This window comes from Streptomyces sp. NPDC047525 (assembly GCF_040643025.1).
GTDB lineage: Bacteria > Actinomycetota > Actinomycetes > Streptomycetales > Streptomycetaceae > Streptomyces > Streptomyces durmitorensis.
In genome coordinates this window covers 56,282-169,598 of the sequence record NZ_JBEYTL010000004.1, presented here as the reverse complement: position 1 = coordinate 169,598, position 113,317 = coordinate 56,282, and the positions used below count along the sequence as shown (strand labels likewise).

Sequence of the window (113,317 nt, the reverse complement as noted above, 5' to 3'; positions counted from 1 at the left end):
GCCTAGGCTCGAAGCATGCGCCGAGCAAAAATCGTCTGCACCCTGGGCCCCGCCACCGACTCGTACGACCAGATCAAGGCACTGGTCGAAGCCGGAATGGACGTGGCCCGCTTCAACCTCAGCCACGGCACGTACGCCGAGCACGAGGAGCGCTATCAGCGCGTACGGAAGGCTTCCGACGAGACAGGCCGCAGCGTCGGCGTCCTCGCGGACCTTCAAGGCCCGAAGATCCGCCTCGGCCGCTTCAGCGAAGGACCCGTACTCCTTGAACGCGGTGACGAGTTCACCATCACCGTCGAAGAGGGCGTCGAGGGCGACCGCCAGACTTGCGGCACGACCTACGGCGGCCTCGCCGATGACGTCACTCCCGGTGAGCGCATCCTCGTCGACGACGGCAAAGTGACCCTGGAGGTCACCGCGGTCGACGGTCCTCGTGTCACCACCACCGTGGTCGAGGGCGGCATGGTCTCCGACCACAAGGGGCTCAACCTCCCCGGCGTCGCCGTCTCCGTCCCCGCGCTCTCCGACAAGGACGAGGCGGACCTGCGCTGGGCCCTGCGTTCAGGGTTCGACGTCATCGCCCTGTCCTTCGTCCGCAGCGGACGCGACATCGAGGACGTGCACCGCATCATGGACGAGGAGGGCCGCCGCCTCCCCGTCATCGCCAAGGTGGAGAAGCCGCAGGCCGTCGAGAACATCGACGACATCGTCGCCGCCTTCGACGCGATCATGGTCGCCCGCGGTGACCTGGGCGTCGAGATGCCCCTCGAGCAGGTGCCGATCGTCCAGAAGCGCGCCATCAAGCTCGCCAAGCGGAACGCGAAGCCGGTCATCGTCGCGACCCAGATGCTCGACTCGATGATCGACAACTCCCGCCCCACGCGCGCCGAGGCCTCGGACGTCGCGAACGCCGTCATCGACGGCACGGACGCGGTGATGCTCTCCGGCGAGACCAGCGTCGGCAAGTACCCCATCGAGACGGTCCGCACGATGGGCCGCATCGTCGAGGCCGCCGAGGAGGACATCCTCGCCAAGGGCCTTCCGCCGCTGACCGAGCGGAACAAGCCCCGCACCCAGGGCGGCGCCGTGGCCCGTGCCGCCGCCGAGATGGGCGACTTCCTCGGCGCCAAGTTCCTCGTGGCCTTCACGCAGTCCGGCGACACGGTCCGCCGCCTCTCGCGCTACCGCTCGCCGATCCCGCTGCTCGCCTTCACCCCGGACCGGGCGACGCGCTCGCAGCTGAACCTCACCTGGGGCGTGGAGACGTTCCTGGGCCCGCACGTCGAATCCACCGACGCCATGGTCCGCCAGGTCGACGAGCTGCTCCTGAAGTACGGCCGCTGCGAGAAGGGCGACGTGGTGGTCATCACCGCGGGATCCCCGCCCGGAGTCGCGGGCTCCACCAACCTCGTACGCATCCACCACATCGGCGAGGACGACAGCCCCAAGTAGGCGGATCGCGTACGTGGAACGAAGGGCCGCTCCGGGGGGAGCGGCCCCTCGCTTTTGTGCGAGCGTGTCTAGGGCGTCACGATCGCGAAATTCGGGTCCGGCTTGTCCACCACGCCGAGCAGCTCGGCGAGGAGTTTCGCGTCCCCCTCGACCTTGATGTCACCGAGCCCCTTGCCGCCCAGCATCGCGAGCAGCTGAGGCTTGGTCATGGTCAGAGTGACGCCCGCGTCCGGGTCCTTCTTCGTGTCGCTGCGGTAGGTCAACACGCCGTTCCGCAACGTCAGATGCCAGATCTTGCCCAGGGCCGGAAGGCTCCAGTCCATGCGCAGCTTCAGGTCCCACGCCTTCGGACCGTTCACGCGGATCGCCACCGAGTCGATCAATTGGTCCACGGAGAGTGCCATCAGCATGTCCGCGCTCGCCACGGAGGTGGGGGAGTCCTGTACGCCTTCGCGCAGCTCCTGGGCGCCCATCAGATAGAAGTTCCGCCACACGGCGTTCTCCGATGCCTGCCCCAACTTCACGTACAGCGCGGCGAGTTCCGACTTGGCGGCCTTGTGGCCGGGGTCCGCGAACACGACGTGGTTGAGCAGCGTCACCGCGAACCGCGGATCGCCGTCGCGCGCGAACGCCCTGGCCTTCGCGACCGTGGCCGTACGGCCGCCCATGGCCTTGACATACCGCTTGGCCTCCTCGACGGGCGGGTGCTCCCACAGGTGCGCGGGGTTGCCGTCGAACCAGCCCATGTACCGCTGGTAGATGCCCTTCACGTTGTGGCTCAGCGATCCGTAGTACCCGCGGTTCGCCCAGACGCCGGCCAGCGCGGGCGGCAGCTCGATCTCCTCGGCTATCTCCCGCCCGGTCATCCCCTTGTTGATCATCCGCAGCGTCTGGTCGTGCATGTACGCGTACAGGTCCCGCTGCTGTTCGAGCAGCTCGACGATCGTCTCCCCGCCCCACGTCGGCCAGTGGTGCGAGGCGAAGGCGACATCCACCCGCCCGTCGAAGAGGACCACCGATTCGTTGAGGTAGTGCGCCCACTGCCGGGCGTCCCGCACCTGCGCGCCGCGCAGCGTGATGATGTTGTGCATCGTGTGCGTCGCGTTCTCCGCCATGCAGACGGCACGCAGCTCGGGGAGCACGAAGTTCATCTCCGCGGCCGCCTCCGTCCCCGGCGTCATCTGGAACTCGAACCTCACGCCGTCGACCGTCTCGACCTGACCGGTCTCGGTGATGTCCTTGGTCGGCGGGATCAGCCCGATCGACCCCACCGAGACGCTCTGCCCGAGGCCGCAACCGATCTGTCCCGCGGGGGACTTGGGGAGCAGCGCGCCGTACATGTAGCCGGAGCGCCGCTGCATCGCCGTACCGGCGTTCTCCGAGACGGCGTGCTCCATGAAGCCCTCGGGCGCGAGGATCGGCACGTCGCCCGCGCCGTCCGGCAGCACGCCGCGGCAGCCGCCGAAGTGGTCGACGTGGGGGTGGGTGTAGATGAGCCCGGTGACCTTCTTCTTCCCGCGGTGCTCGCGGAACAGCTTCAGGGCGGCGGCCGCGGTCTCCGCGGAGATCAGGGGATCGATGACGACGATGCCGGTGTCGCCCTCGATGATCGTCATGTTCGACAGGTCGAGGCCGCGCACCTGGTAGACACGGTCAGTGACCTTGTAGAGCCCCTGCTTCGACACGAGCTGCGACTGGCGCCACAGGCTCTTGTCCGCGGTCCTGGGGGCGTCGCCCTTGAGGAAGCCGTACGCGTCGTTGTCCCAGACGACCTGGCCCTTGGCGTTCTTCACGACACCGGGGGTGAGGGCGGCGATGAACCCCTTGTCGGCGTCGGCGAAGTCGTCACCGCCCTGGTCGGTGCCTTCGCGGTCGACCGCGAAGGCGGTGTGAGGATTCATGGCCACGGCCGCCGCGGCGGCACCCGCGGCCGCGGCGACGAAGCTGCGGCGGTTCAAGGGAGTCATGCGGCCGAAGATCGCAGCGGGGAACGGGGCGGGGCAAGGGTTCGCCGGGGATTTGGGGCAGCTCCCAGGGAGGGCGGAAAAGGGGAGTGACGCGTCCTATTGCGCGGGCGGCGCGGGGCGGGTGCAGGATCGGGCGCGATATCGCGGGACTACTGTCCGTGACGGCAGATGGCCATACGTAGCAAAAAAGCGGGTGCTCACGCAATCGTGAGCACCCGCTTTTCCTTCGATGTGCCGGGTGCGGGACTCGAACCCGCAAGCCCTTTCAGGCAGAGGTGTTTGAGACCTCCGTGTATACCGTTCCACCAACCCGGCAGGCACTGCCGGAACTATACCGGGTCACCGCCGGACGCTGCAGCTAGGTAGGCTGCAGAGGCAGCAGTACCTGCCCGGCCCGCAACAAGGAGCCCCCGTGACTTCCCCCGAGTCGCCCCAGCCCGTAGCCGATGACGACGACAAGTCGCACGTGCCTCCGCTGACGACCCGTGTCGTCATCGCCGAGGACGAGGCTCTCATCCGGCTCGACCTCAAGGAGATGCTCGAGGAAGAGGGTTACACCGTCGTAGGCGAGGCCGGTGACGGTGAGAAAGCCGTCGAGCTGGCCCGCGAGCACAAGCCGGACCTGGTGATCCTTGACGTGAAGATGCCCGTCATGGACGGCATCTCGGCGGCCGAGAAGATCGCCGAGGAGAGCATCGCCCCGGTGCTCATGCTGACCGCGTTCTCGCAGCGTGACCTGGTCGAGCGGGCCAGGGACGCCGGCGCGATGGCGTACCTCGTCAAGCCCTTCAGCAAGACCGACGTGGTGCCCGCCATCGAGATGGCCGTCTCGCGCTACACGGAGCTCAAGACGCTGGAGAACGAGGTCGCGGACCTCACCCTGCGTCTGGAGACGCGCAAGCTGGTGGACCGCGCGAAGTCGATCCTTCAGACGGAGTACGGCCTCACCGAGCCCGCCGCGTTCCGCTGGATCCAGAAGACGTCGATGGACCGGCGCCTTTCGATGCAGCAGGTCGCGGAGGCGGTCATCGAGGACGCCGACGAGAAGAAGGCGGCCAAGGGGCAGTAGCCGCACACGAGGAAGGCCCGCACCCCGGCTTCGGGGTGCGGGCCTTCCTCGTACGTACGCGAAGTGCCTAGTCCTCGCCGAGGTACGCCTTGCGCACGGACTCGTCGTGCAGCAGGTCGCTCCCCGAACCGGAAAGGACGATCTTGCCGACCTCCATGACATGACCGTGGTCGGCGAGCGAGAGCGCCGCCTGGGCGTTCTGTTCGACGAGCAGAATGGTCGTGCCCTGCGACTTGAGCTCGGAGATGGTCGCCATGATCTTCTGCATCATGATCGGCGAAAGGCCCATGGAGGGTTCGTCGAGCATGAGCAGTTTGGGCTGGGACATGAGCGCGCGTCCCATGGCGAGCATTTGCTGCTCGCCGCCCGAGAGCGTGCCCGCCGCCTGCTTTCTGCGCTCCCCGAGAATGGGGAAGAGCTCATAGGCGCGCGCGATGTCCTTTTCGATGGCCGATTTGTCGCTGCGCAGATAGGCGCCGAGCCGCAGATTGTTCTCGATCGTCATGCGCGGGAAGATGTGCCGGCCCTCGGGAGAGTGGGCGAGGCCGAGCGCCACGATCTGGTCGGCGCGGTATTTCCGCAGCGTTTTTCCGTTGAATTTGATGGAGCCGCCGACCGGCTTGAGCAGTCCGGAGAGCGTGCGCAGCGTGGTGGTCTTGCCTGCGCCGTTCGTACCGATCAGGGTGACGACCTCGCCGGCCTCGACCTTGAAAGAGATGCCCTTGACGGCTTCGATCTTGCCGTAGGCGACCTTGAGGTCCTCGACCTCGAGCAGTGCGGTCATCAGCTGGTCTCCTCGTTGCCCGTCGCGTCGGCCTCTGTGCTGCCGGGGGCACCTTCGAAGGGCTCGCCCAGGTAGGCGGCGATGACGCGGTCGTCCTGCTGGACGGTCTCACTGCTGCCCTCGACGAGTTTCTCGCCCTGGACGAGTACGGCCACGCGGTCGCACAGGTTGAAGATGAAGCGCATGTCGTGCTCGATGACGAGGACGGCGATGCCCATGTCCCGGATGGCCAGGACGAGTTCCTCGGTGGCGCGGGTCTCCTGCGGGTTCATGCCCGCGGTCGGCTCATCCAGGAGGAGCAGGCCCGGCTCGCTCGCGAGTGCCCGGGCGATCTCCAGCTTGCGCTGCTCGCCGTAGGGCAGGTTGCGGGAGAGGTGCTCCGCCTTGTCGGCGAGGCCGACGAACTCGAGCAGCTCCAGGGCGCGGGCCTTGGACTTGGCCTCCGCCTTGTGGAAGCCGGGGCCGCGCAGAAGAGCCGACCAGAGACCCTCCTTCGTACGCGTGTGGCGCCCCACGAGGACGTTCTCCAGGACCGTCATGTTGGCGAACAGACGGATGTTCTGGAAGGTGCGGGCCACGCCCGCCGCGGTGACCTTGAAGGACTTGCTGGGCAGGACCGTGCCCTTGTACCGGACTTCGCCCTCGGTGGGGATGTACAGGCCGGTGAGGCAGTTGAAGAAGGTGGTCTTGCCCGCGCCGTTGGGGCCGATGAGGCCGACGATCTCGCCGCTGTTGACGGTGAGGTCGACGGAGCGCACGGCGGTCAGGCCGCCGAAGCGCATGGTGACGCCCTTGGCGTCCAGGACAGTCTCTCCGGCCGGCGTCGCGGCCGGGCTGTCCTTGCTGGTGGTGGTGTCGGTGGTCATGGCTCAGGCCCCTGTCTTGCTGAGGACTGTGGGTGGCGGCGTGTCGCCGGGAGCCAGATCGGCCTCGTGGAACTCGAGCTGGCGGCGGCGGTTGGGGATGAGGCCCTCGGGGCGGAAGCGCATGAGCAGCACGAGCGCGAGGCCGAAGGCGAAGAGCTGGTAGTCGCCCAGGAACGAGAGCTTGCTCGGGATGAGGTAGAGCAGCGCGGCGCCGACGAGGGGTCCGCTGATGGTGCCCATGCCGCCGAGGACGACCGCGGCGAGCAGGAACGCCGAGTTCGGCGGGACCGTGTTGGCGAACTGGTACTGCTCGGGCGTCACGGTGTAGGTGACGTGCGCCTGCACCGTGCCCGCGAGTCCGGCGAGCGTGGCGCCGAGCGCGAAGGCGATGAGCTTCACGCGGAAGCCGTTGATGCCCATGGCGAGCGCCGCGGTCTCGTCCTCGCGGATGGCGACCCAGGCGCGCCCGATGCGGGAGTCGCCGCTGCGCCGGAAGACCAGCACGACGACGAGGGTGATGAGCAGCATCAGGAAGAAGTAGTTCGCGAATCGGCCGATGGTGACGCCGAAGATGGTGTGCTCGAGGCCGAAGTCGAAGCCGAGGATCTTGAGGTTCGGGATCGAGGAGATGCCGTTCGAGCCGTTCGTGATGTCCGGGCCCGACGTGCCGTCGGAGTTCATCGCGACGAGCCGGAAGATCTCTCCGAAGCCGAGGGTGACGATGGCGAGGTAGTCGCCGCGCAGCCTCAGCGTCGGGGCGCCGATGAGCACACCGAAGACGAGCGATGCGCTCGCGCCGACCAGGATCGCGCCCCAGAACGGCAGATGGACGTCGAAGGGCGAGGACGGCGACCCGGAGACCATGGACGCCGCGTAGGCGCCGACGCCGAGGAAGGCGACGTATCCGAGGTCGAGGAGTCCGGCGAGGCCGACGACGATGTTCAGGCCGAGCGCGACGGTGGCGAAGATGAGGATGTAGACGCCGATGGTGGCGTACTGGTCGTCGCTCTGCGTGAACGGGAAGGCCGCCGCTGCGGCGAAGGCACCGCCGAGTGTGATGTTGCGGTGCCGCGCGGTGTACGTGGAGACCTGGGCGACGAGCCCCGCCTTGGACAGCGCGGCGAAGCTGAACGCCACGGTGACCAGGAAGCCGACGAAGAGTTCGTCGTACTCGGTGCCGATGCCGTAGGTGAAGACCACGAGGCCCACGGCGAGCGCGGCGACGATGATCAGGATCTCGACGTAGCTGGGGAGCTTGCGCGGCGTGGGCGGGGCCTCGGCGGCGAACGCGCCCTTGAAGACGACAAGACCGTTGCGCACGCGGTGCTTGAACTGCTCGCTGCCGCTGTCCTCGGCGTCGACCGCGTAGGTGTGCGGCCGGGTGAAGGGCAGGGCGAGGGCGCCGACGAAGGCGCCGAGCGTGGCGAGCGCGGCGACCCAGCCGCCGGGTTCGAGGTTGGCGAGGCCGCCGAGCTGGTAGCTGATCGAGAGGATCGTGTACCAGGTGGTCGCGAAGGCGGCGAGTGCCGCGTACTTCAGTGCGGCGTCGGCTCCGCCGGGGGCCAGTGCCCGTACGCCCTTGACGCCGTAGGAGGCGAGGCCGAAGAGCGTGGTGAGGATGCCGGCGATCAGGACGAGGACCTGGAGGCCGCCGGGGTAGCCGTAGACGGTGAGGTCGCCGGGGAAGGCCGAGGTCCAGGTCCACGCCATGAACGTGGAGATGACGGTGAGGATGCCGCCGCCGGTGGCCAGTGCGCGGGCGGGGCCCACGGGGATGGCGATGAGGCCGGTGGCGGTGTGGTCCTGCTTGGGGCTCGGCGCGTCGGCCGCTGTGGTCTGTGTGGTCATGGTTGTCACGCCCTGTCCGCGACGCGCTCGCCAAGGAGACCTTGTGGCCTGACGAGGAGTACGACGATGAGGAGTACGAAGGCCCAGACGTCGGCCCAGGACTGCCCGCCGAGCTGGCTCATGCCGGGGATGTCGTTCATGTAGGCGGTGGCCATGGCTTCGGCGACGCCGAGGACGAGGCCGCCGAGCATCGCGCCGTAGATGTTGCCGATGCCTCCGAGCACGGCCGCGGTGAAGGCCTTGAGACCCCACAGGAAGCCCATGCGGAACTGGACTTCTCCGTAGCGGAAGCCGTAGGCGACGGCGGCGATGCCGGCGAAGGCGGCGCCGATCGCGAAGGCCACGACGATGACGCGGTCGGTGTTGACACCCATGAGCTTGGCGGTGTCGGGGTCCTGCGCGGTGGCCTGCATGCCGCGTCCCACGCGGGTCTTCATCACGAAGTAGCCGAGGGCGAACATGCAGATCGGGGCGGTGATCAGCAGGAAGATGTCGCCGGGCTGGATGGTGACGGAGCCCATGTGGATGGAGTCGCCGGGCATCTCGGGGAAGGTGCGGGACGACTTCGCGTTGGGGTACCAGGCCCAGACGGCCTGCTGCAGCGCGAGGGAGAGGCCGATGGCGGTGATGAGGGGGGCGAGGCGGGGTGCGCCGCGCAACGGGCGGTAGGCGAAGCGTTCGGCTCCGACCGCTATGAGGGTCGAGACGATCACGGCGCCTATGAGCATGAGTGGCAGTGCGAGCCACATGCTGGTGCCGCCCGGCAGCCAGAGCCAGACGGTGAGGGCGCCGAAGCCGCCGACCATGAAGATCTCGCCATGGGCGAAGTTGATGAGCTGGACGATGCCGTAGACCATTGTGTAGCCGATGGCGATCAGGCCGTACATGGATCCCAGTAGCAGGCCGTTGACCAGCTGTTGCGGCAGTTCGTGCACCGCAGGTCCTCCGAGTCTTTCGGTGTCGTGCGGCCTGTGTGCGGTGGCTGTGGGCCCCGGCGGCCGAACGGCTTAGGTGACGGATGCGACGCCGCGCGGGGCGCTGCAGAGGCAGCGCCCCGCGCGGTGGTGTCGTGCTGCGGGGTGGATCAGCCGGTGAAGGTGCCGGACTTGACCGGCTCCCAGCCCTTGGTCGGGTCCTCGGTGGACTTCACCTGGTACACGGTGAGCTGCTTGTTGGTCGCGTCGCCGTACTCGTCGAAGGAGACCTTGCCGGTCACACCGTCGAAGGAGACGTCCTGCATGGCCTCGACGATCTTGGCGCGAGCGTCGTCGGGCAGCTTGCCGTCGTTGTCCTCGACGACCTTCTTGACCGCTTCGATGATCGCCCAGGCCGAGTCGTACGAGTAGCCGCCGTAGGCCTCGTAGGCCTCCTTGAAGCCGGCCTTCTTGTAGTTCGCGATGAACTCCTTGGCGGACGGCAGTTCCTCGACCGGCTGGCCGATCGAGGTGGCCATGTCGCCCTTGCCCTCCTTGCCGGAGAGCTTGACGAAGTCGGCGCTGTAGATGCCGTCACCGCCGACGAGCGGGATCTTGGCACCTGCCTTCTTCATCTGCTTGCTGAGCGGGCCGGCCGCGGGGTACTCGCCGCCGTAGTAGACGACGTCGGCGTCAGAGTTCTTGATCTTGGTGGCGACGGCGCCGAAGTCCTTGGTGTCCGGGTTCACGTGCTCCGTGCCGGCGACCTTGCCGCCGAGCTTGGTGAACTCGTCCTTGAAGGTGGCGGCCAGGCCGGCACCGTAGGTCTTCTTGTCGTCGACGACGAAGACCTTCTTCTTCTTCGCGTCGTTGTACAGGTACTGCGCGGCGAACGGGCCCTGGATGGCGTCCGTGGTGGCCGTGCGGAAGTAGGCCTTGTACGGCCGGACCTTCTTGCCGCCGTTCCAGTCCTGGCCCTGGGTCATGGCCGGGTTGGTGTTGGCGGGGGAGACCTGTACGAGCTTCGCGTCGTCGAAGACCTTCTGCATCGACTCGCCGACGGAGGAGTTCAGGGGCCCGACGGCGCCGAGGATTTCCTTGTTCGCGACGAACTTGGTCGCGTTGGTCTGGCCCGACGCGGGCTGGCCCTGGTCGTCGGCGGCCTCGATCTTGAAGGTGATGCCGTCGACGTACTTCTTCTCGTTGGCCTGCTTGGCGGCGAGATCCACGGAGTTGCGGATACCGAGGCCCAGCGCGGACAAGTCGCCGGTCAGCGGCGCGTCGACGCCGATGACCACGGTGGTACCGCCACCCCCGGCGTCGTCTTTGTCCTTGTCGTCGCGTGAGCCACAGGCGGTGAGGGTGAGTGCCCCCGCGGTGAATGCAGCGGTGATGGCTATGAGCGAACGTTGACGCACGATCAGTCCTTTCCCCTGGCACGGCCGTCCCCTGTTGGGTGGCCGAGTCGAGCGCAGAACCGAACTGACAGGAATCCGGTGGGCGCGGTGACTGGCCGTGACTCTAAGGGCCGCTTTGTTCCTGGTGGAGTGGTCAGGCCAAAGGTGTGACGCTCTTGTTATGCCACGGAGTATTCCGGGCTGGAACTCAGGGGGTGGTTGGGGCGGAATGCGCCACCTTCGGCGCATCCCGCATGCTGAGAACTTGCAGGACTGTCAGGGTGTTTTACTCATGACATCAGTGTTCGGGGGGCATGCGGCTGTCAGGGCCTCGGAGAGATCTTTTGCGTACGCCGAGCCGAGGATGAAGCTCTGCGTCTGCTTTGCGCGCACATTACGCAGTGTTACTTCCAGGAAAGGGAGTCCGGCATTCCGTGGCACATTTCCACATTCGCGAATGTGCATGGAAATACGTGCCGTCCGAGGGCTTCCGCTTTTCACTGTGAATGGGGTATGGGGAGCGGCGGTGACCGACAGCGCCGCAGACGGCTGGCCGATCCGCCTGACGGACACGGGCGGCCCCGAGTCCTGGCCGAGGCTGACGCTGAAGCTGAACGTGCGGTCGCCCGCCCGCGGGTGCGTCATGTCGCCCTTGTACGTCACGGACACGGTCTGCGACGGGTAGAGCGGTGGCGGCGGCGCAGGGGGCCGGGGACGGGTCAGGTAGAGGCTGAGCCCCGCGGCCCCGACGACCGCGGCGGTGGCGACGGCCAGGGCGGTGCGGCGGTGACGGGTGAGGAGCGGGCGGGGCCTGACGGGGTGTGCGGCGCCCCGGTCCGGGGAGGCGGTGCGGGCGTCGTAGGTGTGGTCGCCGGGCTCGATGGGGCCGATGGCGTTCACACCCACGGCCCGCCGCTCGGCTGCCCGTGGCGGTAGCGCTTCTCGCACCGCTCGCGGGCCTCCCGCGTGAGCAACTTCCGCCCTGCGGCGGCTCCCTGGCGCTCACGCTCGGCGCGCGCCAGGTCGAGGGTGTCCCGCAGGATCATGTACTGCCCGTTGGAGAGGCCCATCGACTGGTAGTCGCCGTACGTCTCCTTGCCCGAGTCGTAGATCTGCCGCCCCCACTTGGTGATCAGGGCCGTGCAGAGGTCCTCGGGGGAGGTGGTGGCGGGGGAGGGCTCGGGGGTGTCTCCGGAAGGGGAGCTCCCGCATCCGGTGGCGGTGAAGAGGGTGGTGAGGAGGGCGGTGCAGGCGAGCGCACAGAGCGGTTTCCGGTGCCTCATGCACAGAAGCTAGACCGGCGCCCCACGCTCCGACAATGCGTGGGGCGCCGCCTTCAACTCCCTCAGCCGGCGGTGCCGTTGGGCTCGACGTCGCGCAGCAGGCAGGTCAGCCGCGCGGTGCACACCCGCTTGTCCTGCTCGTCGGTGATGACGATCTCGTACGTCGCCGTGGAGCGGCCCCGGTGCACGGGCGTCGCCACGCCGGTGACCAGGCCCGAACGCGCCCCGCGGTGGTGGGTGCAGTTCAGGTCGACGCCGACGGCGAGCTTCCCGCTCCCGCCGTGCAGCATCGAGCCGACCGACCCGAGGGTCTCGGCGAGGACGGCGGACGCGCCGCCGTGCAGCAGGCCGTACGGCTGGGTGTTGCCCTCGACCGGCATGGTGCCGACGACGCGGTCGGCGGAGGCCTCGACGATCTGGACGCCCATCCGGACGCCCAGATCCCCGGCGGAGAACAGGGCGGGCAGGTCGATGCCGAGCGCGGCGTACTCGTCGATGACCTCTTGCGGGAACTTCACGCTGTGCTGCTCGCCCATGGGCCCTGCTCCGTTCTTCGTCCTCACGTGTCGCTGAGCGAACGCTCAGTCGGTGCCTGATTGTTCCAGGCGCACGACGACGGACTTGCTGGCGGGGGTGTTGCTCGTGTCGGCCGTCGCATCCAGCGGGACCAGGACGTTCGTCTCCGGGTAGTACGCCGCGGCGCAGCCACGGGCGGTGGGATAGTGCACGACCCGGAAACCGGGCGCGCGCCGCTCGACGCCGTCCCTCCACTCGCTCACGAGGTCCACGTACGACCCGTCGGCGAGGCTCAGCTCGCGGGCGTCGTCGGGGTTGACCAGGACGACACGGCGGCCGTTCTTGATGCCCCTGTAGCGGTCGTCGAGGCCGTAGATCGTGGTGTTGTACTGGTCGTGCGAGCGCAGCGTCTGCAACAGGAGACGGCCCTTGGGCAGTGCGGGGAACTCCACCGGCGCCGCGGTGAAGTTCGCCTTGCCGGTGGCCGTGGGGAAGCGCCGCTCGTCGCGCGGGGCGTGCGGAAGGGCGAAGCCCGCGGGGTCGGCCACGCGCGCGTTGAAGTCCTCGAAGCCGGGGATCACGCGCGCGATGCGGTCGCGCACCGTGGCGTAGTCCTTCTCGAACTCCTCCCAGGGCGTGGCCGATTCGGGACCGAGGACGCGGCGGGCGAGGCGGCACACGATGGCCGGCTCGGAGAGCAGATGCGGGCTCGCGGGCTCCAGTCGGCCGCGCGAGGCGTGCACCATGCCCATGGAGTCCTCGACGGTCACGAACTGCTCGCCGCCACCCTGGACGTCCCGCTCGGTGCGGCCGAGCGTCGGCAGGATCAGCGCCCGCGCGCCCGTGACGGCGTGCGAGCGGTTCAGCTTCGTCGACACGTGGACGGTCAGGCGGGCCTTGCGCATCGCCGCCTCCGTCACCTCCGTGTCGGGCGACGCCGCCACGAAGTTGCCGCCCATCGCGAAGAACACCTTCGCCTCGCCGTCCCGCAGCGCCTTGATCGCGCGCACGACGTCCAGGCCGTGCTCGCGCGGCGGCGCGAAGCCGAACTCCTTCTCCAGGGCGTCCAGGAAGGCCGGCGCGGGCCGCTCGAAGATGCCCATCGTGCGGTCGCCCTGCACGTTCGAGTGCCCGCGCACCGGGCACACGCCCGCGCCGGGACGGCCGATGTTGCCGCGCAGCAGAAGGAAGTTGACGACCTCGCGGATGGTCGGCACGGCGTGCTTGTGCTGGGTCAGGCCCATCGCCCAGCACACGACGGTGCGCTTCGATGCGAGCACCATGGCGAGCGCTTCCTCGATGCGGTCGCGGCTGAGGCCGGTCGCCGTCAGCGTCTCGTCCCAGTCGGCGTCCCGCGCGGCCTCGGTGAACTCCTCGTACCCATGGGTGTGTTCGCGGACGAACTCCTCGTCGACCGCGCCCTGCGTGTCGAGGATCAGCTTGTTGAGCAGCCGGAACAGGGCCTGGTCGCCGCCGAGGCGGATCTGCAGGAAGAGGTCGGTCAGGGCGGTGCCCTTGAACATGCCCTGCGGGGTCTGCGGGTTCTTGAACCGCTCCAGGCCCGCTTCGGGCAGCGGATTGACCGTGATGATCTTCGCGCCGTTGTTCTTCGCCTTCTCCAGGGCGGAGAGCATGCGCGGATGGTTCGTGCCCGGGTTCTGCCCGGCCACGATGATCAGGTCCGACTTGTAGAGGTCCTCCAGCAGGACGCTGCCCTTGCCGATCCCGATGGTCTCCGTGAGGGCGGAGCCGGACGACTCATGGCACATGTTCGAACAGTCGGGCAGATTGTTCGTGCCCAGCTCGCGGGCGAACAGCTGGTAGAGGAACGCCGCTTCGTTGCTCGTGCGGCCCGATGTGTAATAGACGGACTCGTCCGGACTGTCCAGCGCGGCCAGTTCCTCGCCGATGATGTCGAAGGCCCGCTCCCAGGGGACGGGTTCATAGCGCTCGGCGCCCTCCGCCAGATACATCGGGTGGGTGAGGCGGCCCTGCTGCCCCAGCCAGTACCCACTGCGGGTGGCGAGGTCGGCCACGGGGTGCGCGGCGAAGAAGTCCGGGGTGACGCGACGCAGCGTGGCCTCCTCGGCGACCGCCTTCGCGCCGTTCTCGCAGAACTCCGCCTTGTGCCGGTGCTCCGGCTCGGGCCAGGCACAGCCGGGGCAGTCGAAGCCGTCCTTCTGATTGACCCGCAGCAGCGTCAGCGCCGTGCGGCGCACGCCCATCTGCTGCTGGGCCATGCGCAGCGTGTGCCCGATGGCGGGAAGCCCCGCCGCGGCGTGCTGTGCCTCGGCGACCTGCGGCGCGTCCTGGACCGGATCACCCTTGGGCGACTTCCTTGCCATGATCGGCTCCCCTTCGAGCACGTGCGTGAGCTACGTCTCCGATCCTCCCACGCGGCAGTGACGGCGCGGTCGCGGGTGAGGGTTGGGCCTGAGTGTCAGTGGGGCGTGGCAGGATCGGGGACGTGGCAGAAAAAGCAGCGAAGAAGAAGTCCGAGACCGCGACGAAGCCGAGTGGCGAGCAGCGTCCGCGCCTGCTCCTCATGGACGGGCACTCCCTGGCCTACCGGGCGTTCTTCGCGCTGCCCGCGGAGAACTTCACGACCGCGACGGGCCAGCCGACGAACGCGATCTACGGCTTCGCGTCGATGCTGGCGAACACCCTGCGCGACGAGGCGCCCACGCACTTCGCGGTGGCCTTCGACGTCTCGCGCAAGACGTGGCGCTCCTCGGAGTTCCCGGAGTACAAGGCGAACCGCTCCAAGACCCCGGACGAGTTCAAGGGTCAGGTCGAGCTGATCGGCGAGGTCCTCGACGCGATGAACGCGGTGCGGTTCGCGGTGGACGGCTTCGAGGCGGACGACGTCATCGCCACGCTCGCCACCCAGGCCGAGGCGGCAGGATTCGACGTCCTGATCGTCACCGGCGACCGCGACTCCTTCCAGCTGATCACCGACCACGTGACGGTGCTCTACCCCACGAAGGGCGTCTCCGAGCTGACGCGCTTCACGCCGGAGAAGGTCGAGGAGAAGTACGGCCTCACGCCCAGCCAGTATCCCGACTTCGCGGCCCTGCGCGGCGACCCGTCGGACAACCTCCCCGGCATCCCCGGCGTCGGCGAGAAGACCGCCGCGAAGTGGATCAACCAGTTCGGCTCGTTCGCGGACCTCGTCGAGCGCGCCGAGGAGGTCAAGGGCAAGGCCGGACAGAACTTCCGCGACCACCTGGACGCGGTGAAGCTCAACCGCCGCCTCACGGAGATGGTGCGCGACGTCGAGCTCCCCAAGGCGGTCACCGACCTGGAGCGCGCTCCGTACGACCGCACGGCCCTCGCCCTGGTCCTCGACACCCTGGAGATCCGCAACCCCTCGCTGCGCGAGCGGCTCCTGGCCGTCGACCCCGGCGCGGAGGAGGCCGAGCAGACCCCGGCCGAGCCGGGCGTGGAGCTGGACGGCTCGGTGCTCGGCGCGGGTGAGGTCGCGCCGTGGCTCGCCGAGCACGGCACGGCGGTCCTCGGTGTGGCCACGGTCGACACCTGGCAGCTCGGCACGGGCTCGGTGACCGAGGTCGCCCTCGCCGCGGCCGGGGGTGCGGCGGCCTGGTTCGACCCGGCCGGCCTGGACGAGGCCGACGAGAACGCGTTCGCGGCCTGGATCGCCGACCCGGACAAGCCCAAGGTCCTGCACAACGCCAAGGCCACGATGCGGGTCTTCCCCGAGCACGGCTGGAGTGTGGACGGCGTCGCCATGGACACGGCGCTCGCCGCGTACCTGGTCAAGCCGGGCCGCCGCTCCTTCGCCCTGGACGCCCTGTCCCTGGAGTATCTGGGCCGTGAGCTGGCCCCCGCAGGGGCGGCCGACGGACAGCTCGCCTTCGGCACGGAGGAGGACGACCAGGCCGAGGCCGAGTCGCTGATGGCACAGGCCCGCACGATCCTCGACCTGGGCACCGCCTTCGGGGAGAAGCTGAAGGAGGTCGGCGCCGGTGACCTCCTGACGGACATCGAACTGCCGACGTCCATCCTCCTGGCCCGCCTGGAGCGGCACGGCATCGCGGCGGACCGCGCCCATCTGGAGGCGATGGAGCAGCAGTTCGCGGGCGCGGTGCAGCAGGCCGTGAAGGAGGCGCACGAGGCCGCGGGCCACGAGTTCAACCTCGGCTCGCCCAAGCAGCTCCAGGAAGTCCTCTTCGGCGAGCTGAACCTCCCCAAGACGAAGAAGACCAAGACCGGGTACACCACGGACGCGGACGCCCTGGCCTGGCTGGCGGCCCAGACCGAGAACGAACTGCCGGTCATCATGCTGCGCCACCGCGAGCAGGCGAAGCTGCGCGTCACGGTCGAGGGCCTGATCAAGGCGATCGCCGCGGACACCCGCATCCACACGACGTTCAACCAGACGGTGGCGGCGACGGGCCGCCTGTCCTCCACCGACCCGAACCTCCAGAACATCCCGGTCCGCACGGACGAGGGCCGGGCGATCCGCCGCGGCTTCGTGGTCGGCGAGGGCTTCGAGTCCCTGATGACCGCGGACTACAGCCAGATCGAACTGCGCGTGATGGCCCACCTCTCCGAGGACGAGGGCCTCCTGGAGGCCTTCGGCTCGGGCGAGGACCTGCACACGACGGTCGCCTCCCAGGTCTTCTCCGTCGAGGGCTCCGCCGTGGACGCCGAGATGCGCCGCAAGATCAAGGCCATGTCGTACGGCTTGGCGTACGGCCTCTCCGCGTTCGGTCTCTCGCAGCAGCTGAACATCGAGGCGGGCGAGGCCCGTTCGCTGATGGACACCTACTTCGAGCGGTTCGGCGGCGTACGCGACTATCTGCGCCGAGCCGTCGACGAGGCCCGCGCGACGGGGTACACGGAGACGATGCTGGGCCGCCGCCGGTATCTCCCCGACCTCAACAGCGACAACCGCCAGCGCCGCGAGATGGCCGAGCGGATGGCCCTGAACGCGCCCATCCAGGGCACGGCCGCGGACATCGTCAAGATCGCCATGCTGAACGTGCACCGCGCGCTCACGGAGGCGAAGCTCGACTCCCGCATGCTGCTCCAGGTCCACGACGAAATCGTCCTGGAGATCGCTCCGGGCGAGCGCGCCAAGGTCGAGGAGCTCGTCCGCCGCGAGATGGCGGGCGCGGTGTCGCTGCGGGCTCCGCTGGATGTGTCGGTGGGCGTGGGGGCGGACTGGGAGTCCGCCGCGCACTGACGGCGTCGGGCTTGAGCAAACCCTGGGCGCACCGGAAATCACCGGCTCCGCCGAGTTCGTCCTCAGATGCCGGACGGGCTGGAATATCCAGCCCGTCCGGCATCTGAGGACATCCTGTACAGAACTCCGCTCTCACCCTTGTGGCCCTCGCCCCCGAGCCCCGCAAAGACGCCCCGGCCACGATGACCGCATGGCCCTTCACCTGCGAAAGTGCCGCATAGCGATAGCCACGGCACTGCTCACCACCCTCCTCACCCCCCTCCCCGCGACCGCCGCTCAAGCCAGCGCAGCGCAACGCGCGCAACGCGCGGCCTCCTGCACCGCCCGCAGCGATTCCGCCCTCGCCGCCCAGCTCTCCCGCGACATCCGCGCCGTCCTGACCGCCCGGCGAGGCACCGTCTCCGTGGCCCTCCACGACCCCGCGACCGGCCTCAGCTGCACCTTCGGCAGCAGCCACCGCTACGACACCGCGAGCGTCGCCAAAGTCATGATCATGGAGGCCGCCCTGCGCCGCGCACAGGACTGGGGCCGCGGGCTCACGGCCTGGGAGCGCCGCAAGATACGCCCGATGATCATCCGCTCGGACAACACCGCGGCCCGGCGCCTCTTCGACGACCTGGGCCAGTCCTACATCGCCCGCTTCCTCGGCCGCGCGGGCACCACCGCCACCACGCTCAACCCGTACGGCCTCTGGGGCCTGACCCGCACCTCCGCGGCCGACCAGCTCCGCCTCCTCGGCGTCCTCACCGGAGCCAGGGCCCGCGCCCTGCTGAGCCCGAGTTCACGTGCGTACGGCCTGAAGCAGTTGAACGAGGTGCGGCGCGACCAGCGCTGGGGCGTGCCCGCCGGAATGCCGCGCGGCACCAAGGCGTACCTCAAGAACGGCTGGCTGCCCCGGTCCACGCACGGCTGGCGGGTGCACAGCATCGGCGCGTTCACCGGAACCGGCGCACACAAGGGCGGCGGCCGCACGTACCGCATCGTCGTCCTCTCGCACGACAACCCCACGATGAAGTACGGAGTCCGTACCATCGAGCGCGTTGCCCAGGCCGTGCACCGCGCGCTCAACAAGGGCCGCTCCGCGGCGCAGGAGCTCACCCCGGAGAACGAGATCAGCGAAGTGCCCGACGGATCGGTGCCGACCGAGGCCCCGCCCGAACAGGACGAGGCCAACCGGTGAAAATCGGGCACGAACGGGTGTCTGGGCGCCGGAAGTTGTCGTAGTGTCGCCTGAGTCGGCCCGCTGGGGAGCACAACGGGGAGCACAACAGAGCGGGCGACGACACGCACAGTCGTCAAGGGGAGGGGTTCACGGTCATGGCGGCGGTATTCGGCAGGCGGTTGCGCAGGGGAGCGGTGACCACCGCGGTGGCAGCCGCGGCGGTGGCGGCGCTCGCGGCGTCCCAGGCCCCGGGCGTGACGGACGTCCCTCGCGACGAGCGGGCGGGGGCATCCGGCGCCACGCCGCCACCCGAGAACTCCGCGACCGGCAACTCTCCCTATTACACCGACCTGCCGCCCCTGAACACCCCGGTCCCGCCGACCGGGGCGCCCAACGGCGGCGACGACGAGACCGAGGCGGGCCTCCCGGCCACGGTCCTCGACGCGTACAAGAAGGCCGAGGCGTCCCTCGCCACCTCCAAGCCCGGCTGCAAGCTGCCCTGGCAGCTGCTCGCCGCGATAGGCAAGGTCGAGTCGGGCCAGGCGCGTGGCGGTCGCGTGGACGCGAACGGCACGACGCTCGCACCGATCCTCGGCCCGGTCCTGAACGGCAACGGTTTCGCGAAGATCACCGACACCGACGGCGGCGCGTACGACGGCGACAAGACGCACGACCGCGCGGTCGGCCCCATGCAGTTCATCCCCTCGACGTGGGACACCTGGGCGCAGGACGGCAACGCGGACGGCAAGAAGGACCCGAACAACATCTACGACGCCGCGCTCGCCGCAGGGCGCTACCTCTGCGCGAACGACCGCGACCTGTCCGTCGACGCCGATCTGCACAAGGCGATCCTCAGCTACAACCACTCGACGGACTACCTGAACACGGTCCTTTCGTGGCTGGAGTACTACCGCAAGGGCACCCACGAGATCCCCGACGGCACGGGCGTCCTGCCGAACGACCGCAGCGACAGCAACGGCCCGAGCGCGAGCCCGAGCCCGACGCCCCCGGCGTCCGGTTCGCCCTCGCCGAGCCCGTCGAAGCCCGGCGACGACAAGCCGTCCAAGCCCGGCAACGGCGGCGGCAGCGGTGGCCCGACCACGCCACCGCCGAACGGTGGCGGCTCCGAGAGCCCCGACCCCAGCCCCTCGCCCTCGCCCAGCGACCGGGTGGCGAGCCTGAAGGACGCCGGCACCGGCAAGCTCTCCGCGACGGCGGGTGACTCCTTCGCCGAGCGTGTCGAGGTGCGCACGCAGTCCGCGTCGGGCTCGGCCGTGGCCAAGGCCAAGGTGAGGTTCGCGATCGTCGGTGACACCGACGCGCGCTTCCCGGGCGGCGCCACCAGCGCGACCGTCACCACGAGCGCGGCGGGCAAGGCCACCGCCCCGGCGCTCAAGGCGGGCGAGAAGACGGGTGAGTTCACGGTCAGGGCCACGGTCGTCGGCCGCTCGCTGCCCGGCCTCGACTACACGGCGACGGTCACCGCGCGTCAGGCCGACGCCCTGGCCAGGACCAGCGACAAGGCGCTGACCTGCGCGCCGGGCGGGGAGTTCGCCGACCAGGTCGAGGTCAAGGCGACGTACAAGGGAGAGGCCGCCGGTCGCGTCGCGGCCACCGCGACCATGATCAAGTCGGCGGCCGACGCCACGGCCAACGACAAGGGCCCGTACTTCAAGGACGCGGACGGCAAGCCGGTCCGCACCCTCAAGGCCCTGAAGACGGACGCGAACGGCGTGCTCAAGCTCCCCAAGATGTACGCCGACGACGCGGCGGGCACGTACCTGCTCCGTGTCACCACCGTGGGCGGCGCGACGCTCACGGTCGAACTGAAGGTGGCGGCACCGGCGGCCTAGCCGCACGCACAGTGCATCCGCACGCACAGTGCATCCGCACCTCCTGAACGCAACGCCCCTGCGCCCGCCCGGCGCAGGGGCGTTCGTGTGTGTGCAACGTGTTCTCATCTGGCCGCCGCGTTGCTACGGTGCCCCAGCCCTGACGCCCTGTCAGTTCATGGCCGGCGTCCTGGACACCGTCAGATTTCCCGCCTCGGGAGGATCCGCATGCGCGCTCTCATCGCCGCCGCGACCGGTCTTGCCGTCGCCTTCGCCCTGGTCCTGACGATCACGGCGATGGGGGCCCCGCCCGGCGAGACATCGCCCGAGCCACTGCTCACCACCGTCCCCAAGCACCCGTAGGGAGGGCCGCCGCGATGCGCCGCAAGGCCAGCCTGATCCTGCTCGCCTTCGCCGTGTTCTTCACGGCGATGTCCCCGCTCATGCGCTGGTACGCCTTCCCGCGCCTCGCGAAGATCCCGCCGAGCCAGTACCAGGAGGCGGTCCTGGAGGCGAAGAACCCGACGCTCATCGACTACGGCTCGATGAAGGCCAAGAAGGTCGACAAGGTCACCATCGTGCAGACGCTCAAGGGCAACGTGGAGGCGTCCGAGAAGATCGAGAAGACGGCGGACCGCGACGTCGTCGTCTGGGACGCCCTCTCCTACGTCCAGGACGCCGACGGCAAGATGGTCTCCAAGGTCCCCGAGCGCTACATCTTCGACGCGCACAGCCAGGAACCGGTGCACGCGAAGGGCGAGATGGTCGACGGCGACGCGGTCAGGCGCGAGGGCATCGAGTTCAAGTGGCCCTTCCTGACCGAGAAGCGGGACTACGAGTACTTCGACGCACAGGCCCGCGTCACCAAGCCCATCCACTACAAGGGCACGCAGACGTTCCGCGGCGTGGAGGTCTACTACTTCGAGCAGACCATCCCCTGGACCAAGGTGCCCTTCCCCAAGACCATGCCGGTCAAGGGCATCACCCCGGAGTCCCTCGCCAAGACGGGCACCACACGCTGGTACACCACCGTCCGCAAGTTCTGGGTCGACCCGACCACCGGGGCGCCGGTCTACGGCGAGGAGATCCAGAAGAACGAGCTGCGCGGCGGCACCCTGCTCGGCGGACGCGACAAGGTCACCGTGTTCGAAGGCCACGTGAAGATGCGCGAGGACTACATCAAGAGCACGGTCGACCTGGTGAAGTCCCAGCGCGTCCTGGTGCTCCTCCTGACGTCCTATCTCCCCTGGGGCTTCCTGGGCCTCGGCCTGCTCCTGCTCGCCCTCTCCCTGTGGCTGGAGGCCCGCAGCCGCAGGCCCGGTGATCCGGAGGCCACGGCGGCGCCCGAGCCGGAGCCGGTCAACGCCTGAGCCGCGCGTTGGTGAACCGCGTCGCCTGGGCGGCCGCCGGATCCTCCGGCCACGGATGCTTCGGATACCGCCCGCGCAGCTCCGCCCGCACCGCCCGGTAGCCGTCCCGCCAGAAGGAGGCGAGATCGGCGGTGACGGCGGCGGGGCGTCCGGCGGGGGACAGCAGATGCACGAGGACGGGCACGCCGCCGTCCGCGATCCGCGGGGTCTCGGCGAGCCCGAACATCTCCTGCAACTTCACGGCGAGCACGGGCTGTTCGGGGTCGGAGTAGTCGATCCGGATCCTGGAACCGCTGGGCACCGCCACCCGCTCCGGAGCGAGCGCGTCGAGCCGGGTGGCTTCGCCGGTCGCCCACGGCAGGAGCCGGCCCAGCGCCTGCCCCGCCTCGATGCGCCGCAGGTCGGCCCGGCGCCGTGCCTTCGACAGCTCGGGCTCCAACCACTCGTCCACGCGCGCGTGCAGGGCGCTTTCGGACACGTCGGGCCAGGGCGCCCCGAGATGCCGGTGCAGAAAGGCGAGCCGCTCCCGCAGCTCCCGGGCGCCCTGGGACCAGTGCAGCAGCGAGGTCCCCTCCTCCTTGAGCCCGGCCAGCAGCCCTTCTCGTACGAGTCCGGGGGCGGGCTTCTTGAGGGGCCGCACCGCCAGCTCCACGGCACCGAGCCGCTCGACGTGGCGTGCGACGAGATCTCCGTCCGCCCAGGCGACCTCGTCCCCCTCGCTGTACAGGGACGCCGCCGCGCTCCGGGCCACGTCCCCGTCGATGTGCCCGCCGAGCAGCACGCGCGCGTGCCCGGCGCCCACCGGCCGGTCGGCCACGGCCACGGTGATCCACTCCGCCCCGGTGAGCGCGGACCCGGGCCGCACCTCGGCGCGGGTTCCGTTCACCATGAGGTACGCGCCGTCCCCACGCCCCTGGGCAACCCGCTCGGGGAAGGCGAGCGCGGCGACGAGTCCGGCGACGCGGTCGTCGCTCATGCTGTTCGCATCGGCTGCGGGGTTCCGGGCGGGCGGGTGGATGAGCTCTTTCGCCGGGGCTTCCGGCGACGGCGTACCAGCCCCCGGCGGCGACGGTGCCCCTGCTGCGGCAAGCCTCCGCACCTCCGTGCGCCACCGCGCCGCGTACCCGTCCCCGCCCCGCCGGGCAGCGCGCCACGCCGCCGCGATGTCGTCCCCGTACTCACGCGGCGGCTCCTCGCTGAGGAGGGCCACCACCTCCGCCGCACGGCGCGCCCCCACGAGGGGCGCCGCGTCGAGCAGGGCCCGCGCCAAGCGGGGGTGCAGCCCCACCCGCGCCATCCGCGCGCCCCGCTCCGTGACCCGCCCCGACTCCGCGGACACCGCCCCGACCGCCGTCAGAACGGCACGCGCCGCCGCCATCGCGCCACCCGGCGGGGGATCGAGCAGGGCGAGGCCGGAGGCGTCGGGATCGCCCCAGCAGGCCGCCTGAAGAGCGAACGCGGACAGGTCCGCCAGCTTGATCTCCGGCGCCGGAAAGCGCGGCAGACGGGCGTCCTCCGCCTCCGCCCAGCACCGGTACACGGCCCCCGGCGCCTCACGCCCGGCGCGGCCCGCCCGCTGCCGGCCCGCCGCCTGCGAAGCCCGTACCGTCGTCAGCGCGCTCAGCCCGCGCGCATGGTCGACGCGCGGCTCACGCGCGAGCCCGGAGTCGACCACGACCCGCACCCCGGGCACCGTCAGGGACGACTCCGCCACCGACGTCGCGAGGACCACCCGGCGCGCACCTCCCGCCGAGCCTGCGAGCACCGCGTCCTGCACCGCCGCGGGCGCCCGCCCGTGCACCTGAAGCACCTCTGCGGGCGCATCCCCCAACTGCCCTGCCACGCGCGCGATCTCACCGACCCCGGGCAGGAAGCACAGCACGTCCCCGTCCCGCTCGGCCAGCGCCCGCCGCACCACCGAAGCCACCTGCGTGAGCAGCGCCGGATCCACCCGCATCCCGTGCGGCGGCCGCACCGGTCGCGCGGGCGGCGCCCAGACGACCTCGACCGGGTAGGAGGTGCCCTGCGCCTCCACCACCGGAGCGTCCCCGAGGATCCGTGACCAGCCCTCCGCGTCCGTCGTCGCGGACGCGGCCACCAGGCGCAGCTCGGGCCGCAGCGCGGCCCGCACGTCGACCAGGAACGCCGCCACGGTGTCGGCGTCGAGATGCCGCTCGTGACACTCGTCGATGATCACCACGTCGACACCGGTCAACTCCTGGTCCCGCTGCAGCCGTTGCAGCAGGACACCCGTGGTGACGACCTCCACGCGCGCGTGGCGCCCCACCACGCGCTCACCGCGCACCGTGTACCCGACGCTCTCCCCGACCTTCTCGCCGAGCAGCCACGCCATCCGCCGCGCGGCGGCACGGGCGGCGATGCGCCGGGGCTCGGCGACCACCACGCGTCGTACAGGCCCGTCCCCGAGAAGCCCGGCGAGGGCCAGCGGCACCAGCGTCGTCTTGCCCGTGCCGGGAGGCGCGCACAGCACGGCGCTGCCCGGCCCCTCCAATGCGGAACGCAACGCGGGCAGCGCGCTGCGTACGGGAAGGTCCAGGGCTTCGTTACGGAGACGGATCACGCACTCAGTCTCGTACGCAGACGTAGATCGCCGTCCCCGGGATCAGATTCCCGCGCAGCGGGGACCAGCCGCCCCACTCCTGGGTGTTCCACGCGGGCCACTGGGGCTCCACCAGGTCGACGAGACGGAAACCGCCTGCCACCACGTCGCGCACCCGGTCGCCGATCGTCCGATGGTGCTCCACGTAGACGGCGTTCCCGTTCTCGTCCTGCTCCACATAAGGAGTGCGGTCGAAGTACGAGGCCGCGACCGAGAGACCCTCGGGGCCCGGCTCGTCGGGGAAGGCCCAGCGCATCGGGTGCGTCACCGAGAACACGAACCGGCCGCCGGGCCGCAGCACGCGGTGCACGTCCTTGAGGACCCGCACCGGATCGGCCACGAACGGCATCGCTCCGTAGGCCGAGCACACGAGGTCGAAGCTGCCGTCCGCGAACGGCAGCGCCCCCGCGTCCGCCTCCACCAGCGGCACGCCGCCGCCGATCCGCAGCGCGTGCTGCAGCTGCCGGTGGGAGAGGTCGAGGGCGACCGGACGCGCACCCTGCGCGGCGAGCCAGCGCGAGCACTGCGCCGCACCCGCGCCGATCTCCAGGATGTCCTTGCCCTTCAGCTCCTCGGGCGGACCGAGCAGCTCGGCCTCCACCTCGTCGAGTCCTTCAGGACCCCACACGAACCGGTCGTCACCCAGGAAGGTGCCGTGCTCGATCTGGTAGTCGTCCGCGTTCCTGTCCCACCAGCCACGATTGGCGCGGCTGCTCTCCGTGACGTCGGCGTCACGGCGGGTGGCTTCCGGTTCGGGCGTCTCGTGCAGCTCGGACTCTTGGATGATCGGCTCCATCGTCGTACTCTTCCGTCTGGCTTGATACGGCTCGTCGCGGCGGGACAGTGGCGAGGCGGGCCGAAAGTGGTCGCGGCAGGGCGCTGTGCGGCCCGTGTGGCCTCATGCGACAGCATTTGTGCCGGGTATGCGGCGTTCCGCCCCGGGTGTGCGCCTTCGCGCATTGACCCTGTCCGGCTGCCCCCGTATGCTACAAGTTGCGCTGCGAGCCTGCCTTCCTCAGACATAGCAGGATGCGCTCGCATCTGTTGTATGTCCCCTCGGTTGTCGAGGCGCCTTCCGTTTCTCCGGAAACTCAGGAATCGGCGCTTCCCAGGCTGTCCGGCTTCTTCAGAGCGAAATCGGCTCCGGCGCTAGCAGTACCTACGACTCACCGTCCGTACCGGAGCCCTTACCCACATGACGAGCAGCACCGAGACCACCGCTTCCACCACCCCGCAGGTAGCGGTCAACGACATCGGTAACGAGGAAGCCTTCCTCGCCGCGATCGACGAGACGATCAAGTACTTCAACGACGGCGACATCGTCGACGGCGTCATCGTGAAGGTCGACCGGGACGAGGTCCTGCTCGACATCGGTTACAAGACCGAAGGCGTCATCCCCTCCCGCGAGCTTTCCATCAAGCACGACGTCGACCCCAATGAGGTCGTCGCCGTGGGCGATGAGATCGAGGCTCTTGTTCTCCAGAAGGAGGACAAGGAAGGCCGTCTCATCCTGTCCAAGAAGCGCGCACAGTACGAGCGCGCCTGGGGCACGATCGAGAAGATCAAGGAAGAGGACGGCATCGTCACCGGCACCGTCATCGAGGTGGTCAAGGGTGGTCTCATCCTCGACATCGGCCTCCGTGGCTTCCTGCCGGCTTCCCTCGTCGAGATGCGCCGCGTCCGCGACCTCCAGCCCTACGTGGGCAAGGAGCTCGAGGCCAAGATCATCGAGCTGGACAAGAACCGCAACAACGTGGTCCTGTCCCGCCGTGCCTGGCTCGAGCAGACCCAGAGCGAGGTCCGCCAGACCTTCCTCACGACCCTGCAGAAGGGCCAGGTCCGCTCCGGCGTCGTTTCCTCGATCGTCAACTTCGGTGCGTTCGTGGACCTCGGTGGCGTCGACGGTCTCGTGCACGTCTCCGAGCTTTCCTGGAAGCACATCGACCACCCCTCCGAGGTTGTCGAGGTCGGCCAGGAAGTCACCGTCGAGGTTCTCGACGTGGACATGGACCGCGAGCGCGTGTCCCTGTCGCTCAAGGCGACGCAGGAAGACCCGTGGCAGCAGTTCGCCCGTACGCACCAGATCGGGCAGGTTGTTCCCGGTAAGGTCACCAAGCTCGTTCCCTTCGGTGCGTTCGTGCGCGTCGACGAGGGCATCGAGGGTCTGGTCCACATCTCCGAGCTGGCCGAGCGCCACGTGGAGATCCCGGAGCAGGTCGTCCAGGTCAACGACGAGATCTTCGTCAAGGTCATCGACATCGACCTCGAGCGTCGTCGCATCAGCCTCTCGCTGAAGCAGGCCAACGAGGCCTTCGGCGCCGACCCGTCGGCCGTCGAGTTCGACCCGACCCTGTACGGCATGGCCGCGTCGTACGACGACCAGGGCAACTACATCTACCCCGAGGGCTTCGACCCCGAGACCAACGACTGGCTCGAGGGCTTCGAGTCGCAGCGTGAGGTCTGGGAGACGCAGTACGCCGAGGCGCAGACGCGCTTCGAGCAGCACCAGGCCCAGGTCATCAAGTCCCGCGAGGCTGACGCCCAGGCCGAGGCGGAGGGCGCTGCGGCTCCCGCTTCCTCGACCGGTACCCCGGCTGCCGGTGGCACCGGTGGCGGCGGCGGTTCGTACTCCTCGGAGTCGGACGACAACTCCGGCGCCCTGGCGTCGGACGAGGCGCTTGCCGCACTTCGCGAGAAGCTCGCAGGTGGACAGAGCTGAATTGCTCTGCCCTAGCAGGTAGTTAGGAGCGGGCCCGCACCCCTTGGGTGCGGGCCCGCTTTTTTGCGCTTCGCGCCCGGGTCGTTCATCTTCCGCAGCCCGGTGGGGGTTTGGCGCGCAGTTCCCCGCGCCCCTGACGGGGCCCTACGGCGTGACCATGATGTTCGTCAGGCCCTTGCCGCCCGTCACCGTGTTGCTCGCGTACACCGTCGTCTTGCAACTGCCGCTGAAGTTGGTCACGTTGATCGCGAGCTGCTTGTCGCCCGTCGCGCCGGACAGGGTCGACCTGTTGCCGCGGAAGACCGTGCCGCAGCCCCAGCCGGACTGCTGGCTGTGGGTCTCGTAGCCGTTGTTCGTGGTGTTCTTGCCGGTGTTGTTCTCGATGACGTAGTTGTTGCCCTTCACGTCGATCCACGAGTCGTCGTAGTTGTTCCCGGTCAGGCCCTTGCCGTCGAAGGTGTTGCCGGTGACCTTGCCGCCGGTGGTGCCTTCCTTGAGGTCGATGGCCTCGCCGCCCACGTCGGGGCCGATCGTGTTGTTCAGGATCTGTACGTTGTCGCTCTTGTCGCTCACGCCGCCCGCGCTGCCCACGTAGACGCCCTCGCCCATGCCGCGGTCGTCGTTCCCGGTGTCGTAGATCTTCGAGCCCTTGATGACGCCGTCGGTGCTCGACTTCCGGAAGTGGACGCCCTCCATGTCGAGGCCGTGGACCGTGACGGTGTCCACGACGACGCCCTTCGCGGAGTCGATCATGATGCCCTTCTGGCCGCCCGTGACGGTGATGCCCTTGACCGTCCAGTAGGAGGCGCCGTTCAGATGCAGGCCGTATCCGCCGCCCGCCGTGAGCACTGCCTTCGGGGAGCCGGTCAGGGTGATGCGGGAGCCTGAGCTCGCGGCCGTGCTCGTCTTGAAGTTGCCGGTGTACGTGCCGTCGGCGAGGTGGATCGTGTCGCCCGGGGAGGCGCCGGTGAGCGCGGACTTGAGCTCGGCGGCCGTGGAGACCTCGATGGTCCCGGCCGCCGTCGATGCGGGGGAAGCGGTGGCCACGACGGCCAGGCCTCCGGTGGCGGCCGTCGCGACGAGCGCGGAGAGGGAGATGAGCAAGGTGCGTCGGGTGCGCATGTGGGGTGACCCTCCGGTTCTTGTACGTGAACACTGGGTGTGCATCTGAACGTAGAGGTGAGGCATGTCCGCGTCAAGGTCTGGACCAGGCCGGTGAACTCGGCGTCCCGCAAAGGGGGTTCATGCACACGAACCCCACGGTGCACGTGACGCAAGAAGCCGCTGTGAAGAAGCCCGAGAGGGAATGTCCACGCCCTTGCGCGCGTTCTGCTGTACGAGTCACGAAGAAGAGGGCGAGGAGCGGTCACAGTGCTTGATCCGCAGGATTTGTACGCATGGGAGCCGAAGGGCCTCGCCGTCGTCGACATGGCGCTCGCGCAGGAGTCGGCCGGACTGGTCATGCTCTACCACTTCGACGGCTACATCGACGCGGGCGAGACCGGCGACCAGATCGTCGAGAGCCTCACGGACAGCCTGCCCGGCCAGGTGGTGGCGCGCTTCGACCACGACCGGCTCGTCGACTACCGCGCGCGCCGCCCGCTGCTCACGTTCCGGCGCGACCGCTGGACCGACTATGAAGTGCCCACGCTCGACGTGCGGCTGCTCCAGGACGCCACGGGCGCGCCCTTCCTGCTGCTCTCCGGGCCCGAGCCGGACGTCGAGTGGGAGCGTTTCGCAGCCGCCATCGGGCAGATCGTGGAGCGGCTCGGGGTGCGGCTCTCGGTGAACTTCCACGGCATCCCCATGGGCGTGCCGCACACCCGCCCCGTGGGCCTCACCCCGCACGGTAACCGCACCGACCTGGTGCCGGGGCACCGCAGCCCCTTCGACGAGGCGCAGGTGCCCGGCAGCGCGGCGTCGCTCGTCGAGTACCGCCTCCTGGAAGCGGGCCACGACGTGCTCGGCGTCGCCGCGCACGTCCCGCACTACATCGCGCGCTCCGCGTACCCGGACGCCGCGCTCACGGTCCTCGAGGCGATCACCGCGGCGACGGGCCTCGTGCTGCCGAGCGTCGCGCACGGCCTGCGCACCGAGGCGCACCGCACCCAGACCGAGATCGACCGGCAGATCCAGGAGGGCGACGAGGAACTGGTCGCCCTCGTGCAGGGACTTGAGCACCAGTACGACGCCGCGGCGGGTGCCGACGCACGCGGCAACATGCTGGCGGAGCCCGTGGACATCCCGTCGGCGGACGAGATCGGCAAGGAATTCGAGCGCTTCCTCGCCGAGCGCGAGGGCGACGCGTAGCCGGGAGCGCTCGACGCGCAGCCGGGAGGGCGGGGTGTAACGCCACCCCCTAAGCTGCCGGTCATGCTGAAGGTGGGCCTGACCGGCGGTATCGGCGCCGGCAAGAGTGAAGTATCGCGTCTCCTTGTCGCGTCGGGAGCCGTCCTGATCGACGCCGACAAGATCGCGCGAGAGGTCGTGGAGCCGGGAACCGAGGGCCTGGCGAAGGTCGTTGACGCCTTCGGGCAGGAGATCCTCGCTCCGGACGGCACCCTCGACCGGCCGAAGCTGGGCTCGATCGTCTTCGCCGACCCGGAGAAGCTGGCCGTACTGAACTCGATCGTGCACCCCCTGGTCGGCGCCCGCTCCGCCGAGCTGGAGGGGGCAGCCTCGCAGGACGCGGTGGTCGTGCACGACGTGCCGCTGCTCGCGGAGAACGGCCTGGCACCGCTGTACGACCTCGTGGTCGTCGTCGACGCGAGCCCCGAGACCCAGCTGGAGCGTCTCGTGCGGCTGCGCGGCATGAGCGAACAGGACGCCCGCGCGCGGATGGCCGCTCAGGCGACCCGCGAGAAGCGTCTGGAGATCGCGGACATCGTGATCGACAACGACGGCCCGCTGGAGGGCCTGGAGCAGCGGGTCGGCGCCGTATGGGCGGACCTCGCGCGGCGGGCGCGCGCGGCCTAGAAGGAGGCGGGAGTGGTCGTACTGGCGGTGTTCACCGCTCTGGGCGGCCGACGCTGCAGTTCGAGACGGGGGACGGGCAGGTCGTCGAGGTGGTGTCCCCGGTGCCGCAGAGCAGGAGGGCGCCGCTCGCCGCGGGCGACCGGGTGCGCATCGCCTACGACAGCGACGACCCCCGGGAGACCGTCATGCTGGGGCGTGAGCGCAGGGGCATCGACCGGGGATTCGTGGCGGCGGGCGCGGCGGTGCTGGTGCTCGGTCTCGTGCTGACGGCCCTGGCGCTGTGAGGGGCGGGGCAGGGCGCGGGCAGGGCGTGGCGGGTGCCGGAGTGTGAGGGCCGGAGTGTGGGGGCCGCGTTCATGGGGAGAATGGACGGAATAGGCGTCGGCGTGACGGGCGTTGACACAGAGCAGCGAGGGAAGGAGTCACGCGTGCCCGAAATTACCCCGGAGACCCATGTCATCGACTTCCGTGCGGCGGAGCAGCTCCTTGCCGCGCGGGATCCCCGAGGCGCGGTGAAGCTGCTCGACACGGTCATCGCGGCCCACCCCGAGAACACGGCGGCGCGGCTGCTGCGGGCCCGTGCCTTCTTCGCCGCCGCTCAACTGCGCGCCGCCGAGCTGGAGTTCAGCATCGTCCTGGAGCGGGAGCCGGACAACGCGTTCGCCCACTTCGCCCTGGCGCGCACGTACGAACGCGCGGCGCGGCCCGACCAGGCCCGCCGCCACTTCCGCCTCGCCGCCGCGCTCGACCCGCAGCCGGAGTATCTGGCGGCGGCGCGCTTCGACGACGGCGACGCCGCGGGCGCCGAGGGCTGACCCGCCCCCGGACCCGCGTCCGGCTAACCCGTCCCGGTCCGCCCGGTCCGCCCGGTCCGCCCGGTCCGAGGGGGCTCGTACGGCGGGATGTCGCGGCCCGGCTGGTAGTGCGGGCCCTGGTGGATGTGGTGCAGGATCACCGCCATGTCGGCGGTGACGATCAGCCAGAGCACTCCGCAGGCGAGCGCCCACTCGGGGCGGCCCACGAGGGCGAAGGCGACGGTGCCGAACGTGGCCCAGATCAGGCCCCACACGCTGAACCAGAAGCGCATGCGCAGCGGACTGCGCGCGGTCACCGGTTCACTGCCTGTGCGCATCACGAGAGGTCATCTCCTCCCTCGCTGCCCTCTCCACCCTCTCCACCCTCTCCACCCTGTTCCCTGGGCGTCTCCACCTTCAAGGATCCACCCGTGGGTGGTGGACCGGAAGGGCCGGAGGCTTCAAGATCGTAGATGTGTCGATCGGGGGTAGGGCTGTGCTGGACGTACTGAGGAACCGGGCGAGGTCGGACGAGCGGCTCGCCGCGTGGCTGAAGGATCTTGAGGGCATCGAGGAGCCGCGGGCCGAGGCGGTGCTGCCCTCTGCCGACGCGCTGCCGGACGTGCTGCTCGACCTGGCCGTGCCGCACGAGGACATCAACGACCTGCTGGCCCTGCGCGGGCGGCTTGCGGAGGACCCGGAGGCGCGGTGGCTGCTCGACCGCAGCGTCGCCGGGACGGTGCGGGACATGGGCAAGCCCGGAGCGGGTCCCAAGTACGCTTCCTTGCCGGTTGAGTTGGGTGCTCTTGGGGCTTACTTCTACGTGTACGTCTTCGTGGCGACCCTGCCGTACGTACGCGCGTATCACGTCAGCCACGGCATCCCGGACGACGTCTCCCGGCACACGCTCGCCGACCTCGGACGGCACATCGCGGTGCACCGCAGGGCGCGCGGTGGTCCCGGTCTGCTGCACCCGAGCTGGAACTCCCTGCATTTCCGGGGCGAGCTCTACCAACTGGGGCGGCTGCAGTTCCAGCGCGCGGTGCTGGGGGAGCGGATGGGCGGGGCGGTGGCCGCGGCGGGGCATACCGCGAGCCGGGGGGACCCCTGTCTGAACCTCCACATCACCGACTTCCGGGGGCCGCTGTCCCCGGAGGCCTGTGACCGGTCGATGTGGCTGGCGCGGGAGTTCTTCGCGCGGCACTTCCCGGAGGAGAGACATGAGACAGCCGTGTGTCACTCCTGGCTGCTCGATCCACAGCTGAAGAGGTATCTGCCGGCGGACTCGAACATCGTCCGCTTCCAGGAGCGCTTCCGCCTCGCGGACGGGTATGAGCGGGAGTCGGACGACAGCGCTCCCGTCACCTTCGTCTTCGGCGACGGGGACCTGCCCGTGGCCGAACTGCCGCGGCGGACAAGGGTGGAGAGAGCCGTGGGGGACCACTTGAGGGCGGGAGGCCACTGGTATGGAGGGCATGGCTGGTTCCCGCTGTAGACCGCGGGGCCACGGGGAGAGGTGGGAACGTGCCCTCGGAGCGCTTCGTTGACGGGGCATGACTGCTGAGATGCGTGAGGGATACGAGGGGACGGGCCCGGGAGCGATCACGCCGGACGGCTGCGCGGTGGACCTGTACGCGCGCCTGACCGTCGGGGACGAGCCCGATGTCATCGCCGGTGCGGTACCGGCCGGGGCGCACATTCTGGAGCTGGGCAGCGGTGCGGGGAGGGTGACGCGTCCGCTGCTGGAGCGGGGGTTCCGGATCACGGCGGTGGACGAGTCCCCCGAGATGCTGGAGAAGGTGTCCGCGCTCGACGGGCGGGTGCGCACGATCCGGAGCCCGATCGAGAAGCTCGAACTGGACGAGCGGTTCGAGGTGGTGATGCTCGCGTCGTTCCTCGTGCACACCGGCGATGTGTCGGTGCGCCGCGGGATGCTGCGGGCCTGCCGGAGCCATGTGACGGACGATGGCTGTGTGCTGATCCAGCGGGAGGGCGCGGACTACCACACGAACCTGCCGAGGGAGCGGGTCGACCCCGGTGGTTTCACGGTGCGGATCCTGTCGGCGGAGCCGGTGGGGGACGGGGTGAACGAGGTGCGCGCGGAGTACGTCTTTCCGGACGCCGTATGGACCCAGACGTTCCGCGCCCGGCCGCTCACGAAGGAGCAGTTCGAGCAGGCGCTGGAGGAGGCGGGGCTGAGGGTCGACAAGTACCTCACGGAGGACGGGACTTGGGTGCGGGCGGTGCCGGTGCGCTGACAGCGGGCTGATAGGGGCTGCGGGCGGTGGGCGGCGGGCGGCGCCCGGCGGAGATGGTGTGCTGCCGGGCGATGAGTTCCGCGGGGCGGGCCGGTCTATCCCGGTGACAGCACAACAGCCCCTGCGCACCGAGGAGATCACCATGACCACGGCCACCACCGCCCCCAACGCCTCAGCCCCCAGCACCTCCGCCACCGGAGGCCCCGCACTTGCCGGGCGCCGCTCCGTTCGCATCACGCTGCGCACGATCCAGGTCGTGCTCGCCCTGTTCTTCGCTCTCGCCAGCGGGGCTCCGAAGCTGATCGCGCACCCCACGGCGGTCGAGGCCTTCGAGAGGCTCGGGTGGGGCGATCCGGGGATGTACGCGATCGGCGCACTGGAGGTGCTCGGCGGGATCGCGCTGCTGGTTCCGGTGCTCAGTTCCGTCGGCGCGACGGGTCTGGTCGGGCTGATGATCGGTGCGTTCATCGTGAGCGTGACCGCGCTCGGCGGGGAGAACGCCGCCACGCCGCTCATCCTCATCCTGCCGCTCGCGTGGATCGCCTGGGCGCGGCGCGGGCAGAACGCGGAGCTGGTCCGTCTCCTTCAGCGACGAGGCGTGGGACGACGGGGCGTGGGACGCGGCGAGTGAAAGGCGGCGTACCGGGGTGGAGTTCCGTCCCCGTGCCGAGGGCTCACCGGGCAGCGCCGGGTGGGCTCTCGGCACGGGGACGAGGCCGTAGCTAGGCCTCGCCGCGCAGTCGTTCCATCTCCCGGCGGTCGCGCTTGGTGGGGCGGCCCGTTCCCCTGTCGCGTACGCCGGCGGGGGCCACGGCCTCGCGGGGCGGCGGGGGAGGGCTGTTGTCGACGTAGCACTCGACGGCCACCGGAGCGCCCACGCGCTTGCGGATGAGGCGTTTGACGACGACGACGTTCTCGCGGCCGCCCGCGTGGCGCAGGCGTACCTCGTCGCCGACGTGCACGCCGTAAGCGGGCTTCACGCGCTCGCCGTTGACCCGCACATGGCCGCCCTTGCAGGCCGCCGCGCCCATGGAGCGGGTCTTGACCAGGCGTACGGACCAGATCCAGGCGTCGATCCGCACGGAACCCCCGCCCGCGCCACCGCCACCGCCCGCACCCGCGCCTGCCGGAGCACCGCCGGCTCCGTTGCCGTTGCCGCCACCGCCTGAAGTCTCCGAAGCCATGCCCCGACTTTAATGCCTGCCGGGCGGTTCATGGCGGGGCTCGTGATGCCCGGCGAAGGGCTGCTCGGCGGAGCCTCGCGGCATGGCCGCTCACCCCGGCAGGCGTTGTGCGGTCAGGCAGGCGTGGTGCGGCAGCAGTGCGGCATCCCCGGCTGCACGGCGAGCCGTTCGGAATCCGTTCCCCTCGGAGTCTGATAATTCGGGCTAATCACCACAAAGCCGGATGCAGACCCAGGGGTGCCGCCTATGAAGTTCGAAGCCACCGTCGATGACCTGATGGACACGTTGCGCGCCGACCTCGAACGGCTCGCCGCAATCCCCTCGATCGCCTTCCCCGGCTTCCCGGCCGCACCGGTGCTGGAGGCGCACGACCTGCTGGTCGAGCTGTTGCGAGGAGCGGGCGTGCCGACCGTCGAGCGGCTCGATCTGCCGGACACCTCACCCGTGATCTACGGGGAGATCCCGCCGCCGACCCCCGACGCCCCGACGGTGCTGCTCTACGGCCACTACGACGTCCAGCCGCCCGGCGACGAGAGCCTGTGGAAGTCGCCCCCCTTCGAGCCGACTCCCATCGACGAGGCGGGGGGAGGCCTGCGCGCCCGGGGCATCGCGGACGACAAGTCCAACGTCATCGCGCACCTGGGCATGCTGCGGGCCTACGGCGGCAGGCCACCCGTCGGCATCAAGATCGTCATCGAGGGCCAGGAGGAGTACGGCAGCGCCTTCGACGACTATCCGCCCACCGACCCGGAGCGGTTCGCCTGCGATGCCATGGTGGTCGCCGACCTCGGCAACCTCCGGCCCGGCACCCCCACCCTTACCACCGCCCTGCGCGGCGCGTCCGAAGTGGTCGTCGAGGTGCGCACCCTTGACGAGCCGCGGCACAGCGGGGAGTTCGGGGGCGCGGCGCCCGACGCCCTGCTCGTGCTCCTCAAGGCCCTGGCCACCCTGCACGACGTACACGGAGACGTGGCCGTGGAGGGGCTGCGGCGCGAGGACTGGAGCGGCACGAGCTACACCGAGGACGAGTTCCGCTCGCTCGCCGGTGTGCGTGACGGAGTGCCGCTCATCGGCAGCGGCAGCCTGGGCGAGCGGCTCTGGAGCGGCCCCGCGATCACGGTGATCGGCCTGGACGCGCCGAGCGTCGACCATGCCGCGTCAGCCGTCGTGCCGTACGCACGCGCCAAGTTGAACCTCCGCTTCCACCCGCGTCAGGACGCGAAGGAGGCGCAGGGCAAGCTGGTCGACCACCTGCGCTCGCTCACCCCCTTCGGTGTCCCCCTCACCGTGACGCCCGGCGACACGGGCCCCGGCTACGAGGCGCCCACCGGCGGCCCCGCCTACCGCGCCGCCCGCGCCGCGCTCAAGGAGGCCTGGGGCGAGGACGCCTCGTTCGTGGCGACCGGCGGCTCCATCCCCCTGGTCAACGGCCTCGCGAAGGCGGCACCCGGCGCTGAGGTCCTGCTCTTCGGCGCCCAGGACAGCATGTGCAATCTGCACGCCCCGAACGAACGCGTGCTCTTCTCCGAGCTGCGCAACACGGTCGTCGCCATGGCCGCCTTCGTGCGGGAGTACGCGGCCGACTTCAACGGCTCAGGTACCGGTACCGGCGGGGAGCGCCGCGTATGAGCAGCACCGCGACGGATCCCGGCACCGAAGAGCCGCAGCACAAACGGAAGTTCACCTTCCCCAGCGCCCTGACCATCCTCGCGATCGTCACCGTCGGCGTCTGGCTGCTCGCCTTCCTCATCCCCTCCGGCGCCTACGACCGCAATGCCGAGGGCGCCCCCGTCGAGGGCAGCTACCACCGCGTCGACTCCGGCCAGACCTTCGTGGACCGGCTCAACGACCTCTTCCTCGCCCCGGTCAACGGCCTGTACGGCATCCAGGACGAGAAGTCGGGCGTCGTCGGGCCCGACATGGCCGGTGAGCTGTACGGCAGCGCGGGCGTGTTCCTGTTCGTGCTCGCCATCGGCGCGTTCATCACCGTCGTCTTCGCCACCGGCGCCCTCGACCGCGGCATCGGCCGCCTCGCCCACCGTCTTCGCGACCGTGGCGCGATGCTGATCGCGGGCGTGATGCTCGTCTTCTCAGTCCTCGGCACGGTCGAGGGATTCGCGGAGGAGACACTCGGCTTCTACGGCCTGATCGTGCCCCTGATGCTCGCCCTCGGCTACGACCGGATGGTCGCGGTCGGCGCGATCATCCTGGGGGCCGGGATCGGGGTGCTCTGCTCGACGGTCAACCCGTTCGCCACCGGAGTCGCCTCCTCCGCCGCCGACATCTCACTCGGCGACGGCATCGTGCTGCGCTTCGTGATGTGGATCGTCCTGACCGCGGTCACCATCGCCTACGTCATCCGCTACGCGAAGCGCGTACAGAAGAACCCGGACCGCTCCCTCAGCGGCTTCCTGCCCGGCGACCGCGAGCAGACCGCCGACGACGCGGGCGAGGTGCCGGAGCTGACGCGCCTGCACAAGTCCGTGCTCGTCCTGGTCGCCCTCGTCTTCGCCTTCATGATCTTCTCCGTGGTGCCCTGGGCGAGCGCGCTCACGGGCAAGGCGGACGCGAAGCCGTACGGCTTCGAACTCGGCTGGTCCTTCCCGCAGTTGGCGGCGCTCTTCTTCTGCGCCGCCGTGCTCGTCGGGTGCGTGGCGCGGATGGGCGAGCAGAAGCTCAGCTCGACGATCATCCAGGGCGCGGCCGACTTCATCTCGCCCGCCCTGGTGATCGTGCTCGCGCGCGGCGTCACGGTGATCATGAACAACTCGAAGGTCACGGACACCGTCCTGCACTCCATCGAGGGCGTGGTGAAGGGCACGTCCTCCGGGCTCTTCGCGATCATCGTCTTCGTCGTGAACCTGCCGCTGGCCTTCCTGATCCCCTCCACGTCCGGCCACGCGACCCTCGCCATGCCGATCCTGGCCCCGCTCGCCGACTTCGCCGGGGTCTCGCGCGCGGTCGTCGTCACGGCGTGGCAGTCCGCGAGCGGCTGGATGAACCTGTGGGTGCCGACCACCGCCGTGACCATCGGTGGCGTCGCGCTCGCGAAAGTCGGCTACGACAAGTACCTGCGCTTCGTCTGGCCGCTGCTCGCCATCCTTTTCGTACTGATCTGCGTCTTCGTGGCGCTCGGAGCGGTGATGACATGACGCATTCCTCAACTGCCGAGGCCAAGAGCGCCGCGGCCAAGCCGTCGGCGGCCGCCTACCGCAATCTCGCCGTGGCCACGGTCGGGTTCACGCTCACCTTCTGGGCCTGGGACCTCATCGCGCCGCTCGGCAGCGACTTCGGCGACCGGCTCGGGCTCACGTCGTTCGCGCAGTCCCTGCTGGTCGCCGTGCCGGTCATCGTCGGCTCGCTCGGCCGTGTCCCGGTCGGCGCGCTCACCGACCGCTACGGCGCCAAGCTGATGTTCCCGCTGATCTCGGCACTCACCATCGTGCCGGTGCTGCTGATCATTCCGGCCAAGGACAACTTCGTCGCGATGCTCGCGGTCGGCTTCCTGCTCGGCCTCGGCGGCACGACCTTCGCGATCGGCATCCCGCTGGTCAACTCCTGGTTCCCGCCCGCGCACCGCGGCTTCGCGCTGGGTGTCTTCGGGATGGGCATGGGAGGCGTGGCGCTCTCCGGGTACTTCACGCCGCGGATCGCCAAGCACGGCGAGAACCTGCCGTTCCTGGTCGTGGCGATCGCGCTCGCGGCGTACGCGGTGCTCGCGGCCCTCCTGATCACCGACCGCCCCGACCGGCCGGTCCCGACGAGCCCGCTCGCGACCCGCCTCGGGGAGGCCGGACGGCTGCGGGTGACCTGGGAGCTGTCCGCGCTTTACGCGATCGGGTTCGGCGGCATCGTCGCCTTCGGGGTCTATCTGCCCACGTACCTGAAGACCTGGTACGACCTCTCGCCCACGGAAGCGGGCACGAAGGCGGCCGGCTTCGCGCTGGTCACCGTCATCTTCCGCCCCATCGGCGGCTGGCTCTCCGACCGGATCCACCCGGCGACGGTCACCTCGTGCGCGCTGTCCGTCGTCGCGGTCTTCGCCATCGTGCAGGCCTTCGAACCGTCGCTGAATCCGGGCGGCACGATCTGCTTCCTCGCCATGGCGGCGGGCCTCGGCACGGCGAGCGGCAGCGTCTTCGCACTCGTCTCACAGGTGACGCCACAGGCCCAGGTCGGATCGGTGACAGGGATCGTCGGGGCGGTGGGAGGCCTGGGAGGCTTCGTCCCGCCGCTGGTCATGGGCGCGATCTACAGCGCCAAGGACTCGTACTCGATCGGGTTCATGCTGCTCTCGGACCTGGCGCTCGCGGGATGCGTGTACGCGTACGGGCGGATGCGGGGGCTGCGGGCCGGGTAGCTGGTGGGGCCCGTGGGGAGCGGGTTACCTTCGGCCGATGGGCCTTTATCCGGAGATCGAGCCGTACGACCACGGCATGCTCGAAGTCGGCGACGGAAACCGCGTGTACTGGGAGGTCTGCGGAAATCCGCTGGGGAAGCCGGCGGTGGTACTGCACGGGGGGCCGGGGTCGGGGTGCACGCCGTTCTTCCGGCGGTACTTCGACCCCGAGGCGTACCGGGTGGTGCTCCTGGACCAGCGCGGGTGCGGACGGTCGACGCCGCACGCGAGTGATCCCCGTACCGACATGAGCGTCAACACGACCGGGCATCTGCTGGCCGACCTGGAGTTGCTGCGGCGGCACCTGGGCATCGAGCGGTGGCTGGTGTGGGGCGGGTCCTGGGGTTCCGTGCTGGGGCTCCGGTATGCGCAGACGTATCCCGACCGGGTGTCGGAGCTGGTGCTCACGGGGCTCGCCACGGGGAGCCGGGCGGAGGTCGAGGTGCTGACGCGGGGGCTCGGGCAGATCTTTCCCGAGGCGTGGGAGGCGTTTCGGGACGGGGTCCCGGAGGGGGAGCGGGACGGGGATCTCGCCGCTGCTTACAACCGGTTGCTGGAGTCTCCTGACGCGGAGGTTCGTGCTGCCGCCGCGCGCGGGTGGACCGACTGGGAGACGGCGTTCGCGTCGCAGGCGCCGCGGTCTGTCCCCCGGTACGAGGACGCGGCTTTCCGGGCGGGTTTCGCCCGGACCGTCACGCACTACTTCGCCCATGACCATTGGCTGGGCGGGGACGAGGTCGTGCTCCGGGACGCGGGGGCGCTGGCCGGGATTCCGGGGACCCTGGTGCAGGGGCACCTTGATTTCGGGAACCTGGTGGGGATTCCCTGGCGGCTTCAAGGGGCTTGGCCGGGAAGTGAGTTGGTGATGGTGGGGGGTGTGGGGCACAACGCGGGGGCGCGGGGGATCGCGGAGGAGCTGGTGGGGGCGACGGATCGGTATCGGGGGCGGGGCTGAGGTTCGGGCGGTCCCTGCGGGGCTTTCCCCGATCCCGCCCCTTCCCGAGACCGGGGCTCCGCCCCCGACCCCGTACACGATGTCCTCTAACGCCGGACGGGCTGGAATATCCAGCCCGTCCGGCGTTAGGGACGAACTCGGCGAAGCCGGTGATGGGGACTAGTCCTCTTCCTCGCCGAACAAGTGCCGCACCGTGGACCGGTAGTTGGTCCGCACATGGGCCAGCGCCACGTCCCGCGCGCGCCCCGCATCCCCCGAAGCCACCGCCTCGTACAACTCCCGGTGCTCCGCGAGCAGATGCGTCCACTCCTCGTTCCGCCGCGTCATCCACCGCAGCCGTCCGTCCACCGGCTCCATGACCGACGTGAGCAGACCGTTCCCCGCCATCGCAAGGAGGCGGTCGTGGAAGCGCGTGTTGATGTCCGTGATCGCCTCCCCGTCCGCCGTGCGCGTCGCCTTCGCGGCGCTGTCGAGCAGCGCGGACAGCTCCGCGAGGCCCTCCTCCGTGGCCCGTTCCGCCGCGCGCCCCGCCGCGAACACCTCCAACGCCTCGCGCAGCTCGAAGAGTTCGGTCACGTCGGTGCGGGTCAGGCGGCGGACCACGGTCCTGCGCGGCGTCTCGAAGGTGACGAAGCCCTCGGCGACCAGGGCGCGGATCGCCTCGCGGACCGGCACCCTGGACACGCCCAGGCGCTCGGCCACCTCCCGTTCGACCAGGCGGTCCCCGGGGCCGAGGCGTCCGGCGATGATCTCCTGCCGCAACGCGGCGAGCACGCGTTCGCGTACGGCGGCCAGCGGCTGCTCCACGGTCGTCATGGAGTCCATCATTGCCGAACCCCGCTTCGATTTACCGATTCGTAACCGTACGGACATTGCCGGGCGCCGTCGTGAGCGGGAGCATGACGGAATCTTTGGTATACCAAACTTTGGTATACCAAAGCGCGCCGCACCTCCGTCCCCCGGCAGGATCCCTCGCAGGAGGCCCCCGTGTCCCTCACCCAGCGCGCCGACGCCCCAGGCGCCGCAACCGACTTCGTGCCCGACCCCCGCCTCACCAACGAAGACCTCGCCCCCTCCGCCGAACGCAAGTGGAAGGTCTTCGACCTCTTCGCCCTGTGGATGTCCGACGTCCACAACCTCGGCAACTACACCTTCGCGGCCGGTCTTCTGGTCCTCGGTCTGAACGTCTGGCAGATCTTCACCTCGCTCCTCGTCGGCTTCGTGCTCATCTACGTCGGGATGAACATGATGGGGCGCATAGGCCAGCGCCACGGCGTGCCGTTCCCCGTCGTCAGCCGCATCAGCTTCGGTGTCTGGGGCGCCAACATCCCCGCCCTGATCAGGGCCGTGATCGCCATCATGTGGTACGGAATCCAGACCTATCTGGCCTCCATCGCGGTCAACGTGATGCTGATCGCCGCCTTCCCGAGCTTGGACTCGTGGACCGAGCACTCCTTCCTCGGTCTGCACGCGCTCGGCTGGTGTTCGTTCGTCGCCCTCTGGCTCGTGCAGGGGCTGATCATGACCCGGGGCATGGAATCCGTACGGAAGTTCCAGGACTTCTGCGGGCCCGCCATCTGGGTCGTGATGATCGCGCTCGCCGTGTGGATCCTCTGGAAGGCCGGCTGGACCATCTCGCTCACCAGCACCCCGAACCCGGTCTCCACCGGCGAGCAGGTGCGGCAGTGGTTCGGCGCCATCGGGCTCATCCTCGCCACCTACGGCACGCTGATGCTCAACTTCTGCGACTTCTCGCGCTTCGCCCCCGACTACCGCACCGTCAAGCGCGGCAACTTCTGGGGTCTTCCCATCAACTCCACGGCCTTCGTGATCCTCTCCGTCATCGTCACCGCGGGCAGCCTCGAGGTCTTCGGCAAGGCCATCACCGACCCCGCCGAACTGGTCGCCGAGATCGGCAACACGTGGGTCCTCATCTTCGGGGCGCTCACCTTCGCCGTCGCCACGATGGGCGTGAACATCGTCGCCAACTTCGTCTCGCCCGCGTACGACCTCGCCAATGTCTGGCCGCAGAAGATCACCTTCAAGATCGGCGGAATCATCTCCACGGTCGCCGCGCTGCTCGTCACGCCGTGGAACCTCTACTCCAACCCGACCGTCGTGAACTACTTCCTGGGCGGCCTCGGTGCCTTCCTCGGACCGCTGTTCGGGATCATCGCGGTCGACTACTTCTGGGTGAAGCGCGGGCGCATCGACGCCGAAGCGCTCTTCAAGGCCGAGCCGGGTTCGCCCTACTACTACAAGAAGGGCGTCAACCCGAAGGCGCTTGCCGCCTTCGTGCCGACAGCGGGCTTCGCGGCCGTGTGCGCGCTCGTGCCGTTCTTCGACTACGTCGCGCCGTACTCCTGGTTCATCGGCACCGCCACGGCCGCCCTGCTCTACGCCGTGCTGTGCCGTGCCGAGCGGACCGCGGCGCTCACGGATGCGGTGGAGGGCTAGTGCGCATCGTCGTCACCAACTGCAACACGACCCGGGCGATGACCGAGGAGATCGTGGCGGGCGCGCGGGACGCCGCCGCCCCCGGGACCTCCATCGTGGGGCTCACCCCCGCCTGGGGGCCGGAGTCCGCCGAGGGGTGGCTCGACAGCTATCTCTCGGCGGCCGCCGTCCTCGACACCCTGCGCGGACACGAGGAGCCGTACGACGCCGTGGTCATGGCCGGGTTCGGCGAGCACGGGCGCGAGGGCGCCCGGGAACTCCTCGACGTGCCCGTCGTCGACATCACCGAGGCCGCCGCGCATCTGGCCTGCCTCCTCGGCCGGCGGTACGGGGTCGTCACCACCCTCGACCGGGCGCGCGGCCAGATCGAGGACAGCCTGCACGCGGCGGGCGTCGCGCAGAACTGCGCCGCCGTGGTGGGGACCGGGCTCGGCGTCCTGGACCTCGGGGACTCCGAGGTCACCGTCCGCGCCTTCCTCGCCGCGGCCGAGCGGGCCCGCGACGCGGGGGCCGAGGTCCTGGTGCTCGGCTGTGCCGGGATGACCGGGCTCCAGGAGAAGGTCGGGGCCGCGCTCGACATGCCGGTGGTCGACGGCGTGGCCGCCGCGGTGAAGCTCGCCGAGTCGCTCGTCGGGCTCGGACTGACCACGAGCCGCGCCGGTGGCTATGCCAAACCCCTGCCGAAGAAACGGACTTGGGCGCCGCCGTCGGAGTGATTCTTCGGGTGATCTGCCGCCCGACCGGCGGCGTACGAGGCCTTGCGGGGGCCGGGCGACCGCAGACTCCGGGGAACGCGCCGGGACCGTCCGGTGCCGAGCAACTGGAGGTGCCCGGTGTCGCAGCCGCCCTTCCGATCACCTGAGCGTGGCCGTCCCCGCCTCGGCCGTCCTTTCCTCGGCCGTCCTCGCCTCGCCCGTCCCGGCCTTGCCCGTCCTCGCCTTGCCCGGGTCTTCGCCGCCGCGCTGCTCCTGGGCGCGGCGGCGTCCGGCGCGGTGCCCCAGGGCGCGGCCGGCACCGCGTACGCCGCTGCACACGCGGGGGGCGACGCCCCCGGGGCCACGTTCTGGGTCGACCCGGACAGCGCCGCCGCCCACCAGGTCACCGCATGGCGACGGCAGGGCAGGACCGCCGACGCCCGCCTCGTCGAACGCATCGCGGGACGGCCCCAGGCCGTGTGGTTGCACAGTCCCGGTCCCGGGCCCGTGGTCCGCGCGGCCACGGAGGCGGCGACCGCGCAGCGGCGCACCGCGGTGCTCGTCGCGTACTTCATCCCGCACCGCGACTGCGGTGACTATTCCGGAGGCGGGGCGGAGACCGCGGCGGAGTACCGGCGGTGGATCGACGAGTTCGCCGCGGGCATCGGGGAGCGCGCCGCGTACGTCATCGTCGAACCGGACGCCGTGGCGCAGAAGATCGCGGGCTGCGCGAAGGCCGACGCCCGCGAGCGGTACGGCCTTCTCGCCTACGCCGTCGACCGCATCAAGGCGCGCCCGCACACCAAGGTCTATCTCGACGCGGGCAACGCCGGCTGGATTCCCGCCGAGAGCCGTCTTGTGGCCCCGCTGCGGCAGGCCGGGATCGCGAGGGCGGACGGCTTCGCCATCAACGTGTCCAACTACCAGACGAACGCGGTGAGTTCGGAGTACGGGCACCGCCTGGCCAGAGCACTCGGCGGCGCCAAGCACTTCGTCGTCGACAGCAGCCGCAACGGCAACGGCCCCTACACGGGCGGTGGCGACGAGGCCTGGTGCAACCCGCCGGGCCGCGCCCTCGGCACCCCGCCCACCACCGCCACCGGCGACCCCGCGCTCGACGCCTACCTGTGGATCAAGCGGCCCGGCGAGTCCGACGGAACCTGCCGGGGCGGGCCGAGGGCGGGGCAGTGGTGGCCGCAGTACGCGCTGGGGCTTGCGAGCAGGGCGCGGGGCTGAGTTGCTGCGGGCCACGGCCGTGGTTGCTCCGGGACCGCAGCGGTGACTACTCCGGGACCACGGCCGTGGCGGTGATCTCCACCAGTTGGCCGGTGTAGCCGAGACATGTCGTACCAAGGAGTGTCGAGGTGTGCGGGCCCTTCGCGAGCAGGTCGGAGGCGCGGACGACCTCCCATGCCTCGCTCAGCGGGCCCGGCTCGTCGCTCACGACGTACACCGTGCTGGCCACCACCTGCGTCAGGTCGCTGCCGATCGCGCGCAGGGCCTCGTCGAGGTTGGCGATGACCTGCTCGGTCTGGCGGACCACGTCCCCCTCCCCGACGAGATTCCCCTCGGGGTCGAGCGGCACCGAGCCCGCCATGAAGGCGAGCTTGGTGCCCGCCTCGACGAGGGCGGCGTGGGCGTATCCGGGCGGCGGGAAGAGGGTGGGCACGACGGTGCGGTAAGTGGTGGTCATGGGGCCGATCCTGCGGCAGGCGGGCGGTGGTGCGCATCCGAATTCCGCCCGGGGCGGCGCCTCGGGCGCGTCAGCGCACTGCTACGGGCGTGTCAGCGCACTGCCGCCGGTGAAGTCCCGCCTCGTACCAGCAAGTTCGGCGCCCCCTTCCCGTCCGCCCGCGCCGTCCAGATGTCCTGCTTCCTGCCCTCGGCACCCGGCAGGGCGTACGCCACGGTGTCGTCGTCCAGCCATGCGGCCTGGTCGTCGACGTTGCGGGTTTCGGCGAGGGGGCGTTCGCGCATGGTGCGGAGGTCGAGGACGTAGAGGCGCCAGGGGTCCGAACTTCCCTTTCGTACGCGCTTCTTGAACGCCAGGCGCGTGTTGTCGGGGGAGAGCGAGGGGCACTCCACGTTCGTGCGCAGGGCGCGGGCAGCCCACTTCTTCATGTCGCCCTGGACCAGGTACGTCTTGCCCTTGGTCGAGACAGTCGCGTAGAAGCGGTTGTCGTCCTCGGCGAAGGTGACGCCCCAGTAGTTGACGTCGGGGGAGTGGTAGCGGCGGCCGTCGAGGGTGAGGGGGATCTCCTCCATGTTCTTGATCAAGTAGCCCGTGCGGATGTCCAGGATCGAGGTGCGGGTGGAGAAGGAGGAGCCCGCGTACGAGTCCCCCGTCGCGAACATCGTCCAGGACAGCATCCGGCCCGACGCCGAGACCCGGGCCCGGTTGGGGATGCCGGTCAGCGCGATGCGGCGCTTCTCGCGCAACTGCCGGTCGAGGACGAGTGCGTACGACTTGGGCGGGATTCCCGGGCGGCGCTGGAGGCAGAGCGCGGTGTCCGCGGCGGCGTAGAACCGCTCGCAGGAGGGGCCGCCCGTGGTGACGGGGCCTTGGCCGAGTGCGCTGCCGGTCCGGGCCACGCGGCCCGAGCCCGCCCTCGTGCCCGCTCCCGCCTCCGTGCTGCGGAAGTAGAGGTGACCGGGGTCGAGTGCGAACTCCGAGGTGGCGGCGGTCGGTTCGGCCCGTTCCGCCGCGCGCAGGGTGTAGGCGACGGCCACCGTCGCGAGGACGGCGGCGGCCGTGGCCACGGCGATGACGCGGGCGCGCAGGGAGAGCCTGGGGGGTGGGGTGTTCTGGTTCATGCCTGCCTTTCGTGGCGGGGGAGGAGCGCCGTCGCCCCCGCCAGTGCCGCCGTCAGTGCGAGCGCCGCGCAGGTCAGCGCGGGGCCGATGCCCCACAGCGTCCATGCCGCGCCGAACCCGGCGGCCGCGACAAGGCGGGCCAGCGCCTGGCCCGTCTGGAGGACCGCCATGCCGCTGGCCCGGCGCCCCTGGGGAAGCACCGGCGTGGCGAGCGCCATCAGAACGCCGTCGGTGGCCGCGTAGAAGATGCCGAGGAGCAGGAGTACGCCGATGAGCAGGGCCCAGCCGTCGGCGGGGGAGAGCAGCAGGACGTATCCGCCGAGCAGCGCCACATGCCCGGCCAGGAAGGGGACGCGGCGGCCCGACCGGTCGGCGATGCGCCCGGCGGGCACCGCGAGCAGCAGATAGACCGCGGCGGCGCCCAGCGGGAGCAGCGGGAACCAGCTCACCGCGAAGTCGAGCCGCCGCTGGAGGAGCAGATAGAGGAAGGCGTCGCCGATGGTGGCGGCACCGAGGAGGGAAGCGGCGCAGAGGATGCGCCGGAAGGCGGGGACGCGGAGAAGGTCAAGTGCCTTGAGGCGGGGGCCTGTTGATCCGGCGTCCATCGGTGCGGGCGAGGCAGGGCTTTCCCGCCGCCCCGGCACGAACGCGATCAGCATCAGGACTCCGAGCAGCCCGAAGCAGAAGCTGACCACGAACACGGCGTCGTACGCGTCCGCCGTCGCCCAGAGCAGCGCGAACGCGGCGAGCGGCCCGAGCAGCGCGCCCGTCGTGTCCATCGCGCGGTGCACGCCGAACGCCCTGCCGAGGGCGTCCGGCGGACTGCTGAGCGAGATGAGCGCGTCGCGAGGCGCGGTCCGCACGCCCTTGCCGATGCGGTCCGCGGCGAGCGCCGCGCCGATCCCGGCCGTGGCGCCGCCCGCGAGGAGCAGGCCGAGCCGGGAGAGCGCGGAGAGGGCGTAGCCGCCGCCCGCGACGAGCTTGTGCCGCCCGCCGCGGTCGGCGGCGTACCCGCCGAGGAGCCGTACGAACGCGGTCACGCCGTTGTAGAGGCCGTCCAGGAATCCGAACTGGAGTGGAGATAGGCCGAGTTGGAGAACGAAGTAGAGCGGAAGGACCGCCGTGACCATCTCGGAGGAGATGTCGGTGACCAGGCTGACCGCGCCGAGGGCGAGGACGGGCCCTGCGACGCGGCGGCGCTTGGCCTTGGCCTGGGACTTGCTCTTGGGCTCGGCCTCGGCTTCGGCCTTGGCTTTGGCCTTCGCGACCGCGTCCGTTGACGCCAGATACATCTCGGCGACTCAGCGGCAGTTGTAGGACGGGCTGCTGTCCTTCGTCGCGCCGTCCGTGCCGACGAGGTTCCAGGAGAAGCCGGTGTCGGTGAAGTTCAGCTTCACGACGCCGTACGTCTTGGTGATCCGCTTCTGGCTGTTGGGCTGGACTTCCTCGATCTTGTACGGGTTGGCGCCGCCCATGCCGCCGAGCAGCTCGACGATGCCGTTGGCGTCGGCCTTGCCGTCCGGGTTCTGGGGCGCGAACCGCTCGTAGTGGTGGTCGTGGCCGTTCATGACCAGCTCGGCCTTGTTGGCGTACAGGAGCTTCCAGACGGGCCTGCTGACCGGGTCGTTGCCGTGCTCGCCCGAGGAGAAGAGGGGGTGGTGCCAGTAAGCGGCCACGCACTTCTTGGAGTTGGCGGCGAGGTCGGCCTTGAGCCAGTCGATCTGCGCCTTGTCGTCGAAGCTGTTGGAGTCGAGGGCGATGAAGTGCCAGTTGTCCTGGTCGAAGCTGTAGTAGCTCTCGCCCTTGGGGTAGGCGACGCTGCCGAAGTAGGACTTGTAGCCCTCCAGCGCGCCATCCGGGTCGTACGTCTCGTGGTTGCCCGGCACCGGGCGCGTCTTGTCCTTGAACGCGCCCCAGCTGGTGTCGTAGTAGTCCTCGAAGTCCTGGAGCCGGGCGTCGTCGTACTGGTTGTCGCCCATGGTCATCACGAAGGACGGGTTGAGCTGTTTGACGAGCGCGGCGGTCTTGGGGTGGGCGCAGCTGCTGTCGTCCGAGGTGCACTGTTCGGCGATGTCTCCGGCGGCCACCGCGGTGAAGGCCGCTTTCGTGTCCTTGCCGCTCGGCGCCGCGTCGGCCTCGTCGGCCGGGGACCAGAGGAGGGTCCCGCCGACGAGCGCGAGCGAGGCGCCTGCCGCCAGGGGGATGGCCCAACGGGTTTTGTTCGTACGGGAGTTCATGGCGCGGGGGGTGGGCGGCATGTCCGTCTCCTAGATCGGCGTGGGGGGCCGTGAACGGTGCGGAGGCCATTCGCAGGCATCTTGTCGATGCGTCATGTGCGCGTCAATATCTTCGGACGAACTATTGTTAGGAAAGTTTCCTACCAGCGCTCACCTGTCGGCGGCTGGCCTAGGGTGGCGTGCGGGAATGACGCGCGGGTGACCGAGGGTGAGCGAGGTGGTGAACGTGATGGCGGGGGCTTCCGCGGCTACGGCCGCAGCCGCTGGTGTCGCTGCCGCCGAGCCTTCTGCCGGGCGGGTCGGCGAGCTCGTACGCTCCGAGCTCGCACGCTCCGAGGTCCTACGCTCCGAGCTCCTACGCTCCTGTGCTGCCGTCTTCCTGCCGGCCGAGGTGCCGAGGGAGGGGCGGGTCGCGTTCTGGGCGCCGGAGGGGAAGCTTCCGGGCGAGGGCGGGCCTCCGGGGGAGGGTGGGCTCCCTGGCGGGCGTGGGGTGTCCGGCGGGAGTGAGCTCCCTGGCGGGGGTGAGCTGCCCGGCGGGGGCAAGCTGCCCGGCGGGAGCCAGCTCCCTGGCGGGCGTGGGCTGGCAGGCGACGATGGGCCCACCGGTGGGCGCGAGCCGTCAGGCGGTGGCGGGCCCACCGGTGGGCACGGGCTGTCTGGCGATGGCGGGCCCACCGGCGCGCGCGGGGTGCCCGGCGCCGTCGAGGGGGAGATCGCCGTCGTGCGCCCCCACGGCAAGGGCGTCCGCACGCGTACCGTCCCCGCACTGATCCTGCCGGTGGCCGAAGCCGCCGCGCTCCTGCTGCGCCCCGGGCCCGCGCACCCCGCCGTGGCGTGCTGGGCCGCCGCGGCCCGGCACGCCCTGCACCTGGCCGCGCGGGGCAGGCTGCTGCCCGGCCTGACCGGCGGCGACCTGGACGCGTGGCGGGCCGGTCCGCTGGACGCCGCCGACGTCACGCAGCTGCGGGCGATCGCCGCCGCGCTGCCGGCCGAGGCGCACGCCGTACCGCTGCCCGGCAGCAAGCCCCTCCTGCTCCCCGAGCCGCTCGCCCTCGTCAGGGCCTTCGTCGACGCGGTGGTGGACACCCTGCCGCGTACGCCCGCGGCGGCGCACGCGGTCGGCGCGCCCTTCGCGGCCCGGGAGCCGCAGCGGCTGCCGGGTGCGCGGGAGTGGGCCGCGGAGGTGGCGGCCGGGATGGACGCGGGGGTGCGGGTGTCGCTGCGGCTCGACCTGCAGGCGCACGAGGTGTTCGACGGTGCGTCGGCCGATGTGCCCGATGTATCCGATGTGCCTGATGCCGAGTCCGGCGGCCGGGCGGGTGGCTCCCGCGAGAGCGTGGCGAGCCCGGCGGCGGCCGTCGTCCAGGTGCACAGCCTCGCCGACCCCACCCTCGTGGCGGACGCGTCCCAACTCTGGTCCGGCGCCGACCACTTCGGCCCGCGCGCCCGCGTCGACACGCTGCTCGCGGTACGCCGCGCGGCCCGCGTATGGCCGCCGCTGACCCGCCTCCTCGAACGCCCGCGCCCCGACGTACTGCCGCTGAGCGAGAGGGAGTTGTACGAACTCCTCGGCACGGCGGCGACCAGGCTCGGCGCGGCGGGCGTGGCCGTGCACTGGCCCAGGGAGCTGACCCGCGGGTTGACCGCGACGGCCGTCGTACGCCCCGCGCCCGGCACGGCGGCCGACAACTTCGACTTCTTCAAGACCGAGCAACTGCTGGAATTCCGCTGGCAGCTGGCGCTGGGCCCCGGCGACGGCGACGGCGACGGTGAAGGCGAAGGTGATGGGGCCGGTGGACCCCTCACCGAGGCGGAGATGGACATCCTGGCGGAGGCGCACCGCCCGGTCGTACGCCTCCGTGACCAATGGGTCCTGGTCGACCCCGAACTCGTACGCAAGGCGCGCAAGCGGGATCTGGGCCTCCTGGACCCGGTGGACGCGCTGTCCGTCGCGCTGACGGGGGCGGCGGAGGTGGAGGGAGAGCGGGTCGAGGCGGTGCCGGTCGGCGCCCTGGCCAGGATGCGGGAGCGCCTGACCGGCGACCTGCGCCCGGTCGACCAGCCCTCCGCTCTCGCGGCGACCCTCCGCGACTACCAGCTCCGGGGCCTGGCGTGGCTCGACCGCATGACATCGCTGGGCCTGGGCGGCTGCCTCGCCGACGACATGGGCCTCGGCAAGACGGTCACCCTGATCGCCCTCCATCTGCACCGGGCCCGCCCCGAGCCGACGCTGGTGGTCTGCCCGGCGTCGCTGCTCGGCAACTGGCAGCGGGAGATCGAGCGGTTCGCGCCGGGGGTGCCGGTGCGCCGCTTCCACGGCACGGGCCGAAGCCTCGACGGCGACGTGAAGGGCGGCTTCGTCCTGACGACGTACGGAACGATGCGTACGAGTGCGTCCGAACTGGCGGGCCAGGCCTGGGGGTTGGTCGTGGCGGACGAAGCGCAGCACGTCAAGAACCCGCACGCGGCGACGGCGAAGGCGCTGCGCACGATCCCCTCTCAGGCGAGGGTGGCGCTCACCGGCACCCCGGTCGAGAACAACCTCTCCGAACTCTGGGCCTTGCTGGACTGGACGACGCCGGGCCTGCTCGGCCCGCTCAAGTCGTTCCGCGCACGCCACGCCCGCCTGGTGGAGGGCGGTGAGTTCGCGGAGAACGACGAGGCGATGGAGCGCCTCGCCCGCCTGGTCCGCCCCTTCCTCCTGCGCCGCAAGAAGTCCGACCCGGGCATCGCCCCGGAACTCCCCCCGAAGACGGAGACGGACCACCCGGTCACGCTCACCCGAGAACAGGCGTCGCTCTACGAGGCGGTCGTACGCGAGACGCTCGCCCGCATCGAGGCGTCGGAGGGCATCGCGCGCAGGGGCCTGGTCATGAAGCTGCTGATGGCGCTGAAGCAGATCTGCAACCACCCGGCGCAGTACTTGAAGGACGGCGAGATCACGACGCGCGCGGGCCGCTCGCGCTCGGGGAAACTGGAACTCCTCGACGAACTCCTGGACACGATCCTGGCGGAGGACGGCGCGGTCCTGATCTTCACGCAGTACGTGGAGATGGCGCGCCTCCTCGAGTCGCACCTGTCGCGGCGCGGCATCGGCACCCAACTCCTGCACGGGGGTACGCCGGTTCCGCGAAGGGAGGAGATGGTGGACCGCTTCCAGTCGGGCGAGGCCCCGGTGTTCCTCCTGTCCCTGAAGGCGGCGGGCACGGGTCTGAACCTCACCCGGGCGGGCCACGTCATCCACTACGACCGCTGGTGGAACCCGGCGGTGGAGGAACAGGCCACGGACCGCGCCTACCGCATCGGCCAGACCCAGCCGGTCCAGGTCCACCGCCTCATCGCGGAGGGCACGGTGGAGGACCGCATCGCCGAACTCCTGGCGGCGAAGCAGGCGTTGGCGGACGCGGTGCTCGGCGGCGGCGAGGCGGCACTGACGGAACTCTCGGACGCGGATCTGGCGGATCTGGTGTCGTTGCGGAGGGTGTCGTGAGGGGCGGCGGAGTGAGTGGTGATGACCGAGCCGACCGGGCCGGCGGAACCTCTGCGCGCCGTCGTGCCGACCGAACCGGCATGACATCGGCCAGCCGCGCCACAGGAGCAGGCAGAGTATTCCCGCCCCTGCCTCAACACTCCAACCCCCAGACCCCGTTCGCGACCTCCTGGTGGGGCAACGCCTGGATCGGCGCGCTGGAGGGGACATCGCTCGACGCGGGTCGCCTCGCGCGCGGGCGGGCCTACGCCCGTGAGGGCCACGTCGACACGATCACGGTCGCGCCGGGCCGCATCGTGGCGTACGTACACGGCAGTCGCCCCCGCCCCTACCGCGCGGAAATCCGCATGCGCACGCTCACACCGGAGGACTGGGACGGTTTCCTGGACGCGGTGGCCACGGAACCCGCCCACATCGCGGCGCTCCTGGACAAGGACATGCCGCACGCGCTGGTGGACGCGGCGGAACGAGCCGGGGTCCAACTCCTCCCCGGTCCAGGCGACTTGGTGCCGTCCTGCACCTGCCCGGACCACGGCCGCCCCTGCAAGCACGCGGCAGCGCTGACCTACCAGACGGCCAGGCTACTGGACGCGGACCCCTTCGTGCTCCTCCTCCTGCGAGGCGGAGACGAACAGGCGCTGCTCGACGAACTGGCCCAGCGCAACGCGCACCAGGCGGCCCGCGAACAGTCCGCCACGGCACAGGGCGAGACCACCGAAGCGCTCCCCGGCACGCTGGCCCGAGACGTCCTGGCCACGGAGTACCGCCCACCGCTGCCACCCCCACTCGCGCCCCCGCCGCACCCGGGCGAACCCCCGCTCCTGCCCTCCCTCCCGGGCGCCCCCAACCCCACATCCCTGGAGTTCCTGGCCACGGACACGGCGAACAGGGCCCACGCGTACTTGACCACCGGCGCGGACCCCTTCTCCACGGCCGACCCCTGGCACGACGCGGTCCGCCTGGCGGCCTCGCACCCCGGCCTCACGGGCCGCCGCAGCTTCAGCCGCCAATTCGCCGAACTGGCAAGGTCGGTGGACCGCACCCCCACGGACCTCGCCCGCGCGGCAGCGGCCTGGCGCCAGGGAGGCGAGGAGGGCCTGGCGGTCCTCGAATCCCCCTGGGACCCCCCGGCGGGCCCTTTCGACCGAGCGAGAGGCGCCCTGATCACGGCAGACCTCCCCCGCATGACGATCCACCACAACCACCTCACGAACGCCTCGGGCTCCCTGCAACTGCGATACGGGAGGGACGGCCGCTGGTACCCGTACCGGAGCGAGGCGGGGCGGGACGAGTGGTGGCCGGAGGGGGAGGCTGATGTGGATCCGGTGGGGGCGGTGGCGGGGATGATCGGGGCCTGACGGCCAGGTGGCCCGCCCGTCACCGCCCGGACGCGGAGCGGCCCAGGCAGAGCCCCGGCGTCAGGCGAACGGGTCGTACGGCTTCGGCCAGGCGAGTGCCTTGGCGAAGGCGTTCCTGACCGTGTCGAGGCACTCCTGTGCGGAGGGGAGGTGGCCCGTCTGGTGGGCGAGTTGGGGCTCCCACTCCATGTCCGGAAGCGCGCTGAACATGTGCGGCGCGGGAGCCGTGCCCGTCGCCATGCGCACGAGTTCCGCCGCGTCGGCGCTGATGGAGCCCGACCGTGCCAGCGCCGCCAGGTCGAAGAGGTCGCGTGGTGCGTGGCGGTCGCAGTACGCGGACACCTTCATGGCGACGAACGCCGCCAGCGTCGGAACGCGCAGTGTGGCGGGGCCCGGGACGTCGCGGTAGCGCAGTTCGACACCGCGCCGCTCGGTGGGCCAGCGCCTCCATTCGGAGTGGCCGGTGTTCGTGTCGAGTAGCTGGACGCGCAGACGCAGACCGTCGCTGGTCACCAGTTGGGCGGGATCCACCCCGCGGACGCCGGTGAGCGCGGGCTCCCACCGCGAACGAGGGAACTCACGCCGGAGCAAGCGAGGGATGCGGGAGTCGAGGGCTTCGGCGACCGCCGGGCGGTCGTCCGTGAAGAGGTCGATGTCCTCGGACAGCCGGCCGCCGGACGCCGCCGTCGTGAGGTGCGTACGCGAGAGTGCCGTACCTCCGAAGAACACCACCGGCAGATCCAGCGAAGCCAGCGCCCACAGCACATGGCTGATCAGGTGGTCGCGCCGCACCTGCTGCTCGGCGGCGCCGTACTCCGCGCCGATGCGCGCGAGATCACTCCGGTCCAGCATCCGAATCCCCCTCGATCAGGCGCCGCGCCCGCTTCAGCGCGGCCGTCTTGCGCTGCCCGGCCGCCAGCTCGGTCAGCAGATCGGTGTCGGCGCGCAGCCAGAGCGCGCGGAGTGCTTCGGTGATCGCGTCGGGCGGCAGGCCGCCAAGGGTAGGGCGGGCGGCGAGGTCCAGCAGGGTCTGCTCAGGCGTGGTCACCCACCCGGGAGCCACCTCGGTCTCGATCCGCTCCAGGTCGAGGACGGTCATGTCCCTGCGGACGAAGACGACCTGCCCGACATTCGTCTCCAGCGGCGGGCGCTGCTTGGGCACGGCGATGAACGTGATGGCGATCTCGCGCGGAACGGCCCCGAACTGGCGGGCGGCCCCGACGCCCATCAGAGCCGCACCGTCCTGGCCGTAGTCGGCCTGCCCGATGCCGAGACCCACCGCGTGGAGGTCGGGGCGCCAGGTGTCGTCGCCGAGATGACGGCCGGGTACGAGGAGGTAGTAGCCGGTGGCCAGCCGCCGCGCTGCCCCGTTCTTGACGAGGCGCGCCATCTCGGGGCGGGGGTGGGCGTAGACGTCGGCGGCATCCCGAGGGCGCAGGACGAGGTTCGCCCTGCGGGCCAGCTCGGGCGGAAGGCCGACCGCCGTCCTCTTCGTCATCAGTACCACCTACGTAGGGTTAAAGCCTACGCTCATCGTAATGGGTGGGGGTGGTGCCCGCGAGGTGAGCCAGCAGATCGTCCCCCGCCGGATAGGGGCGCTCCTCGGGGAGGAGGCTCCCGGCGGCCGCGAGGTCGTTCTCGCGTACGAGGGTGTGGATCGCCCTGGCCCGCTCGGTGACGTCCGTGATCGAGAGCGTCCACTCGTCGGCGTAGCGACGCGCGGCGTCTCCCGTCAGGCCCAGCTGGAGGGAGCGGTGCGGGAGGGGGCTCAGGTGCAGGTCGCGCTCCGGGTCCCACTGGACCCGGGTCGGGGCTTGCTTCAACTCCCGCTTCCAGGCGGCCTGGTCGGCGTGCACGCCGCGGGCGTAGTGGGAGAGGCAGGCGTTGCGGAGGGCCCACTCGAAGCCCTCGCGGGTGATCTCCACCGCGAGGACGGTCTCCTGGCCTTCCTTCGTGGCCCAGCCGCAGCGGTACATCATCCACAGGAAGGACGGCTTGATCCACGTCATGCGATCCCGCTTCCATGCGTCGGGGAAGCGGCCGGTGCGGGCCGCCGGCTCGCCGAGCCCGGGGGCGTACGCCTGGTAGACGGTGACGGTCGACTCCGTGTGCAGGGCGCGGATCTGGCGGGTGGGCGGTGCTGTGGTGAGGGTGGCGTCGGTCTCCGTGTCGGTGTCGGCGTCTGCGTCTGCGTGGTTCATGCGCGTCAGCCTGCGGGGCGGGTGCTTTCGCTCGCCAGTGAATTGTCGATGCGGGGCGAGCTCTTCGGCCCGCCGGAGCGGGGGCTACGAGCACCAGACGGGCGCGGAGGCGGGCGTCGACCTTTCCTGGCACGAGCCCATGAACGAACTGCTGCGGCGTGCGGTCGCCGACGGCCGCCGCGATCACAGCGTCTCCGCCCTGGTGGAGGTGCTCAGGAAGCAGCCGGGGCGGGTCGTGTAGCCCGCAGGTCAGGACTGCCGGTCGGGCCTCTCGTCACGTCGACCGGTCGTGGCGTCCGCGAAAACGTCACATCACGGAAATACTCAGGCCCCTTCCTCCCCAGCAACACCGTTTACGGTTGATGACAGCCCAGGCCGAAGTCGTCCGGCGGCACGTACCCGTACCCGACGACGACAGGAACACGGTGAGCCCGGTGACCCCGCGCGCAGCTTCCGCTTCTCTTCCGCCTTGGCTCGGCCATGCCCTGCGTACGCAGCGCGGGCCCGTGCCGTGGCACTCCGTGGTGCGGGGTGCGCTGGCCGCGGGGCCGTTGCTGTTCGCGGGCGTGGTCGCCGGGCGGGTGTCCGTGGGGGTCGTGGCCGCGCTCGGGGCCATGCTGGCCGGGATCAACGACCGGCCGGGGAGCCAGCGCGTCGCCGTGCGGCGGATCGGGGTGCCCGCGCTCGCCGGGGCGGGGGGACTGGCCTTCGGGGCGTACGTCGGTGCGTCGGCCGGAGGCTCGCCCGTCCTGCCTCTCCTGTTCGCCTTGCTCGGACTGTTCGCCGGTGCCTTCAGCGCCGTCGGGCCCGTCGCCTCCTCCAGCGGCACGCAACTGCTCGTCGCCGCCGCCATCGGGGCCGGGATGCCGCTGCCCGAGCCCGGGTGGCAGCGGGCGCTGTTCTTCCTCGCCGGGGCCGGGTGGCTGATCCTGCTGCGGCTCGTGTTGCCCTCGCCCTCACCCTCGCCCTCGTCCGGCAAGGGGTGGACCGGTGCCGGCCCCAGGGGCGGCAGGCCCGCCATGCCGTCCTACCGCCTCGATCGCCTCGACGGCGAACGCGCCGCCGTCAGCGCCGTCTACGAAGCCGTCGCCGCGCTCCTCGACTCCGCCGGTACCTCCCGGTCCACCTCCCGCCGGGCCGCCCTCACCGCCGCCCTCGACCAGGCACAGGACGCCCTCTCCGGGCCACGCCTGCGGCGGCACGCCGGCTCGGCGGCCGAGCGGCGGCTGCACGCGCAGTACCTCGCCGCACTGCCGCTCGGCGAGGCGGCGACCGCGCTCGCCTGGGCCGGTGAGCCGCTGCCGGAGCGGGTGGGAGAGGGGCCGCGCCGCCTCGCCGCCGCCGTCCGCGACGGCGTTCCCTGCGGGCCGCTGCCCGCGCCCGCCCGCTCCGGCGCCGGGCTCCGCGCCCTCGACGACGCGCTGCTGCACGCCGCCGAGGCCTTCGACAGCGGCACCGCGAAGCCTCCGCACGGCCCCCGGCGCGGCCCCGTCGACGTACTGCGCACGGCGGCAGGGCCCGGCGGTCGCGAGTACGGCGTGCGCGTCGCGCTCTGCTTCGGTGCGAGTGCCGCCGTCGCGCAGGCCTTGCACCACCCGCACTGGTACTGGCTGCCCGCCACCGCCGTCTTCCTGGTCAAGCCCGATCTCGGGCCGCTGGCCTCGCGCGTCCTGTGCCGCGCCCTCGGCACCGTCCTGGGCGCCGTCCTCTTCGCGGGGCTCGCCGCCCTGCTGCCACGGCCCGCCGGGCTCATCGCCGTCGTCGCCGTGTGCGGTGCGCTGATCCCCGTCGCCACCCGGCACTTCGCCGCCCAGACGGCCGTCGTCACCGTCCTCGTGCTCGCCCTCGTCATGGTGGGCGGGGAGCCGCAGGCTTCCTGGGGGCGGATCGGCGAGACGCTGCTCGCCTGCGGGATCGTCCTGCTCGTCGGGCATCTGCCGTGGCCGGTGCAGCGCGGCGGCCGCGTACAGGACCGGCTTTCGGCCGCCCGTGAGTCCGCGCAGGCGTATCTGCGCCACGTCCTGAGCGGCGCGGGCGACGGCGGGCCCGCCGGAGCCGACCACCGCGCCGCCCGCTGGGCCCTGCGGCGCGAGGCCTACCGGACGCTGGCCGAGGCCCGCGCCGCGATCGACCTGGCGGCCGCCGAACTCCCCACCCTGGCGCGGCACTCCGCGGGCTCGGAGGAGGTGGCGGCCACCCTCGAACGCCTCGTCGACACCACGACCGCCTGCGCCGTGCACGTCGACGACACGGGGCGCCTGCCGCGGCGGCACGCGGAGCGCCTCGACGCGCTGCTTGCGGAGCTCACCGCGGTGGCGTGACCATCCCGTCCATGCGTCAGAAGCCCACGCGCCAGAAGTCCACGCGCCAGAAGTCCACGCGTCAGAAGTCCACGCGCAGCCGGTCGTCGAGGCGCGCCACCGAATCCTGCGCGTACTCCTTCACGTAGTCCTCGCGGATCTCCTCGATCAGGGCGTCGCGCTTGTGCGCCTGCGACGTCGGATACAGCAGGATCAGCTCGTACGAACGCTCACGCTCGATCTTGCCGTTCGAGTCCCGCCACTGGCCGCGGCCGTCCTGCACCGTGAGCCCGTCGGGGAACGACGGCGTCACCTCGTCGTCGATGAACTTCATGAACTGCTTGTCGGTCACATCGGGCCCCCCGTCGGGACGTTCGGTCCCGAAGAGGAGCCGGGTCTCGGTGTACGCCTCGCCGCGGGACACCTGTGACGTGGTGGTCGTGCCGTGCGCGCGCGTGTCGGTGTCGAGCGAGGCGTACGCGGCCGGGGCGCCGACGGCGAGGACCGCGGTGGCGGCCGCGGTCACGGCGAGACGGGTGCGGGAGACGCGGGAGAGGGTGAGGGGCATGGCGGCTGATCCCTTTCTGCTTCTACGGGGGGTGATCAGTTTCCACTGCTGCTTCCACGAGCGTGTGGATCTCTGCGTACGTTGATCCATAACGGGCGCAGACGGTAGCGGACACGCCACGGCCCCCGCCCTCCCGCGCGCCGCCGCACGGCTGGATATCTCTCCCTGCCCGTCTCCCTGCCCGTAAGTCGCCGTCTTCCCTTCCGACACTCAACTCCCTTACGTTTCGCAGGACTTGACCGGAGTGACGGAGGGGACGGCTGACATGAGGGCACGTACTGGGGCAGGCCTTGCCATGGCCGTCGCGGCGGCGGGCGCACTGGCGTTCGGGGGTACGGGCTCCGCGAGCGGCACCGCCCTCGCCGCCGACGATCCGGCGCCGCAGTCGCCGTACGCGTCCACCACCGGCGTCGGCGTCCACAACGCCTACGAGAAGTCGAAGTACCCGTACTTCGCCGACGCGCTCGACTCCGGTGCCGGGATGCTCGAACTCGACGTGTGGACCAATGTGTTCGGGAGCGGATGGCGGGTCTCGCACAGCAATCCGGTCGGGAACGACAACAACTGCGAGAACGCCGCGAGTCCGGCCGAATTGCGCACCAAGCCGCGCAACCAGAGCCTCACCGGCTGCCTCGCCGACATGAAGGCCTGGCACGACGCCCACCCCGGCCACCGGCCCATCCTGGTCAAGGTCGAGCTGAAGGACGGGTTCCAGGGGAGGAACGGGCGCGGCCCCGCCGATCTCGACGCCCTCCTCAAGAGCAAGCTCGGCGACGCCGTCTACCGCCCCGGCCAGCTCACCGGGGACCACGCCACCCTCGACGAGGCCGTACGCAGCGACGGCTGGCCGCAGCGGAGCGCCCTCGCGGGGAAGTTCGTCGTCGAGCTCATCCCCGGCACCGTCGAGCAGGGCAACCCCGCCGACACCCTGTGGACCGACCGCGAGTACGCCACGCACCTGCGCGACCTCGCCGCGGCCGGACGGCTCGGTGAGGCCGCGGCCTTCCCCGCCGTGCTCGGCGCCGAGGCGGGCGACCCGCGCGGGCGGTACACGGACGCGGCGATCCGGCCCTGGTTCGTGCTGTTCGACGGCGACGCGTCCACGTACACGGGCGGCACCATCGACACCAAGTGGTACGCCGACCGGCGCTATCTCGTCGTCATGTCCGACGCCCACAACGTCGCACCGGCCATCGACTCCGTGAACCCCACCGAGGCCCAGGCGCGGGACCGCGTCGCCCTGCTCGCGCGCGGCAACGCCAGCATCGTGTCCTCGGACTGGTATCCGCTGCCGGGCGTCCTGTCGACGGTGCTCCCGCGCGGCTGAGGCGCCGCCGGGAAAGGCCGGGGGTGCTGCTGCGAAGAGCCGGGGCTAGCGCTCGATCCGTATCCACACCGGCGCGTGGTCCGAGCCCGTCGCGTTCCTCCGCTCCTGTGGATCCCCGTCCCCGACCGAGGGCAGCGCGGTCGCCGTCGAGCCCGGCACACCCGTGCCCGCCGCCGTGACCTGGTTCAGGAGGCTGTGGCTCACCAGTGCGTGGTCGATCAGCTCGCGGCGCCCCGCGTGGATGCGGGAGTAGCGCTGCTCGGCGGGGATCAGCGGGGCCACGTTCCACAGCCGCTTTGCGTCGCCCTTGTCCGGCTTGTCGAAGCCGGGGGTGCCGATCTCGGAGCCGGGCGGGCCGAGCAGGATCTGCGTCGTCGCCGCCGACACCTCGTCGTTCAGGTCGCCGAGCACCACGACGTCGTGCTCGCGGCCGTCGCCCTTCAGGAGCCGGTCGGCCAGCGAGCGCACCAGTGTCGCCTCGGCCGAGCGCCGGTACAGCGCGTACGCCCCGAAGCGGGCCCGCTCGCCCTCGTCCCGCGGCTGGAACCGGCCGCCGCCGTACGAGAGCAGCTTCGACTTCAGATGGCAGACGGCCGCGTCGAAGAAGAACGCGCGCGTCGTCACCGTCACCGCGAGGACCCCGCGCCCCGCCCGCGCCACCGGCTTGCCCACGTCGCCGACCTGCACCGGGCGCACCGGCGCAGGGAAGCAGTCCTCGTCGGCGACGACGAACACCGGAAGCGAGGTGAGGAAGCCGACGCGGATGCCGCGCTCGTCCGCGTGCTCCGAAAGAGTGGTGTGCCAGGTGCCATCCAGCATCCCGGCCAGATCCGCGAGGGCCTCCGGATCGCCGACCTCCTGCACGGCGAGCACGCTCGGCCGCAGCGCCGTGATCGTCGCCGCGAGCGAGGCCAGCTTCGCCTCGTACGCGGCCTTGTCCTTGGGCCCGAACTTGCCGCCGGGCCGGTAGAGGTTCTCCAGGTTCCAAGTGCCGAGGAGCATGGCGGGCTCCAACTGTGCTCGCGTGGTGGGTGGGTTGACGTCAGCGTGCTCGCGAAACCGGCGGCGGGACAGGGCACGGGATGCGCACTCCCCGTACCTTGGACGGATGACGCCGCCTCCCGCGCACGGCCCCGCCGACCTCGTCATCACGGGCTGCACGGCCCTCGTCCACGACGAAGGGGGTCAGATCGGATTCCTCGACGACGCGGCCGTCGTCGTACGCGACGGTCGCATCGACGCCGTGACCACCACCCCTGCCGTGGCCGGCCTGCGGGCCGCCGAGCGCATCGACGCGCGTGGCCAGGCGGCCCTGCCCGGCCTGATCAACTGCCATACGCACACGCCGATGGTCGCCCTGCGCGGCCTCGCCGAGGATCTCCCGGCGCACGAGTGGTTCAACGACTGGATCTGGCCCATCGAGTCCAATCTGACCGAGCGCGTCGTCGGGCTCGGCGCGCGGCTCGCCTGTGCCGAGATGATCCGGGGCGGGGTGACGACCTTCGCCGACCACTACTTCGCGATGGACACCGTCGCCGACGTCGTCGAGGAGAGCGGTCTGCGCGCCAACCTCGGCGCGGCCTTCTTCTCCTCGCAGGGGCCCGAAGGCCGCGCCGCGTCCCTGGAGTTCGCGCTCAGGCGGCGCGGCGCCGCCGACGGCCGCATCACCACGTCGCTCGCCCCGCACGCCCCGTACACCGTCGACGACGCGGACCTCGCCGCGACCGCCGAGCTCGCCCGCGAGCACGGACTCATGGTCCACCTGCACGCCTCCGAGAACCGCGCCCAGACCGACAACAGCCTGGAGCGCCACGGCCGCACCCCCATCGAGATCCTGCACCGCACAGGTCTGCTCGACGTCGACGTCCTCATCGCGCACGGCACCGGCATCCTCGACCGTGACCTGCCCGTCCTCCAGCAGGGCACGGGCCGCATCGCCGTGGCGTCCGCGCCGCGCGGCTACCTCAAGTTCGGCTGGGACACCACGCCCGTGCGCGCCCTGCGCGGGATCGGCATCCCCGTCGGCCTCGCCACGGACGGCGCCGCCTCGAACAACACCCTGGACGTGTGGGAGTCCATGGCGCTCACCGCACTCGTGCAGAAGTCCACGCAGCGCGACCCGGCCTGGCTGACCGCCCGCCAGGCCCTGGACCACGCCACGCTGCAGAGTGCGCGGGCCGTCGGCCTGGGGGAGCAGATCGGCAGCCTCGCGCCGGGGCGCCGCGCCGACATCGTCCTGGTCGATCTCGACGGGCCGCACACCCAGCCCGTGCACGACCTCGCGGCCACCCTCGTGCACAGCGCGCGCTCGGCGGACGTCACCACGACGATCGTCGACGGGCGGATCCTGATGCGCGACCGAAGGCTGCTGACCCTCGATGTGCCGGGCATCGTCGCGGAGTTGGGCGCCGAACTGCCCGCCCTGATCGACCGCAGCCACGGCAAGCGGATCCAGGACTACGAGGGCTGAGGGGGGCGGGGGCTGCGGGCGGGACCGGGGGAGCGGCTGCCTAGGGTGGAGCCATGTCACACGCCCCGCAGCCGGTCCCCTCACCTGCCCCGCAGCCGGATTCCCCGCACGCCTCGCAGCCGGATCCGCTGCACGCCTCGCAGCCGGACCCCGCCGAGGGCCTCATCGACGACCCGTACGCCACCTACGCGCGGCTGCGCGACACCGCGCCCGTGCACCGGGTCGCGGGGCCCGACGGCAGCCCGGCGTGGCTGGTCACGCGGTACGACGACGTACGCGCGGCGCTCGCCGACCCGCGGCTCTCGCTCGACAAGAGCCATGCGCTGCCGGGCGCCTACCGGGGTTTCGCGCTGCCACCCGCCCTGGACGCGAACCTCCTGAACATGGATCCGCCGGACCACACCCGCATCCGGCGCCTGGTCGTCAAGGCCTTCACGGCGCGCCGGGTGGAGAGTCTGCGCGCGCCGATCCGGCGCACCGCCGACGAACTCCTCGACGCCATCGAGCCGTTGGGCCAGGCCGACCTCGTCGCCTCGTACGCCGCCCCGCTCCCGATCGCCGTCATCTGCGACCTGCTCGGCGTGCCCGCCGGACACCGCCCGGACTTCCGGGCCTGGACCGACGCCCTGGTCGCGCCCGACCCCGCGCGGCCGCAGAGCGCGAAGGAGGCCGTCGTCGCGATGCTCGGCTTCTTCACGCAACTCCTCGCGGAGAAGCGGAAGGAGCCCGCCGACGATCTGCTCTCCGACCTGATCGCGGTACGGGACGAGGGCGAGGCGCGGCAGGGGGAGGAGGGCCGGTTGAGCGAGGACGAGCTGATGTCGCTCGCCTTCCTGATCCTCTTCGCCGGATACGAGAACACCGTCCAGCTCATCGGCAACGCCACGCTCGCGCTCCTGCGCCACCCCGAACAGCTCGCGGCCCTGCGCGCGGACCCGTCACAACTCCCGGCAGCAGTGGAGGAGTTCAACCGTTACGACGGTCCCGCCCTGCTCGCCATCCGCCGCTTCCCCCTCGAAGACGTCACCATCGGCGGCGTCACCGTCCCGGCCGGCGAGACCGTGCTGCTCTCCCCGTCGGCCGCCAACCGCGACCCGCGCCGCTACCCCGACGCCGACCGCCTGGACATCACCCGCGACACCACGGGCCAACTCGCCCTGGGCCACGGCATCCACCACTGCGTCGGAGCACCCCTGGCCCGCCTGGAGACGGCCACCGCGCTCGCCGCCCTCATCGAACGCTTCCCGCGCATCGCACTCGGCGTACCGCATCGGGAACTGCGGTGGCGGCCCTCGATGCGGGCGCGCGGACTGCTCGCGCTTCCGGTGACGTTCTAGATTCTTTCCGGATTTCTCGAAGTTTCTTCGCCGCGACCGATGAGTTCCGGTGATGCCGCAGGTCACCCCTCCCAGAAGCACGGATCCGATAGGCGGATCCGGCGGAGGGACTGAGGGACCATGGGACTTCCCGGCATCGTCACGCGCGAGGAGTGGCTCGCCGCGCGCAAGGAACTGCTCGCCAAGGAGAAGGCGGAGACCCGGGCGCGTGACGCGCTCAACGCCGAGCGGCGTCGGCTTCCGATGGTCGAGATCGGCAAGGAGTATCTGTTCGACGGTTCCGACGGCAAGGCGACGCTGTTCGACCTCTTCGACGGAGACGCCCAACTGATCGTCTACCACTTCATGTTCGCCCCGGAGTGGGACGCGGGCTGCAGCAGCTGCTCGGCGTTCCTCGACCAGATCGGGCACCTCGCCCATCTGCGGGCCCGCAGCACGAACTTCATCGCGGTCTCCCGCGCGCCGTTCACCAAGATCCTGCCCTTCAAGGCGCGGATGGGCTGGACGGTGCCGTGGTACTCCTCGAACGGCAGCGACTTCAACGAGGACTTCGACGCCACCGTCGGCGAGGGCGAGGGATCCTACGAACAGCCGGGGATCAGCTGCTTCCTGCGCGACGGCGACCGCGTCTTCCATACGTACTCGACGTACGCCCGCGGTCTCGACTGGGTGGCGTCGTACTCCAGCCTCTTCGATCTCACCGCCCTCGGCCGCCAGGAGGAGTGGGAGGAGCCGAAGGGCCGGTCGGCGGGGATCGGGGCACCGGCGGGCAGCAGCCGGGTGAGGTATCACGACGAGTACGAGATGTGAGGAACCGGCACAACCAGGTGTCAGGTCGGTCACGTTGCGAGTCCTTTCCACCCCTCGGCGCGTTCTACTCCATAAGAGTCCGTCAGGACTGCCAACGGGGGAGCAGAAGGACGATGATGAACAACCGAGTGGTACTGGAACGCTTTCCGGCCGGTGGGCCGCGAGGATCGTGGCCCGCGGAGGAGTTCGCACGCGCCCGCCGCATGGAGGGACAGGAGGCGGAGGTCGTCATGGACCTCGCCTCCGATGCCTTCCTGGTGATCGTGCGCGAGACCCGGGTGACCGACATGGCGGAGGTGGCCGCCGCCGCGTAGTGAGCGCGCCGCGCGGGCCCGAACCGAGCGCGCCCCTCAGCGCTCGGCGTGCCCGTTCGGTGAGGGGATCTTCGCCGTGAACTGGTCGGCCTGCAGGGCGTAAAGCTCCGCGTAGACACCACCGGTCCGCAGGAGCTCGTCCGGTGTGCCCGACTCCACCAGGCGCCCTCCGTCCAGGACATGGACCAGATCCGCGTGGCGCACCGACGCCAGGCGGTGGGTGATGAGGATGACGGTCTGGCCCGTCCCCGCGAGGGCCCTGATCTTCTCGAAGACCTCCAGCTCGGCACGGGCGTCGAGCGCTGCCGTCGGTTCGTCCACGATGAGGATGCTGCCGCGCCGGTACGCGGCGCGCGCGATGCCCAGACGCTGCCACTGGCCGCCCGACAGCTCGTGCCCGCCGGTGAACGCACGGGCCAGCAAGGTGTCGAGCCCGCGCGGCAGATCGGCCACGACGTCCCCGGCACCGGCCTCCCCGACCGATGCGCCGATCCGGTCGTCCGTGAGCGGCACCGACGACCGGCCGATCGCGATGTTCACGCGCGCAGTGAACGGCCAGCGCTTGAAGTCCTGCGCCACCATCGCGATGCGCTCGACCAGTTGGTGCCGGTCCGCGGTCGCCGCGTCGACGCCGTCCCACAGGATCCGGCCGTCCTTCGGCGCGTACAGACCGGCGAGCAGCTTCACCAAGGTGGTCTTGCCGGAGCCGTTCTCGCCCACCAGGGCGACGATCTTCCCGGTGGGCAGCGTCAGGGAGACGTCGCTGAGCGCGTCCCTGCCCGAGGCCCCCGGATAGCGGAAGGTGACGTTCTCGAACCGTATCTCCCGTGGATCCGGAGGCAGTTCGGCGCCACCGGCCGGTATCGCGCGCTGCGCCGCCTCCACGAAGAGCCGCTCCAGGTCGCCGACGAACAGGGCGTCCTCGTGCAGGGAGTTGACCTCAAGGACGAGCGTGTCGAGGTTCGACGCGCCGGTGCGGATCGCGATGACGGCGGTGCCCGCGACGGACAGCGCCATCGCCCCGGCGAGCAGCAGACCGCCGAGCGTCGCGTACGTCGCCGCGGTGGCGGCGCCCGTCCACGCCGCCGCGATCAGGCCCGTCCGGGCGGCGAGCCGCGCCAGGCGTGCCTGCTCCTCCTCCGCGGCCTCCGACATGGACCGGAAGTGCCGCAGCAGGAAAGGCCCCACACCGTGCACCCGGATCTCCGGTGCCGCCCGGGCCTCCGTGAGGAGGCTGCCGATGAGGCGTCCCGCGCGGGCGTGCTGCACCCAGGCGTGGAAGGAGACATAGCGGCGCCTGGCGATGGTCAGGGCGCTCCACGCGCTCGGCAGGGTCATCGTCACCAGGAGCGGAAGCAGCACCGGGTGCAGGACGGTCAGTACGCTCGCCGCCGCGATCAGCGAGATCATCGCGTTCACCACGCGCGTGGAGATGCCGATCATGCGGCGGGCGGAGGCCGCTCCGTACTGCGCCGTGTCGAGCAGCTTGTGGAACGCGTCGTCCTCGATCGCCGACAGCTCGACCGAAGCGGCCTTCTCCAAGTACTGCTCGGTGGCGACGCGTTCGACCTTCGGTTCGAGGCGGCCCGTCGCGTACGTCGACGCGGCGCGCAGCAGCGCGGCGACGAACAGGACGGAGGCCACGGTCACCAGGGCGGGCATCGCGCCGCGCAACCGGTCGGCCACCGGGGCGTCGGTCATCAGGCGCCCCAGCACGCTGTTGACCGCGAGGAGGCTCACCGCCTGGGCGAGCCCGCGGCCCACCTCGGCGCCGATGACGATGCGTGCGGCGCGCCGGTCGGCCTGCCAGGCGAGCCGGAAGCTGGCGGCGAGGAGCGCGGGAAGCCGCTTCAGCATGGACCGGAACCCCAGCTGGAGAAAGGCCTCCTCGTGCTGGGCCCAGCCGGTGTCGTAGCGCAGGGGGCCGCCGAAGAGCAGCGACTCCGACTCCGAAGTCCCGCTCCGGTCATGGGTGTTGCTCTGTTTGTCGTTCGTCTGCTTCTCCTTCTCCGTTTGCGTACGTCCTGTGTGGGCTTGCAACCCCGGGCAACTGTTGCCGGTCGGCCCAGGCCGCAGTGCCATACCCCATGCAGGCAACTCCGCACCCGCGCAGGCAAAGGAGTTCTTCCGTGACCGGCACTCTCCGGACACCTCAAGTCCCGCACGAGCACGGCCTGGACGGTCCCGCACTGCTCGACGCGTACCGCACGATGCGTACGATCCGTGACTTCGAGGAGCGCCTCCACGAGGAGTTCGCGACCGGCGACATCCCCGGCTTCGTCCACTTGTACGCAGGTGAGGAGGCGTCCGCCGCCGGGGTCTGTGCCCACCTCGACGACGACCGCGACGTCATCGCCTCCACGCACCGGGGCCATGGCCACTGCATCGCCAAGCACGTCGACGTGAAGTCGATGATGGCCGAGATCTACGGGCGCACGACCGGGGCGTGTCACGGCAAGGGCGGCAGCAACCAGGGCACCACCCTCGAATCCCTGAACCTCGCATCCGTCTGGCAGCTGCCCGCTGTCTTCGTCGCGGAGAACAACGTCTACGCGGAGGCCACTTCGGCGAAGTGGCCCGTCAAGTCAGTCGTCGATGGGAAGCCGTGAGGATGCCGTTCATCGAGCGGGTCACCATGCCCAAATGGGGCCTGTCCATGAAGACCGGAAAGATCACCGAGTGGATCGCGCGGGAGGGCGACGAGGTCGAGGAGGGCGACGAGCTGGCCGAGATCGACACCGACAAGATCGCGGGCACGCTCGAGGCGCCACGGGGCGGCGTGCTGCGGAGGATCGTCGCGCGGGCGGGCGGCGATGCGCCCGTCGGCTGTGTCATCGCGGTCATCGCCGGGCCGGGGGTCACGGAGGACGAGATCGAGCGCGTGGCCGCCGAGGCGCGGGAGCAGCTGGCGCGCGGGGTGCCCGCGGAGGACGAGGGCAGCCCGGTGAGCGGCGTCGCGGAGGTGGGCGGCAGGGCACTGTCGTACGCGACGTCGGGCGGTGGCGCGGAGGAGGTCGTCCTGGTGCACGGGTACGGCGGCGACAAGAACTCCTGGCTCTTCGTGCAGGAGCCCCTCGCCGCGCGCCACACGGTGTACGCGCTCGACCTGCCCGGTCACGGGGAGTCCAGCAAGGAGGTGGGGGACGGCAGCCTGGCCTCGCTGGCGACGGTCGTCACGGGCTTCCTCGACGCGCTCGGCATCGAGCGGGCGCATCTGGTGGGCCATTCGCTGGGCGGCGCGGTGGTCACCGCGGTGGCGGCGGGGGTACCCGACCGGGTCCGCTCCCTGACGCTGATCGCGCCCGCCGGGTACGGCCCCGACGTGGACGCCGCCTATCTGCGGGGCTTCGCGGAGGCCGGGACGCGGCGCGAACTCCGGCCCCACCTGAGCAAGCTGTTCGCCGACGCGGGGCTCGTGACGCGGCAGCTGGTGGACGACCTCCTGAAGTACAAGCGCCTGGACGGAGTCGACACGGCGCTCCGCAGCCTCCTGCCGACGCTGGTGGCCCCGGGCGGCGGGGCGGCCCTCGACGTGAGTTCCCTGCTGCCGAGGGGCGTGCGGACGGTCGCGGTGTGGGGCGGGGCGGATCAGGTGATCCCGGCGTCCAACGCGGCGGCCCTGGAGGGGAGGGCCGCCGTCCGGGTGATCGAGGGGGTGGGGCACATGGCCCAGATGGAGGCACCGGGGGAGGTCGTGGCCGCGGTGGAGGCGGCGGTATCGGGCTGAATGAATGCAGCCCGTCCGGCGTTCGAGGACGAACTCGGCAGAGCCGGTGATGAGGGCGAGCGGACGCTAGGCCCGCACCGCCCGGGACCACGCAGGCGTGGTCCCCGTGGCCCTGCACCACGCCAGATACAGCGGAATCGGCGGCGTATAGGGAACCTCGCTGCCGGAAGGACTGTGGATCAGCGAGGGCGCGCGCCGGGCGCCCGGCACCACGGCCCCCGCGGCGTAGTACGCGGGGGAGGGCCATTCCAGCGCGACATCGGAGTCCGCCGGCACGATCCACCACCACCGCGCGGCATCCACGTCCTCGTACACACACCCCACACGAGGCAGCCGCGCCATCAGCCGGGGCCCGAACCGCGAGGGCACCGAGACCGCGTCGCACCCCAGGGGCTGCGACATCCCCTCCGGGACGGCGAGCCGTGCCGACGGCGGCGGGGAGGCGGCGAAGGCCCGCCTCCGTTCGAGGCGGACCAGCGTGTCCAGATCCAACAGCCGCCGCACCGTCACCGCGCTCACACGCCCCCTGTCCACGTCGTCCTCACGCCCGCACCCTCAGTCACGTCACGCCCGCAGTTCCGCCCATACGGTGAGGCCGGCCCCGGGACCCTCGTCCCGCACGCCCCACGCGTTGCTGACCGCCTCGACGAGGAGCAGTCCCCTCCCGTGCTCCTCATCCGCGTCGGGCCCCTCCTGGGCGGGCCGCGGGACACCTGATCCGTATCCGTCGTCACGCACAGCTATGCGCAGCGTGCCGGGTCTGGTGCACAGCTCGCAGACGATCCGGTGGCTCGCGGTGTGCACGATCGCGTTCGTGACCAGCTCGGACACCACGAGGGCCGCGGCGTCGCGGGCGTCCTCGTCGATGTCCCAGCCCAGGAGCTGGGCCTTCGCCAGTCGTCTGGCCTGCGATGCGGAACCCGGCCGTGGCACCAGCGCGAAGCTGACGCAGAGCTCGGAGCCGCTCTCGACCCACGCGTCGGCGGTCATGCCAACAGGGGCTTCGGCGGCAGCTGTGTGTAACGGCGCGGGCGGAGTCACGCCATCCACTATCGCCCCGCCGGGAACACCTTGGCAAGACCCACTCTGAAAAGTGCACAGTGGCGTGTTCCTTCTAGACGGCACATGGCACACTGCTCGCAACGGCTCCAGGTGCGGAGTGAATTGGCATTACATGGAGTACGTGGAGGTAGGACGTGAGCGAACCGCGGTCCGCGCCGACCGTCGGCCAGGTCGTCCTAGGCCGTCGTTTGCAGGACCTGCGCGAGCGCGCCGGCCTCAAGCGAGAGGAGGCGGCGCGGATCCTTCGCGTCGCCCCCGCCACGGTCCGTCGCATGGAAATGGCCGAGGTCGCGCTGAAGATCCCGTATCTCCAGCTGCTCCTGAAGTCCTACGGCGTCGCCGATGACGAGGCCGACGCCTTCGTGACGCTCGCCGAGGAGGCGAACAAGCCGGGCTGGTGGCAGCGGTTCCACGACATCCTGCCGGGCTGGTTCAGCATGTACGTCAGCCTGGAGGGCGCGGCCAGCCTGATCAGGTCCTACGAACCGCACTTCGTCCCGGGTCTCCTGCAGACCGAGGAGTACGCGCGTGGCGTGATGCGCTCCGGGGCGATCGGCCAGACCCGTCCCGAGGACGTCGAGCGGTATGTGGCGCTGCGGATGGAGCGCCAGTCGCTGCTCACCCGCGAGGACGCGCCGCGGGTCTGGATCGTGATGGACGAGACCGCCCTGCGCAGACCTGTGGGCGGTCCCGAAGTGATGCGCGAGCAGATCGACAAGCTGCTCGAAGCCGTCGAACTCCCTCATGTGACGCTGCAGGTCGCGCCGTTCGCGGCGGGTCCGCACCCGGGCACGTACGGACCGTTCGTGCTCTTCCGCTTCGCCATGGCGGAGCTGCCGGACATGGTCTACAGCGAGTACCTGACCGGCGCGGTCTACCTGGACGCGCGCACCGAGGTGGCCACCCACCTCGAGGTCATGGACCGCATGGCGGCGCAAGCCGCGACGGCACAACGCACAAAGGAGCTCCTCCGGGACCTCCGCAAGGAGCTGTGAATGGATCGACACCGAGCCGGTACGCGACCGGGGTCAAAGCCCGGATCCGGGTCCCGCCCCGAGTCACGGGACGACTCCCGGATATACAACGGCATGCCCGCCCGCGAGCTCGGCAGCGAAGGCTGGCACAAGCCGTGGAGCGGCGGCAACGGCGGCAACTGCCTGGAGGCCATGAAGCTGGCCGACGGCCGGGTCGCGGTCCGCCAGTCGGCCGATCCGGACGGCCCGGCCCTGATCTACACGCACGGCGAGATCAACGCGTTCATCCAGGGGGCGAAGGCGGGGGAGGCCGACTTCCTGCTGTCGTGAGCGCTGACGTGACGCCGCCATGAGCTGGCGTGACGCCGCCGTGAGCTGGCGTGACGCCGCCGTGAGTCCTCTGTGAGCCCCCGCCACGCGTGGCGGGGGCTCACACGGTCATCGGCCGGTCGTACGGGCCGATCGGCGCCGCGAGCCGGGTCGCGCCCGTCAGCCACCGGTCCACCGCGGCGGCGCTCGCGCGACCCTCGGCGATGGCCCACACGATCAGCGACTGGCCGCGGGCCGCGTCGCCCGCCACGAAGACGCCCGGCACGTCGGTCGCGAAGCCCGCGTCGCGGGCGAGGGTGCCGCGGCCGTCGACGGCCAGGCCGAACTGCTCGACCAGGCCGCCCGGCGTCCGCTCCGGACCACAGAAGCCGAGCGCGAGAAGGACGAGGTCGGCGGGGAGCACGCGCCGCGTGCCCGGCCGCGGGCTGCGGTCCGCCTCGACCTCGGTCAGGTGCAGGGCGCTTACCCGGCCCGCCGCGTCGCCGGTGAAGCGGAGGGTGGAGGCGGCGAACAAGCGCGCGTCCGCGTCCGCCGCGGGGGCGGTGCGCAGCTCGCCCGCCTCCTCGTGGGCGCCGGAGAGACGGTAGACCTTCGGGTACGTCGGCCAGGGCTCGGCCAGTTCGTCGCGTACGTCGCCCGGCCGCTCATAGATGTCCAACTGCGTGACGGAGGCGGCCCCTTCGCGCACCGCCGTGCCCAGGCAGTCCGCTCCGGTGTCCCCGCCGCCGACGATCACGACGTGCTTGCCCGCGGCGGACAGCGGGGAGGTGTCGATGTCCCCCTCGCAGACGCGGTTGGCGAGCGGGAGGTACTCCATGGCCTGGTGGATGCCGCTCAACTCCCGCCCCGGCACGTCCAGTTCACGCCACGCGGTGGCCCCGACGGCGAGCACCACCGCGTCGTGCCGGGTGCGCAGCTCCGCGGCCCGGATGTCCCGCCCGACCGCGACGGACGTACGGAAGACCGTGCCCTCGTCCCGCAGCTGCGCGAGCCGCCGCTCCAGGTGGTGCTTCTCCATCTTGAACGCGGGGATCCCGTACCGCAGGAGCCCGCCCGCGCGGTCCTCGCGCTCGTACACGACGACGGTGTGCCCGGCGCGCGTCAGTTGCTGCGCGGCGGCGAGTCCGGCCGGTCCTGAGCCGACGACGGCGACGGCCTTGCCGGAGTGCCGGTCCGGTGGGCGCGGCGGGTTGAGGCCGTCCTGCCAGGAGCGGTCGGCGATGGCGACCTCGACGTTCTTGATGGTCACGGCGGGCTGATTGATCGCGAGGACGCAGCCCGCCTCGCAGGGGGCGGGGCAGAGGCGGCCGGTGAACTCGGGGAAGTTGTTCGTGGCGTGCAGCCGGTCCGCCGCCGTGCGCCAGTCGGCGCGCGAGACGAGTTCGTTCCACTCGGGGACCAGATTGCCCAGCGGGCAGGCGTCGTGGCAGAAGGGGATGCCGCAGTCCATGCAGCGGTCGGCCTGCCGCTCGACGATGGGCAGCAGGGCGCCGGGGACGTACACCTCGTCCCAGTCCTTGATCCGCTCGCCGACGGATCGGCGGGGCCATTCCTGGCGGGTGGTGGTGAGGAAGCCCTTGGGGTCGGCCATGGCCGTCTCCCGTCGCGTGCTTTCACGGGCTTTCGCGTGCTTTCACAGGCTTTCGGCCACTGTACGACGGGTGGGCGGGGGAGGCATGCCGGTGGGGTGGGGTGGGATGGGGCCTGGGGGTGGGGCCTGAGGGTGGTCAGGTCAGGTCAGGGCGAGGATGAATGACGCGGAGGCGGCGAGTGAGGCTCCGACCCGGATGTGGTTCCACATGGTCCATTCGCTGACGTACGTACGCCAGCGTTCCGCGCTCTCCGGCGCCTGCGGGTCGAGCTTGGCGAGGGCGTCGTTGCGGGGGACGTTCGCCGCGATGGTCACCCCGAACGAGCCGAACAGATACAGCGCGCTGCCGAGCAGCAGCTCGACGGTGCCTTCGTCGGGCCAGAGCACGAAGGTGACGACGGCGACGACGGCGCTGAGGCCGGCGGCGCCCATGAAAACGGTCATGAACCCGGCGGTGAGCGCCTTGACGTTGATCGACTGCATCGCCGCGATGCCTTGCGCCGGGGGCAGCGCGGCAAGGCCCTGCATCACGAACGTCGAGAACGCGACGAACGCTCCGGCGACCAGGCCGCAGGCGAGTGCGCCCAGCACGACGAGCACGAAGTATGGTCCCTCGATCATGGCAACTCCCGCGTTCGGTAAGGCAGCCGTCAGGTGAGCGAGCCGCAGTGATCCTCCATGGCGCGGGCCCGCATCACAAGTGAATTGCCCTTACCGGGTGGGAGGCCATGCGTGGGGCGCGCGGGCGCATACGCGGGCGTCTGGCCGGGGGGCCTTGGGGGGAGGCTGTGCGCTTTCCGCCCGCTGCCTGGGGTGGGCCGCTGGCTGTCTGCCGTCGCGGGCTGCGCTTGTTCCGCCCGCTGCGCGGCGGATCGCTCCCGCCCACCCGCCCGATTGCCCCGGGGGTAACCGCGCGGAACTCCGCCCACCCAGCCGATTGCGCCGCGGGGCAATCGGGTGGGTGGGCGGGAAAACTCCGCCGCGAAGCGGCGGCTCAGGCCCTCCGCATACGACGCGCAGACGCGAGGCAAGGCCTCAGTAGGCGCAAGCGGTCGCGACCGCGAGGTCACACCGCCGGACCCGGCGCATGCAGGCCCCCTGCCAAGGCGGCGAGGCAAGGAAAGGCAAGGCGAGGCGGGCCACGCCCGCCGGAGACTCAGCCCGCCACCCCCTCCCGCCCAGACCCCTGCCAGGACCGAAGCACCGCATCCACCGCCGGTGCGATCCGACGGCGCGCCTCCCCTCGGGGGACCCCACTCATGAGGAGGCGGTCGTACGGCGTATCCGTGTGCCGGACGGCGGCCACCACCGCCGCCGTCACCGCCGCAGCGGACAAGGCGCGCCCCGCCGCACTCCGCCCCACCCGCCCGCTGCCCCGCACGGACGCGTGCGCGGCGATCGCCCGGGACCGCTCCTCGGGGCACCCCGGAAAAAGGCGCCGGATCTCGTCCGCGAAGGCCGCCACGAAGCGGACGTCCTCCACGGCCCGCCGCACCGCGTCCCGCGCCCGGCGGCGAGCCCGCGCCTCCGCGTCCGCGAGGCACCGCTCCTCGGCCCGCGCGAGCGCCGCCTCCTCGACGAGCACCCCCTGGCGTTCGTACCGGCCCTGGCGCCGGTTGAAGCGGACGACCACCGCCGAGAGTCCGCTCCCCTCGCGGGCCCGCCGCGTCAGCGCGGTGTCGCCGCGCGGCAGGAAGACGAGATGCCCCAGGTCGGCGCAGTCCAGGCAGCGTGGCTCGGCATCCTCGATGACCAGGAGGGAAAGCGGCCCGCCGTGGCATTCCGCGCAGTGGCGGCGCTTCAGGGGCTGGATGGCGAGAAGTCCTCTTCGGGCGAGGGGAGTTGGTGCCATGAAGAGTTCATTCCCCCGGTCGGCGGGCGCGTACCGCCATGGGGAGGGAGGGGGCGGGAGCCCGACGTCACGCCAGGAAGGCCCGGCTTCAACGCCAGGAAGGCCCGGCTTCATGGGACGGCATCATGGGACGGGTGCGACTCGAAGCGATCACCTGGGACCGGCTCACGGACACCCTCGCCGACCGGCTGCTCGACCTGAAGACGGCCGACGCGAGCCCCTGGCCCCGCGTCGCCTTCGACGGGGCCCCGGCGGGCAGGCCCGGCGAGCTGGCCCGCGGCGTGGCCGACGCGCTGCGCGTGCGCGGGCGGTCCGCGCTCGTCGTCGGCACGGAAGGCTTCCTGCGTCCCGCCTCGCTGCGCCTCGAGTACGGGCGGGAGGACGTGGAGGCGTACTACAGCGGCTGGTTCGACACCGGCGCGCTCTGGCGCGAGGTCTTCGGGCCGCTGGACCCGGGCGGCACGGGCAGGGTGCTGCCCGACCTGTGGGACCCGGCAACGGACCGCGCGACGCGCAGCCCGTACGTCCAACTCCAGCCAGGATCAATGCTGTTGCTGCACGGACCGTTCCTGCTCGGCCACTGGTTCCCCTTCGACCTGACGGTCCACACGCGCCTCTCGCCGGGCGCCCTGCGGCGACGTACGGCGGAGAGCGAGCGATGGACGCTGCCCGCCTTCGAGCGGTACGAGGCGGAGGCGGATCCCGGTGCTGCGGCCGACGTGGTCGTACGCGCGGACGATCCGCGGCACCCGGCATGGAACGGCGGCTGATGTGGACCCAGGCGCTTCGAAGACACCGAGAGCACCGAGAGCACCGAGAGCACCGAGAGCACGAGGGCACCGAGAACGCCGAGAACATCAAGAACACCGAAACCCCTTTTATATGCACGTGCATGTAGTTAGAGTCTGGGCATGGCAACGACAGCGCTCCACTTCAGCGAATCGGTCCGCACTCTCCTCGACGGCAAGAACTTCGCCAGCGTCGCCACCCTCGGCCCCGGCGGCGCACCCCAGAACTCGGTGGTGTGGATCAAACGGGAGGGCGACACCGTGCTGTTCTCCTCCACGGCGCGGCGGCAGAAGGTCCGCAACCTCGAACGCGACCCGCGCATCAGCATCTCGGTCTTCGATCTGGCCAACCCGTACACGTCGACCGAGATCCGCGGCGTCGCCGAGATCCTCCCCGATCCGGAGAAGCGACTGCCTCACGAGCTCTCGCACAAGTACCTGGGCATCGACCCGCCCGGCGAGAAGGACGAGGAGGCCCGAGTGATCATCAGGGTCACCCCGGAGAAGATCGTCGGCTTCTCCGCCTGAGGCCCTGTCCCGTCAGGGGCGCCCGGCTCCGGCGTGCGGACCTCCGGAGGCGCGGCGAGAATGAAGGGCGCCGGGACTAGCGGTGCCTCCGCGCCGCGCCGGCCGCCCGGCACCGGGAGGTACTTCATGACCACCGCCGGAGACATCATGCACCGCGGCGCCCAGTGGATCCCCGCACACGAGACCCTGGACCGCGCCGCACAACTGATGCGCCAGCTCGACGTGGGCGCACTGCCCATCAGCGACGAGAACGAGCGGCTCTGCGGCATCCTCACCGACCGCGACATCGTGGTCGGCTGCGTGGCGATGGGACACGACCCGTCGCGGGTGACCGCGGGAGACATGGCCAAGGGCACGCCGCGCTGGATCGACTCGGGCGCGGACGTCGATGAGGTCCTCCAGGAGATGAAGGGCAGCCAGATCCGCAGGCTCCCCGTCATCGAGAACAAACGCCTGGTCGGCATGATCAGCGAGGCCGACCTCGCCACGCACCTCGCCGACGACCAGCTCGCGAGCTGGGTCGAGAGCGTGTACGCGAAGGGCTGACCCCGGCGCCACTCGCCCCGCCGACCGCCTAGCCGGCCCGCCGATCCGCCGGGTCTGTCGCTTGGCGGCCACTACAGCCTAGAGCCAGCCGTTGCGCCGGAAGCCGCGGTAGAGCGAGAAGCAGATGGTGGCAATGACGCCGACCACCAGCCCATAGCCGTACTTCCAGCGTAGTTCGGGCATGTAGTCGAAGTTCATTCCGTACAGACCGCAGATCATCGTCGGTACGGCGATCACGGCGGCCCAGGCGGTGATCTTCCGCATGTCCTCGTTCTGCGCGACCGTCACCTGCGCGAGATGGGCCTGAAGGATGGAGTTCAGGAGCTCGTCGAAGGAGGCGACCTGCTCCGTGACGCGCTTGAGGTGGTCGTCGACGTCCCGGAAATAGGCCTGTATCTCCGGGGCGACCGCCTGCATCGGCTGGGTGGCGAGGATCTGCAGGGGGCGGCCGAGCGGGACCACGGCCCGCTTCAGTTCGAGGAGTTCGCGCTTGAGCTGGTAGATACGGCCCGGGTCGGCGCGCTCCCCGTCCTTGGAGAAGACGTCCATCTCCACCTGGTCGATGTCCGCCTGCACCGCGTCCGTCACGACGAGATAGTCGTCCACCACGTGGTCGGCGAGTGCGTGCAGGACCGCCGCCGGGCCCTTGGCGAGCTGCTCGGGCGCCGACTCGAGCTCCTCGCGCAGCGGGCCGAGCGAGCCGTGGCGGCCGTGCCGCACGGTGATCACGAACTCCTTGCCGACGAAGACCATGATCTCGCCGGTGTCCACCACCTCGCTGGTCGCGGTGAGTTCGGCATGCTCCACGTAACAGACGGTCTTGAAGACGGCGAACAGCGTCTCGTCGTACCGCTCCACCTTCGGCCGCTGGTGGGCGTGGACCGCGTCCTCGACGGCGAGCGGGTGCAGGTCGAAGAGGTCGGCGATGCCGGCGAACTCCTGCTCCGTCGGTTCGTGCAGCCCGAGCCAGACGAATCCGTCACCGCTCTTGCGGACGCGCTCGACCTCCTCGACGAGATCGCGGCCATCCTCCTGGCGCACGCCGCCGCGGTACGTCACGCACTTCACGACCGCCGAGCCCAGCGGGGAGCGGGCGGGGTGGCTGAGGTCGACACGGCTGTGCTTGCGCACGAACTGGGCGACCCGCGCGACTCTCCGCAGGCCGCCTACCTTGCGGAGGTTCCCTACCTTTCGCAGGTTGCCTGCCATCGACATGCGTGGCTCCTCGTTCCGGTGACTTGACGTGCCAGTCTGCCAGTACGTTCCGACGGCGCGGTCGGACCCTGTGGGAACGGAAGACTCCGCTCCGGACCTTCGGAGCCGCCTCCCCGGAGCAAGCGCCGCAATTGGGATAATCGCCGCATGACCCTCATTGACGGCTATCTGACCGGCAATCGAAATCGGCACGCCGAGGGGGCGGGTGCGGGTGCGGGGCAGCGCTCCGAAGCCTTCTCCGCGCTCTTCGACCCCACGACCTTCCGGCACATCGAGCGGCTCGGCATCGGGCCCGGGTGGCGCTGCTGGGAGGTCGGCGCGGGCGGCACCTCCGTCGTCTCCTGGCTCGCGAAGCGGGTCGGCCCCACCGGGCGGATCCTCGCGACGGACACGGACATCTCCTGGCAGACGTCGGCGGCCCGTACGCCGGTCGAGGTGCGCAGGCACGACGTGGGGGCGGACGCGCCGCCCGCCCAGGGGGGCTTCGACCTCGTCCACGCGCGGCTGGTCCTCGCCGGGGCGCCGGACCAGGAGCTGGCGCTGCGTTCGATGATCCGGGCGCTGCGCCCTGGGGGCCGTCTGCTGATCGAGGAGTCCGACCCGGCCCTGCAGCCGCTGGCCTGCCCTGACGAGTGCGGTCCTGCCGAGCAGTTGGCGAACCGTCTGCGGCAGGCGCTGCTCACCCAGTACGGGACCGACCTCGCGTACGGGCGCGGCCTGCCCCGCCTGCTCCGCGCGGCGGGCCTGCGTCAGGTGGAGGCCGACGTGTACTTCCCCCTGGCCTCGCCCGCCTGCGCGGCCCTGGAGACGGCCACGATCCAGCAGTCCCGCGCGGCCCTGACCTCCGCGGGCCTGGCCACGGACGACGACATCACCGCCCACCTCGCGAACATCGCCGCAGAGCCGATGGACCTGGCCACGGCCCCCTTGATCTCCACCTGGGCCCGAAAGCCGTAACGCCCCCTGCGGGCCCCCAGCCCCCGGGACCCCGCACGCCCCTCCCCGAACAAGCCTTTCCCGCCCACCCGCCCAACCGCCCGATTGCCCCGCGGCGACAAGGGATGGATGGATGGGCGGGTGGGCGGGGCAACCTAACCCGGCCTTCCGCCCACCAGTTCAACCGCCCGCGCCCCCGCCCGACACCCCTCCGCCGAAGCCTCGCAGAGCCCCGCGCCGCCGAGTCGCGAGGCAAGGAACGCCCCCGTGAACGCGTCGCCCGCCCCCGTCGAGTCCCGCGCAGCGGCAGGCAGCGCGGGGATCTCGGCCCGCACCTCACCGCCCCGTGCGACCACCGCACCCGCAGCGCCCCGCTTGACCACCACCACCGGGTACCGGCGGCTCAGCCACGCCGCCGAATCCGCCAGCCCCGCCGGATCCCCCAGCCCGGGCGAGCCCCTCAGCCCTGCCGATTCCCCCAGCCCAGGCGAACCCCCCAGCCCCGCCAATCCCCCCAGCCCAGGCGCCCCCGCCAGCAACCGCGCCTCACCCTCACTGGGCAACAACACGTCCACCCCCTCCGTCGCCGCCAGAAACCGCCCCACCCCCAGCCCCGCAAGGAACCCCGCCGACGCCGGATCCACACTCACCGGCACCCCACGCGCGCGTGCCGCCGCCAACGCCGTCTCGGCCACCGCCCGGCTCGGGCCCGCGAAGAACAAGTAACCCGACAGGTGCAGCCACCCCACGCCGTCCAGGAGTTCGGGGGCCCAGTCGGCGCCCGACAGACGCAGCGCCGCGCCGCTGTCCGTCAGGAACGTCCGCTCGGCCCCGCCCCCGGCACCCCCGTCGACCAGGCAGATCACGGTCCCCGTAGGCGCGTCGGAGTCCACGACGAGCTGCGAACGCACCCCCGCCCGCGTCAGCGCCTCCTCGTGCCACGCCGCCGAATCGACGCCGACCCGCCCCAGGAGACGTACGTCGCCGCACCCCCAAGAAGCCGCCCAGCACGCCACGTTGGCGCCCGCGCCACCCGGCACCGTACGGATCGCCGCCGCCGTGTCCGTGCCCGTGGCGAGCGGCGCACCGTGCCGCGCGACTATGTCCGTGACGACGTCCCCGACGACCAGCAGCGCCCCGCCCCCGCCCCCGCCCCCGGCCCCGCCCTCGCCCCGTGCGTCACCCCGCAGCGACGTCACCGCTCCACCCACGCCGCCGCGATCCGCCCCGCGAGCCGCACATTGCCCCGCACCGCCGCGAGATTGGCGCTCAGCGACGCACCGTCGGTCCGCCGCACCAGCTGGTCCAGGAGGAACGGCGTGACCGCCTGCCCGGTGATGCCACGCTCGGCGCACGCCTCCAACGCCTCGGCCAGCACGCGCGCGTGCAGCGCGGGATCGAGCTGCTCGGACTCCGGCACGGGATTCGCCACGAGCAGCGCGGACTCCGGGCCGCCGACCGCGTCCTGGGCCCGCATCACCGCCGCGACCTCCCCGGGCGTACGCAGCGTCCAGTCCACCGGGTGCCCGGAGTCGGTGAGGTAGAAGCCGGGGAAGCGGTCCGTCCCGTACCCCGCCACCGCGACGCCCAGCGTCTCCAGGCGCTGCAGCGTCGCCGCCACGTCCAGGATCGACTTCACGCCCGCGCAGACGACCGTGATGCGCGTCCGGGCGAGCAGCCCCAGGTCGGCGGACTCGTCCTGGGTCACCGTCCACTCCCGGTGCACCCCGCCGAGCCCGCCCGTGGCGAACACCCGCACGCCCGCGCGCGCGGCGAGCAGCGCCGTCGCGGACACCGTCGTCGCCCCGCTCGCGCCCGCCGCGACCGCGAGCGCCAGGTCACGGTGGCCCAGCTTGCGGATGCCGTCCTCGTTCGCGATCCGCTCCAACTGCTCCTTGTCCAGGCCGACATGGGGCCGCCCGTCCAGGACGGCGATCGTCGCCGGGACGGCACCCTCTTCACGTACGACTTCTTCGAGCTCACCGGCCACCTGGAGATTGCGCGGGCGCGGCAGCCCGTGCGCGATGATCGTGGACTCCAGGGCCACGACGGGCCGCCGGTCCGCCACAGCCGCCTGTACCTCGTCGGACACCACCACGTCGGACACCACCAACACGGGCCTGCCTCCTGCCTGTCGGGTCTCCCCTCATCCCTGGCGGTCGGCGCGCCCCGCCAAACACTTGCGGCGCCCGGGACGGGACAGCAGCCTGAGGGGCATGACGGACAACACGACACGTCTCGACCACGTCGTCCTGTGGGTGCGCGACCCCGCGGCGGCAGCCGGCTTCTACGAGGAGGTGCTGGGCCTCGAACCCCTGCGCGTCGCCGAGTTCACGGCGGGCAAGGCCGCGTTCCCCTCCGTGCGGCTCAACGAGGAGACCATCTTCGACCTCGCCCCGCTCACGCTCGCCGAGCGCATGAACGTCGTGCCGGGCGCGGACAAGAGCGCGGGCCACCCGGTGAACCACGTCTGCCTCGCCCTGGCGGAGACCGACTTCGAGGCGCTGCGCGCCCGTCTGGAGGAGCGCGGGACGCCGGTGTCGGACATCTCGCACGATGCGTTCGGCGCCCGCGGCAGGGCCCGCCGCAGCTTCTACTTCCGCGACCCGGACGGGAACATCTTCGAAGCGCGGCACTACGGAGAGGACGGGTAGGACCGACGAGGGCGAGAGGGAGCGCGAGGCGGGGAAAGCTGACCCCTTCCATGGAGCCGCGCGGCGCCCGGCTAGGGTGACCGGCCATGACCACGAATGATCAAGCCCTCGCGCCGTCCTTTGCCGTGCACATTCCGGATGCCGAACTGGAGGCCGAGCCGCTCGACCCCGAGCAGATCGTCTCCGGCACCCCGGAGGTCACCGGCAAGGTCCTGTGGGAGTCGGCCGACGGCAAGCAGCTGCGCGGCATCTGGCAGATCACGCCCGGCGTGGTCACCGACACCGAGGCCAACGAGCTCTTCGTGGTCGTCAGCGGCCGCGCCACGATCGAGGTCGAGGGCGGCGACGTGATCGAGGTCGGCCCCGGCGACGCGGCCGTCCTGCGCGAGGGCGACCGTACGACGTGGACCGTGCACGAGACGCTGCGCAAGGCGTACCACATCACGCTCCCGTGACCGTGACCGCCGAGGTCACGAGCCTTCGGCCCTCCCCGTCTCAGGCCTTCTTGACCGCCCGGCGCATCGCAAGCGCCGCCATCGGCAGCAGCACGCAGACGCCGATGAGGTTGAGCCAGCCGTAGCTGGCCTGCGCGACGATCAGGCCGGCCGCCGCGCCGCCGATGCCCGCCGCCGTGTTCATGGTCAGGTCCGAGAGGCCCTGCACGGCGGCCCTGGCGGGCTGCGGCACCGAGTCGGTGAGCAGCGCGGAGCCGGAGACCAGGCCCGCGGACCAGCCGAGGCCGAGCACGAAGAGACCGGCGGCGGTCTGGCCGTGACGGGGCCCCGCCGTGCCGGCCAGCAGCGCGGCGCAGCACAGCAGCCCGACCGCGAGGCCGATCACGGAGAGCCGCCCGAACCGGTCGGAGAGCCAGCCCATCAGCGGCGACAGCGCGTACATGCCCGCGATGTGGCCGCTGATGACCAGGCCGACCAGTTGCAGGCTCGCCCCGTGGTGCCCCAGGTCGACCGGGGTCATGACCATGATCGAGACCATCACGGTGTGCGAGGCGGCCACCGTAACCAGCGCGAGCCGGGCCATCGGTGACGCGGCCACCGCGGCGACCCCGGCCCGCAGCGAGCGGCTCTGCGCGGACTGGTTCTCCTGCGGGGCGAGCGCGCGGGCGGTGAGCAGCGGGTCGGGCCGCAGCAGTACCGCCACCACGAGACCGGCGACGGCGAAGATCCCGGCGGCGAAGAGGAAGGGTCCCGCCGCCTCGGGTATGGAGGTGCCGGAGAAGGCGCGGCTCGTGGGTGCCGCGATGTTCGGGCCGAGGACCGAGCCGATGGTGGTGGCCCAGATGACCAGGGAGATGGCGCGGCCGCGCCGGTCGGGCTCGGCGAGGTCGGCCGCGGCGAAGCGGGCCTGCAGATTGGCGGACGAGCCCGCTCCGAAGCCCGCCATGCCGAGCAGCAGCAGGGGGAAGCTCTCGACGACGGCGGCGAGCACCACGAGCCCGGCTCCCAGCGCGCCGATCAGATACGCGAGGACGAGGCCGGGCCGCCGCCCGCGTGACGTCATCAGAGCGGCGAGGGGCAGCGAGAGCAGGGCCGTGCCGGCCACGGACGCGGTGGGCGCGAGGCCGGACAGCGCCTCCGTCCCGCTCACCTCGGTGGCGAGCATGGGGGCCAGGGCGATGCCGATCGGTACTCCGAGCCCGCCCAGGATCTGGCTGGCGACCAGCACCGCGGTGGTGCGGCGGCGCAGGGCGGGCAGCGCTTCTGGCGTGGGTATGTCAGGAGCGCCGAGGGTCGAAGTCACTGGCGCAGTGTGCCAGGACGTTCATACGCGCGAAACAGAGTTTGCCCCGCCGGCTGCGAGCTGCCCGCTGCCTGGTGCCCTGTGCCCCGGAAGCGTCAGAAGAGCGGCTGCGGCAGCACCCCTTCCAGGGCAAGGAGCTGTCGCTTGGTCTCGACGCCGCCGCCGAAGCCGCCGATGCCGCCGTCGCTCTCGACCACCCGGTGGCAGGGCACCACGACCGGCAGCGGGTTGGCGCCCATCGCCATGCCGACCGCCTGGGCCGCGCCGGGCTGGCCGACACGGCGGGCCAGGTCGCCGTACCCCACGACGGCGCCGTACGGAACGGTGGTCAGCTCGCGCAGGACCTGGCGGTTGAACCCGGAGATCAGCGACCAGTCGAGCGGCAGCTCGAAGTCGAGCCGCTCGCCCGCGAAGTAGGCCGTGAGCTGCCGTATGGACTCGGCGAGGAGCGGAGAGCGGGGTGCCTCGACCGGCTCGGCCCCCAGTCGGGAGCCGAGCCGCTCGAGTGCCTTGTCGCGCACTTCGTCCGTGGCGTGGAAGACGACGCTGACCAGGCCGTCGTCGGTCGCGGCGAGCATCAGCGGGCCGATGTCGCTCGCGACGACGGCCCACACCACCTGCCGCAGGCCGTCCGGACCCGGCCCGCCCTGCTCGTGCTGCCCGTTGGCGTTCATGTGGACCACCGTACGACCGGGCACTGACAACGCCGCCCCGCCCACGTCCCCGGGCTCTAGCCGGAGATGGCCTTGCGCACGACGTCCGGCGTGTTCGTGATGATGCCGTTCACCCCGAAGCCCGCCACCCGCTGGGCGGCGGCAGCGTCGTTCACGGTCCAGGTGAAGATCTCCAGGCGCTTGTGGTGCGGCCCCTTGAGCGAGTGGATCGCGGCGACGTACTCGCGGGAGATGGAGGTGTGGGTCGAGTTGATCTGGTCGGAGAACTTGGCGTACGCGGGCAGATCGGCGACCGCGGGCGTGCCGAGGAAGCCGGTCTTGATGTCGGGCCGCAGCTTGTGCACCGTCTTGACGCTGTCGGCGCTGAAGCTCTGGATGACGAGCTTGCTCTTGACGTGGTGCTTGTCCAGCCAGCCCGTCTTGCGCAGGACGGAGAGGCCCTGCTTCTCGATGCCCGGGTACAGCTCGGGCTTCTTGAACTCGAAGACCAGACTCTGGTGGTTGCGTGAGACGCGGTTCATGTACTGCTTCAGCGTCGGCACCCGCTGCCCCGCGTACTTGGGAGCGAACCAGCTGCCCGCGTCCAGCCTGGCGATCTCCGCCGCGGTGAAGTCCGCGACCTTCCACGGCGCGCGGTCGGGGAAGAGCTCCTCGACGTTCGTCGTCCGCTTCAGGGTGTCGTCGTGCATGATCACGAGCTCGCCGTCCTTGGTGCGCTGGACGTCGTTCTCGACCCAGCGGAACCCCATGTCAGCCGCCTTGTCGATGGCTGCGAAAGTGTTCTCGGGGGCGTACGCGGAAGCGCCGCGGTGCGCGACGACCAGCGGTCTGTCGTGCGAGGCGGATGTCTGGGCGGACGCCCGCGTGGACGTGGGCGCCGACGGCTGGTCGGCGGCGTGAGCGGTGGCGGATGGGAGAGCGAGTGCACCGGCTCCAAGAAGAGCGGCGGTGGTGGCAGCGGCAACGCGTGCGGACAACGGTGACTCCTCGCGATGTGCGGGCACGGACCGGATGAGAGTGACAGTCCACGGCCAACGCGAGACAGGTGCAGGATGGCCACAGGTTGAACGGAGACAGCCGGGTTTCTTTCCCGGAAAATCGTTCGCAAGTTCCGGAGTGAGCTTTACTCTCTGCGTCAGCCCATGGCCTGTCAGTGGACGGTCGGCTGGGGCCACTTGGGGGCAATCCCGGGCATTTGGATACAACAGGCGGAAGGGCTACCGCGCATGCAGGGGACAGTCGACGGTTTCAGCTATGGACTGGTCACACCGGTGGCGGCGTACCTCATGGCCTGCCTCGGGGGAGCGCTCGGTCTGCGCTGCACCACGAGGTCGCTCCTCGTCGCGCACTCCTGGCGGCCCGGCTGGCTCGCGCTGGGGTCGGCGGCCATCGGTTCCGGCATCTGGACCATGCACTTCATCGCGATGATGGGCTTCACCGTCGAGGAAGCCCCGATCCACTACGACAAGGCGCTGACCTTCGCGAGTCTCGCCGTCGCCATCGTCATGGTCGGCATAGGGATCTTCATCGTGGGCTACCGCGGCGCGACCGGGGCGGCGCTGTTCACCGGGGGGACGATCACCGGCCTCGGTGTCGCTTCGATGCACTATCTGGGAATGGCCGGTATGCGTCTGCGCGGGACGCTGGAGTACAACACCTTCACCGTCTCGGCGTCCGTGGTGATCGCCGTGGTCGCGGCCAGCGCGGCCCTGTGGGCAGCCGCACAGGTCAGAGGCTTCCTCTGGAGTCTGGGCGCGAGCCTCGTCATGGGGCTCGCCGTCAGCGGCATGCACTACGTGGGGATGGCCGCCCTCAGCGTCCATCTGCACGGCTCGACCGCGGCGCCGACCGGAGGGGACTCGCCCGCCGAACTGCTCGCGCCCATGATGGTCGGCCCGCTCGCCTTCTTGCTCCTGGCGGGCGTGATCGTGATGTTCGACCCGCTGATGGTGATGGGCAAGGCCGACCTCCAGAGTGCCGCGCAGGGTCAGCACGCGCCCTATCCCGTCCCGCGCTCGGGCGACCGGCACGACCCGCGGGCGGGCCGCAGGCCCCCGCCGCGCCCCGGCCCCAAGGCCCCGCAGAGCTGGTGATCCGACCCCGTTGTCAGTGCGGGGTCGTACGGTGGGTTCCATGCGGCCCGTATCCAAGATCGAACGCACGGTGGCACCTTTCGAGGTCGTCAGCAACTACACGCCAAGCGGCGACCAGCCGGCGGCCATCGCCGACCTGGAGCGGCGCGTCAACGCAGGTGAGAAGGACGTCGTCCTGCTCGGCGCGACCGGCACCGGCAAGTCGGCCACCACCGCGTGGATGATCGAGAAGCTTCAGCGCCCCACCCTCGTGATGGCGCCGAACAAGACGCTGGCCGCCCAGCTGGCCAACGAGTTCCGAGAGCTCCTGCCGAACAACGCGGTGGAGTACTTCGTCTCGTACTACGACTACTACCAGCCCGAGGCGTACGTCCCGCAGTCGGACACGTACATCGAGAAGGACTCCTCGATCAACGAGGAAGTCGAGCGCCTGCGCCACTCCGCGACGAACTCGCTGCTCACCCGGCGTGACGTGATCGTGGTCGCCTCCGTCTCCTGCATCTACGGCCTCGGCACCCCGCAGGAGTACGTCGACCGGATGGTCTCGCTCAAGGTCGGCGACGAGATCGACCGCGACCAGCTCCTGCGCCGCTTCGTCGACATCCAGTACACCCGCAACGACGTGGCGTTCGCCCGCGGCACCTTCCGGGTCCGCGGCGACACCATCGAGATCTTCCCGGTCTATGAAGAGCTGGCCGTCCGCATCGAGATGTTCGGTGACGAGATCGAGGCGCTCTCCACTCTGCACCCCCTCACCGGCGAGGTCATCAGCGACGACGACCACCTGTACGTCTTCCCGGCCTCGCACTACGTGGCGGGTCCTGAGCGACTGGAGAAGGCGGTCACCGGCATCGAGAAGGAGCTCGCCGAGCGCCTCGCCGAGCTGGAGAAGCAGGGCAAGATGCTGGAGGCCCAGCGCCTGCGCATGCGCACGACGTACGACCTGGAGATGCTCCGCCAGATTGGCTCCTGCTCCGGCGTCGAGAACTACTCGATGCACTTCGACGACCGCGAGCCCGGCTCCGCACCGAACACCCTCATCGACTACTTCCCCGAGGACTTCCTCCTCGTCATCGACGAGTCGCACGTCACGGTCCCGCAGATCGGCGCGATGTACGAAGGGGACGCCTCCCGCAAGCGCACCCTGGTGGACCACGGTTTCCGGCTGCCGTCCGCGCTGGACAACCGTCCGCTGAAGTGGGAGGAGTTCCTCGGCCGCATCGGCCAGACCGTCTACCTCTCGGCGACCCCGGGGAAGTACGAACTCTCGCGCGGCGACGGCTTCGTCGAGCAGATCATCCGCCCCACCGGCCTCATCGACCCGGAGGTCGTGGTCAAGCCCACCGAGGGGCAGATCGACGACCTGGTGCACGAGATCCGCACGCGCACCGAGAAGGACGAGCGCGTCCTGGTCACCACGCTCACGAAGAAGATGGCCGAGGACCTCACCGACTACTTCCTCGAACTGGGCATCCAGGTCCGCTATCTGCACAGCGACGTCGACACCCTGCGCCGCGTCGAGCTCCTGCGCGAACTGCGCGCCGGTGAGTACGACGTCCTGGTCGGCATCAACCTCCTGCGTGAGGGACTCGACCTGCCCGAGGTCTCCCTGGTGTCGATCCTGGACGCCGACAAGCAGGGCTTCCTGCGCTCCGGCACCTCACTGATCCAGACGATCGGCCGCGCGGCTCGCAACGTCTCCGGTCAGGTCCACATGTACGCGGACAAGGTCACCCCGGCGATGGAGCAGGCCATCGACGAGACCAATCGCCGACGCGAGAAGCAGATCGCGTACAACAAGGAGAAGGGGCTCGACCCGCAGCCGCTGCGCAAGAAGATCAACGACATCGTGTCGGCGATCGCGCGCGAGGAGGTCGACACCGAGCAGCTGCTCGGCACCGACTACCGCAAGGGGAAGGGCGCCGACGCGAAAACAGCCGCCAAGGCGCCCGTGCCCGCGCTCGGCGGGAAGGCGGGCAAGGCGGCCAAGGGCAAGGCCGCCGAGAAGGTGCCCACCGACCGGCCCGCTGCCGAACTGGCCGAGCAGATCGAGGAGATGACCGCGCGGATGCGCGCGGCAGCCGCCGACCTGCAGTTCGAGATCGCGGCACGGCTGCGTGACGAGGTGTCAGAGATGAAGAAGGAGCTCAGGCAGATGAGGGAGGCGGGGCAGGCGTAGGCGTACTGCCTGGTGTGTTGCAAGACCGACACAAAGTGCCGCCCACACTGCGGCACTGTCCGTGCCTCTGCATAGGGTGCTGGGCAACCGCACAGACCGGCGGTTGCTTAGGGCAGTTCGAGAGGGGACAGCGCGTGACGGTCAACATGACCAAGGGTCAGGCCATCAGCCTGCAGAAGGACGACGGGGGCGCCCTGACCGCGGTGCGCATGGGGCTCGGCTGGCAAGCGGCCCCGAGGCGCGGCCTGTTCGGCACCCGCACGCGCGAGGTCGACCTGGACGCCTCGGCGGTCCTGTTCGCCGACAAGCAGCCGGTGGACGTCGTGTTCTTCCGTCACCTCGTCAGTGACGACGGTTCCGTGCGGCACACCGGTGACAACCTCGTCGGCGGTGTCGGCCAGGGCGGGGACGACGAGGCGATCCTCGTCGACCTGGCGCGGATCCCGGTCCACATCGACCAGATCGTCTTCACGGTGAACTCCTTCACGGGTCAGACGTTCCAGGAGGTGCAGAACGCGTTCTGCCGCCTGGTCGACGAGACCAACGGCCAGGAGCTCGCGCGGTACACGCTCGACGGCGGCGGCCAGTACACCGCACAGATCATGGCGAAGGTCCACCGCGCGGGCACGGGCTGGCAGATGACGGCCATCGGCAATCCCGCCAACGGCCGCACGTTCCAGGACCTGATGCCGTCGATCCTGCCGCACCTGTAGACACGCGGCACCAGTAGGTACAGAGGGCACGAGGGGGACGAAGGCGATGACGGCCGAGCTGGTCCGGGGGCAGAACCACCCGCTTCCCGAGACCCGACTGGAGATCCGGGTCTCGGTCGGCAAGCCGATCGTGGCGGGGGTCACGCTCAGCGACGACCAGGGCAAGGTGCGCGGCACGGAGTGGGTGGCCCATCCCGGCTCGCCCACGCTGCCGGGGCTCGAAGTGCCCAAGCAGGCAGCCGCCGACCACCGCCTCGCGGTGGACCTCGGGGCCGTGCCGGAAGCGGTGCACCGGGTCAACGTCCTTCTCGCACTGCCGGTCGGCGTCGGGGGACCGGTCAGCTTCGGCTCTCTCGCCGCCCCCTTCGTCGCCGTCACCGGACTCGACGGCTCCGAGGTCGCCAGCTACACCATCACCGACCTGGACGCCGAGTCCGCCGTCGTCGCCCTGGAGCTCTACCGCAGGCAGGACGCGTGGAAGGTGCGCGCCGTCGGCCAGGGGTATGCGGGCGGTCTCGCGGACATGCTCTCCGACCAGGGCCTTCCGCAGGCCCGTGAACTGGCGGGCACGATCAACGAAGCGGTGGCCCAGGGCCTCGCCCGCTCGGTGGCCGCGCCACCGCCCCGCCCCTCGGACGAGGCCCGGGTGCGGACGACGGGACAGACCGCCGCCCCCGGCCCGGGAGCGCAGGGCCCGGACAGCACGGCCGCCGCCCAGCCGGCCCAGCCCCCTCAGCCCACCCCGGCGACACATCAGCCGGGCGACGCGAGCCCCCCGTCCGGCGGCCCCGTCAACTACACCCACCCGGGTCGCCAGACCACCGCACCGCCGCCGCCCCCGCCGACCGCGGCCCCGGCCGAGCCGGGCAGGCCTGCCCAGCCCGTGGCGGGCGACGCGACCGGCTGGTCCCTGGAGGAGCGCCTCTACAACCAGGTGTGGGGCATGTTCGAGGACCTGGCCCGCACCACGGCCGCGTACCGAAGCGCCGTCGACTTCGCCGAGTCGCGCATGGACCAGGAGCTGGACAAGGTCCTCTCCGACCCGCGCAGCCGCATCGGCAACACCGGGGACGTCGCGCGCGAGGCCGCCCGCACCAAGCACGGCCTGCTCGTCGACAGGGCGCGGGCCGCCCTCGACCGCGACCTGGGCCAGCTCGCCGCCGAGTCCGAGGTCGTCGAGCCCGCACTGCCCATGGCGTACGCAGGCTGGGACAGCCCGGTCTGGCACGCCTACCGCACCCCCATGGAGATCCCCATGGCGCTGCGCCTCGGCGACCTCCACCTGCCCGAGCGCCCCGACCTGCGCATCCCGATGCTGGTCCGACTGCCCCTTGAGCGCGGCCTGTGGATCGACAGCGGCCGCTCGTCCGGCACGGACTCCCTGGCCGACACGGACCAGCTGCGCCGCCTGGCCATGGACAGCGCGGTCGCGCACGCCGCGCGGCTGCTCGCCGTCTATCCGGCGGGCGAGTTCACGGTGCACGTCATCGACGCGGCGGGCTCCGCGGTCGGCGCGCTCTCCCCGCTGGTGACCGCGGGCGTGCTCGACGGGCCCCCGGCCGCCGGTGCGGCAGGCGTCTCCGCCGTGCTCGCCAAGCTCACCCAGCGCGTGGACCTGGTGCAGATGGCGATCCGCGCGGGCGCGGCCGACGCGCTGCCGCCGGACCTGGACACCGCCGAGCAGCTCCTGATCGTCAACGACTTCCCGCACGGCTTCGACGACCGCGCCGTGACCCAGCTCCGCTACCTCGCGGACGAGGGCCCGGCGGTCGGCGTGCACCTGATGCTGGTCGCCGACCGCGAGGACGCCGCCGAGTACGGCCCGCTGCTCGACCCGCTCTGGCGCGCGCTCCTGCGCCTGACCCCGGTGGCCGACGACCACCTCGCCGACCCCTGGGTCGGTCATGCGTGGACGTACGAACCGCCGATGACGCCGCCCGGCAGCCGGGTGCTCCAGCAGGTCCTGAACCAGGTCGCGCAGGCCCGGCGCACCGGCGGCCGCTGACGCCTCTCCGGGCCCGGGAAGCCGTCGGGGCCACTGACGGTAAAGCGACTTTCGCTCCGCCTGACCTGGTCTTTTGGCTCTTGTTTGGATTCTCCTTTACCAATCCTTGGTGTTTCGCGTACTCTTCTTGCAGCGGAGGGGAGTACTCCCGAACGCGACGTACCCGTCAATACGGACCGCCATCGGTCCCGGGGCGTCGGCCCGCGGGGCGGTGAGCCGCCTCGGGTGGAAGAGACCTCCGGCAGCGACGACGCTGATCAGTAGCCGTACGACGCCGGAGGCGCAGTGGACGTTTCAATGACCCTTTGGGTGCTGACCATTCTTGGTCTGTGTGCCCTGATCGCGGTTGACTTCTTCATCGGCCGCAAGCCGCACGACGTATCGATCAAGGAAGCCGGAATCTGGACGGTCGTCTGGATCGTGCTGGCCGCGCTCTTCGGAGTGGGCCTGCTGATCTGGGGCGGTGGTCAGGCGGGCGGCGAGTTCTTCGCGGGCTTCATCACCGAGAAGTCGCTCAGCGTCGACAACCTCTTCGTCTTCATCCTGATCATGGCGAAGTTCTCGGTGCCCACCCATCTCCAGCAGCGGGTGCTGCTGTTCGGTGTGCTGATCGCGCTCGTACTGCGAGCGATCTTCATCGCCGCAGGCGCAGCGGTCATCGCCAACTTCTCCTGGGTCTTCTACATCTTCGGCGCGTTCCTGATCTACACCGCCTGGAAGCTCATCCAGGAGGCACGTGCGGGCGACGACGAAGAGGAGTGGGAGGAGAACCGCCTCCTGAAGGCCGCCGAGAAGAAGTTCGGCGTCGCCGACCAGTACCACGGCACCAAGCTGTTCATCCAGAAGAACGGCAAGAAGATCATGACGCCCCTCATGATCGTCATGCTCGCCATCGGCACCACCGACGTGCTCTTCGCGATGGACTCGATCCCCGCGATCTTCGGCCTCACCCAGGACCCGTACATCGTCTTCACGGCGAACGCCTTCGCCCTGATGGGTCTGCGCCAGCTGTACTTCCTCATCGGCGGACTGCTCAAGAAGCTGGTCCACCTCAGCTACGGCCTCTCGGTCATCCTGGGCTTCATCGGCGTGAAGCTGGTCCTGCACGCACTCCATGAGAACGGCGTGCACGTCCCCGAGATCTCCATCCCGGTCTCGCTCGGCGTCATCTGCGGTGTCCTCGTCATCACGACGATCACCAGCCTCATGGCCACCAGCAGGCAGGAGAAGAAGGAGGCCGCGGAGAAGGCGGCCGACGAGACTCCGAAGGACAGCATCGAGGCCTGACGGCATCGGACGTAGGAGTTACCAGCACGGGGTGTGGCCCGCGGCGGATTGCCGCGGGCCACACCCCGTGCTTGCTTGGATCCATGAAGTTTGTTCAGATCATCGAGTTCGAGACCGACCGCATCGACGACATGCGGGCCCTGGTCGAGCAGGCGGACCAGCAGGCCGACCAGCAGGCGCCGGGCCGCGAGGGCGGCCCCACGCACCGCCTCGTCCTTCAGGACCGGGGCAACCCCCGCCGCTTCCGCGTACTCATCGAGTTCGCATCGGCCGAGGACGCGCAGCGCAACAGTGACTCTCCCGAGACGGCGAGGATGGCCGAGCAGCTCGCCGCGCTGTGCACCAGCGGTCCGTCCTTCACGGACTGCGACGTACGGGAGATGACAGAGCTGAAGTAGCGGAGCCCAGGCGTCCGGTGCAGCATCGGAGGCATGATCACTCGGCTCCGGGCGCTCGCCACACAGTGGACCGCGGCCGTGCCGGCCCTCGCCGTCGTGCTGCTCGCCCTCACCTGGGGACGCGACCTGCCGGGCGCGGTCGTGGCCGTGGTCACGCTCGTGCTCGCCGGGGCGGTGCTCGCGGCCGTGCACCACGCCGAGGTGATCGCGCACCGCGTCGGTGAGCCCTTCGGCTCGCTCGTCCTCGCGGTCGCCGTGACGATCATCGAGGTCGCCCTGATCGTCACCCTCATGGCCGACGGCGGCGACAAGAGCGCCACACTGGCCCGCGACACCGTCTTCGCCGCCGTGATGATCACCTGCAACGGCATCATCGGGCTGTGTCTCCTGGTGGGCGCCCTCCGCCACCGCGTCGTCATCTTCCAGTCCGAGGGCACCGGCGCCGCCCTCGCGACCGTCGCCACGCTCGCCACCCTCAGCCTTGTCCTGCCGACCTTCACCACGACCAAGCAGGGCCCGGAGTTCTCCACGGCGCAGCTCACCTTCGCGGCTCTCGCCTCGCTCGTCCTGTACGGCCTCTTCGTGACGACCCAGACCGTGCGCCACCGCGAGTACTTCCTGCCGATCACCCGCAAGGGAGAGGTGATCGACTCCGAGGACGCCTCAGGGCCCTCCAGCCGCACCGCCCTGATCAGCCTGGGCCTGCTCGCCCTCGCCCTGATCGGCGTGGTCGGCCTCGCCAAGGGGGTCTCGCCGACGATCGAGTCCGGCGTGGAGAGCGCAGGCATGCCGCACTCCGTGGTCGGCGTGATCATCGCGCTGCTCGTGCTGCTCCCGGAGACCATCGCCGCCGTGCGCGCCACCCGCCGCGACCGGGTGCAGACCAGCCTCAACCTCGCCCTCGGGTCCGCGATGGCCAGCATCGGCCTGACCATCCCGGCCGTCGCGGTCGCCTCGGTGTGGCTCTCCGGGCCGCTGGTGCTCGGACTCGGCCCGACCCACATGGTGCTGCTCGCGCTCACCGTGGTCGTCGGCACGCTCACGGTCGTGCCGGGGCGCGCCACGCTGCTGCAGGGCGGGGTCCATCTGGTGCTGTTCGCGGCGTACTTGGAGCTCGCGGTCACGCCGTGAGCGGGTGACCAACCCCGTGGGTCTCCGTCACGCCGGTTCCGGAACCGGCCACGTCTCGGGCGGCAGCGCGAAACAGCCCAGGCTCAGCAGGGCCACCGCCGTCGCCACGATCGGGGTGAGCGCGCCGCCCAGGACCCCGCCCAGGTTGTAGCCCACCGCGGTGCCCGTGCAGCGCACCCGCGGCTCGTACAGCTCGGGCAGATACACGGCGATCACGGCGAGTCGTCCCGTAGATGAAGAAGTCGTAGAACTCGATGGCGGTCCCGGCGAGCGAGGCGGCCGCGAGCCGTGGCAGAGAAGGAGCCCCGGCAGGGGAGTGGGTCTTGCGCAGGCCGCGTCAACTACCCGCTGTCACGGCCGGTTACGGGGGTGTGCGGAGGCGCGGAGAGGTTCGTCAGTACGCTGACGGCATGACGCGCACTCTTGCCAACGCCCCGATCATGATCCTGAACGGCCCCAACCTGAACCTGCTCGGCCAGCGCCAGCCGGAGATCTACGGCTCGGACACTCTCGCCGACGTGGAGGCGCTGTGCGCCAAGGCGGCGGCCGCGCACGGTGGCACCGTGGACCTGCGGCAGAGCAACCACGAGGGTCAGTTGGTGGACTGGATCCACGAGGCACGCGAGCACCACGCAGGGATCGTCATCAACCCTGCCGCCTACTCGCACACGTCAGTCGCGATCCTGGACGCGCTCAACACCTGTGACGGACTGCCGGTGTTGGAGGTCCACATCTCCAACATCCATCAGCGGGAGGCGTTCCGGCACCACTCGTACGTCTCCCAGCGCGCCGACGGCGTCATCGCCGGGTGCGGTGTGCAGGGGTACGCGTTCGCCGTGGAGCGGGTGGCCGCGCTGCTCGGCGCGGCCTGATCCCGTCGGCGGGCGCGGCTCACCAGCCGCGCCGGCGCCACTCCGCGAGGTGCGGGCGCTCGGTGCCCAGCGTCGTGTCGTTCCCGTGGCCGGGATAGACCCAGGTCTCGTCGGGCAGCGCGCCGAAGATCTTCGTCTCGACGTCGTTCAGCAGGCTCGCGAAGGCCTGGGGGTCCTTGTGCGTGTTGCCGATGCCGCCGGGGAAGAGGCAGTCGCCGGTGAAGACGTGCGGGTGGCCGTGCGGGTCGTCGTACACGAGGGCGATCGAGCCCGGCGTGTGGCCCACCAGGTGGCGCGCGGTGAGCGGGACCCGGCCGACCCGGACGGTGTCGCCGTCCACGAGCGGGACGTCCGTGGGCACCGGGATGCCCACCGCGTCCTCGCGGCCCGCGAAGGTCCGGGCGCCGGTCGCGGCGACGACCGCGGCCAGGGCCTGCCAGTGGTCGCCGTGCTGGTGCGTGGTGACGACGGACGCGATGCCGTCGTCACCGATCAGCGTGAGCAGTGTCGCGGAGTCGTTCGCCGCGTCGATCAGGAGCTGCTCGCCGGTGTCCCGGCAGCGCAGCAGATAGGCGTTGTTGTCCATCGGACCGACCGCGACCTTCGAGATCATCAGGTCCTGCAGCTCGTGCACGTCCGCGCCGCCGCCGACCTTCACTGCTCCGCTGTACGTCATGTTCCTCAGCCTATAGCGGGGGCAGGGAGGGCAGGAGGCCGCCTTCGGCCGTCAGCGCGGAGCCGTCGCGCCGGCCGGAGAGCCAGCCCACCACGTCGGACGCGGGACCGGAGACCGTGACCTCGGGCTCGCCGTCCCGGCCGGTGCGCCACGCGTGCGTGCCGTCCGTGATCCGGGTGGGCGGCACATCGGGGTTGCCCGAGAAGCGCGCCGCGAGGAACGCGGTCTCCCGCTGCACGAACTCCTGCGGCAGGTCCTCCAGCTCGTACCCGATCCCCAGATCGACATGGTGCAGTTCGACCTCGACCCACCGCCGGAACGGCACCCGCGACGCGGAGTCGGTGACTCCGTTGCGCATCTCGATGGTGCGGGACCAGTCGGCGGGGACCGCGGCCTGCGCCTCGAAGCGGGCCGCGCTCTCGCGGACGTCGTCGAGCTGCTCGGCCGGCGGCCGGGGAGCGTCCCGCTCGATGTCGGCGTCCCGCGCGTCGCCGCTGACGTACATGGGCCGCCCGGCGAGGACATTGACGAGCGCGTCCGCGTTCTGGGCGAGATGGGCGAGGACGTGGCCACGGGTCCAGCCGGGAAGGCGTGACGGCTCGGCGGTCGAATCGTTGTTCAGTTTCGCGGCTGCGGTGAGCAGCCGGTCGGTCGCGTCACGTACAGACGCCAGGTCGCGCACATGATCAATCATGCGCCCGACGATAGCCGCGCCACACGTTCGGGTGAAGGTGTCGGAGCGGCACCGCAAATCGAATGCACGTGCTATATGGTCGGGTGCGGCATCGGGCATTCTTGGCAGTCCGGGTTTGTTATCACCCAGGGCATCCGTCCCGGCGTTGTCAGTGGCTCGCCCTAGTCTGTGAATGACGGGGGTCCCGCCCCTGTCACTTCTCTCAAGAAAGGTGCGGACCGGCGTGGCCGACCGTCTCATCGTCCGTGGCGCGCGCGAGCACAATCTCAAGAACGTCTCGCTCGACCTCCCGCGCGACTCCCTCATCGTCTTCACCGGGCTCTCCGGGTCGGGCAAGTCCTCGCTCGCGTTCGACACGATCTTCGCCGAGGGCCAGCGGCGGTACGTGGAATCGCTGTCCTCGTACGCCCGGCAGTTCCTCGGTCAGATGGACAAGCCGGACGTCGACTTCATCGAGGGCCTCTCGCCCGCGGTCTCCATCGACCAGAAGTCGACCTCGCGCAACCCGCGCTCCACGGTCGGCACCATCACCGAGGTCTATGACTACCTCCGCCTGCTGTTCGCGCGCATCGGCAAGCCGCACTGCCCCGAGTGCGGGCGCCCCATCGCCCGGCAGTCGCCCCAGGCCATCGTCGACAAGGTCCTCGAGCTGCCGGAAGGCAGCCGCTTCCAGGTCCTCTCGCCGCTGGTGCGCGAGCGCAAGGGCGAGTTCGTCGACCTCTTCGCCGACCTCCAGACCAAGGGGTACAGCCGCGCGCGGGTCGACGGCACGACGATCCAGCTCTCCGAGCCGCCCACGCTGAAGAAGCAGGAGAAGCACACCATCGAGGTGGTCATCGACCGCCTCACGGTGAAGGACTCCGCCAAGCGCCGTCTGACCGACTCCGTGGAGACCGCGCTCGGCCTGGCGGGCGGCATGGTCGTCCTGGACTTCGTCGACCTCCCCGAGGACGACCCCGAGCGCGAGCGCATGTACTCGGAGCACCTGTACTGCGCGTACGACGACCTGTCCTTCGAGGAGCTCGAGCCCCGCTCCTTCTCCTTCAACTCGCCCTTCGGCGCCTGCCCGGACTGCTCCGGCATCGGCACGCGCATGGAGGTCGACCCCGAGCTGATCGTCCCGGACGAGGACAAGTCGCTCGACGAGGGCGCCATCCACCCCTGGTCGCACGGCCACACCAAGGACTACTTCGGCCGGCTCGTCGGAGCCCTCGCCGACGCGCTCGGCTTCTCCACGGACATGCCCTGGGCCGGGCTCCCGCAGCGCGCCAAGAAGGCCCTCCTGAACGGCCACAAGACGCAGATCGAGGTGCGCTACAGGAACCGGTACGGCCGCGAGCGGGTCTACACCACCGCCTTCGAAGGCGCCGTCCCCTTCGTCAAGCGCCGCCACAGCGAGGCCGAGAGCGACACGAGCCGTGAGCGCTTCGAGGGCTATATGCGCGAGGTGCCCTGCCCCACCTGTGAGGGCACGCGACTCAAGCCGATCGTCCTGGCCGTCACGGTCATGGGCAGGTCCATCGCCGAGGTCGCCGCGATGTCCATCAGCGACTGCGCGGACTTCCTCGCCGAGCTGAAGCTGGGCGCCCGCGACAAGAAGATCGCCGAGCGCGTCCTGAAGGAGGTCAACGAACGGCTGAGGTTCCTCGTCGACGTCGGCCTGGACTATCTCTCGCTCAACCGCGCGGCGGGCACCCTCTCCGGAGGCGAGGCCCAGCGCATCCGCCTGGCCACGCAGATCGGCTCGGGCCTCGTCGGCGTCCTTTACGTACTGGACGAGCCGTCCATCGGCCTGCACCAGCGCGACAACCACCGCCTGATCGAGACCCTCGTGCGCCTGCGCGACATGGGCAACACGCTCATCGTCGTCGAGCACGACGAGGACACCATCAAGGTCGCCGACTGGGTCGTCGACATCGGCCCCGGCGCGGGCGAGCACGGCGGCAAGGTCGTGCACAGCGGCTCCATGAAGGAGCTGCTCGCCAATCCGGACTCGGTGACCGGGCAGTATCTGTCGGGCAAGAAGTCCATCCCGGTGCCGGACATCCGCCGCCCCGCGGACCCCTCCCGCCGGCTGACGGTGCACGGCGCCCGGGAGAACAACCTCCAGGACATCGACGTCTCTTTCCCGCTCGGCGTCCTCACCGCCGTCACGGGCGTCTCGGGCTCCGGCAAGTCGACGCTCGTGAACGACATCCTCTACACGCACCTGGCGCGCGAGCTGAACGGCGCACGCTCCGTCCCCGGGCGGCACACGCGCGTGGACGGCGACGACCTCGTCGACAAGGTCGTGCACGTCGACCAGTCGCCCATCGGCCGCACCCCGCGGTCGAACCCGGCGACGTACACCGGAGTCTTCGACCACGTCCGCAAGCTGTTCGCGGAGACGATGGAGGCGAAGGTCCGGGGCTATCTCCCCGGCCGCTTCTCCTTCAACGTCAAGGGCGGTCGCTGCGAGAACTGCTCCGGTGACGGCACGATCAAGATCGAGATGAACTTCCTCCCGGATGTGTACGTCCCCTGCGAGGTCTGCCACGGGGCGCGCTACAACCGCGAGACGCTGGACGTCCACTACAAGGGCAAGTCCATCGCCGAGGTCCTGGACATGCCGATCGAGGAGGCGCTCGACTTCTTCGAGGCGGTGCCGGCCATCTCCCGGCACCTGCGCACGCTCAACGACGTGGGCCTCGGGTACGTCCGGCTCGGCCAGTCCGCGCCGACCCTCTCGGGTGGCGAGGCCCAGCGTGTGAAGCTGGCCTCCGAGCTCCAGAAGCGCTCGACGGGCCGGACCGTCTACGTCCTGGACGAGCCGACCACCGGTCTGCACTTCGAGGACATCAGCAAGCTGATCACGGTCCTGTCCGGCCTGGTCGACAAGGGCAACACGGTCATCGTCATCGAGCACAACCTCGACGTCATCAAGACCGCGGACTGGGTCGTCGACATGGGCCCCGAGGGCGGCAACGGCGGCGGTCTGGTCGTCGCCGAGGGCACGCCCGAGGAGGTCGCCGGGGTTCCGACGAGCCACACGGGCAAGTTCCTGCAGAACATCCTTGTGGCGGAGATTCCCTCGCAGGGGCGGACACCGGCGCGGAAGGCCGCGGCGAAGAAGGTGGTGGCCTCGGCGGCGGTGAAGAAGCCGGCGGCGGCCAAGGCCACGGCTAAGACTGCCGCTGCCAAGACCTCCGCGGCCAAGAAGGCTGCCCCGAAGAAGGCTGCCGCCAAGAAGACGACCAAGGCTCGTAAGGCCTGATGCAGCCGCGCGTCTGCGGGTGCGCTGTGGCTGGTCGCGCAGTTCCTCGCGCCCCTTTGGGGGCGCCCTGAAGGGCTGCCGGACAAGGGCTTCCCCCTTGTCCGGCAGCCCTTTGCCGTGGTCGCCTGGGCCGCATGACCGTACGTACTGAACGCGCAGGCGCAGTGACGACCATCGTGCTGTCCCGGCCCGACGTGCGGAACGCCGTCGACGGGCCCACCGCCCGTGCCCTCGCCGACGCGTTCCGTGCCTTCGACGCCGACCCCGACGCGTCCGTCGCCGTGCTGTGGGGCGAGGGCGGCACCTTCTGTGCCGGTGCGGACCTCAAGGCCATCGGGACGCCCGCCGGGAACGAGGTCGCCGAGAAGGGCGACGGTCCCATGGGCCCCACCCGCATGCGTCTCTCCAAGCCCGTCATCGCCGCGATCTCCGGACACGCGGTCGCCGGAGGCCTGGAGCTGGCGCTCTGGTGCGATCTGCGGGTCGCCGACGAGGACGCCGTACTCGGAGTCTTCTGCCGCCGCTGGGGCGTCCCGCTCATCGACGGCGGCACGGTGCGGCTGCCCCGGCTCATCGGGGAGAGCCGCGCCATGGACCTCGTGCTCACCGGCCGCCCCGTCCCCGCCGCCGAGGCCCTCGCGATGGGCCTGGTCAACCGGACCGTGCCGCCGGGCACGTCCCGCGCCGCGGCCGAACGCCTCGCCGCGGAGATCGCCGCGTTCCCCCAGGCCTGCCTCCGCAACGACCGGATGTCCGTGCGGGAACAGGGCGGTCTGACCGAGGAGGACGCGATGGCGGGCGAACTGCGCCACGGTCTGCGGTCCCTCGTCGAAGCGGGCGACGGCGCGGCCAGGTTCGCCGCGGGGGAGGGGCGGCACGGAGCCTTCACGGACAGCGCGGGAGACGCGGCCGACCGCTGACTAACCCTCGGCGGGCGCGGTCTCCGGCTCCAGGAACTGCATGTCCAGCTGGATCTTCACCACGTCACCGAGCAGCCCGGCGCCGAAGTCGAGTCCGTAGTCGCTGCGCTTGATCTCCCCGGTCGCCTCGAACCCCGCATGCCGCCGCGGGGAGCCCGGGAAGGCCTGGACCCCGCCGAACTCGACGGCGAGCGTGATCGGCTTCGTCACGTCGCCGATGGTCAGTTCACCCTCAAGCGTCCACTCCTCGTCCTTGCCGATGACGCGCGTGGAGCGGAACGTCATCGTGGGCCGGCGCTCCACGTCCAGCAGGTCGGGCGCGCGGACATGCGCGTCACGGTCCTTGTTGCCGGTGTCGATCGACGCCAGGTCGATGGTCGCCGTCACCGATGAGGTCTCGGTGCTCTCGCCCACGACCAGACCGGCCGTCACCTCGGCGAACCGCCCCCGCACCTTCGAGATCCCGAGGTGGCGGATGGTGAAGTTGACGGCGGAGTGAAACGGGTCGATCTCCCAGTCCCCCGCGGGGAGGGGAAGCGCGGTCGTCGAAGCGGCGGTACTCGTGTCAGAAGTCATGCCGTCCACGATGCGAGGCCGCCCGCACCCGAGGAAGGCCGAGCCGAGACTGGTAGTGACAGGGCCACGATCCGGGGCGGTGACCGCTGGTACGTTCGGCCGGTGAGCGACAACGAGCTGGGCACCTTCCTGCGTACCTGCCGTGAAGCGGTCACGCCCGCCGAAGTCGGGCTCCCGACCGGCCCCCGGCGCCGCACGCCGGGCCTGCGCCGCTCCGAGGTCGCCACGCTCGCCGGCGTCAGCGTCGAGTACCTCGCCCGCCTGGAACAGGGCCGGGACCGCCACCCGTCCCCGCAGGTGATGGGCGCGCTCGCTGACGCCCTGCGGCTGTCCGTGGAGGAGCGCTTCCACCTGCGCCGCCTGGAGAAGGAGACGAGCGGCGATCCGTGCTGCCCGACGGCGAGCGTGCCCTCCCACTCGGTGCGCCCCACCGTGCGGGCGCTCATCGACCGCATGGAGCCCACCCCCGCCGTCCTGTTCAACCGGCTCAGCGACGTCCTCGCGTACACCGCGGGCTATGAGCGGATCATGGGGCCCATCGGCCTCCTCGACGACGAGCGGCCCAATCTCATCCGGTTCCTCTTCACCGACGAGCGGGCCCGCGCCGCCTACCCCGAGTGGGACGGCTTCGCCGACGAGCAGGTCGCCTCGTTCCGGGCCGAGTCCATGCTGACCGACCCCCACGCCGAGGGATTCGCCGACGAGCTGACCGTCATAGCCGGCGCCCCGTTCGCCGACCGCATGGCGGCCGTGCCGCGGCTGCCCCGGCGCAGTGGGGTCGAACGCATGGCGCACCCGGAGGTCGGTGCGGTGCGGCTTTCGTACGAGACGCTGACGCTGCCCGACGCCGACGGCCAGCGCCTGGTCGTCCACCTGCCCGCCGACGACGCCTCGTCGGCCGCGCTCGACCGCCTCAACGGCCGCCAGCCCGGCGGCCTTCGCGCGGTGACGGGCTGAGCGCCCTACCCCAGCTCCGCCGCGTACGGCGGCTCCGCCCCCGCGCGGGACACGGTGACGGCAGCCGCGCGTGCGGCGAAGCGCAGGACCTCGCCCCAGCTGTCCGCGCCGAGCCCGGAGAGGGACTCGGCCGAGAGCGCGTCCCGTGCGCAAAGCCCGTGCAACAGGGCCGCGTTGACGGTGTCGCCCGCCCCGATGGTGTCCACCACGTCGACCGGCTCGCCCGGCACCGACCACTCCCCGCCGTCCCGCGTGAAGACGGTGAGACCCTTGCCGCCCCGCGTGATCACCACCGCGCCGGGGCCGGACGCGAGCCACTCGCGTGGCGTGCCGCCGAGCCAACTCGCGTCGTCCTCCGACAGCTTGAGCAGCGAGACCGACGGCAGCCAGCTCTTGAACCGGGCCCGGTAGGCGTCCGCGTCCGGGATCAGTCCCGCACGGATGTTGGGGTCGAGGGCCGTGAAGACGCCCCGCGCCGCCTCCCCGCGCATCAGCTCCTCGTACGCGCTCGCGCCCGGTTCGAGGACGAGCGAGCATGTGCCGAACGACACCGCGCGCACGCCGTCGGGCAGCCGCTCCGGGGCCGTGAACAGGCGGTCCGCCGTGCCCTCGACGTAGAAGGAGTAACCGGCGGAGCCGTCCGCGCCGATCGAGGCCACCGCGAGCGTCGTCGGCTCGGCGCCCCGCTGGACGTACGACACGTCGACCCCCGCGGTCCGCAGCCCGTCGACCAGCGCGTCGCCGAACGCGTCCGCCGAGATCCGCGAGCAGAAGGCGACGGGGGAGCCGAGACGGCCGAGGGCCACCGCGGTGTTGTACGGACCGCCGCCGAGCCGCGGGGCGAGCGCGGGCAGCCCGGCATCACCACGGCCCGGGGCACCGGCGGACTCCTGCGGGACGAGGTCGATCAGGGCCTCTCCGGCGACGACGATCACGGGTGGTTCCTCTCGGCTCTGAGGTCGTGGCTCAGCGGTCGTGGCTCTGCGCGCCTGGCACTGCGGGCCTGGCTCAGGGGTCGTGCTCCCCGGCTTCCGCCACAGGCTAGGGCTTCCCGGGGCGCTCGGCCCGACGCGGGCGGCACTCGGGCACGGCCGCGCCCAACGCGGGCACAGGGCACCCCACCGGTATGGTCTGATCCGTCACCGAAGCGCCTGACCTGTGGAGATTCCATGCCCGGTACGCCGCCCCCCGCCCGCCGCACGGTGCTGCGCGCCGCCGCTCTCGTCCCGGCCGCCGGCCTGGGGATCACGGGCTGCTCGTCCGGCGGCGGCGGTGGCTCCAACCGTTCGGCGCCGACCGCGCCGGTGGACCTCGGTGGCTCCGACGAGGTGAAGGTGGGGGCATCGAAGCTCTTCACCGACGAGAACGTGGTCGTGAGCCGCATCGCGGACGACGAGTACAAGGCGTTCAGCACGATCTGCACGCACTCCAAGTGCCCCATCAACAAGCTGGAGGGGCACAAACTCATCTGCCCCTGCCACGGAAGCCAGTTCGACGCCACGAACGGCAAGGTGCTGCACGACCCGGCCGTCAGGCCGCTGGAGGAGCTGCCGGTGAAGGTGGAGGACGGCAAGATCGTCGCGGGTCCCGGGGCCTAGCCCGGGACCGGCGGGCGGCGGCTCACTCCCAGTCCCACGCGATCCCCAGGATCCCCGCCCGCACCTGCGTCTCCACCAGGTGCACCGACCGATGGCTGCCGCTCAGCGTCAGCTCCTGGCGCCCACCGCGTGGCGCGGCGGCCGAATGCTGGGCGAAGCGGTGGCAGCGTACGGGCAGCGCGGCCTCGTCGAAGCGCACCTGGAGCGCGTACTGCCCGCCCGCGAAGCTGAAGCCACGGAAGTACTCGGTGGCCGCCCCCGCCGTGCCGTCCTCGAAGCCGTAGCGGAACAGATGCGTGTCGCCCGCGCGCAGGCGTGCGTCGAACAGCAGCTCGGCGACGAGCACCCCCGTCTCGTGGTGCAGGCGCACGCGCCCCGTGCGGCAGTTCTCCAGGGCGTGCACGCCGATGCGCTCCGGTGCGCAGCCGGGGTCGCCGCGGTAGATCGCGAGGTAGCGGTCCACGCCGTCCCGGTGGGCGCGCACGACGTGCTGCGAGTCGCGGCCGAGCATCTCGCGGCGCCCGCCGATCCGCACCCGCTCGTGGTGGCCGACGGTGTGCAGGCCGCCGTCGAGCGGCGAACCGAGGTCGGTGATCAGCTCCTGGAGCACGTCGGACGCCTCCAGGAGGGAGCGGTAGGAGCGGGCGGCGGGGCGTTCGCAGTCGGGGTGGCCGGAGGGCTTGGCGAGGAGCCGGATCAGTGACTCCTCGGGGAGCTGGAGGATCTCCTCCAGGGCGCGCACGGCGCGGAGCGACTCGGTGCGCTGGGGGCGCCTGGCACCCTGCTGCCAGTAACTCAGGCTCGTCACCCCGACGTTGACGCCCTGGCGCGCGAGATGATGCCGTACGCGTTGCAGGGGAAGGCGCCGTGCGGCGATCGCGGCCCGCAGTGCCACGTGGAAGGGGCCGGTGCGCAGTGCGGCCTCCAGGTCCGCAGGCGCGCCGTCCGCGAGCTGTGTGCCGTGCCGCATCGCAAGGCCCTTCTGTGAACATTCACATCGGTCGTCCGGGCGTACGCGCCGGTCGGGGCGGGCCACCAGGTGGGCGTACGAGGGGTGTTCACATCCGTACGCCGCCGTTCACGGCCCAAGTAATCCCGCATTGAACCTTGTTGACCCGTACCCGACAACACTCGATGCTCAATCGCAGCGTCCGGACGCGCTCCTCCACCCCTCACCCCCCGCTTGGGAGGAACGCGATGCGCCAACGAATCAGCAGATACAGCGGACGCAGACGTCTGTCCGCGCTCGCCGTGGTGGCAGCGGCCCTGGTGGCCGCACCGGCGGCCACGGCCACGGCTGCCCCCGACAGTCCTCCGTCCGCCTCCGTACAGAGGTCTGGCACCGACGCCCCTTCTCTCCTCGCCGCCAAGCGTCTGAACATCACGATGCAGGCCCAGCAGAAGACCAACTGGTGCTGGGCGGCGGCCGGGAACACGATCGCCACCTTCTACGGCAAGAACTACAGCCAGAACCAGTTCTGCAACGCGGCTTTCGGGCGGGGCCAGAACACCGAGTGCCCCAACTCGCAGGCCACGCTCGGCGACGTCCAGAACGGCCTGGACTGGGCGGGCATCAGCGCCGGTTCGTACGTCAGCGGCTGGCTGCGCTATCCGACCGTGCAGGCCGAGATCAATGCGGGCCGCCCGGTGGAGACCCGCATCCAGTGGTCGAACGGCGGCGGTCACATGCATGTCCTCTACGGGTACGACGACGCGAGCAGCTGGGTCTACTGGGGCGATCCGTGGCCGTCGAACGACCGCTACAACTGGGCCTCGCACAGCTGGTACGTCAACAACAACACCTTCTCCTGGACCCACTCGCTGTACCGGATCGGGGCGTGAGCGCGATGAACCGTCACCTTCCCCGCCATCTGCTGAGGGCCGCGCTCGCAGGCTCCGCCGCCACCTTGCTGCTCGGCCTCGCCGCGCCGCACGCCGGCGCGGACTCCGGGCCTTCGGACGCCTCGCTCGAAGCGGCTCACGATGCCGCGGCCGCCCCCGAGACCCTCGACACGCTCTCCCGCTTCTTCGCACGGGAGGGGGCGGTCAGCAAGGCCGCGGCGGACCCGCGCGTGCGGGGCGCCGACGCCGTTCCCGTGCGCTACCTCTCCCCGGAGTTCGTCGCCGGCGAGAAGGGCGCGCCGATCGCCCGCGTCGAGTTCCTGGCCAGCAAGGCGGTCTCCTCCGACGGACAGGAGGCCTCCCTGTGGACGGTGCGGCAGGGCGGCTCCTGGCAGGTCGTGAACATCGCCACCGGGGACGACGAGACGCACTACGCGCGCGTGGGCGCCGACAAGCTCCCCGGGGGCACCGTTTTCCACGAGCCGCAGATCAATGCCTGGTACGTGCAGGGGCGGGGGCGGGTGCTGCCGCTCGACGCCGACGCGGTGCGTGCCGTCGGCGCGGGCGGGGCCTCGGTCGCCGCCTATCAGAAGCGTGTGCACGCCGCGTACGCCGACAAGCTGCCCGGCTCCGCGTACGCGAAGTCCGGCAAGGCCGGGGGCTTCGCCCCGAAGGAGCGGGGCGCGGAGCCCCCGGCGGCCGCAGCCGCGGCTTCGGCAGACGGCCCCGTCACGGTCGCCTCCTCCGTGGCAGGAGCGGGGGCCCTGCTCGCCCTCGGCCTCTCCGGGGTGGCCGTCTGGCGACGTCGCGCCCGGCAGCACGGCTGACCTGCCCCCGGCCTCCGGCCGGGAGCTTCCCCACCCACCCGCCCTCCAGGGCGGGTGGGCTCAGGAGCAAGGGAGGCGGCGGGCCCGCGTGCGGGGAAGCAGTGGCCCGAATGCGGGTCGTAGGAGGGAGAGCGGCGGCACCCTGCAAGCCCTGACTGTCAGCCCCCGCCAGTAGGGTGTGGAGCATGGCAGACCCCTCCAGCTACCGCCCCAAGCCGGGACAGATCCCCGACTCGCCGGGGGTCTATCGGTTCCGCGACGAACACCGCCGGGTGATCTACGTCGGCAAGGCGAAAAGCCTCCGCCAGCGCCTGGCCAGCTACTTCCAGGACCTGACGAACCTGCACCCGCGCACCGCCACGATGGTGACGACGGCGGCCTCCGTCGAGTGGACGGTGGTCTCCACCGAGGTCGAGGCGCTGCAGCTCGAATACTCCTGGATCAAGGAGTACGACCCCCGGTTCAACGTCAAGTACCGCGACGACAAGAGCTATCCGTACCTCGCGGTGACGATGAACGAGGAGTTCCCGCGCGTGCAGGTGATGCGCGGCCACAAGAAGAAGGGCGTCCGCTACTTCGGCCCGTACGGCCACGCGTGGGCGATCCGCGACACCGTGGACCTCCTCCTGCGGGTCTTCCCCGTCCGCACCTGCTCGGCCGGAGTCTTCAAGAACGCCGAGCGCACCGGCCGCCCCTGCCTCCTCGGCTACATCGGCAAGTGCGCGGCGCCCTGCGTGGAGCGGGTCTCCCCACAGGAGCACCGCGAACTGGCCGAGGACTTCTGCGAGTTCATGACCGGGCGCACCGGGGCGTACATCCGCCGCATCGAGCGGCAGATGGCGGACGCCGCGGAGGACATGGAGTACGAGAAGGCGGCCCGTCTGCGCGACGACATCGGCGCCCTCAAGAAGGCCATGGAGAAGAGCGCTGTCGTCCTCGCCGACGCCACGGACGCCGACCTCATCGCCCTCGCCGAGGACGAGCTGGAGGCGGCCGTCCAGATCTTCCACGTCCGCGGCGGCCGCGTGCGCGGTCAGCGCGGCTGGGTCACCGACAAGGTCGAGGCGGTCACCAGCGGCGACCTCGTCGAGCACGCGCTCCAGCAGCTCTATGGAGAGGAGAGCGGGGACTCCGTACCGAAGGAAGTCCTCGTCCCCGCGCTGCCCGAGCCCATAGAGCCCGTCCAGGAGTGGCTCACCGAGCGACGCGGTTCGAACGTCTCGCTGCGCATCCCGCAGCGCGGCGACAAGAAGGCGCTCATGGAGACCGTGGCGCGCAACGCCCAGCAGTCGCTCGTCCTGCACAAGACCAAGCGCGCGTCCGACCTGACGACCCGCTCCCGCGCCCTGGAGGAGATCGCCGAGGCCCTGGATCTCGACAGCGCCCCGCTGCGCATCGAGTGCTACGACATCTCGCATCTGCAGGGTGACGACGTCGTCGCCTCGATGGTCGTGTTCGAGGACGGCCTCGCACGCAAGAGCGAGTACAGGCGCTTCCAGATCAAGGGCTTCGAGGGCCAGGACGACGTCCGCTCCATGCACGAGGTGCTCACGCGCCGCTTCAGGCGCTACCTCTCCGACAAGGAGAAGACGGGGGAGTGGGACCCCGACGGCGCGGAGGAGAGCCTCACCGAGGAGGACGGCCGCCCCAAGCGCTTCGCCTACCCGCCCCAGCTCGTCGTCGTGGACGGCGGCCAGCCGCAGGTCGCGGCCGCCCAGCGGGCCCTGGACGAGCTCGGCATCGACGACATCGCGGTGTGCGGCCTGGCCAAGCGCCTCGAAGAGGTCTGGGTGCCGGGCGACGACGACCCGGTGATCCTGCCGCGCACCAGCGAAGGCCTGTACCTTCTCCAGCGGGTGCGCGACGAGGCGCACCGCTTCGCGATCACGTACCAGCGGGCCAAGCGGGCCAAGCGCTTCAAGGCCGGACCGCTGGACGCCGTGCCCGGCCTGGGCGACGCGCGCAAGCAGACGCTGATCAAGCACTTCGGTTCGGTGAAGAAGCTGCGATCCGCGACAATCGACCAGATCTGCGAGGTTCCGGGCATAGGCCGCAAGACGGCCGAGGCGATCGTCGTGGCCCTGGCCGCCGCGGCACCCGTGGCGCCCGCCGTGAACACGGCGACCGGAGAGATCATTGAAGACGAGGAGCCCGCACGCGCGGGATCCTCCAGCGACGGCGAGGAGCCCGTGTCCGCGGGCACCTCAGAGGAACGACGGGGGCAGGAGACATGACCGAGCACGACGAAGGCGGCGAGCAAGTGAGTACGGGCACGACCATCACGCCAGGTGAGACCGCAGAAGTGGTCCCCGAGCTGGTGATCATCTCCGGCATGTCGGGAGCCGGACGCAGCACCGCGGCGAAGTGTCTCGAGGACCTCGGCTGGTTCGTCGTCGACAACCTGCCGCCCGCGCTGATCCCCACCATGGTGGAGCTCGGCGCCCGCTCGCAGGGGAACGTCGCCCGCATCGCGGTCGTCGTCGACGTGCGAGGCCGCCGCTTCTTCGACAATCTGCGCCAGTCCCTCGCGGACCTGGAGGCCAAGCACGTCACCCGGCGGATCGTCTTCCTGGAGTCCTCGGACGACGCCCTGGTGCGCCGCTTCGAGTCCGTCCGCCGCCCGCACCCGCTGCAGGGCGACGGCCGCATCGTCGACGGCATCGCGGCCGAGCGCGAGCTCCTGCGCGAGCTGCGCGGCGACGCCGACCTGGTGATCGACACGTCCAGCCTGAACGTGCACGAGCTGCGCGCCAAGATGGACGCCTCGTTCGCGGGCGAGGAGGAGCCCGAGCTGCGGGCCACCGTCATGTCCTTCGGCTTCAAGTACGGCCTGCCGGTCGACGCGGACCTCGTCGTGGACATGCGCTTCTTGCCCAACCCCCACTGGGTCCCGGAGCTGCGCCAGTACACCGGGCTCAATGAAGAGGTGTCGGCGTACGTCTTCAACCAGCCGGGGGCCAAGGAGTTCCTCGACCGGTACGCCGAGCTGCTCCAGCTAATCGCCGCGGGATACCGCCGCGAGGGCAAGCGCTACGTGACGATCGCGGTCGGCTGCACGGGCGGCAAGCACCGCTCCGTCGCCATGTCGGAGAAGCTCGCAGCGCGCCTCGTGTCCGAGGGCGTCGAGACCGTCCTCGTCCATCGGGACATGGGGCGAGAGTGAAGTCCTCCCTGCGGCTGAACCGCCTGGGCCGCAAGCGGGGCACCCAGCCCAAGGTCGTGGCGCTCGGCGGCGGGATGGGCCTGTCCGCGTCACTGGCCGGGCTGCGCCGCATCACCGGTGACCTCACCGCCGTCGTCACCGTCGCCGACGACGGCGGCTCCAGCGGGCGCCTCCGCGACGAACTGGGCGTCCTGCCGCCCGGCGACCTGCGCAAGGCGCTCGCCGCCCTGTGCGGGGACGACGACTGGGGCCAGACCTGGGCCCGCGTCATCCAGCACCGCTTCCAGTCCAAGGGCGACCTGCACGAGCACGCGGTCGGCAATCTGCTGATCGTCGCCCTGTGGGAGCAGCTCGGCGACCACGTCCAGGCCCTCGACCTGGTCGGCAAGCTGCTCGGCGCGCACGGCCGCGTGCTGCCCATGTCCGCGGTCCCGCTGGAGCTCCAGGCCCTGGTCAAGGGGCACGACCCGCAGCGCCCGGAGGACGTGGACACGGTGCGCGGGCAGGCCACGGTGGCGCTCACCCCGGGTGAGGTGCAGTCCGTGCACCTGGTTCCGCACGACCCGCCGGCCGTCCCCGAAGCGGTCGCTGCCGTGCTCGACGCGGACTGGGTGGTGCTCGGCCCCGGCTCCTGGTTCTCCTCGGTGATCCCCCATCTGCTGGTCCCCGAACTGCTCGACGCGCTCGTCGAGACGAAGGCCCGCAGGGTCCTCTCGCTCAACCTCGCGCCGCAACCCGGTGAAACCGATGGGTTCTCTCCGCAGCGTCATTTGGAGGTTTTGGCCCGACACGCCCCTAAACTCGCCCTGGACGTGGTGCTGGCCGACGACGCCGCCGTGCCCGACCGTGAGTCACTCACCGATGCCGCCAAGCGGCTCGGCGCCACGGTCGAGCTGGCGCCGGTGGCCAGGCACGATGGCACTCCGAGGCACGATCCGGAGCTCCTGGCCACCGCGTACGACCGTATTTTTCGGATGCATGGAAGGATCGGCCCATGGCGATGACGGCAGCGGTGAAGGACGAAATCTCCCGGCTTCCCGTCACCCGGACCTGCTGCAGGAAGGCAGAGGTCTCGGCCATCCTGCGGTTCGCGGGCGGCCTTCACCTGGTGAGTGGCCGCATCGTGATCGAGGCGGAGCTGGACACGGCGATGGCCGCGCGGCGGCTGAAGCGGGACATTCTTGAGATTTTCGGGCACAGCTCGGAGCTGATCGTGATGGCTCCCGGCGGCCTGCGGCGCGGCTCGCGTTACGTCGTACGGGTGGTGGCGGGCGGCGACCAGCTGGCCCGGCAGACGGGCCTGGTGGACGGCCGTGGCCGCCCGATCAGAGGACTGCCGCCCCAGGTGGTCTCGGGGGCCACCTGTGACGCCGAGGCGGCGTGGCGCGGGGCCTTCCTCGCGCACGGCTCGCTGACCGAGCCGGGGCGCTCCTCCTCCCTCGAGGTGACCTGCCCGGGTCCGGAGGCGGCGCTCGCCCTGGTCGGCGCCGCGCGCAGGCTGCAGATCGCGGCGAAGGCCCGTGAGGTGCGCGGCGTGGACCGCGTCGTCGTGCGGGACGGTGACGCGATCGGTGCCCTGCTCACGCGGCTCGGCGCCCACGAGTCCGTCCTCGCCTGGGAAGAGCGGCGGATGCGCCGCGAGGTGCGCGCCACCGCCAACCGCCTGGCCAACTTCGACGACGCGAACCTGCGCCGCTCGGCCCGCGCGGCCGTCGCCGCGGGCGCCCGCGTGCAGCGTGCCCTGGAGATCCTCGGCGACGAGGTCCCCGAGCACCTCGCGGCGGCCGGACGGCTGCGCATGGAGCACAAGCAGGCCTCCCTGGAGGAGCTGGGCGCGCTCGCCGAGCCGGTCCTGACGAAGGACGCGGTCGCGGGCCGTATCCGCCGGCTGCTCGCCATGGCGGACAAGCGGGCGCAGGACATGGGGATTCCGGGCACGGAGTCCAACCTGAGCGAGGAGCTCGCCGACAACATGGCGGTCTGACCGCCGTCGTACGTCACGCAAGCCGTCGGGGCCGCTGAGGCCCCGGCGGCTTCTTTGCGTCCCTTTTCGCGTAGGCCTTCACGCCATATTGACATGATCATGAAGTGTCACGAGCCTGGCGTTCGCGCACAAATGTGCCGGACAACCGCAAGGGGGGCTCATGAGACGAAGAGTGAGATCCAAGAGATCCAGGGCCGGTTTCAGATCGGTCGTCGCCGCGGGTGCACTGCTCGTCGGCGGCCTCGTCGCCGTGCCGCACGCCCAGGCCGACAGCGGGGCGAAGGCCCCGGCCACCGACGATCCGGCGGCCGTGAAGGTCTACGAGGCTGAGGTCACCAAGAAGCAGGTCCCGATCCTCGTCGAGGCGGGCCAGGACGCCCACGAGCTCGCGGGGCAGGCCCCCGAGAGCGGCACCGCCCGCGTCGAGGTCTATCTGACCGAGGCGCAGGCCAAGGGCGTCGAGCGTGAGGGCGTCGAGCTCACCGAGCAGAAGATCTCCGCCGGTACGGAGCAGAAGCTCAAGGCCGCGGGGGACGGCGTGTTCCGGCCGTACAGCGGCAAGGGCGGCCTCAAGGAGGAGATCGTCAAGACCGGTCAGGCCAACCCCGGCCTCACCAAGGTCGTGTCCATCGGCAAGACCCTCAAGGGCCAGGACATCCTCGCGCTCAAGCTCTCCAAGGGCGCCAAGAAGTCCAAGGACGGCTCCAAGCCGTCCACGCTCTACATGTCCAACCAGCACGCGCGCGAGTGGATCACCCCCGAGATGACCCGCCGCCTCATGCACCACTACCTCGACAACTACGGCAAGGACCAGCGCATCACCAAGCTCGTGGACTCCACCGAGCTGTGGTTCGTGCTCTCCGCCAACCCCGACGGCTACGACTTCACGCACGCCGCCGACGGCGACCGCCAGTGGCGCAAGAACCTCCGTGACATCGACGGCGACGGCAAGATCGCGGCCGGCGACGGCGTCGACCTCAACCGCAACTTCGCCTACAAGTGGGGCTACGACAACGAGGGTTCGTCCCCGGAGGCCTCCTCGGAGACCTACCGCGGCACGGGTCCCATCTCCGAGCCCGAGACCAAGGCGATCGACCGCTTCCAGAAGCGCATCGACTTCACGTACGGGATCAACTACCACTCCGCGGCCGAACTGCTGCTCTACGGAGTGGGCTGGCAGGTCGCCACGCCCACCCCGGACGACGTCCTCTACAAGGCGCTGAACGGCACCCCGGAGAAGCCCGCCGTGCCCGGCTACCACCCGCAGGTCTCCTCCGAGCTCTACACCACCAACGGCGAGGCGGACGGCCACGCGGGCAACGTCAACGGCTTCTCGATGTTCACGCCGGAGATGTCCACCTGCCAGACGGTCTCCAACCTCGACCCGAACGACCCCTGGAAGCCCGAGGACTGCGCCTCGATCTTCACCTTCCCGGACGACGAGAAGCTGATCCAGCAGGAGTTCGCGAAGAACGTCCCGTTCGCGCTCGCCGTCGCCGAAACCGCACTCCACCCCGACCAGCCGGTCTCCGTCACCGGCATCGAGGCCCCGGACTTCACCCCTGACGCCTTCACCACCTCGTACGCGCGCGGTGCTGACCAGGAGATCGCCGTCACCGCCCGCAAGTCGGTGCGGGACAAGGAGCTCAACTACCGCGTCAACGGTGGACGTACGAACACCGAGGACCTCAAGGCCTGGAAGGGCGGCGAGACCTACGGCGGTGAGGACAACATCCACTTCGACCAGTACCGCGCCGAGATCGAGGATGCGCGCGTGGGCGCCAAGGTCGAGGTGTGGTTCACCGGCCGCACCAAGAAGGGCCGCACGGAGAGCGAGCACTTCACGTACACCGTCACCGAGCGGGCCAAGGCCAACACCCTCGTCGTCGCCGAAGAGGGAGCCCCCGCGGCACAGGCCCAGAAGTACGTCGACGCCCTGAAGGCCAACGGCCGGCCGGCCGTGGTCTGGGACGTCGCCAAGCAGGGCACCCCGCACCCGTTCGGCGTCCTGTCGCACTTCTCCGCGGTCGTGCACTACACCGGCGACCCGGTGCCGTCGGCGGCCACCCAACTCGCCCTGCGCGCCTACCTCAACGAGGGCGGCAAGCTGATCGAGTCCGGTGAGCGCACCGGCTCGAACGTGGACCTCGGGGACGCGCTCTCCGACGACTTCGCGCAGTACTACCTCGGTGCGTACGAACGCCTCTCCGCACCCGGCGCCACCAGCTTCGCCGGCAGCGGCGCGCTCGACGGCGTGAACACGCCGCTCGCCGCGGCCGACGCCAACCCCCTGGACAAGGCGGGCCGCTACACCGTCACGTCCGACAGTCTGCCCGCCGACGAGTTCCCGCAGTTCAAGAGCGCGGCGGCAGGCAGCTACCCCGGCCTCACCAACCCGTACGCGCCCTTCGAAGGCCAGGGCATGGCGTCGGCGAGCCACGCCGACCAGGACTGGAAGCGGCTGACCCGCACCATCGACCTGACCGGGGTCTCGGCCGCGGACAAGCCGGAGCTGCGGTTCGCGCTCAACTGGAACCTGGAGACCGGCTACGACCACGGCGTGCTTGAGGCCCACACCACCGGCGCCGACGACTGGACCACGCTCCCGGACACGAACGGCAACTCGTCCGCTGCCGTGCCCGCCGAGTGCGGGGCCGGGTTCTTCATCAACGGCCACCCGTTCCTGCGCCACTACCTGACCCAGTCGGCGACCGGCTGCACGGCGTCGGGCACCAGCGGCGCCTGGAACAGCTTCACCGGGTCCTCCAGCGGCTGGAAGCCCGTCTCCTTCGACCTGAGCGCCTACGCGGGCAAGACGGTCGAGGTGTCGCTCAGCTCCATCACCGACCCCTCCAGCGGGGGCCGCGGACTGTTTGCCGACAACGCCCAGCTCATGATAGGGGGCAACGCCACGCAGACCGAGGGATTCGAGGCCTCGCTGGGCACCTGGAGCGTCGCTCCGGCACCCCCCGGGAGCCCCAACATCACGGGTGACTGGGCCCGTACGGGAGAGCTCTACAAGCCCTACGCGGCCGTCACAGCGCGTGACAGTGTGCTGCTCGGCTTCGGGTTCGAGCATGTACCCGGAAACGCCGAACGGGCCGCTCTTATGGGCGCCTCCCTTGCACATCTGCGCCGCTGACGCTGCGTAATCAGGACCAAGGTCCCGGTGGCTCGTGCCCCCTACTCGGGGGTACGGGCCACCGTGCCGCTCGGGCCCCCTGTCGATGTCACCCAAAGGCCCTCAGAGAGGTAGGGTCGGAGGCGGTCGGGGACATCCCATACAACTCGCCGGCGTCTGAAACCGGCGTACCAACGAGGAGATCGGTTCGTGACGATCCGCGTAGGCATCAACGGCTTCGGCCGCATCGGGCGCAACTACTTTCGGGCGCTGCTTGAGCAGGGTGCGGACATCGAGATCGTGGCTGTCAACGACCTGGGTGACACCGCGACTACGGCGCACCTCCTGAAGTACGACACCATCCTTGGCCGTCTCAAGGCCGAGGTGTCGCACACCGAGGACACCATCACGGTCGACGGCCACACCATCAAGGTGCTGTCC

The 113,317-nt window shown here is 70.8% G+C and carries 102 protein-coding genes, 1 tRNA gene and 1 pseudogene (1 of these 104 only partly in view); 61 read left to right on the top strand and 43 right to left on the bottom strand.

Annotated elements, in window-relative coordinates:
* The first annotated feature begins 15 nt into the window (after positions 1–15).
* Entirely contained in the window at positions 16–1,452 is a 1,437-nt protein-coding gene (gene pyk, locus ABZ833_RS13180) for a pyruvate kinase (protein ID WP_361045258.1), read from the top strand.
* 68 nt (positions 1,453–1,520) lie between these two features.
* On the opposite strand, the gene ABZ833_RS13175 is transcribed toward pyk, so the two are convergent.
* Entirely contained in the window at positions 1,521–3,419 is a 1,899-nt protein-coding gene (locus tag ABZ833_RS13175; RefSeq protein ID WP_361045255.1) for an alkyl sulfatase dimerization domain-containing protein, read from the bottom strand.
* Positions 3,420–3,651: 232 nt separating this feature from the next.
* Positions 3,652–3,734, bottom strand: a tRNA-Leu gene (locus tag ABZ833_RS13170).
* Between the two features lie 97 nt (positions 3,735–3,831).
* Here ABZ833_RS13170 and ABZ833_RS13165 point away from each other — a divergent pair.
* Positions 3,832–4,488, top strand: coding sequence for a response regulator (locus ABZ833_RS13165; protein ID WP_361045253.1), 657 nt, complete (start codon positions 3,832–3,834; stop codon positions 4,486–4,488).
* A 67-nt stretch (positions 4,489–4,555) separates the two neighbouring features.
* Here ABZ833_RS13165 and ABZ833_RS13160 read toward each other — a convergent pair whose 3' ends face one another.
* From ABZ833_RS13160 to ABZ833_RS13140, 5 genes are all read right to left on the bottom strand, one after another.
* Positions 4,556–5,272, bottom strand: a complete 717-nt coding sequence (locus tag ABZ833_RS13160) for an ABC transporter ATP-binding protein (RefSeq protein ID WP_361045250.1) — start codon at positions 5,270–5,272, stop codon at positions 4,556–4,558.
* Positions 5,272–6,138, bottom strand: a complete 867-nt coding sequence (locus tag ABZ833_RS13155) for an ABC transporter ATP-binding protein (RefSeq protein WP_361045247.1) — start codon at positions 6,136–6,138, stop codon at positions 5,272–5,274. Before ABZ833_RS13155 ends, ABZ833_RS13160 begins: the two co-directional genes overlap by 1 nt.
* Before the next feature lie 3 nt (positions 6,139–6,141).
* Positions 6,142–7,986, bottom strand: coding sequence for a branched-chain amino acid ABC transporter permease (locus ABZ833_RS13150; RefSeq protein ID WP_361045244.1), 1,845 nt, complete (start codon positions 7,984–7,986; stop codon positions 6,142–6,144).
* Positions 7,987–7,991: 5 nt separating this feature from the next.
* Positions 7,992–8,921: a branched-chain amino acid ABC transporter permease gene (locus ABZ833_RS13145; RefSeq protein WP_249590523.1), complete on the bottom strand. Its 930-nt coding sequence runs from the start codon at positions 8,919–8,921 to the stop codon at positions 7,992–7,994.
* Positions 8,922–9,070: 149 nt separating this feature from the next.
* Positions 9,071–10,318, bottom strand: a complete 1,248-nt coding sequence (locus tag ABZ833_RS13140; protein ID WP_361045239.1) for a branched-chain amino acid ABC transporter substrate-binding protein — start codon at positions 10,316–10,318, stop codon at positions 9,071–9,073.
* A 505-nt stretch (positions 10,319–10,823) separates the two neighbouring features.
* Here ABZ833_RS13140 and ABZ833_RS13135 point away from each other — a divergent pair.
* The gene (locus ABZ833_RS13135; RefSeq protein ID WP_361045236.1) at positions 10,824–10,982 is read left to right on the top strand and encodes a hypothetical protein; all 159 of its coding nucleotides are present in this window, start codon (positions 10,824–10,826) and stop codon (positions 10,980–10,982) included.
* 211 nt (positions 10,983–11,193) lie between these two features.
* On the opposite strand, the gene ABZ833_RS13130 is transcribed toward ABZ833_RS13135, so the two are convergent.
* From ABZ833_RS13130 to ABZ833_RS13120, 3 genes are all read right to left on the bottom strand, one after another.
* A complete protein-coding gene (locus ABZ833_RS13130) occupies positions 11,194–11,580 on the bottom strand; it encodes a hypothetical protein (RefSeq protein WP_361045233.1) in 387 nt (128 codons plus the stop codon).
* Between the two features lie 62 nt (positions 11,581–11,642).
* Positions 11,643–12,116, bottom strand: coding sequence for a hotdog fold thioesterase (locus ABZ833_RS13125; protein ID WP_361045230.1), 474 nt, complete (start codon positions 12,114–12,116; stop codon positions 11,643–11,645).
* A gap of 45 nt (positions 12,117–12,161) precedes the next feature.
* The gene (locus ABZ833_RS13120; protein WP_361045227.1) at positions 12,162–14,441 is read right to left on the bottom strand and encodes an FdhF/YdeP family oxidoreductase; all 2,280 of its coding nucleotides are present in this window, start codon (positions 14,439–14,441) and stop codon (positions 12,162–12,164) included.
* A gap of 122 nt (positions 14,442–14,563) precedes the next feature.
* On the opposite strand from ABZ833_RS13120, the gene polA reads away from it, so the two are divergent.
* From polA to ABZ833_RS13095, 5 genes are all read left to right on the top strand, one after another.
* On the top strand, positions 14,564–17,305 hold the full coding sequence (polA, locus tag ABZ833_RS13115) for a DNA polymerase I (RefSeq protein WP_361045224.1): 2,742 nt from the start codon (positions 14,564–14,566) through the stop codon (positions 17,303–17,305).
* A 190-nt stretch (positions 17,306–17,495) separates the two neighbouring features.
* The gene (locus tag ABZ833_RS13110; RefSeq protein ID WP_361045221.1) at positions 17,496–18,485 is read left to right on the top strand and encodes a serine hydrolase; all 990 of its coding nucleotides are present in this window, start codon (positions 17,496–17,498) and stop codon (positions 18,483–18,485) included.
* 137 nt (positions 18,486–18,622) lie between these two features.
* Positions 18,623–20,320 carry a lytic transglycosylase domain-containing protein gene (locus ABZ833_RS13105; RefSeq protein ID WP_361045218.1) on the top strand — a complete coding sequence of 566 codons (1,698 nt, stop codon included), beginning with the start codon at positions 18,623–18,625 and terminating at the stop codon, positions 20,318–20,320.
* A gap of 207 nt (positions 20,321–20,527) precedes the next feature.
* On the top strand, positions 20,528–20,662 hold the full coding sequence (locus tag ABZ833_RS13100; RefSeq protein ID WP_361045215.1) for an SPW_0924 family protein: 135 nt from the start codon (positions 20,528–20,530) through the stop codon (positions 20,660–20,662).
* A 14-nt stretch (positions 20,663–20,676) separates the two neighbouring features.
* A complete protein-coding gene (locus ABZ833_RS13095; protein ID WP_361045212.1) occupies positions 20,677–21,669 on the top strand; it encodes a DUF3068 domain-containing protein in 993 nt (330 codons plus the stop codon).
* Here the strand turns inward: ABZ833_RS13095 and hrpB are convergent.
* The gene (gene hrpB, locus ABZ833_RS13090) at positions 21,659–24,250 is read right to left on the bottom strand and encodes an ATP-dependent helicase HrpB (protein ID WP_361045209.1); all 2,592 of its coding nucleotides are present in this window, start codon (positions 24,248–24,250) and stop codon (positions 21,659–21,661) included. The two genes, ABZ833_RS13095 and hrpB, sit on opposite strands and share 11 nt — an antisense overlap.
* Before the next feature lie 4 nt (positions 24,251–24,254).
* Complete coding sequence (locus ABZ833_RS13085) at positions 24,255–25,085, bottom strand: class I SAM-dependent methyltransferase (RefSeq protein ID WP_361045206.1); 831 nt, start codon at positions 25,083–25,085, stop codon at positions 24,255–24,257.
* Positions 25,086–25,484: 399 nt separating this feature from the next.
* Here ABZ833_RS13085 and rpsA point away from each other — a divergent pair, with 399 nt between their 5' ends.
* Positions 25,485–27,008 carry a 30S ribosomal protein S1 gene (rpsA, locus tag ABZ833_RS13080; protein ID WP_361045203.1) on the top strand — a complete coding sequence of 508 codons (1,524 nt, stop codon included), beginning with the start codon at positions 25,485–25,487 and terminating at the stop codon, positions 27,006–27,008.
* Between the two features lie 144 nt (positions 27,009–27,152).
* On the opposite strand, the gene ABZ833_RS13075 is transcribed toward rpsA, so the two are convergent.
* On the bottom strand, positions 27,153–28,130 hold the full coding sequence (locus ABZ833_RS13075) for a right-handed parallel beta-helix repeat-containing protein (RefSeq protein WP_361045200.1): 978 nt from the start codon (positions 28,128–28,130) through the stop codon (positions 27,153–27,155).
* 249 nt (positions 28,131–28,379) lie between these two features.
* Between ABZ833_RS13075 and ABZ833_RS13070 the strand changes: the two genes are divergently transcribed.
* From ABZ833_RS13070 to ABZ833_RS13055, 4 genes are all read left to right on the top strand, one after another.
* Positions 28,380–29,318, top strand: coding sequence for a PAC2 family protein (locus ABZ833_RS13070; protein ID WP_361045197.1), 939 nt, complete (start codon positions 28,380–28,382; stop codon positions 29,316–29,318).
* 63 nt (positions 29,319–29,381) lie between these two features.
* Positions 29,382–29,984 (top strand): dephospho-CoA kinase, encoded by a 603-nt coding sequence (coaE, locus tag ABZ833_RS13065; protein WP_361045194.1) that lies wholly within the window; start codon positions 29,382–29,384, stop codon positions 29,982–29,984.
* On the top strand, positions 29,948–30,268 hold the full coding sequence (locus tag ABZ833_RS13060) for a DUF3592 domain-containing protein (protein ID WP_361045191.1): 321 nt from the start codon (positions 29,948–29,950) through the stop codon (positions 30,266–30,268). Before coaE ends, ABZ833_RS13060 begins: the two co-directional genes overlap by 37 nt.
* Positions 30,269–30,412: 144 nt before the next feature.
* Entirely contained in the window at positions 30,413–30,799 is a 387-nt protein-coding gene (locus tag ABZ833_RS13055; protein WP_361045188.1) for a tetratricopeptide repeat protein, read from the top strand.
* 23 nt (positions 30,800–30,822) lie between these two features.
* Here ABZ833_RS13055 and ABZ833_RS13050 read toward each other — a convergent pair whose 3' ends face one another.
* Positions 30,823–31,116: a DUF6343 family protein gene (locus ABZ833_RS13050; RefSeq protein ID WP_361045185.1), complete on the bottom strand. Its 294-nt coding sequence runs from the start codon at positions 31,114–31,116 to the stop codon at positions 30,823–30,825.
* A 254-nt stretch (positions 31,117–31,370) separates the two neighbouring features.
* On the opposite strand from ABZ833_RS13050, the gene ABZ833_RS13045 reads away from it, so the two are divergent.
* The 3 genes from ABZ833_RS13045 (at position 31,371) to ABZ833_RS13035 (ending at position 33,667) form a co-directional block, all read left to right on the top strand.
* On the top strand, positions 31,371–32,273 hold the full coding sequence (locus ABZ833_RS13045) for an acyltransferase domain-containing protein (RefSeq protein WP_361046288.1): 903 nt from the start codon (positions 31,371–31,373) through the stop codon (positions 32,271–32,273).
* A gap of 70 nt (positions 32,274–32,343) precedes the next feature.
* Positions 32,344–33,036 carry a class I SAM-dependent methyltransferase gene (locus ABZ833_RS13040; RefSeq protein WP_249593085.1) on the top strand — a complete coding sequence of 231 codons (693 nt, stop codon included), beginning with the start codon at positions 32,344–32,346 and terminating at the stop codon, positions 33,034–33,036.
* A 142-nt stretch (positions 33,037–33,178) separates the two neighbouring features.
* A complete protein-coding gene (locus ABZ833_RS13035; RefSeq protein ID WP_361045182.1) occupies positions 33,179–33,667 on the top strand; it encodes a DoxX family protein in 489 nt (162 codons plus the stop codon).
* Between the two features lie 91 nt (positions 33,668–33,758).
* On the opposite strand, the gene ABZ833_RS13030 is transcribed toward ABZ833_RS13035, so the two are convergent.
* Positions 33,759–34,220, bottom strand: coding sequence for an RNA-binding S4 domain-containing protein (locus tag ABZ833_RS13030; protein ID WP_361045179.1), 462 nt, complete (start codon positions 34,218–34,220; stop codon positions 33,759–33,761).
* 246 nt (positions 34,221–34,466) lie between these two features.
* Between ABZ833_RS13030 and ABZ833_RS13025 the strand changes: the two genes are divergently transcribed.
* From ABZ833_RS13025 to pip, 4 genes are read left to right on the top strand one after another with little or no spacing between them, the layout of a single operon-like run.
* The gene (locus tag ABZ833_RS13025; RefSeq protein ID WP_361045176.1) at positions 34,467–35,849 is read left to right on the top strand and encodes a M20/M25/M40 family metallo-hydrolase; all 1,383 of its coding nucleotides are present in this window, start codon (positions 34,467–34,469) and stop codon (positions 35,847–35,849) included.
* Entirely contained in the window at positions 35,846–37,372 is a 1,527-nt protein-coding gene (locus ABZ833_RS13020) for a YfcC family protein (RefSeq protein WP_361045174.1), read from the top strand. The genes ABZ833_RS13025 and ABZ833_RS13020 overlap by 4 nt, the downstream gene beginning before the upstream one ends.
* Positions 37,369–38,580 carry an MFS transporter gene (locus tag ABZ833_RS13015; RefSeq protein ID WP_361045171.1) on the top strand — a complete coding sequence of 404 codons (1,212 nt, stop codon included), beginning with the start codon at positions 37,369–37,371 and terminating at the stop codon, positions 38,578–38,580. The genes ABZ833_RS13020 and ABZ833_RS13015 overlap by 4 nt, the downstream gene beginning before the upstream one ends.
* A 37-nt stretch (positions 38,581–38,617) precedes the next feature.
* Positions 38,618–39,574: a prolyl aminopeptidase gene (gene pip, locus ABZ833_RS13010; RefSeq protein ID WP_361045168.1), complete on the top strand. Its 957-nt coding sequence runs from the start codon at positions 38,618–38,620 to the stop codon at positions 39,572–39,574.
* 159 nt (positions 39,575–39,733) lie between these two features.
* Here the strand turns inward: pip and ABZ833_RS13005 are convergent, their stop codons facing one another.
* Entirely contained in the window at positions 39,734–40,399 is a 666-nt protein-coding gene (locus tag ABZ833_RS13005) for a GntR family transcriptional regulator (protein WP_249590548.1), read from the bottom strand.
* A 162-nt stretch (positions 40,400–40,561) separates the two neighbouring features.
* Between ABZ833_RS13005 and ABZ833_RS13000 the strand changes: the two genes are divergently transcribed.
* The 3 genes from ABZ833_RS13000 to ABZ833_RS12990 all read left to right on the top strand — a co-directional run bounded on the left by ABZ833_RS13000 (position 40,562) and on the right by ABZ833_RS12990 (position 43,962).
* A complete protein-coding gene (locus ABZ833_RS13000) occupies positions 40,562–42,031 on the top strand; it encodes an NCS1 family nucleobase:cation symporter-1 (protein WP_361045164.1) in 1,470 nt (489 codons plus the stop codon).
* Entirely contained in the window at positions 42,031–42,747 is a 717-nt protein-coding gene (locus ABZ833_RS12995) for an aspartate/glutamate racemase family protein (RefSeq protein WP_361045162.1), read from the top strand. The genes ABZ833_RS13000 and ABZ833_RS12995 overlap by 1 nt, the downstream gene beginning before the upstream one ends.
* A gap of 276 nt (positions 42,748–43,023) precedes the next feature.
* Positions 43,024–43,962 carry a glycoside hydrolase family 6 protein gene (locus ABZ833_RS12990; protein ID WP_361046285.1) on the top strand — a complete coding sequence of 313 codons (939 nt, stop codon included), beginning with the start codon at positions 43,024–43,026 and terminating at the stop codon, positions 43,960–43,962.
* A gap of 46 nt (positions 43,963–44,008) precedes the next feature.
* Here ABZ833_RS12990 and ABZ833_RS12985 read toward each other — a convergent pair whose 3' ends face one another.
* The 4 genes from ABZ833_RS12985 to ABZ833_RS12970 all read right to left on the bottom strand — a co-directional run bounded on the left by ABZ833_RS12985 (position 44,009) and on the right by ABZ833_RS12970 (position 47,798).
* Positions 44,009–44,419 carry a RidA family protein gene (locus tag ABZ833_RS12985; protein ID WP_361045159.1) on the bottom strand — a complete coding sequence of 137 codons (411 nt, stop codon included), beginning with the start codon at positions 44,417–44,419 and terminating at the stop codon, positions 44,009–44,011.
* Between the two features lie 92 nt (positions 44,420–44,511).
* Positions 44,512–45,540 carry a hypothetical protein gene (locus ABZ833_RS12980; RefSeq protein WP_361045156.1) on the bottom strand — a complete coding sequence of 343 codons (1,029 nt, stop codon included), beginning with the start codon at positions 45,538–45,540 and terminating at the stop codon, positions 44,512–44,514.
* On the bottom strand, positions 45,537–46,832 hold the full coding sequence (locus ABZ833_RS12975) for an MFS transporter (RefSeq protein ID WP_361045153.1): 1,296 nt from the start codon (positions 46,830–46,832) through the stop codon (positions 45,537–45,539). Before ABZ833_RS12975 ends, ABZ833_RS12980 begins: the two co-directional genes overlap by 4 nt.
* A 9-nt stretch (positions 46,833–46,841) precedes the next feature.
* Positions 46,842–47,798 carry a metallophosphoesterase gene (locus tag ABZ833_RS12970; protein WP_361045150.1) on the bottom strand — a complete coding sequence of 319 codons (957 nt, stop codon included), beginning with the start codon at positions 47,796–47,798 and terminating at the stop codon, positions 46,842–46,844.
* Between the two features lie 667 nt (positions 47,799–48,465).
* Here ABZ833_RS12970 and ABZ833_RS12965 point away from each other — a divergent pair.
* Complete coding sequence (locus ABZ833_RS12965; RefSeq protein ID WP_361045147.1) at positions 48,466–51,267, top strand: DEAD/DEAH box helicase; 2,802 nt, start codon at positions 48,466–48,468, stop codon at positions 51,265–51,267.
* 80 nt (positions 51,268–51,347) lie between these two features.
* Positions 51,348–52,625 carry an SWIM zinc finger family protein gene (locus ABZ833_RS12960; RefSeq protein ID WP_361045144.1) on the top strand — a complete coding sequence of 426 codons (1,278 nt, stop codon included), beginning with the start codon at positions 51,348–51,350 and terminating at the stop codon, positions 52,623–52,625.
* A gap of 60 nt (positions 52,626–52,685) precedes the next feature.
* Here the strand turns inward: ABZ833_RS12960 and ABZ833_RS12955 are convergent, their stop codons facing one another.
* From ABZ833_RS12955 to ABZ833_RS12945, 3 genes are read right to left on the bottom strand one after another with little or no spacing between them, the layout of a single operon-like run.
* Positions 52,686–53,477 (bottom strand): nucleotidyl transferase AbiEii/AbiGii toxin family protein, encoded by a 792-nt coding sequence (locus ABZ833_RS12955; protein ID WP_361045141.1) that lies wholly within the window; start codon positions 53,475–53,477, stop codon positions 52,686–52,688.
* On the bottom strand, positions 53,461–54,123 hold the full coding sequence (locus ABZ833_RS12950) for a type IV toxin-antitoxin system AbiEi family antitoxin (RefSeq protein WP_361045138.1): 663 nt from the start codon (positions 54,121–54,123) through the stop codon (positions 53,461–53,463). Before ABZ833_RS12950 ends, ABZ833_RS12955 begins: the two co-directional genes overlap by 17 nt.
* Before the next feature lie 19 nt (positions 54,124–54,142).
* Positions 54,143–54,826 (bottom strand): DUF4291 domain-containing protein, encoded by a 684-nt coding sequence (locus tag ABZ833_RS12945; RefSeq protein WP_361045135.1) that lies wholly within the window; start codon positions 54,824–54,826, stop codon positions 54,143–54,145.
* A 362-nt stretch (positions 54,827–55,188) separates the two neighbouring features.
* On the opposite strand from ABZ833_RS12945, the gene ABZ833_RS12940 reads away from it, so the two are divergent.
* Positions 55,189–57,147: an FUSC family protein gene (locus tag ABZ833_RS12940; protein WP_361046283.1), complete on the top strand. Its 1,959-nt coding sequence runs from the start codon at positions 55,189–55,191 to the stop codon at positions 57,145–57,147.
* 61 nt (positions 57,148–57,208) lie between these two features.
* On the opposite strand, the gene ABZ833_RS12935 is transcribed toward ABZ833_RS12940, so the two are convergent.
* Positions 57,209–57,694, bottom strand: coding sequence for a DUF3574 domain-containing protein (locus ABZ833_RS12935; RefSeq protein ID WP_361045132.1), 486 nt, complete (start codon positions 57,692–57,694; stop codon positions 57,209–57,211).
* A 265-nt stretch (positions 57,695–57,959) separates the two neighbouring features.
* Between ABZ833_RS12935 and ABZ833_RS12930 the strand changes: the two genes are divergently transcribed.
* On the top strand, positions 57,960–59,021 hold the full coding sequence (locus ABZ833_RS12930; protein ID WP_361045129.1) for a phosphatidylinositol-specific phospholipase C domain-containing protein: 1,062 nt from the start codon (positions 57,960–57,962) through the stop codon (positions 59,019–59,021).
* Positions 59,022–59,066: 45 nt separating this feature from the next.
* Here the strand turns inward: ABZ833_RS12930 and ABZ833_RS12925 are convergent, their stop codons facing one another.
* Positions 59,067–60,023 carry an endonuclease/exonuclease/phosphatase family protein gene (locus ABZ833_RS12925; protein ID WP_361045126.1) on the bottom strand — a complete coding sequence of 319 codons (957 nt, stop codon included), beginning with the start codon at positions 60,021–60,023 and terminating at the stop codon, positions 59,067–59,069.
* A 106-nt stretch (positions 60,024–60,129) separates the two neighbouring features.
* Here ABZ833_RS12925 and ABZ833_RS12920 point away from each other — a divergent pair, with 106 nt between their 5' ends.
* The 4 genes from ABZ833_RS12920 (at position 60,130) to ABZ833_RS12905 (ending at position 63,952) form a co-directional block, all read left to right on the top strand.
* Positions 60,130–61,491 carry an amidohydrolase gene (locus ABZ833_RS12920; protein WP_361045123.1) on the top strand — a complete coding sequence of 454 codons (1,362 nt, stop codon included), beginning with the start codon at positions 60,130–60,132 and terminating at the stop codon, positions 61,489–61,491.
* 53 nt (positions 61,492–61,544) lie between these two features.
* Complete coding sequence (locus ABZ833_RS12915; protein WP_361045120.1) at positions 61,545–62,828, top strand: cytochrome P450; 1,284 nt, start codon at positions 61,545–61,547, stop codon at positions 62,826–62,828.
* Between the two features lie 120 nt (positions 62,829–62,948).
* A complete protein-coding gene (locus ABZ833_RS12910; RefSeq protein WP_361045117.1) occupies positions 62,949–63,638 on the top strand; it encodes a DUF899 domain-containing protein in 690 nt (229 codons plus the stop codon).
* Positions 63,639–63,754: 116 nt separating this feature from the next.
* A complete protein-coding gene (locus tag ABZ833_RS12905) occupies positions 63,755–63,952 on the top strand; it encodes a hypothetical protein (protein ID WP_361046281.1) in 198 nt (65 codons plus the stop codon).
* A 36-nt stretch (positions 63,953–63,988) separates the two neighbouring features.
* Here ABZ833_RS12905 and ABZ833_RS12900 read toward each other — a convergent pair whose 3' ends face one another.
* On the bottom strand, positions 63,989–65,890 hold the full coding sequence (locus ABZ833_RS12900; protein ID WP_361046278.1) for an ABC transporter ATP-binding protein: 1,902 nt from the start codon (positions 65,888–65,890) through the stop codon (positions 63,989–63,991).
* Between the two features lie 191 nt (positions 65,891–66,081).
* On the opposite strand from ABZ833_RS12900, the gene ABZ833_RS12895 reads away from it, so the two are divergent.
* Together ABZ833_RS12895 and ABZ833_RS12890 are read left to right on the top strand one after the other, a co-directional pair.
* On the top strand, positions 66,082–66,561 hold the full coding sequence (locus ABZ833_RS12895; protein ID WP_361045114.1) for a thiamine pyrophosphate-dependent enzyme: 480 nt from the start codon (positions 66,082–66,084) through the stop codon (positions 66,559–66,561).
* Between the two features lie 2 nt (positions 66,562–66,563).
* Entirely contained in the window at positions 66,564–67,679 is a 1,116-nt protein-coding gene (locus ABZ833_RS12890) for an acetoin dehydrogenase dihydrolipoyllysine-residue acetyltransferase subunit (RefSeq protein WP_361045111.1), read from the top strand.
* Positions 67,680–67,745: 66 nt separating this feature from the next.
* Here ABZ833_RS12890 and ABZ833_RS12885 read toward each other — a convergent pair whose 3' ends face one another.
* A complete protein-coding gene (locus ABZ833_RS12885) occupies positions 67,746–68,213 on the bottom strand; it encodes a hypothetical protein (protein WP_361045108.1) in 468 nt (155 codons plus the stop codon).
* Between the two features lie 30 nt (positions 68,214–68,243).
* Positions 68,244–68,669 (bottom strand): ATP-binding protein, encoded by a 426-nt coding sequence (locus tag ABZ833_RS12880; protein WP_361045105.1) that lies wholly within the window; start codon positions 68,667–68,669, stop codon positions 68,244–68,246.
* Positions 68,670–68,875: 206 nt separating this feature from the next.
* Between ABZ833_RS12880 and ABZ833_RS12875 the strand changes: the two genes are divergently transcribed.
* Together ABZ833_RS12875 and ABZ833_RS12870 are read left to right on the top strand one after the other, a co-directional pair.
* A complete protein-coding gene (locus ABZ833_RS12875) occupies positions 68,876–69,736 on the top strand; it encodes a helix-turn-helix transcriptional regulator (RefSeq protein WP_361045102.1) in 861 nt (286 codons plus the stop codon).
* A 93-nt stretch (positions 69,737–69,829) separates the two neighbouring features.
* On the top strand, positions 69,830–70,045 hold the full coding sequence (locus tag ABZ833_RS12870; RefSeq protein ID WP_249593092.1) for a DUF397 domain-containing protein: 216 nt from the start codon (positions 69,830–69,832) through the stop codon (positions 70,043–70,045).
* A 100-nt stretch (positions 70,046–70,145) separates the two neighbouring features.
* On the opposite strand, the gene ABZ833_RS12865 is transcribed toward ABZ833_RS12870, so the two are convergent.
* The 3 genes from ABZ833_RS12865 to ABZ833_RS12855 all read right to left on the bottom strand — a co-directional run bounded on the left by ABZ833_RS12865 (position 70,146) and on the right by ABZ833_RS12855 (position 73,488).
* Positions 70,146–71,636: a glutamate synthase subunit beta gene (locus tag ABZ833_RS12865; RefSeq protein ID WP_361045099.1), complete on the bottom strand. Its 1,491-nt coding sequence runs from the start codon at positions 71,634–71,636 to the stop codon at positions 70,146–70,148.
* 141 nt (positions 71,637–71,777) lie between these two features.
* Positions 71,778–72,257, bottom strand: coding sequence for an anthrone oxygenase family protein (locus ABZ833_RS12860; RefSeq protein ID WP_361045096.1), 480 nt, complete (start codon positions 72,255–72,257; stop codon positions 71,778–71,780).
* A 535-nt stretch (positions 72,258–72,792) separates the two neighbouring features.
* Positions 72,793–73,488 carry a DUF2293 domain-containing protein gene (locus ABZ833_RS12855; RefSeq protein ID WP_361045093.1) on the bottom strand — a complete coding sequence of 232 codons (696 nt, stop codon included), beginning with the start codon at positions 73,486–73,488 and terminating at the stop codon, positions 72,793–72,795.
* A 125-nt stretch (positions 73,489–73,613) separates the two neighbouring features.
* Here ABZ833_RS12855 and ABZ833_RS12850 point away from each other — a divergent pair, with 125 nt between their 5' ends.
* The 3 genes from ABZ833_RS12850 to ABZ833_RS12840 all read left to right on the top strand — a co-directional run bounded on the left by ABZ833_RS12850 (position 73,614) and on the right by ABZ833_RS12840 (position 75,350).
* Entirely contained in the window at positions 73,614–74,258 is a 645-nt protein-coding gene (locus tag ABZ833_RS12850) for a uridine kinase (RefSeq protein ID WP_361045090.1), read from the top strand.
* A gap of 141 nt (positions 74,259–74,399) precedes the next feature.
* On the top strand, positions 74,400–74,804 hold the full coding sequence (locus ABZ833_RS12845; protein ID WP_249590580.1) for a PPOX class F420-dependent oxidoreductase: 405 nt from the start codon (positions 74,400–74,402) through the stop codon (positions 74,802–74,804).
* 126 nt (positions 74,805–74,930) lie between these two features.
* Positions 74,931–75,350 (top strand): CBS domain-containing protein, encoded by a 420-nt coding sequence (locus tag ABZ833_RS12840; protein WP_249590581.1) that lies wholly within the window; start codon positions 74,931–74,933, stop codon positions 75,348–75,350.
* Positions 75,351–75,428: 78 nt separating this feature from the next.
* Here the strand turns inward: ABZ833_RS12840 and corA are convergent, their stop codons facing one another.
* A complete protein-coding gene (gene corA / locus ABZ833_RS12835) occupies positions 75,429–76,565 on the bottom strand; it encodes a magnesium/cobalt transporter CorA (protein WP_361045087.1) in 1,137 nt (378 codons plus the stop codon).
* A 147-nt stretch (positions 76,566–76,712) separates the two neighbouring features.
* On the opposite strand from corA, the gene ABZ833_RS12830 reads away from it, so the two are divergent.
* A complete protein-coding gene (locus ABZ833_RS12830) occupies positions 76,713–77,522 on the top strand; it encodes a methyltransferase domain-containing protein (protein WP_361045085.1) in 810 nt (269 codons plus the stop codon).
* 134 nt (positions 77,523–77,656) lie between these two features.
* Here ABZ833_RS12830 and ABZ833_RS12825 read toward each other — a convergent pair whose 3' ends face one another.
* Both ABZ833_RS12825 and ABZ833_RS12820 read right to left on the bottom strand, forming a co-directional pair.
* Positions 77,657–78,700 carry a PfkB family carbohydrate kinase gene (locus ABZ833_RS12825; protein ID WP_361045082.1) on the bottom strand — a complete coding sequence of 348 codons (1,044 nt, stop codon included), beginning with the start codon at positions 78,698–78,700 and terminating at the stop codon, positions 77,657–77,659.
* The gene (locus tag ABZ833_RS12820; protein WP_361046275.1) at positions 78,697–79,608 is read right to left on the bottom strand and encodes a pseudouridine-5'-phosphate glycosidase; all 912 of its coding nucleotides are present in this window, start codon (positions 79,606–79,608) and stop codon (positions 78,697–78,699) included. Before ABZ833_RS12820 ends, ABZ833_RS12825 begins: the two co-directional genes overlap by 4 nt.
* 109 nt (positions 79,609–79,717) lie before the next feature.
* Here ABZ833_RS12820 and ABZ833_RS12815 point away from each other — a divergent pair, with 109 nt between their 5' ends.
* Both ABZ833_RS12815 and ABZ833_RS12810 read left to right on the top strand, forming a co-directional pair.
* Positions 79,718–80,155 carry a VOC family protein gene (locus ABZ833_RS12815; protein WP_361045079.1) on the top strand — a complete coding sequence of 146 codons (438 nt, stop codon included), beginning with the start codon at positions 79,718–79,720 and terminating at the stop codon, positions 80,153–80,155.
* Between the two features lie 86 nt (positions 80,156–80,241).
* Complete coding sequence (locus ABZ833_RS12810; RefSeq protein ID WP_361045076.1) at positions 80,242–80,610, top strand: cupin domain-containing protein; 369 nt, start codon at positions 80,242–80,244, stop codon at positions 80,608–80,610.
* 40 nt (positions 80,611–80,650) lie between these two features.
* On the opposite strand, the gene ABZ833_RS12805 is transcribed toward ABZ833_RS12810, so the two are convergent.
* The 3 genes from ABZ833_RS12805 to ABZ833_RS12795 form a co-directional block, all read right to left on the bottom strand.
* Positions 80,651–81,913, bottom strand: a complete 1,263-nt coding sequence (locus ABZ833_RS12805) for an MFS transporter (protein ID WP_361045073.1) — start codon at positions 81,911–81,913, stop codon at positions 80,651–80,653.
* Between the two features lie 95 nt (positions 81,914–82,008).
* Entirely contained in the window at positions 82,009–82,587 is a 579-nt protein-coding gene (locus ABZ833_RS12800) for a methylated-DNA--[protein]-cysteine S-methyltransferase (RefSeq protein ID WP_361045070.1), read from the bottom strand.
* A 56-nt stretch (positions 82,588–82,643) separates the two neighbouring features.
* Complete coding sequence (locus ABZ833_RS12795; protein ID WP_361045067.1) at positions 82,644–83,564, bottom strand: glycerophosphodiester phosphodiesterase family protein; 921 nt, start codon at positions 83,562–83,564, stop codon at positions 82,644–82,646.
* Between the two features lie 249 nt (positions 83,565–83,813).
* Here ABZ833_RS12795 and ABZ833_RS12790 point away from each other — a divergent pair, with 249 nt between their 5' ends.
* The 7 genes from ABZ833_RS12790 (at position 83,814) to ABZ833_RS12760 (ending at position 92,393) form a co-directional block, all read left to right on the top strand.
* Entirely contained in the window at positions 83,814–84,680 is an 867-nt protein-coding gene (locus ABZ833_RS12790; protein WP_361045064.1) for an MHYT domain-containing protein, read from the top strand.
* A gap of 40 nt (positions 84,681–84,720) precedes the next feature.
* The gene (uvrB, locus tag ABZ833_RS12785; RefSeq protein ID WP_361045061.1) at positions 84,721–86,859 is read left to right on the top strand and encodes an excinuclease ABC subunit UvrB; all 2,139 of its coding nucleotides are present in this window, start codon (positions 84,721–84,723) and stop codon (positions 86,857–86,859) included.
* A gap of 134 nt (positions 86,860–86,993) precedes the next feature.
* Complete coding sequence (locus ABZ833_RS12780; RefSeq protein ID WP_249590593.1) at positions 86,994–87,572, top strand: TerD family protein; 579 nt, start codon at positions 86,994–86,996, stop codon at positions 87,570–87,572.
* A gap of 46 nt (positions 87,573–87,618) precedes the next feature.
* Positions 87,619–89,577, top strand: coding sequence for a TerD family protein (locus ABZ833_RS12775; RefSeq protein ID WP_361045057.1), 1,959 nt, complete (start codon positions 87,619–87,621; stop codon positions 89,575–89,577).
* Positions 89,578–89,874: 297 nt separating this feature from the next.
* Positions 89,875–90,864, top strand: a complete 990-nt coding sequence (locus ABZ833_RS12770; RefSeq protein WP_361045054.1) for a TerC family protein — start codon at positions 89,875–89,877, stop codon at positions 90,862–90,864.
* A gap of 83 nt (positions 90,865–90,947) precedes the next feature.
* A complete protein-coding gene (locus ABZ833_RS12765) occupies positions 90,948–91,262 on the top strand; it encodes a hypothetical protein (RefSeq protein ID WP_361045051.1) in 315 nt (104 codons plus the stop codon).
* Positions 91,263–91,295: 33 nt separating this feature from the next.
* Positions 91,296–92,393 (top strand): ionic transporter y4hA, encoded by a 1,098-nt coding sequence (locus tag ABZ833_RS12760; protein ID WP_361045048.1) that lies wholly within the window; start codon positions 91,296–91,298, stop codon positions 92,391–92,393.
* A 27-nt stretch (positions 92,394–92,420) separates the two neighbouring features.
* On the opposite strand, the pseudogene ABZ833_RS12755 reads toward ABZ833_RS12760, so the two are convergent.
* Positions 92,421–92,612 (bottom strand): annotated as a pseudogene (locus ABZ833_RS12755) (MFS transporter); the annotation flags it as partial.
* Between the two features lie 191 nt (positions 92,613–92,803).
* On the opposite strand from ABZ833_RS12755, the gene aroQ reads away from it, so the two are divergent.
* Positions 92,804–93,265: a type II 3-dehydroquinate dehydratase gene (aroQ, locus tag ABZ833_RS12750; RefSeq protein WP_249590599.1), complete on the top strand. Its 462-nt coding sequence runs from the start codon at positions 92,804–92,806 to the stop codon at positions 93,263–93,265.
* Between the two features lie 19 nt (positions 93,266–93,284).
* Here the strand turns inward: aroQ and ABZ833_RS12745 are convergent, their stop codons facing one another.
* Positions 93,285–93,941, bottom strand: coding sequence for an MBL fold metallo-hydrolase (locus ABZ833_RS12745; protein ID WP_361045044.1), 657 nt, complete (start codon positions 93,939–93,941; stop codon positions 93,285–93,287).
* Between the two features lie 10 nt (positions 93,942–93,951).
* Positions 93,952–94,635, bottom strand: a complete 684-nt coding sequence (locus tag ABZ833_RS12740; RefSeq protein ID WP_361045041.1) for a maleylpyruvate isomerase family mycothiol-dependent enzyme — start codon at positions 94,633–94,635, stop codon at positions 93,952–93,954.
* Positions 94,636–94,858: 223 nt separating this feature from the next.
* On the opposite strand from ABZ833_RS12740, the gene uvrA reads away from it, so the two are divergent.
* Both uvrA and ABZ833_RS12730 read left to right on the top strand, forming a co-directional pair.
* Positions 94,859–97,888 (top strand): excinuclease ABC subunit UvrA, encoded by a 3,030-nt coding sequence (uvrA, locus tag ABZ833_RS12735; protein WP_361045038.1) that lies wholly within the window; start codon positions 94,859–94,861, stop codon positions 97,886–97,888.
* Between the two features lie 134 nt (positions 97,889–98,022).
* Positions 98,023–98,808 (top strand): crotonase/enoyl-CoA hydratase family protein, encoded by a 786-nt coding sequence (locus ABZ833_RS12730; RefSeq protein ID WP_361045035.1) that lies wholly within the window; start codon positions 98,023–98,025, stop codon positions 98,806–98,808.
* On the opposite strand, the gene ABZ833_RS12725 is transcribed toward ABZ833_RS12730, so the two are convergent.
* Positions 98,809–99,384: a YceI family protein gene (locus ABZ833_RS12725; protein WP_361045032.1), complete on the bottom strand. Its 576-nt coding sequence runs from the start codon at positions 99,382–99,384 to the stop codon at positions 98,809–98,811.
* 102 nt (positions 99,385–99,486) lie between these two features.
* On the opposite strand from ABZ833_RS12725, the gene ABZ833_RS12720 reads away from it, so the two are divergent.
* The gene (locus tag ABZ833_RS12720; protein WP_361045029.1) at positions 99,487–100,341 is read left to right on the top strand and encodes a helix-turn-helix transcriptional regulator; all 855 of its coding nucleotides are present in this window, start codon (positions 99,487–99,489) and stop codon (positions 100,339–100,341) included.
* Between the two features lie 5 nt (positions 100,342–100,346).
* On the opposite strand, the gene ABZ833_RS12715 is transcribed toward ABZ833_RS12720, so the two are convergent.
* On the bottom strand, positions 100,347–101,276 hold the full coding sequence (locus ABZ833_RS12715; RefSeq protein ID WP_361045026.1) for a carbohydrate kinase: 930 nt from the start codon (positions 101,274–101,276) through the stop codon (positions 100,347–100,349).
* Between the two features lie 234 nt (positions 101,277–101,510).
* On the opposite strand from ABZ833_RS12715, the gene ABZ833_RS12710 reads away from it, so the two are divergent.
* Entirely contained in the window at positions 101,511–101,939 is a 429-nt protein-coding gene (locus ABZ833_RS12710; RefSeq protein ID WP_361045023.1) for a Rieske (2Fe-2S) protein, read from the top strand.
* 22 nt (positions 101,940–101,961) lie between these two features.
* Here the strand turns inward: ABZ833_RS12710 and ABZ833_RS12705 are convergent, their stop codons facing one another.
* A complete protein-coding gene (locus ABZ833_RS12705) occupies positions 101,962–102,909 on the bottom strand; it encodes a hypothetical protein (RefSeq protein WP_361045020.1) in 948 nt (315 codons plus the stop codon).
* Positions 102,910–103,136: 227 nt separating this feature from the next.
* On the opposite strand from ABZ833_RS12705, the gene ABZ833_RS12700 reads away from it, so the two are divergent.
* The 8 genes from ABZ833_RS12700 to gap form a co-directional block, all read left to right on the top strand.
* Entirely contained in the window at positions 103,137–103,781 is a 645-nt protein-coding gene (locus ABZ833_RS12700; RefSeq protein WP_361045017.1) for a papain-like cysteine protease family protein, read from the top strand.
* A 5-nt stretch (positions 103,782–103,786) separates the two neighbouring features.
* On the top strand, positions 103,787–104,608 hold the full coding sequence (locus tag ABZ833_RS12695; protein WP_361046272.1) for a hypothetical protein: 822 nt from the start codon (positions 103,787–103,789) through the stop codon (positions 104,606–104,608).
* 185 nt (positions 104,609–104,793) lie between these two features.
* Complete coding sequence (uvrC, locus tag ABZ833_RS12690) at positions 104,794–106,842, top strand: excinuclease ABC subunit UvrC (RefSeq protein ID WP_361045014.1); 2,049 nt, start codon at positions 104,794–104,796, stop codon at positions 106,840–106,842.
* Positions 106,839–107,771, top strand: a complete 933-nt coding sequence (rapZ, locus tag ABZ833_RS12685; protein WP_361045011.1) for an RNase adapter RapZ — start codon at positions 106,839–106,841, stop codon at positions 107,769–107,771. The genes uvrC and rapZ overlap by 4 nt, the downstream gene beginning before the upstream one ends.
* Entirely contained in the window at positions 107,768–108,775 is a 1,008-nt protein-coding gene (gene yvcK / locus ABZ833_RS12680) for a uridine diphosphate-N-acetylglucosamine-binding protein YvcK (protein WP_361045007.1), read from the top strand. Before rapZ ends, yvcK begins: the two co-directional genes overlap by 4 nt.
* Entirely contained in the window at positions 108,766–109,755 is a 990-nt protein-coding gene (gene whiA / locus ABZ833_RS12675) for a DNA-binding protein WhiA (protein ID WP_249590613.1), read from the top strand. Before yvcK ends, whiA begins: the two co-directional genes overlap by 10 nt.
* Before the next feature lie 172 nt (positions 109,756–109,927).
* On the top strand, positions 109,928–112,897 hold the full coding sequence (locus ABZ833_RS12670) for a M14 family zinc carboxypeptidase (protein ID WP_361045003.1): 2,970 nt from the start codon (positions 109,928–109,930) through the stop codon (positions 112,895–112,897).
* 189 nt (positions 112,898–113,086) lie between these two features.
* On the top strand, positions 113,087–113,317 hold the 5' portion of the coding sequence (gene gap / locus ABZ833_RS12665) for a type I glyceraldehyde-3-phosphate dehydrogenase (protein WP_249590615.1). It continues 780 nt past the right edge of the window; only the first 231 of its 1,011 coding nucleotides appear in the window; its start codon is at positions 113,087–113,089; its stop codon lies off the right edge, out of view.

Excerpts from the sequence above, each read along its gene's own strand:
- pyk (WP_361045258.1), top strand. The coding sequence starts at position 16 with ATGCGCCGAGCAAAAATCGTCTGCACCCTGGGCCCCGCCACCGACTCG.
- ABZ833_RS13175 (WP_361045255.1), bottom strand. The coding sequence starts at position 3,419 with ATGACTCCCTTGAACCGCCGCAGCTTCGTCGCCGCGGCCGCGGGTGCC.
- ABZ833_RS13160 (WP_361045250.1), bottom strand. The coding sequence starts at position 5,272 with ATGACCGCACTGCTCGAGGTCGAGGACCTCAAGGTCGCCTACGGCAAG.
- ABZ833_RS13155 (WP_361045247.1), bottom strand. The coding sequence starts at position 6,138 with ATGACCACCGACACCACCACCAGCAAGGACAGCCCGGCCGCGACGCCG.
- ABZ833_RS13150 (WP_361045244.1), bottom strand. The coding sequence starts at position 7,986 with ATGACCACACAGACCACAGCGGCCGACGCGCCGAGCCCCAAGCAGGAC.
- ABZ833_RS13130 (WP_361045233.1), bottom strand. The coding sequence starts at position 11,580 with ATGAGGCACCGGAAACCGCTCTGTGCGCTCGCCTGCACCGCCCTCCTC.
- ABZ833_RS13125 (WP_361045230.1), bottom strand. The coding sequence starts at position 12,116 with ATGGGCGAGCAGCACAGCGTGAAGTTCCCGCAAGAGGTCATCGACGAG.
- ABZ833_RS13120 (WP_361045227.1), bottom strand. The coding sequence starts at position 14,441 with ATGGCAAGGAAGTCGCCCAAGGGTGATCCGGTCCAGGACGCGCCGCAG.
- ABZ833_RS13110 (WP_361045221.1), top strand. The coding sequence starts at position 17,496 with ATGGCCCTTCACCTGCGAAAGTGCCGCATAGCGATAGCCACGGCACTG.
- ABZ833_RS13105 (WP_361045218.1), top strand. The coding sequence starts at position 18,623 with ATGGCGGCGGTATTCGGCAGGCGGTTGCGCAGGGGAGCGGTGACCACC.
- ABZ833_RS13100 (WP_361045215.1), top strand. The coding sequence starts at position 20,528 with ATGCGCGCTCTCATCGCCGCCGCGACCGGTCTTGCCGTCGCCTTCGCC.
- ABZ833_RS13095 (WP_361045212.1), top strand. The coding sequence starts at position 20,677 with ATGCGCCGCAAGGCCAGCCTGATCCTGCTCGCCTTCGCCGTGTTCTTC.
- ABZ833_RS13085 (WP_361045206.1), bottom strand. The coding sequence starts at position 25,085 with ATGGAGCCGATCATCCAAGAGTCCGAGCTGCACGAGACGCCCGAACCG.
- rpsA (WP_361045203.1), top strand. The coding sequence starts at position 25,485 with ATGACGAGCAGCACCGAGACCACCGCTTCCACCACCCCGCAGGTAGCG.
- ABZ833_RS13075 (WP_361045200.1), bottom strand. The coding sequence starts at position 28,130 with ATGCGCACCCGACGCACCTTGCTCATCTCCCTCTCCGCGCTCGTCGCG.
- coaE (WP_361045194.1), top strand. The coding sequence starts at position 29,382 with ATGCTGAAGGTGGGCCTGACCGGCGGTATCGGCGCCGGCAAGAGTGAA.
- ABZ833_RS13060 (WP_361045191.1), top strand. The coding sequence starts at position 29,948 with ATGGGCGGACCTCGCGCGGCGGGCGCGCGCGGCCTAGAAGGAGGCGGG.
- ABZ833_RS13050 (WP_361045185.1), bottom strand. The coding sequence starts at position 31,116 with ATGCGCACAGGCAGTGAACCGGTGACCGCGCGCAGTCCGCTGCGCATG.
- ABZ833_RS13040 (WP_249593085.1), top strand. The coding sequence starts at position 32,344 with ATGCGTGAGGGATACGAGGGGACGGGCCCGGGAGCGATCACGCCGGAC.
- ABZ833_RS13035 (WP_361045182.1), top strand. The coding sequence starts at position 33,179 with ATGACCACGGCCACCACCGCCCCCAACGCCTCAGCCCCCAGCACCTCC.
- ABZ833_RS13030 (WP_361045179.1), bottom strand. The coding sequence starts at position 34,220 with ATGGCTTCGGAGACTTCAGGCGGTGGCGGCAACGGCAACGGAGCCGGC.
- ABZ833_RS13025 (WP_361045176.1), top strand. The coding sequence starts at position 34,467 with ATGAAGTTCGAAGCCACCGTCGATGACCTGATGGACACGTTGCGCGCC.
- ABZ833_RS13020 (WP_361045174.1), top strand. The coding sequence starts at position 35,846 with ATGAGCAGCACCGCGACGGATCCCGGCACCGAAGAGCCGCAGCACAAA.
- ABZ833_RS13015 (WP_361045171.1), top strand. The coding sequence starts at position 37,369 with ATGACGCATTCCTCAACTGCCGAGGCCAAGAGCGCCGCGGCCAAGCCG.
- pip (WP_361045168.1), top strand. The coding sequence starts at position 38,618 with ATGGGCCTTTATCCGGAGATCGAGCCGTACGACCACGGCATGCTCGAA.
- ABZ833_RS13005 (WP_249590548.1), bottom strand. The coding sequence starts at position 40,399 with ATGGACTCCATGACGACCGTGGAGCAGCCGCTGGCCGCCGTACGCGAA.
- ABZ833_RS12985 (WP_361045159.1), bottom strand. The coding sequence starts at position 44,419 with ATGACCACCACTTACCGCACCGTCGTGCCCACCCTCTTCCCGCCGCCC.
- ABZ833_RS12980 (WP_361045156.1), bottom strand. The coding sequence starts at position 45,540 with ATGAACCAGAACACCCCACCCCCCAGGCTCTCCCTGCGCGCCCGCGTC.
- ABZ833_RS12975 (WP_361045153.1), bottom strand. The coding sequence starts at position 46,832 with ATGTATCTGGCGTCAACGGACGCGGTCGCGAAGGCCAAAGCCAAGGCC.
- ABZ833_RS12970 (WP_361045150.1), bottom strand. The coding sequence starts at position 47,798 with ATGCCGCCCACCCCCCGCGCCATGAACTCCCGTACGAACAAAACCCGT.
- ABZ833_RS12960 (WP_361045144.1), top strand. The coding sequence starts at position 51,348 with ATGACATCGGCCAGCCGCGCCACAGGAGCAGGCAGAGTATTCCCGCCC.
- ABZ833_RS12955 (WP_361045141.1), bottom strand. The coding sequence starts at position 53,477 with ATGCTGGACCGGAGTGATCTCGCGCGCATCGGCGCGGAGTACGGCGCC.
- ABZ833_RS12950 (WP_361045138.1), bottom strand. The coding sequence starts at position 54,123 with ATGACGAAGAGGACGGCGGTCGGCCTTCCGCCCGAGCTGGCCCGCAGG.
- ABZ833_RS12945 (WP_361045135.1), bottom strand. The coding sequence starts at position 54,826 with ATGAACCACGCAGACGCAGACGCCGACACCGACACGGAGACCGACGCC.
- ABZ833_RS12940 (WP_361046283.1), top strand. The coding sequence starts at position 55,189 with ATGACAGCCCAGGCCGAAGTCGTCCGGCGGCACGTACCCGTACCCGAC.
- ABZ833_RS12935 (WP_361045132.1), bottom strand. The coding sequence starts at position 57,694 with ATGCCCCTCACCCTCTCCCGCGTCTCCCGCACCCGTCTCGCCGTGACC.
- ABZ833_RS12930 (WP_361045129.1), top strand. The coding sequence starts at position 57,960 with ATGAGGGCACGTACTGGGGCAGGCCTTGCCATGGCCGTCGCGGCGGCG.
- ABZ833_RS12925 (WP_361045126.1), bottom strand. The coding sequence starts at position 60,023 with ATGCTCCTCGGCACTTGGAACCTGGAGAACCTCTACCGGCCCGGCGGC.
- ABZ833_RS12920 (WP_361045123.1), top strand. The coding sequence starts at position 60,130 with ATGACGCCGCCTCCCGCGCACGGCCCCGCCGACCTCGTCATCACGGGC.
- ABZ833_RS12915 (WP_361045120.1), top strand. The coding sequence starts at position 61,545 with ATGTCACACGCCCCGCAGCCGGTCCCCTCACCTGCCCCGCAGCCGGAT.
- ABZ833_RS12910 (WP_361045117.1), top strand. The coding sequence starts at position 62,949 with ATGGGACTTCCCGGCATCGTCACGCGCGAGGAGTGGCTCGCCGCGCGC.
- ABZ833_RS12905 (WP_361046281.1), top strand. The coding sequence starts at position 63,755 with ATGAACAACCGAGTGGTACTGGAACGCTTTCCGGCCGGTGGGCCGCGA.
- ABZ833_RS12890 (WP_361045111.1), top strand. The coding sequence starts at position 66,564 with ATGCCGTTCATCGAGCGGGTCACCATGCCCAAATGGGGCCTGTCCATG.
- ABZ833_RS12880 (WP_361045105.1), bottom strand. The coding sequence starts at position 68,669 with ATGACCGCCGACGCGTGGGTCGAGAGCGGCTCCGAGCTCTGCGTCAGC.
- ABZ833_RS12870 (WP_249593092.1), top strand. The coding sequence starts at position 69,830 with ATGCCCGCCCGCGAGCTCGGCAGCGAAGGCTGGCACAAGCCGTGGAGC.
- ABZ833_RS12865 (WP_361045099.1), bottom strand. The coding sequence starts at position 71,636 with ATGGCCGACCCCAAGGGCTTCCTCACCACCACCCGCCAGGAATGGCCC.
- ABZ833_RS12860 (WP_361045096.1), bottom strand. The coding sequence starts at position 72,257 with ATGATCGAGGGACCATACTTCGTGCTCGTCGTGCTGGGCGCACTCGCC.
- ABZ833_RS12855 (WP_361045093.1), bottom strand. The coding sequence starts at position 73,488 with ATGGCACCAACTCCCCTCGCCCGAAGAGGACTTCTCGCCATCCAGCCC.
- ABZ833_RS12850 (WP_361045090.1), top strand. The coding sequence starts at position 73,614 with ATGGGACGGGTGCGACTCGAAGCGATCACCTGGGACCGGCTCACGGAC.
- ABZ833_RS12845 (WP_249590580.1), top strand. The coding sequence starts at position 74,400 with ATGGCAACGACAGCGCTCCACTTCAGCGAATCGGTCCGCACTCTCCTC.
- ABZ833_RS12840 (WP_249590581.1), top strand. The coding sequence starts at position 74,931 with ATGACCACCGCCGGAGACATCATGCACCGCGGCGCCCAGTGGATCCCC.
- corA (WP_361045087.1), bottom strand. The coding sequence starts at position 76,565 with ATGTCGATGGCAGGCAACCTGCGAAAGGTAGGGAACCTCCGCAAGGTA.
- ABZ833_RS12830 (WP_361045085.1), top strand. The coding sequence starts at position 76,713 with ATGACCCTCATTGACGGCTATCTGACCGGCAATCGAAATCGGCACGCC.
- ABZ833_RS12815 (WP_361045079.1), top strand. The coding sequence starts at position 79,718 with ATGACGGACAACACGACACGTCTCGACCACGTCGTCCTGTGGGTGCGC.
- ABZ833_RS12810 (WP_361045076.1), top strand. The coding sequence starts at position 80,242 with ATGACCACGAATGATCAAGCCCTCGCGCCGTCCTTTGCCGTGCACATT.
- ABZ833_RS12800 (WP_361045070.1), bottom strand. The coding sequence starts at position 82,587 with ATGAACGCCAACGGGCAGCACGAGCAGGGCGGGCCGGGTCCGGACGGC.
- ABZ833_RS12790 (WP_361045064.1), top strand. The coding sequence starts at position 83,814 with ATGCAGGGGACAGTCGACGGTTTCAGCTATGGACTGGTCACACCGGTG.
- uvrB (WP_361045061.1), top strand. The coding sequence starts at position 84,721 with ATGCGGCCCGTATCCAAGATCGAACGCACGGTGGCACCTTTCGAGGTC.
- ABZ833_RS12775 (WP_361045057.1), top strand. The coding sequence starts at position 87,619 with ATGACGGCCGAGCTGGTCCGGGGGCAGAACCACCCGCTTCCCGAGACC.
- ABZ833_RS12770 (WP_361045054.1), top strand. The coding sequence starts at position 89,875 with ATGACCCTTTGGGTGCTGACCATTCTTGGTCTGTGTGCCCTGATCGCG.
- ABZ833_RS12765 (WP_361045051.1), top strand. The coding sequence starts at position 90,948 with ATGAAGTTTGTTCAGATCATCGAGTTCGAGACCGACCGCATCGACGAC.
- ABZ833_RS12760 (WP_361045048.1), top strand. The coding sequence starts at position 91,296 with ATGATCACTCGGCTCCGGGCGCTCGCCACACAGTGGACCGCGGCCGTG.
- aroQ (WP_249590599.1), top strand. The coding sequence starts at position 92,804 with ATGACGCGCACTCTTGCCAACGCCCCGATCATGATCCTGAACGGCCCC.
- ABZ833_RS12745 (WP_361045044.1), bottom strand. The coding sequence starts at position 93,941 with ATGACGTACAGCGGAGCAGTGAAGGTCGGCGGCGGCGCGGACGTGCAC.
- ABZ833_RS12740 (WP_361045041.1), bottom strand. The coding sequence starts at position 94,635 with ATGATTGATCATGTGCGCGACCTGGCGTCTGTACGTGACGCGACCGAC.
- ABZ833_RS12730 (WP_361045035.1), top strand. The coding sequence starts at position 98,023 with ATGACCGTACGTACTGAACGCGCAGGCGCAGTGACGACCATCGTGCTG.
- ABZ833_RS12725 (WP_361045032.1), bottom strand. The coding sequence starts at position 99,384 with ATGACTTCTGACACGAGTACCGCCGCTTCGACGACCGCGCTTCCCCTC.
- ABZ833_RS12710 (WP_361045023.1), top strand. The coding sequence starts at position 101,511 with ATGCCCGGTACGCCGCCCCCCGCCCGCCGCACGGTGCTGCGCGCCGCC.
- ABZ833_RS12705 (WP_361045020.1), bottom strand. The coding sequence starts at position 102,909 with ATGCGGCACGGCACACAGCTCGCGGACGGCGCGCCTGCGGACCTGGAG.
- ABZ833_RS12700 (WP_361045017.1), top strand. The coding sequence starts at position 103,137 with ATGCGCCAACGAATCAGCAGATACAGCGGACGCAGACGTCTGTCCGCG.
- ABZ833_RS12695 (WP_361046272.1), top strand. The coding sequence starts at position 103,787 with ATGAACCGTCACCTTCCCCGCCATCTGCTGAGGGCCGCGCTCGCAGGC.
- uvrC (WP_361045014.1), top strand. The coding sequence starts at position 104,794 with ATGGCAGACCCCTCCAGCTACCGCCCCAAGCCGGGACAGATCCCCGAC.
- rapZ (WP_361045011.1), top strand. The coding sequence starts at position 106,839 with ATGACCGAGCACGACGAAGGCGGCGAGCAAGTGAGTACGGGCACGACC.
- whiA (WP_249590613.1), top strand. The coding sequence starts at position 108,766 with ATGGCGATGACGGCAGCGGTGAAGGACGAAATCTCCCGGCTTCCCGTC.